This window comes from Arthrobacter sp. Leaf69 (assembly GCF_001422645.1).
Taxonomy (GTDB): domain Bacteria; phylum Actinomycetota; class Actinomycetes; order Actinomycetales; family Micrococcaceae; genus Arthrobacter.
Genome location: NZ_LMLR01000013.1, coordinates 1 through 115,343, shown reverse-complemented (window position 1 = coordinate 115,343; position 115,343 = coordinate 1). Strand labels below are relative to the sequence as shown.

Sequence of the window (115,343 nt, the reverse complement as noted above, 5' to 3'; positions counted from 1 at the left end):
GGGACCCTGACGGCAGCCATGAGCCGGCTGGACACTCCGCCGGCGGTTTTCCTCAGCCAGTCCGCATCCGGCTACTACGGCAGCGCAGGTCCCGCAGTGCTCCGCGAAAATGCCCCTCCCGGCAGCGGCGTACTCGCCCGGATCTGCGTCGACTGGGAGGCGGCAGCGCACGAGGCACCCGCCGGCGTCCGGGTGGTCACGCCCCGCACTGGCGTCGTGCTGAGCCGTTCAGGGGGCGCATTGGGACGGCTGATGCCGTTGCTGCGCCTGGGTGTGGGCGGACCGCTGGGCAACGGCCGGCAGTACTGGCCGTGGATCACGCTGCCGGACGTAAGCGGCGCCTTCGCGTTCCTGCTCAACAGCCGGCTGTCAGGGCCGGTGAACGTCTGCGCCCCGGAGAGCGCGGACGTGAACTCGCTGATCGCGCATCTGGCCGGGGCACTGCACCGCCCGGCGGTGCTCCGCGTCCCCGCGCCGGTGCTGCGCCTAGTGATGGGCCAACTGGCCGACGAACTGCTGCTCGCCAGTCAGCGGATGGAACCGGCCGTGCTGAGCGAGGCCCGCTTCGCTTGGCAGCATCCGTCCCTCGGCCAGGCCGCAGCCTGGGTCGCGGAACGCGGTCCGAAAACCTGAGCAGCCGGTCGGCGGCGGGCGTATTCCGTCAGCCAAGGGCGGCGGCTGGCCGGGAGCGTCGGCGCAGTGCGACGGCGGCGGCTGCTGGCCGGGAGCGTCGGCTGGCCGGGAGCGTCGGCTGTCAGCCGGTGGCGGCCGGAAGGATGTCCTGGATCCGCCAGCGGCCCCCGACCGAAGCCAGTACCAACCGCAGCCGTTGTTCCGGTGCGGCAGCAGCCTTGGCCACTATGGCCCCGGCCGCGTCGCGCTCCTGGTAGGCGGACGTGCTGACGGTTACGGCTACGACGGCCCGTGGACGGCTGCTGTCGTCCGTACGTGCCACGTGGGTCAGGCGAGAGGTGAATCCGGTCAGTACCCGCCCGGATTCCTCAAGGCTGGCGCGGATTTGTTCGTCCGCCTTGGCCGCCGACGATGCCGGGACATTGACCTGATCCAGCAGCCGGAAGTTCCCCGTGCTGAGCGCGCGGGATCGAAGCCAGGACAGTCCGCGGACCGCTTCCTCGGGGTCCTGCGAGGCGAGCTGCGCCTGCACGCCGGGAGGAAGGGCGGCATCATCCCCGGCCGTCGGTCCCGGCTCCGCGGCAGGGGGTGCCAAGGTCATCGCGGGCTCCTTCGCCGCATCGACGCCTGTGACGGCGAAGCCAGGGAATGCCGGAGGCAGCGGCGCACCGGCGAACCCCCACGCCGCAGCGAGGGCGCCCAGAAGAGCAAGGCCTGCGGCTGCGACTCGAATCCCGCGCCGGTTCGCGGATGTCCGGCGTGCGGCGCCCAGGGCACCGGAATGCAGGCCAGCGAAGTCCTCGCGGGTGTCGGTGCGGGCGGCGTGGCGCGCGCTGTCTCTGCGGGAGGGACGCCCGGTTCTGCCCTGCCCTCCCGGCGGAAATTGCCCCACCACACGGGTCCTGCGGAAACGGGGCGGCAAGGCCCGGAGCCGTTCGACCCGCCGCTCCCGGGCCGTGCAGGGCCGCGAGCGCCGGGTCAGCAGCTGCGGGATGACCGTCGGGTGGACCGAGACCGAAAGATCCACCGGTTCGGCCACCGCGCTGCGGTGGACGGCGGCCGCCAGCTCGGCGGCGGAGGGCCGCAGCCTGCGGTCCTCCTGAAGTCCGGATTCCAACGCTGCGGCGAGCGCCGCCGGAACACCTGTAACCAACAACGGCAGCGGCGGCCGCTGCACGCCCGGTTCAGGGGCGCGTCCGGTCAGGCAGTACCAGCCCAGCGCCGCAAGGGAATACACATCCCGCTCCGGCTGCAGTCCGGCCCGGACGGCGTCAACCGGCGCCGGGTCGCGGAAGCCCTCTGTCCCGGCGTCGGACACCGCAGCGGCGTCGGCCACCATGCGGGCGACGCCCAGATCGGACAGGAGTGGTTTGCCGTGGGCGGTGAACAGCACGTTGCCGGGTGAGACGTCACCATGCGTGAAGCCCTGACCGTGCAGATACGCGAGGGCTTGGGCGATCGGAGTCAGGACCGTCACCGTCTCCCCCGGTCCCAGCTTCCCCCTGCCCGCCACGAGCTGCCCCAGCGAGCCGCCCGCTGCGTAGTCCATGATCAGCCCGAGGCCCGCGTCCCACTGACTGAGGTCATCGCCGTCGTCCCTGCCATCGCCGTCGTCGTCGATCCGCAGACGTACCCGGCTGCCCCGGAGGCGTAGCACCGAGCGGGCACGCACCAGATGCTCATGATCGAGGACAGACAGAATCCTCACCTCGCGCCGGATCGCTTCCTCCGCGTCTCCTTGGCCGGGGCCGTCCCCGGCGGCGAAACACTTCAGCGCGTACTCGGTCCCGCTCAAGTGTTCGGTCACCAGCCACACGGTGGCGCTGCCGCCGCGTCCCAGGCACCGGCCGACGTCGTATCCGGGCACCTCGGGCGCCGCGCCGCTGGTCCACGCGTAATCCTCCATAGCTAAGGAATAGCGGATCCAACGGAATCCTGCAGGAGTTATCCACAGGCACCCGTCGCCATACCCGGCGCGTTCAACCCCTCGAACCGGTCCACTCCGGCTCCAGGCGTTGCACCAAAGGCTCCAGGCGTTGCACCAAAGCAGGTCAGGCGGTCGCGTACCGCTGGAGGAACAGGGCTAGGGAAAGGGCCATGGCCTGCATCTCGTTCGGATCAACACTCTCATTCGGTGCGTGGATGAGTGCAAGCGGTTCCTCGACCCCCAGCAGGATGATCTCCGCGTCTGGATAGGTTTCGGCAAACACATTGCAAAGCGGGATCGACCCTCCTTGACCCAAGGTGGTCATCGGCCGGCCGTAGGCCTCCAGCATCGCTGCACTCATGGCTTCGAACGCCGGCCCGCCGACGGCCGCCTCGAAGGGGGAACCGATGGCTTCCAGGTCCACTGCGACGTGGACGCCCCAGGGCGCGGCGGCCTTGAGCTGCTCAGCCAACGCTGTGTGGGCGTCGGCGGCGGACATGCCGGGCGGGACCCGCAGATTGAGGCGCGCGGAGGTCCGCGGCACAATGGACGCCGAGGAGCCGGTCACCGGCGGGCAGTCAATGCCGAGCACGGTAACGGCGGGCCGCGCCCAGAGCATGTCGGACACCGTGCCGTCCCCCAGCAGCGTGACACCCTCCAGCAGCCCGGCGTCGGTACGGAACTGCTCGGGCGGGTAGGGCGCGCCGGCCCAGGCCTGGGTGTTGTCCAGGCCCGTGATCGTCGTGTTGCCTCGCTGGTCGCGCAGTGAGGCCAGCATGGAGATGAGCGCGGCGAGCGCATCGGGGGCGGCGCCGCCGAACATGCCGGAGTGGAGCTCGGACGCCATCGCTTCCACGGTCACCACCACATTGACCATGCCGCGCAGGGTCACGGTCGCCGCGGGCTGCCCTACGGCGGCGTTCCCGGTGTCGCACACCAGGATCGTGTCGGCACGGAGCAGGTCCGGGTGGCCCGCTACATAGGCCTCGAGTCCGCCGGTGCCCTGTTCCTCCGACCCCTCGACCACCAGTTTCAAATTCACCGGCACGTCGTTGCCCAGTGCCCTGAGTGCGAGCAGATGGGCGAGGATGTTGCCTTTGCAATCGGCGGCGCCCCGTCCGTACCAGCGGCCGTCCACCTCGGTGAGTTCGAAGGCCGGCGTGCGCCACGCCGAATCATCGAGGGGTGGTTGAACATCGTAGTGCGCATAAAGGAGCACTGTCGGCGCATCCGGATCGGGTCCCGGCCTTGAGCCGACCACCGCGTCGGAGCCGTCCGGTGTCCGCTCAAGGCGGATATCCGAAAATCCGAGCCCGGCAAACTTGCTGAGTACCCACTGTGCCGCCTTGGCGCACTCCTCCGGGGGGAACTGCCGGGCATCCGCCACCGAGCGGATGGCCACGAACTCGGCGAGTTCCTCCCGCGCCGGACGCATCAGGTCGGTGACGCGGGAGCGCAGGTCCATGGCTCACGCACCGCCCGAACGGTAGGTTTGGAGGTCGTCGACGAAGTTCTGGAAGTCCTCCAGCTCCTCCGGGCAATAGATCTGGATGATACGGAGCTGGCCCTGGACGAACCGGATGTCCGCGATCACCGGTCGGGTTCCTGGCCCGGCGGCGCCGTTCGCCAGCTGGCTGAAGAGGATGGCCCGGCTCAGCGCGTCGTTCGGGTTCGCACAGACCGCACCGCCGTCGTCGCCGAGCACCCGGGCGATCTGCTCGCGCGAGGGCGCCGTCCCCCCGGCCTCGTTGATCGACGCGATCAGTTGGTCGGCTTTCTCCAGTGACTGCTGGGTCTCCCGCGCGGACCGGAACGTCATCAGGGCGATCACGGCGAGGACCACGAGCAAGATGATGGACACGACGTACACCACCGAGCGTCCCTTTTTGGTGGAGGACTCCATGTGTGTGCTCATGATCCGGCCACCTCCGTCTGTGCCTCCTGGTCAGGCAGCTTCCATGAGGGCTTGCGGAACTTGTAGAAGAGGAACGGCACCAGCAGGCCGAGCCCCAGGGCGCCGCCGGCGACGATCAGGAAATAGACAATCGGATCGCCGTTGCCGAACTGCGACGGCGGAACGAACCCGACGAGAAGGGCGGCCAGCGAGGCGGCGAACCCGACGCCGCACAGGCCGATCAGCATCGGCGCGCGGTAGCCACGCGGGTGGTCCGGATCGTTGCGGCGGAGCCGGACGGCTGCCACGAACATCAGCAGGTACATGATCAGGTAGACCTGCGTGGTGATGACCGAGAAAATCCAGTACGCGCTGGAGACATCCGGGATCAGCGCGTAGCCGAGCGCGATCACGGTGGTGACGAGCCCTTGGACCACCAGGAGGTTCTGCTGAATGCCGTTCTTGTTCAACTTTTGCAGGAACGGCGGAAGGTAGCCTTCCTCACGCGAGATCAGCAGCAGGCCCTTGGAAGGTCCGGCCAGCCAGGTCAGCATGCCGCCGAGGGAGGCGGCGACCAGCATGATTCCAAGGATCGGCGTGAGGCCTTGCAGGCTGAAGGACGCCAGCACGGCGTCGAAGGCCTGCATGACGCCCGCGGTGAGGGAGAGCTCCTCGGCCGGGACGATCCAGCTGATCGCCAGCGCCGGAAGGATGAAGATCAGGAGTACGAGTCCCATGGCCAGGAACATCGACTTCGGGTACTCCTTGGCCGGGTCCTTCAGCGAGGACACGTGCACCGCGTTCATTTCCATGCCGCTGTAAGACAGGAAGTTGTTCACGATCAGCACCAGGCTGGCCAGCCCGGCCCACTCGGGCAGGAAGTTGGCCGCGGTCATCGGGGCGGCCGACTCGTTGCCTTGGCCGAGGAACATAACGCCCAGGAAAACGAGCAGCGCGCCCGGGATCAGGGTCCCGATGATCAAACCACCGCTGGCCAGGCCGGCCACACCCTTTGTGCCCCGGGATGAGACATACACGCCGGCCCAGTAGAACACCACAATCACCAACGCGGTCCACACGCCGTTGCTGGCCAGCTCCGGGTTGAACACATAGGCCAGCGTGCTCGCGACGAAGCCGAGCAGTGTCGGATAGTAGAAAATGGTCATCGCGAACTGGCACCAAACCGCCAGGAATCCCATGGGTTTGGAAATGCCCGTCGCGACCCACTTGTAGATTCCGCCCTTCCAGCCGGACGCCAGCTCGGCGGACACGAGGGAGGTGGGCAGCAGGAAGACGATCGCGGGAACCACATACAGGAAGACTGAAGCGAGTCCGTAGACGGCCATGGTCGGGGCGGCCCGCAGGCTGGCCACCGAACTGGTGGTCATCAGCGCCAAGGCAACCCAGGAGATCCATACGGCGGTGGGCACCTTCGGACGGGCCATAGTCTGATCAGCGCTGCTCACTGCAGCCCCATCCCAACGGCAGGCTTTGCGCTGTGGGCCGGACGGTGCGACACCGTCCGGGGCGAGGAGTTGAAAATTTGTACATTCCACTGCCCTCGATCACATAGTGTGCGGGATGACTACAGCATGGACCTGGGAATTCACGTGGAATAGTCCCTATTTCCTCTTTACTTCATGCTTCTGCGGTGCTACTCCCAGCCGTCCGCGAGCGCTTCCAGAGCAGGTCGACAACCACAGCAAGTGCAAGGATGACCAACAGCGCGGTGGCAGTGGCGGGTTCGTTGACGAGCGTGGTGGTGCAAAACACAACAAACGTCCCCAGGGTCGCGAACAGGGTTGCGATGAGCACAATGAGCTTAGCGCCGGTCTGCCTGTACACCTTGAAGTGGGCCAGGGTGACAGCGGAGAAGACCAGCAGTGCTACGGCGCTTCCGAGCGATGCGATGCTGTTCAGGTTGAACGCCACCACCATGACCGCAGCCAGGCCGGCCATCACCAGCAGTCCGACGGGCACCCGCCGTCGCCCTACGGACCTGCCGAACACCGGCGGAAACTGCCCCACGGAGGCCAGGTGCCGGGTCATACCCACCGAAGGGTAGAGGCTGGCGTTCACGGCCCCGGAGGTGGAGAGCAAGGCGGTGATCACCATCAGCACATAGCCGGCCTGGCCAAGGGTGGGCTTGGCGGCCTCGGCAAGCGCTGTGGCGCCGTATTCGACCACCTGGCCGGCGGTCAGGGTACCGAACACGCCGAGGGATACCGCGACGTATACCGTGGTGGCGACCGCCAACGCCAGATACATGGCGCGCGGCAGTTGCCGGGACGGGTCCGGCAGGTCTTTCGCGGTGAACGTTATGACGCCGAACCCGAGGAAGGCGAAGAATGTCAGTGCCACACTCGCGATGATCTCCCGTACGCCGGGGTAGCCGGATGGGTCAAGGAGCGTGGGGTCCCAGTTGGCGATTGTCACGATCGCGAACACTGACAGGATGGCCAGCACAATCCTCACGATCACGGACTGGACCCTTGCCACTGCTTTGGAGCCGACCGCGTTCAGGACGGTCATGACCAGGATGAGGGCGACCGCGAACACCTTGGCCCAGCCTGGATCACGGTTCGTCAGTACCGCGCTTGCGTAACCACCGAAGGACGATGCCACCATTGCACCGACGATCGCGCCGGTCACGTAGAACAGCCATGACACGATGCCGGTGACGTGCCCCTCACCGAATCCGCGGGCCAGGTAGGCGAGCATGCCCCCGCCTGAGGGATACGCGGCGCCAAGCTTCGCGAACGAGTAGCCCTGCAGACCGGCGATGGCACCTGCCACCAGAAACGACACCCACACCGCGGAGCCCGCGACGGCGCCCGCCGCTCCCAGCAGGGCGAAGATCCCCGCGCCCACCATGGACCCCACCCCGATGAACGCCGCTTGAACCACGGTCATCTGCTTCTTCGGAACGGTGCTCGACATGTGTCCCTCCCTGTGGCCGGGCGCTGGCAGGCACCGGCCTCGCAGGGAGAGTACCACCACGTCCCGGCCGGGGATAGCCTTCGACGACGGGCATCCATGAGGGGTCGGCAGTGAGAGCTTAAGCACACAATCGGGACGGATGCGGGACGGGGTCTAAGCTGGATGGCATGACTCTTGAGTTCTCCCGGCTGGGTCTCGCCCCGGAATTCGTCGAATACACCCGTGGCTGGGACATCCAGCGCGAACTACACGAGAAGGTCGTCGCCGGCGTCGCCCCCAGCACGGTTCTGCTGCTCGAACACGCGGCCGTCTACACGGCCGGCAAACGCACCGAGGACCACGAACGTCCCTTCGACGGCACCCCCGTGGTGCCGGTGGACCGCGGCGGGAAGCTCACCTGGCATGGTCCCGGACAGCTGGTGGGCTACCCCATCATCAAGCTCAGGAACCCTGCCGGGATCCGCGACTACGTGGAGCGGCTCGAGGCCGTGATCATCGCGGTCCTGGCGGACTACGGCATCGCAGCCGTCCGAATCAAAGGACGCGCCGGCGTCTGGATCGACCAGGACGAGAAGGGGCCCGCGCGAAAGATCGCTGCGATCGGCATCCGCGTCCACGAGGGCGTCACGATGCACGGCTTTGCGATCAACTGCAACAACGATCTGGCCCCATACGCCCAGATCATCGCGTGCGGCATTACCGATGCCGGTGTCACCACCATCTCCCACGAGACGGGCCGGGACGTCACCCCCGCCGACCTCGTTTCGCGGATCGTCGAAGAACTGCGCAACAATGAAGAAGCGCTAGTTGCAACCCATGAAGGAGCTCTACTGTGACCCTGGCACCAGAAGGCCGGAAAATGCTGCGCATCGAGCAGCGCAATGCGGCCACCCCGGTGGAACGCAAGCCGGATTGGATCAAGGCCAAGGTCCAGATGGGTCCCGAGTTCGTGCAACTCAAGAACCTCGTCAAGAAGGAAGGCCTCCACACTGTGTGTGAAGAGGCCGGTTGCCCCAACATCTTCGAATGCTGGGAAGACAAGGAAGCCACCTTCCTGATCGGCGGTTCCGAATGCACCCGCCGCTGCGACTTCTGCCAGATCGACACCGGCAAACCCTCCCCCGTGGACGTTTTCGAACCCACCAAGGTGGCCCGGTCGGTCCAGGCGATGCAGCTGCGCTACGCCACTGTCACCGGTGTGGCCCGCGACGACCTCGCGGACGAGGGCGTCTGGCTCTACGCCGAAACGGTCCGCAAGATCCACGAACTCAACCCGGGCACCGGCGTCGAACTCCTGATCCCTGACTTAAGAGGCCGGTTGCCCCAATATCTTCGAGTGCTGGGAAGACAAGGAAGCCACCTTCCTGATTGGCGGCTCCGAATGCACCCGCCGCTGCGACTTCTGCCAGATCGACACCGGTAAGCCCTCCCCCGTGGACGTTTTCGAACCCACCAAGGTGGCCCGGTCGGTCCAGGCGATGCAGCTSCGCTACGCCACTGTCACGGTGTGGCCCGCGACGACCTCGCGGACGAGGGCGTCTGGCTCTACGCCGAAACGGTCCGCAAGATCCACGAACTCAACCCGGGCACCGGCGTCGAACTCCTGATCCCTGACTTCTCCGGCAAACCGGAGCACATCGAGGCGATCTGCGACTCCAAGCCCGAGGTGTTCGCCCACAACGTCGAGACCGTTCCCCGGATCTTCAAGCGCATCCGTCCGGCCTTCCGCTACGAGCGGTCGCTGGATGTCATCACGCAGGGCCGCAAGCTCGGCATGGTCACAAAGTCCAACCTCATCCTGGGCATGGGCGAGACCCGCGAGGAAATCTCCGAAGCTCTCCGGGACCTGCACGAGGCGGCTGCGACCTGATCGAAATCTCCGAAGCTCTCCGGGACCTGCACGAGGCGGCGCTACGAGCGGTCGCTGGATGTCATCACGCAGGGCCGCAAGCTCGGCATGGTCACAAAGTCCAACCTCATCCTGGGCATGGGCGAGACCCGCGAGGAAATCTCCGAGGCCCTTCGCGACCTGCACGAGGCAGGCTGCGACCTGATCACCATCACCCAGTACCTTCGCCCGTCCGAACGGCACCTGCCGGTTGACCGCTGGGTCAAACCGCAGGAGTTCGTGGACCTCCAGGAGGAAGCCGACGAGATCGGTTTCCTCGGCGTCATGAGCGGGCCGCTGGTGCGGTCCTCCTACCGGGCCGGACGGCTCTGGGCCACCGCGATGCGCAAGAAGGGCTGGGAAATCCCGGCCCAGCTCGCCCACATCGAAAGCTCCGGCAGCACCCGCCAGGAAGCCAGCTCACTGCTCGCGGCGCACTCCTGACCACAGCCGCAACGATTACCGCAAAAGGGCCGGCACCGGAGCAATCCGGCGTCCGGCCCTTCGCTGTCCATCACGTAGAATTAAGGCACTATGGCGACTTCCCCTGATTCCAGTAACTCCACTCCGGCTTCTGATGCTCCAAAGCGAGGCCTCTTTTCCCGCAAGCCCAAGGCGGCCAAGGTCAAGAAGCCGAGCCGCCTGAAGCAGATCGGCGAGGTCTTCCAGATGACCCGCCAGCACGATCCGATGGTGCCGTGGCTCATGCTGCTGGCGTTCCTCGGCGTCGTCGCGGTCAGCTTCGTCATCGGATTCCTGCTGGACAACTGGATCACCGGCCTGATCATCGGCATCCCGCTGGGCGTCCTCGCGGCGACCCTGATCCTGTCCCGCCGTGCGGAGCGCGCGGCTTTCGCCCGCATTGAAAACCAGCCGGGCGCCTCCGGCGCTGCGCTGGGCACACTCAAGCGCGGCTGGATCGTCGAAGAGCAGCCCGTCGCCGTGAACCCCCGCACGCAGGACGCCGTCTTCCGCGCCATCGGCCGCCCCGGCGTCGTCCTCGTCAGCGAAGGCCCCAGCTCCCGCGTCAAACCGCTCCTCGACGCCGAACGCAAGCGCCTCGCCCGTATCCTGCCGAACGTCACCATCCACGTGATTGAGAGCGGCCGCGGCGAGGGCCAGGTTCCGATCAGCCAGGTCGCCAAGAAGATGACCAAGATGAAGAACGAACTGACCAAGCTCGAAGTCAGCACCGTCTCCAAGCGCATCTCCTCGCTTGGAAGCCGGCTGCCGATCCCCAAGGGCATTGATCCTTACAAGGCCCGCCCGGACCGCAAAGCAGCCCGCGGACGCTAGGCCACACGCCAGAGAACAGGGACGCCCCGGTACCGCCTTACAGGCTGGCAGCCGGGGCGTTTCCATTGCCCACGACACTTCCACGTCCCGCCGGGACAGAGCCGGAGACTCCGCCATGAAACTGCCATCCACCGCTGCCGTCATCCGCATCTTCCGGATCCTGGCCATTGCCGAGGCTTTCAGCTGGGCCGCGCTGCTGGTGGGCATGTTTCTCAAATGGGTCACCCGGACGACGGAACTCGGAGTCGAGATCGCGGGTCCGATCCACGGGGCGCTCTTTATCGGCTACGGGATCGCGGCGCTGAGCCTGTGGGGCATGCAGCGCTGGCCGTTCCGTGTGGCGTTCTTCGCCGGGCTCTCCGCGGTGTTCCCGTTCGCCACCGTCTGGTTTGAGCGCTGGGCTGGCCGCCGCGGCTACCTGACGGTCAACGCCGGACAGGATGCGGCAACGCCGGCGCAGGAAACCGCCGGCGTCTAGCCGCCACGGTCCGGCGTGGGCCTTCCGGTTAGTAATGCCATGCCACGGGGCCGTCGCCACCGCGCAGCAGCCCCCTTGCCCGCGCCTTGGCACCCCCACGGCACCCATCTGACGCATATGGCCGCTATCCGGAGAGGTTAAGCGGCCCCTCCTGGCGAACGGCTGCCTCCGGTGCCCCCTTGAGGCCCGGGAGCCGTCGGGGCCGTCGACCTCTAAGCCCGCCCCGGCACCGGGAGGAGCTACATCCGGACCAGGACCGTGTTCATGGCCTTGTCGTGCAATCCGCGGTGGTCCGGGTCAAAGATGACGGCGGGGATCACGAGGCACAGCAGCAGGCTGCGGACCAGGGCCGGAACCGGTCCGGCGGGGCCGCCGCCGAGCCGGAGGACGTGGATCCCCACAATGCGGTGGCCGATGCTATAGCCCAGAGTTCCGACCAGCAGGGCCTGTTCCACCGCGAACACGGCCAGGGTTGCCCAGGGATTCCCGGCGAACGCGTAGTTGCTGATCAGCAGCGCGATTCCCCAGTCAATGCAGATGGCAACGATGCGCCGGCCGGCGCGGGCGATGGACCCCGGGCCGGACTCGGGCAGGCCCAGCCGCTCCCCCGGGTACTTCGAGATGCCGGACGTGTCCGGCCCGCTGAGCCATGAGCCTATGTCTTTACGATCAACCACCCTCCAAGACTATCGGCAACGAAGGCCGCTCCGCTCTGTTCAGAGTGTGGACATCCTGGGGCCACACTCTGGTCACGGATAGGCCACGTTGTGGACAGCGACTACCGTTTACATGTCAGGGCATTCTGTAACCTGCCGGAAACAAAGCGGACACCGTGGGGAAATCCCGTGTCCTTAGGGTGGTAACAGTTGCTGGCGGCATAGGAGCGGGGCAGACCTTTGTGTTTACCCCGCTGTCGGACTGCGCTGGACCACACGGCCTGACGGCCAGATCTTTCACATGCATAAGGAGCATAGATGTTCAAGACTGCGGACGAAGTCCTCAAGTTCATCAAAGACGAAGACGTAAAGTTCGTCGATATTCGCTTCACCGATCTCCCTGGCGTTCAGCAGCACTTCAACGTGCCCGCCAAGAGCGTTGACGCGGACTTCTTCGTCAACGGCCAGCTCTTCGACGGATCTTCGATCCGCGGCTTCCAGGGCATCGCCGAGTCGGACATGCAGCTCATCCCGGACGTTACGACGGCGTTCCTCGACACGTTCCGCATGGAGAAGACCCTCGCGCTGAACTTCTCGATCGTGAACCCGCGCACCGGTGACCCGTACCACCGCGATCCCCGCGGCGTGGCCGAGAAGGCCGAGGCCTACCTGGCTTCCACCGGTATTGCCGACACCGCATTCTTTGCACCCGAGGCCGAGTTCTTCGTCTTCGACAACGTCCAGTACCAGTCCTCCCCGCAGGGCAGCTTCTACAAGATCGATTCCGAGGAAGCACACTGGAACACCGGCCGCGAAGAAGAGGGCGGAAACCTCGGCTACAAGACCCCGGTCAAGGGCGGCTACTTCCCGGTCTCCCCCACTGACAAGCAGGCGGACCTCCGCGACGCCATGTGCGTCGCCCTGGACGAGGCCGGCCTTGAGGTTGAGCGCAGCCACCACGAGGTCGGTTCCGCCGGCCAGGCCGAAATCAACTACAAGTTCACCACGCTGACCCACGCGGCTGATGACCTGCAGAAGTTCAAGTACGTCATCAAGAACACGGCCGATGCCTGGGGCAAGTCGGTCACCTTCATGCCGAAGCCGGTCTTCGGTGACAACGGCTCGGGCATGCACTGCCACCAGTCGCTGTGGAACGGTGGCGAGCCGCTGTTCTACGACGAAAAGGGCTACGCCGGCCTGTCCGACATGGCCCGCTGGTACATCGGCGGCCTGCTGAAGCACTCCTCGGCCGTGCTGGCCTTCACCAACCCGACGGTGAACTCCTACCGCCGCCTGGTCAAGGGCTTCGAAGCTCCGGTCAACATGGTCTACTCGCAGGGCAACCGCTCCGCGGGTATCCGTATCCCGATCACGGGCTCGAACCCGAAGGCCAAGCGCATCGAGTTCCGCGCGCCGGACCCCTCCTCCAACCCGTACCTGGCCTTCGCAGCCCAGCTGATGGCCGGCATCGACGGCATCCGCAACCGCATCGAACCGCCGGCACCGATCGACAAGGACCTCTACGAGCTCCCCGCCGAGGAAGCCAAGGACATCCCCAAGGCTCCCGGCACGCTCGAAGAGGCCCTGGATGCCCTGGCCGAGGACAATGAGTTCCTCCAGGCCGGCGGCGTCTTCACCCAGGACCTGATCGACACCTGGATCGAGTACAAGTACGAGAAAGCACCTCCATCCCGGCGAAGAGCTGGTCCAGGTGGACGGCGATGACTTCTTCGAGGGCGATGAAGCTACCTTCACGGTGGGGGCCGCCGGTCGTTCAGCCGCCGCTCGGGACGTGACCGGCCCAGCGACTGACTCAGCGGTGGACCCGGGAGTTGCGAGCGAGGTCAGAACGGCCGGTACATTGTCCGCTGCGGTCCGGCGTCGCCGCCGAGGTACCGGCCGCGGTCCTCGAAGCCGGCCTTGCGGTAGGCGGACTGCCCGGCGGGATTCTCTTCGTTGACCGAGAGCACGACGCCGGTCTGGTCGCCACCGAGGGCGGCCGTGAGTTTCGCCGCGGCCCGCACCGCGGCGTCCACGGCCGGGGCGCCGAGGCCCTTGCCCTGCTGCCGGTGGTCGATCAGGAAGCCGCGCAGCAGCCAGACTGACTCATCATCCGCCCAGCCCGCCAGCGTCGCGGCTCCGGACTGCAGCGTCAGCACGCCCACCGCGGCGCCGTTGGCGTCAATCGCCATGGGGTGGCGGGACTCCTCCTCCAGCCCGATGAGCATCATCCGCAGCGGCTCGCCGACGAACCTGCGCTGCTCGTCGGTGACCCCGAGTTCGGCGATCTCCCCCAGTTTGATGGCGCGGGCGTCGTCGTCGAGATTCTTCAGCGGCATCAGCCACACGTTTTCAGGCATGACAGAAAGCGTACCCAAGCCGGGCGGGACCCGCCGCACGCTACATGGATCAAGCGCTGCATGGACCGCACGCTACATGGACCCAGTCAGAGCGCCGCGTCCTTCGGCGGCCCTGCGGGGTCCATCCAGAACACTTCCCAGAGGTGCCCGTCGGGGTCCTGGAAACTGTGGGTGTACATAAAACCGTAGTCCTGTGCTTCCTCGGACGGCGCCCCGCCGGCCGTGAGCGCCTTCCGGATGACCTCGTCGACGGCCTCGCGGCTGTCCAGGGAGAAGGACATGATGACTTCGGCGGCACCCTTTGCTTCCGCGACGGCCTTCGACGTGAACGTCTTGAAGTAGGCCTCAACGAGCAGCATGACAAATGCGTCGTCGTTGACGATCATGCACGTGGCGTTCTCATCAGTGAAGTCAGGATTGAACGAGAACCCCAACGCGGTGAAGAACTCCACCGTCTTGTCGAGGTCCTGGACGGGAAGGTTCACAAACAGTTGTCTGGGCATGCGGCTAAGGTAGCACCGCGCCCGCGGAGTGTCAGCCCCCGGACGCTCCCCCGGCCGGTTGCCCGGGCCCGCCACAAAACACCTACTGGCCGTAGAAGACCCGTTCGAACACGCTCCGGGCGCGCCGGCTCAACCGCAGGTAATCCTCCTCGAGCGCTGCGGCGTTGCCCTGCCCGTAGCCGCACCAGCGGGCCACCGCTTCCAGGTCCCGGCGGGAGGACGGCAGCACATCCGAGGCCCGGCCGGTCCAGATCACGTTGGCCGACCGGATCCGGCTCGCGAGGCGCCAGGCCCGGAGCAGGATCTCGACGTCGTCCGGTTCGAGGAGCCCGACGGCGGCAGCGCCCTCGAGCGCCTCCACGGTGGACGTGGTCCGCAGTTCCGGGTACTCACCGGCGTGCTGCAGCTGGAGCAGCTGGGCCAGCCATTCGACGTCGCTCAGGCCGCCGCGGCCCAGTTTCAGGTGCCGGGCGGGGTCCGCGCCGCGGGGCAGCCGTTCCGCCTCCACCCGGGCCTTGACGCGCCGGACCTCACGCGCGTCCTGCTCGGAGAGCGACTCCGGGTAGCGGAGCGGGTCGATGAGCGCGACGAAATCGGCCGCGAGCTCATCGTCTCCCGCCATCGGGCGGGCGCGCAGCAGCGCCTGGGCCTCCCAGACGAGCGACCACCGGCGGTAATACTCGGCATAGGATTCGAGTGACCGCACCATCGGCCCGCTCTTGCCCTCGGGCCTCAGGTCGGCGTCGACCATCAGGACGCGCTCGGCGAGGATGGCGGGCTTGAGCGGCTGCGTCAGCAGGCTGGAGAGCCGGCCCACAATCTGCAGGGCCTGCTGCTGGGCCTCGTCCTCCTGGACGCCGGGCAGGCCGCGGTGCACATAGATCACGTCGGCATCCGAACCGTAGCCGATCTCCCGGCCGCCCTGGCGTCCCATGGCTACCACCAGCACATGGGTCTTGAGCGGCTCCCCGGCTGTGACGACGGTTTCCGCCACGCGCAGGGCGCCCAGCACGGCGGCACGGTCGGTGTCGGCCAGCGCCGCGCCCACCTGGTCCTGGTCCAGCAGCCCGGCACTGTCCGCGATCGCAATCCGCAGGATCTCGCGGCGGCGGATCAACCGGATCAGCCGCATGGCGCTTTCCGGCTCCGCGTGGCGGGACATTTTGGAGACAATCTCGAGCCACTGCGCCTCAAAGGTCAGTGGAACCAGGTCCTTGTCCGAGCCCAGCCAGGCCACGGATTCGGGTGAGACCTCCAGCAGATCGGCGATCAGCCGGGAGTTGGACAGCACATGGCAGAGCCGTTCGGCCGCCGCCGTCGAGTCCCGCAGCATGCCGAGATACCAGTGGGTGGTGCCGAGCGCTTCGCTGACCCGGCGGAAGGCCAGCAGGCCGGCGTCGGGATCCACACCCTCCGCGAGCCAGCCGAGCAGGATCGGCAGGAGCTGGCGCTGGAGCGCGGCGCGGCGGCTGACGCCCGCGGTGAGCGCTTCGATGTGCCGCATCGCGCCGCTCGGATCGAGGTAGCCCAGCGCGGCCAGGCGTCCCTGCGCCGCTTCCGGCGTGAGCCTGGCTTCCTCGCTGCTGAGCGCCGCCGCGGTGTTCAGGAGCGGGCGGTAGAAGATGCGCTCGTGCAGCTCGCGGACGGAGCGTTTGGTGCTGCGCCAGGCCGCGGCCAGGGCGTCGGGTTTGGGCCGTTCGCTGGAGAAGGGCCCCAGCATGGCTTTGGCGAGGGCCCGGAGCGAGGCTTCCTTGACTGGCATGAGATGGGTGCGGCGCAGCTGGAAGAGCTGGATCCGGTGTTCGAGGAGCCGGAGGTAGCGGTAGTCCCGGTCGAACTCGGCGGCGTCGGAGCGGCCGATGTATCCGCCCGCGGACAACGCGGCGATCGCCGACGTGGTGTCGCGGCAGCGCAGGGTTTCGTCGGACTTGCCGTGTACCAGCTGCAGCAGCTGGACGGTGAATTCGACGTCGCGCAGTCCCCCGCGGCCCAGTTTGATCTGCCGTTGCTCCTCGTCCGCGGGGATGTGTTCGGTGACCCGGCGGCGCATGGAGCGGACGGACTCCACGAAACCTTCCCGGCCGGCGGAGGACCAGATCAGCGGCGCGACGGCGGCCTCGTAGCTGGCACCGAGCTCGGCGTCCCCGGCGATGGTGCGGGCCTTGAGCAGGGCCTGGAACTCCCAGCTCTCGGCCCAGCGGGCGTAGTAGCTCTGATGCGAGGCGAGGGTCCTGACCAGGGGCCCGGACTTGCCCTCCGGCCGCAGGTTGGCGTCCACCTCCCACAACCCGGGTTCGCGGCCCGGGGACATGATGGCCCGGGAAATGCCGGAGGCCAAGGCCGTGCCGATGGTGTTGGCGCGAGGGTCGTCCAGCTCGCCGGACTCGATCACGTAAATGACGTCGACGTCGGAAATGTAGTTGAGTTCCCGGGCACCGCATTTGCCCATGCCGATGACGGCCAGCCCGACGTCGGCCACCTCCGCGGCGCTGAAGTGCCCGGCGGCCTCGGCGCGGGAGACGGCCAGGGCCGCCTCGATCGCGGCACCGGCGAGGTCGGCCAGCTCGGCGCCGGCGGCGGGCATGAAGTCCAGCGGGTCAGCGGCGCAGAGGTCCTTGACGGCGAGATCCACGAGGCCGCGGCGGTACTCCGTGCGGAGCGCCTCGTAACCTTCCTGCCCCGTCAGTGCGGCGACCGGGCGGGCGGATTTCGGATCGGCGCGCACGGACTGCAGCAGCCGGGCCCGCAGCACGGCCGCGTCCGCGGCGCGCGGTTCCGGGCTGGCCGTCACGTCGAAGGCGTCGAGGTGTTTGGGGTGGCGGATCAGGAACTCGCCCAGCGCCTCCGAGGCCCCCAGCACCCGGTACAGCGGTTCGCTGCGTTCGGGCTCCGCGGCCGCGAGCTTCCGCAAGTCCGGGTGCTTCTCGATCAGCCGGACCAGGGACTGCAGCGCCGTGTCCGGGTTCGCGGCAAGCTGCAGCCCGGCGAAGAGGACGTCCTGGTCCAGGCCCTCCAGTTCGGGGGCCGCCAGCCACCGTTCGCCGTTTTCCAGGTCGCTGAAACCGGCGGCAATGAGGCGTCGTGCCAGGCTCACCGGGGCGCCTAAAGGATGCCGAGGTTGCGCTGCAGCTCGTAGGGCGTGACCTGCAGGCGGTAGTCCTGCCATTCGGCCCGCTTGTTCCGCAGGAAGTGCTCGAACACCTGCTCGCCCAGGATCTGCGGCATCAGCTCGGAGTCCTCCATGGTGCGGATGGCATCGTGCAGGCTGGCCGGGAGCGGATCGTGGCCCATCGCGCGGCGCTCGGCCGAGCTCAGCGACCAGATGTCGTCCTCGGCGGCGGCAGGGAGCTGGTAGCCCTCCTCGATGCCCTTGAGCCCGGCCCCGAGCAGCACGGCGTAGGCCAGGTACGGGTTGGCCGCTGAGTCGATGCCGCGGTATTCGATCCGCGCGGACTGGCCCTTGCCGGGCTTGTACAGCGGGACGCGGACCAGGGCGGAGCGGTTGTTGTGGCCCCAGCTGAGGTAGCTCGGGGCTTCGCCGCCGCCCCAGAGCCGCTTGTACGAGTTCACGAACTGGTTGGTGACCGCGGTGAACTCGGGGGCGTGCTTGAGGATGCCGGCAATGAACTGCCGCGCCGTTTCGGAGAGCTGGAACTCGGCCCCGGCCTCGTAGAAAGCGTTCGTGTCGCCCTCGAAGAGCGAGAAGTGCGTGTGCATGCCCGAGCCCGGATGCGCCGTGAACGGCTTCGGCATAAAAGTGGCGTAGGTGCCCTGCTGCAGCGCGACCTCTTTGATCACGGTGCGGAACGTCATGATGTTGTCGGCGGTCTGCAGCGCGTCCGCGTAGCGCAGATCGATTTCGTTCTGGCCGGGGCCCGCCTCGTGGTGGCTGAACTCGACCGAAATGCCGACCGATTCGAGCATGGTCACGGCGGTGCGGCGGAAGTCCTGGGCGACGCCGCCCGGGACGTGGTCGAAGTAGCCTCCTTCGTCCACCGGCACCGGAGCGCCGTCTGGTCCCGGGTGCTGGGACTTCAACAGGTAGAACTCGATCTCGGGGTGCGTGTAGCAGGTGAAGCCCATGTCAGCGGCCTTGGCCAGGTTGCGCTTGAGGACGTTGCGCGGATCCGCGGCGGAGGGTTCGCCGTCGGGCGTCAGGACGTCGCAGAACATACGGGACGTCGCCTCCGTCTCGCCGCGCCAGGGCAGGATCTGGAAGGTGGCGGGATCCGGCTGGGCCAGCATGTCCGATTCGAAGACACGGGCGAGGCCTTCGATCGAGGAGCCGTCAAAGCCCAGGCCTTCCTCGAAGGCCCCTTCGACCTCGGCCGGGGCGAGCGCCACGGATTTCAGTGAACCCACGACGTCGGTAAACCAGAGCCGCACGAACCGCACGTCGCGCTCTTCGATTGTCCGCAGGACAAACTCTTGCTGGCGGTCCATAGTGGCCTCTTTCCGGTTCAACGTCCGTGCCCGGGGCCCCACCTGACTCCCGCCAGGCATGGTCCCGCAGCTGCTCAGGATTCACTTTACTAATCATTGCCAGTGATTGCTGGAGCAGCCGACTCACGTAACACAGCGTTAACATACGGTTCCGGGGTCCAGTTGCCGGAAGCCGGTGCCCGAAGGCCCGACACGGAGTCGGTTCACCGGGCGGTGTGATGTGTTTCACCGGCCCGGTGGCCGGAACGCGGTAGCTAGGACGCGCGGTATCGCACTACGCTCGTGCCATGGCCACAAGCAAAAGCCCCGATTCCAGCATGCCCGCAGCAGAAGTAACGGCTCCTTACGGCAACGGCCCCTCGGCCGCCGGCGCCGCCCAGCCGGCCGCATCGGCAGCAGGGACTGAGCCGTCCCGGAAGCCGGCGGCGAAGATCCGCACCCACCACCTGCGCCAGGCGAAACTCAACGGTGAGCGCTTTGCCATGCTGACGGCCTATGACCAGTACACGGCGGAAATCTTCGACCAGGCCGGCATCGAGGTCCTCCTGGTGGGAGACTCCGCCTCGAACAACGTGTTCGGCAACGAAACCAGCCTGCCCGTCACCGTGGACGAACTGCTCCCGCTGTGCCGCGCCGTCACCCGCTCCGCCCGGCGCGCCCTCGTGGTGGCGGACCTGCCGTTCGGCAGTTACGAGGTCTCCGCGCAGCAGGCTGTGGCCACCGGCGTGCGGTTCCTCAAGGAAGGGCTCGCCCACGCGGTCAAGATCGAGGGCGGCAAGTTCTACGCGGAGACCGTGCGGGCCATGGTCCAGGCCGGGATTCCTGTGATGGCGCACATCGGCTTCACCCCGCAGAGCGAGCACGCGCTCGGCGGCTACCGGGTCCAGGGCCGCGGCGATGACGCCCAGCGCCTGATCGACGACGCTGTCGCCCTGGCCGACGCCGGCGCGTTCTGCGTGTTGATGGAAATGGTTCCGGCGGAGACGGCGGCGGCCGTGGACGCCGCCGTCGACGTCCCCACTGTCGGCATCGGCGCCGGCAACGCCACCACGGGCCAGGTCCTGGTGTGGCAGGACATGGCGGGCCTGCGCGGCGGCAGGATGGCCAAGTTCGTCAGGCAGTACGCGGACCTGCGCACCTCCCTCAGCGATGCCGCCAAGGCGTACGGCGAGGACGTGCGGTCCGGTCAGTTCCCCGGCCCCGAGCACTCCTTCTAGGCACCCGCTGCCGCTGTCCTAACGGGTCCCCCACTGCGGGTTCGCGGCGTCACCTCATCCTTCACGAACGATGCGGAGGACCGCCATTACGAGCAGGCTGGCGGTTGAGGGCCTGCATCGGGCCCCGGCAGAAGTTCCGCCATTCCGGCCGGATTCGCGAGCGACGCGATGGGCCAGACACCGGGGGACATTAGTGGAGGAGTAGCCATGGACTCAATTTCGACTGACTTCTGGGACGTCCTGCTGTGGAGTTTCTGGTTCTTCATCTGGATTGCGGCCCTGATGGTCTGGTTCCGCTGCCTGTTCGACTTGTTCGGCGACCACACGCTCAGCGGCTGGGGCAAGGCCGGCTGGTCGATACTGCTGATCTTTGTCCCCTGGCTCGGAGCACTCATCTACCTGATCGCCAGGGGCCGCAGCATGACGGAGCGGCAGATGAAGGCAATAGCGGAACAACAGGCCGCCCAGCAGGAGTACATCCAGCAGGTCGCCGGCAAGTCCGCCTCCCCGGCCAGCCAGATCGCCGACGCCAAGGCGCTGCTCGACTCCGGCGCCATCAGCCAGACCGAATTCGATTCCCTCAAGGCCAAGGCGATGGCCTGACCTGACCACGGGCTGCGCCGCGGTCCGCTGCAGTCGGTCCACCGTGCGGTCGGACCCCTGCAGTCGGGTCACGGTGCGGTCGGTCAGCGGTGCGGGCGGTCAGGGGTGCGGGCATGAGAATTACCTGGCTTGGCCACTCGTCGGTGGTTCTCGATCTGGACGGGATCCGGATCCTGACCGATCCGCTGCTTCGTCCCCATGCCGGGTTTTTGCGACGCCTGGCGCCCCGGCCGGACCCTGCGTCGTGGAACCGGCCCGACGTCGTGCTTCTCTCCCACCTGCACCACGATCACGCCGAACTGCGCTCCCTCCGGATGCTGCGCGGGGCAGTCCTGATGAGCGCGCCGGCCAACGCCGACTGGTTACGCCGCCGAACGCAGATGCCTGCGGTTCCCCTGGGGGACGGTTGGGTCCAGGTGGGCAGCGGAGTCGAGATACGCCAAGTGCCGGCCGACCATGGTCAGCGTCCCATGCCGCACCGGCCCAACGACGCCAATGGCCAGCTGGTCCGGGGCCCGTCGGGCGTCGTCTGGATCGCCGGTGACACCGGGTTGTATCCGGAGATGGCGGCGCTCCCGGCCATGGCGGGCGGACCCATCGACGTCGCCCTGGTGCCGGTGTGGGGGTGGGGACCAAAGCTCTCCGGCGGGCATCTGACGCCCGAGACCGCGGCCCGGGCGGTCTCAGCGAGCGGCGCGCGGTTCGCCTTGCCGGTGCACTGGGGAACGCTGCACCCGCCCTTCGTCAACCACTTCGCGCGGAGCTGGCTTGAACTGCCGGGGCGCCGCTTCGCTGACTCTGTGGCGGATCAGGCTCCCGGCTGCTCGGCAGTGGTTCTCGCCCCCGGCCAGTCCTGGACTGTGCCGGCGTGAGCCGAAGGCCCGCAACCGGCACAGTTTCGCTTCTTAACCGGTCTCTTTTGAACGGGTCTCTTTTGAACCGGTCGCATTTCAACCGGTCGCATTTCAACCGGTTCCCGGGTTCGCATCAGGGCTGGACGTCCCGCAGGGTGAGGCGCTGGCCACAGGATTCGAGCATTGCCACCAGCACCCGGTGGAGCTGATCGGCCCCCTCTATCCGCTCCGGCAGCCCCGCCATAAGATCGGCCGGGCCCAGCAGCACCGCGCGGTCCTGCCAACCGCCGAGACCCCCGTGGGATCCGACCAGGCCCTCGAACGCTGCGACGTCGCCGGTCACCGGATCGACCGTGCTGTTGACGTACAGATCCGGTGCCTCGCGAAGCAGCAGGGCGCGCAGGAGCACCCGCGCCGCGTGGGGACCGAAGCCGGCCAACGGGTTGGTCCCTTCCACGTCACCGCTGGTGAGGTTGAGGCGCCCGCCGCTCCCGATCGCCCACGCCCGGCCTTCGTCGTCGATGCCGGCGACGAACGCGACGCCGGGGTGCCCCGCCAGGCCGGGGACCAGCGCCGGCCATTCCCGGTCGAGCCCCTGGAGCGTCCAGCGCCGGTCACCCCGCACGTAGACCAGGCCCAGGTTGCCCGAGCCCAGCACAACCACCGGCTCCTCGGCGGCGTTGCCTGGAGCGGAGTCGCCGGCTGCCGGCGTCTGCTGGGCCTTTGCCAGCCCCTCGCCGGCCCGGACGGCGAGCTTTCCTGTCATCCCGCCTGCCGCGACGTCGCCGGCAATGGAGTCCGCACGCCCCAGCCCTTCGACGGACGCGTCCACATTCTGCACGTCTTCCTGCATGAGTTCCGCACACAAATCGCCGAGCGACTGGCCATACCGGTCAGCGAACGGGGTGCCCTGGGACTGGCCGTGGTCCGAGAGCACCACCAGCCGGTAGCGGCGGGGAGCGTCGGCAGCGAGCTGTGCCAGCGATCCCAGCGTGCGGTCCAGGCCATCCAGGGCGGCGAGCGACTCGGGCCGGAACATGCCCGCGTGATGGGCGATTTCGTCGTAGTCAACGTAGTCGACATAGATGCTCTTTGTTCCGCGCCGCAGTTCTTCGGCGACCAGGGCGGTGTTGAGGTCGCGCAGCAGCCCGTTGGTCACTGCCCGCAGTAGTGCGAAGGTCCAGTCGCGGTGCACACGCGGGTCGAGGTCACGCCTGACCTGACGCCGGGCCTGCCAGCGTTCCTTGACGATCTCCCCGACGGTCCGGGTGAGGCTGCGCATAAAACCGTTCGGGGAAGTGAAAAACCACGCAAACGCACGCCGGGTTTGCGTGGAGCCGCGCTGGACCTCCACCCTGCTCATCGTCATGAGCGCCCGGGGCGCGTCCCCGGTGAACAGGTTCGAAATGGAGACGCCGTCGTCGCTGAGCAGGCCGCGGCCGGTGCTGTGCCATTCTTCGATCACCCGGGCGTCCGCCGGACGGTTGGCCACCAGGACCCGGTTGAGGTCACGGTCGTACCACCGGAACGCCGGGATCCCGTCAACGGTGCCGTGCAGGATGCCCAGCTGGCTGGCCGGCGTGGTGCACGGCAGCTGCGGAGTCCACTCCCTGAGCACGTAATCCCCCGACGCCAGCCAGCGCCGCACATGCGGCACGGCCCCGGACTGGACCGCCCATTGCAGTACCGGGAAGGGGACACCGTCGAGCTGCACGAACAGGACGCCGTCGACCTCCGGGTCGGCCACCGTCTGCTGCCGGCCCGCCCTGCCGGCCAATGAGGTGATCAGGCCGTCATCAGTACCGGCCGTGGTGGTCCACGAGATGAGCGTGCCCACGGCCGCACTCACCCAGGTGGCGGCAAAGGCCGTCCACGCCGTCGACTCGATGCCGGGCACCAGCAGGATAGCCACGTACATGATGAGGGCCTGCCCGAGGAGGGCGGTAAGCAGCACCGCCAGCCAGCCCACCCGCGCCGAAACCTCCACCAGCACCGGGCGGAGGACCAGGCCGACGACGCCGGCTGCCGCGGCCACGGCGGCGTACGACCACCAGCTGCTGGCCGAGAATCCCGGCAACAGGGCACCGGTGACAATCAGGGCAACCGTCGAGGCAGCCCAAGCTGCGGCCAGCCTGGCCAGATCGGAGAATCGGGCGCCGCGGGTGCGGGTAACGCTCGTCGGCATTTTCCCAGTATGGCCGGGCCCAACCGGCAGGCCCTCATCCGCGCCGGGTGAGAAAATCAGCCCCGCAATCCAGCAGGAATGCCCACAAGGGCCGGCCGGGCGGCCCAGCGGCGACGCGCACGAGCACCGCCGGCCGGACTCTCGCCCGCGGGGGGCTAATCGTCCTCGTCGCCCTTTTCCCAGGATTCGTTGCGGGCCTTGACCTTCTCGAGGGCGTGTTCGGCCTCTTCGCGCGTCTTGTAGGGGCCAATCAGCTGGCTCCAGTCGGACATGGCGTCCTCTTCAACCGCGTGTGTGTTGACGTTGTACCAGTACTCCGGCATTGATGCTCCTTGCGCTGATGTTTCTTGGCGTTTGTTTATTTGCCTCCGGCATCGCCTTATATGATCAATCTATGCCTTCTCTAGCCTCGACTGCACCCATCGGCACCCTCGTCCCGGGAACAGTCAGCCCGCAACGTTCCGTTCCGGCGTCGATCCCGCGCCCCGAATACGTGGGCAAGCCCGGACCGGCCAAGTTCACCGGCTCGGAGATCAAGTCGGCGGAGACCATCGAGAAGATCCGGATCGCCTCACGGATCGCCGCGCAGGCCATCGTGGAGGTCGGCAAGCACATCCAGCCCGGCGTCACCACGGACCAGCTCGACCGTGTGGGCCACGAATTCCTGCTCGACCACAACGCGTATCCCTCCACCTTGGGTTACCGCGGCTTTCCCAAGTCGCTGTGCTCGTCATTGAACGAGGTCATCTGCCACGGCATCCCGGACACCACCGTGGTCCAGGACGGGGACATCCTCAACATCGACATCACCGCCTTCGTCGGCGGCGTGCACGGCGACACCAACTACACCTTCCTGGTCGGCGACGTCGACGAGGAATCGCGGCTGCTCGTCGAGCGCACGCAGGAATCCCTGAGCCGGGCCATCCGGGCCGTGGCCCCCGGCCGCGAAATCAACGTGATCGGCCGCACCATCGAGTCCTATGCAAAACGCTTCGGCTATGGCGTGGTCCGCGACTTCACCGGCCACGGCGTGGGCGAGGCCTTCCACACCGGCCTGATCATCCCGCACTACGACGCCGCGCCCGCCTACAACACTGTGATGGAGACGGGCATGGTGTTCACGATCGAACCCATGCTGACACTCGGCACCGTGGACTGGGACATGTGGGCCGACGACTGGACCGTCGTCACCCGTGACCGCAAACGCACCGCGCAGTTCGAGCACACCCTGCTCGTCACGGAGTCCGGCGCGGAAGTCCTGACCCTCCCCTGATTCCCACGAGAAGATCCCGGTCTTCTCCGGTCGGCCCTGCGCCGCCCCCTCCTAGCCCTGCCCCTGACCCTTCCACGAACGGAACCACATTGGCCAAGAAGGACGAGAAGTCGAAGAAGAACGCCCCGCTGATCGGCATCGACATCGGCGGCACCGGCATCAAGGGCGGGATCGTCGACCTGAAAAAGGGCAAGCTGATCGGTGACCGGCTCCGCATTCCCACTCCGCAGCCCTCCACGCCGGAATCCGTGGCCGAGGTGGTCGCCCAGGTGGTCGCCGAGCTGTCCGCCCGCCCCGAGGCGCCGGCCCCCGACTCGCCGGTGGGTGTCACCTTCCCCGGTATCATCCAACACGGTGTGGTCCACTCCGCCGCCAATGTGGACAAGTCCTGGCTGGAAATGGACATCGATGGCCTGCTGACTGCCCGGCTGGGCCGTCCAGTGGAGGTCATCAACGACGCCGACGCCGCCGGCCTCGCCGAGGCCCGCTTCGGCGCGGGCGAGTTCGTGAAGGGCACCGTCCTGGTCATCACCCTCGGCACCGGAATCGGTTCCGCGTTCATCTTCGACGGCAAGCTCGTCCCCAACGCCGAGCTCGGACACCTGGAGATTGACGGATTCGACGCCGAAAGCAAGGCCTCAGCCGTCGCCCGCGAACGGGACGGCCTGAGCTGGGAGGAGTACAGTGTACTGCTGCAGCGCTACTTCTCGCATGTGGAGTTCCTCTTTTCCCCCGAACTGTTCATCGTCGGCGGCGGCATCTCCAAGCGCGCGGACGAATACCTGCCGCGGCTGCAGCTGCGCACGCCGATTGTCCCGGCGGAACTGAAAAACGACGCCGGCATCGTGGGGGCCGCCGTCGAAATCGCGCTGAAGCACAAACTGGCGAAGTAGCCACACGAGGCGAGGTAGCCAGAAGAGCTATCACTCCGGGTCGTTCTGAACGCTGGGAACGACCCGGAGTTATAGCTCTTTGTTGTGTGTGGTGCCGGTGGTGGCTGCGGCTTCCCCTCCGCTGCCACCACCGGAGTCTATGGGCAGATTCCGCCGGTTGAGGACCGCTGGTACTAGAGCGGGCTCTTCTGCTGGCTGGTGCCTTCGCGCCCCTTGGTCTCGGCCTCATGGCGGAGCAGGGAAATGGCGGCTTCGAAGTCCTCGAGGGACTCGAAGGCCTGGTAGACGCTCGCGAAGCGCAGGTAGGCGACCTCGTCGAGCTTCTGCAGCGGGTTGAGGATGGCCAGGCCGACTTCATGCGCATCGATCTCGGCGGCGCCGGAGGCGCGGATCGCTTCCTCGACTTCCTGCGCGAGCATGGCCAGGTCGTCTTCCGTGACGGGACGGCCCTGGCAGGCTTTGCGGACGCCGTTGATGACCTTGCTGCGGCTGAAAGGCTCGCCGACGCCGGACCGCTTGATCACCGTGAGGCTGGTGGTTTCGACAGTCGTGAAGCGGCGCCCGCATTCGGGACACTGCCGGCGGCGGCGGATGGCCGAGCCGTCGTCGGCGATCCGGCTGTCCACCACGCGGGAATCAGGGTTGCGGCAAAACGGGCAATACACGTTGTTTCCTCCCCTGTCGCAAAGCAGACGGCCGAACTGGTCGATGTGAATACAGCAGTCGACGTGAATACAGCAGTCGACGTGAGCACGCCAGCAATTCTCGGAGCCGTTGGCTCCGACATCAGTTTACGACTAGATGTAGCTGAATAACAAGCCTGTAATTACTACATGTTGTGGTTAGTGGCCCCGGAGAACCGGGCCGTTACGGCCTCGCCGTGGGCGGGAAGATCCTCCGCTCCGGACAGGCTCACGATGTGCCCGCTGACCTCTTCCAGTGCGGCACGGGTGTAGTTGACCACCTGGATGGCTCGCAGGAACGTGGTGACGTTCAGTCCGGAGGAGAACGCTGCCGTGCCGCTGGTCGGCAGCACGTGGTTGGAACCTGCGCAGTAGTCACCCAGGCTCACGGGGCTGTAGTCCCCCACAAAGATCGCACCGGCGCTGCGGATCCGGCCCGCGACGCCGGCCGCGTCCGCCGTCATGATTTCCAGGTGTTCGGCCGCGTAGGCGTTGCACGCCGCGATGCCCTGTTCGAGGTCGTCCACCAATACGACGCCCGACTGCGGGCCGGAGAGCGCCTCCCGGACCCGGACGCTGTGCTTGGTCGCTGCCGCCTGGCGGTCCAGTTCGACGCGCACGGCGTCGGCGAGGGCCTCGGAGTCCGTCACCAGGACGGACGCGGCCTTGGGGTCGTGCTCGGCCTGGCTGATCAGGTCGGCGGCAACCAGTCCCGGCTGTGCGGTGGCGTCTGCGAGGATCGCAATCTCAGTGGTGCCCGCCTCCGAATCGATGCCGACGACGCCCTTGACAAGGCGCTTGGCCGTGGCGACGAAGACGTTGCCCGGGCCGGTGACGACGTCCACCGGGTCCAGTCCGGCGGTGTCCCCCGCGCCGGGGATGCCGTAGGCGAAGGCCGCGATGGCCTGGGCGCCGCCGATGGCGTAGACCTCGTCGATCCCGAGCAGGCACGCTGCGGCCAGGATGGTGGGGTGCGGCAGTCCGCCGAAGTCCTTCTGCGGAGGAGAGGCCAGGGCGATGGATTCGACGCCGGCGGCGAGGGCCGGGACGACGTTCATGATCACGGAGGACGGGTAGACGGCCAGGCCGCCGGGGACGTAGAGGCCCACCCGGGCAACGGGCACCCAGTTCTGGCTGACCACCGCGCCTTCGCCGAGTTCGACGTCGGTGTCCGCCGGGCGCTGCGCGTCGGCAAAACGGCGGGCGCGCTTGATGGACTCTTCCAGTGCGGCACGTACGGCGGGATCGAGCCCTGCCAGCGCCGCCGTCAGGGCGTCGGCGGGGACACGGGGGTGCGACTGCTCCACGCCGTCGAAGGTCCGGGCGAGCTCGCTGAGCGCGTCGAAGCCCCGGGTGCGGACGGCGTCGATGATGTCCAGGACTTTCTGCTCGGCATCAGCCCTGGTGCCTGCCTGCGCGCGGGGAACCGCGGCACGGAGCCCGGCGAGGGTGAGCCGCTGGCCGCGCAGGTCGACGGTGCGGAAGTTGAGTTCGGCGGGTACCGGGGGCGCATTAACGGCGGGCACGGTGCTGTCAGCTGAAGGGGTCACCCGTTCATTTTACGTGCCGCGCCGCAGAGTCCCGCGCCCGTGACGTCGTGCCGGTTACAACGGAGCCGGACCTGTCGTTTCGCCCGTTGTTTCGGGCTTCGTCGTGGTGAAGACGGTGTTCAGGAAGATGGCCAGGGCAGTGGCGGCGGGCCAGATTGCCAAAACGGCCAAGGACCGCAGGGAAAACGCGATACTCGCGCTGGCCGACGTGTCCTCCGGGGTTCCCCACCACAGGCCGCACACGACGCCCGTCCCCCAGGCGGCGAGGGCGCCTGCTGCTCCTGCACCCACGGCCAGGAGTACGTCCCGACCGGACGGTCCGTGGTGCTTGGTTCCGGAGGCTACGGCACCCGAAATGCAGCCGGCGAGCAGGAACAGCCCAGCCAGCACCAGGTCCCGGGGCAGCCACCCTTCCGTGTTGCCGCCGCTCCGCAGCTCCGGATTGCCCGAGAGCAGGTTCAACCCCGAGGGCGCCAGGAGCCACCAGACCAGCCCCACCGGGACACCGGCGGCGGCAATGACAGCGGCCTTCCGCCACGACATGGCGGACCTACCCGCCTCCGGCGCCGGGTGGCTGGGGGCAGCGTCCGCCGGAAAAGCGGCGGGCACAGTGTCGCCCGGCCGGACGTTCTGCGGGGCATCGTGCGGGTGCTGGCCGTGTACTGCTGGCTGTGTCATGCAACAAACCTTAACAAGCTTTCCGGCGCCGGGCACATGACACCGTACGACCCCGGATGACGTTCCCACGGGTCACCTCCGGTGGAACAAATACCGCGACCGGGCAAAGGAGCAATACGCTGGCAGGGTAGGAACATCACACACGCAGCAGGGAGTTGGATCGCAGTGGCCACAGAGGACCAAGCCTTCGAGGGAACTTTTCGGGAGATGTTCCGCCGGCACGCCGCCGGCGTGGCCATCATCACGGCCAACTTCAACGGTGTCCCCTTCGGATTCACGGCAACCTCCGTGGCATCGCTCTCGGCGAAGCCGCCCCGGTTCACCTTCAACATGGCCCGGACCTCGAGCTCCTGGCCGGCCGTGGCCAACACCACCTACATCGGCGTCCACATGCTGGGGCTGGAAAACCAGGAGCTGGCCGACCGCTTCGCCCGGACCAGCAACCGATTCGAGGGCGACCACTGGGCGCTCGGACCCCACGACGTGCCGATCCTCAATGATGTTGCCGGCTGGCTGATCGGCAAGGTCCAGATGCGTCTCTCCTTCGAGAACAACGCCGTGGTAGTGGTCGAGGTCGTGGAAGGTGAAGTGGGCGCCGACGGCGCTCCCCTGCTCTACCACTCCGGCTCCTACGGCCAGCCCGTGCCGCTGGACTACGAGATCTGAGCCGCGCCTTCACCCGCCGAGGTGACACTTAACGCCCATGTCCCTGCGCGGCATGGGCGTCAACTGTCACTTCGGCGGCCGGAGAGCCCCCTGCAGATGATTAGTTATCCAGGCAGGTGGGACCTAGGAGCACCTTGAGGTCTCCGAACAATGACGGGCTGGGGTTGACCCGCAGATGCACAGGCAGGCCCATGACCTCCACGCGGGAGTCGCCCTGCAGGTGCAGCCGCACCTCGGACTTGCCGCGGTGGGTCCGCAGCACGTCTCCCAGCTCGGTCACCACGGCTTCGGTCGCCTTGTGTGTCTGCACCGTGATCACGAGCGGCCCGTTGAGGCCCTCGCTGAGGTCCGGGACGGAGAGTTCCATGCAGTTCAGGGCGATGGCGCCGTCGTCACGGCGCTGCAGCCGCCCCTTGACCACCACGATCAGGTCTTCCGCCAGGACGGACGCGATGGGGCCGTAGACCTGGCCGAAGAACATGACCTCGACGGAGCCGCCCAGGTCCTCGATCTCCGCGCGGGCGTAGGCGTTGCCGCTGGCTTTCGCGATCCGCCGGCTCAGCGAGGTGATCATCCCGGCGATGGTGACGATGGCGCCGTCGTGCGGGCCGTCCTCGGCGATGATCGAGGTGATGGACTGGTCGGCGTGCTGGCTCAGCAGTCCTTCGAGGCCCTGCAGCGGGTGGTCCGAGACGTAGAGCCCGAGCATGTCGCGTTCGAAGGAGAGTTTGTCCTTTTTGTCCCATTCGGGAAGATCGGGGATTTCGATGCTCAGTGACGCCTCGGATTCCGCTTCGTCGAACCCGGCGAAGAGGTCGAACTGGCCGATCGCCTCGTTGCGCTTGAGCGTGATGACGGAGTCGATGGCTTCTTCGTGGATCATCGCCAGGGCGCGCCGGTGGTGGTTCAGGGAGTCGAACGCGCCGGCCTTGATCAGGGACTCGATGGTGCGCTTGTTGCACACCACGGCCGGGACCTTCATCAGGTAGTCCTTGAAGGACGTGTAGGCGCCCTCCTTTTCGCGCGCCGCCACCATGGCCTCGACGGCGTTCACGCCGACGTTGCGGATGGCGCCCATGCCGAAGCGGATGTCGTTGCCGACGGGGGTGAAGTTCAGGGCGGACTCGTTGACGTCCGGCGGCAGCACCGTGATGCCCATGCGTCGGCATTCGTTGAGGTAGATGGCCGACTTGTCCTTGTCGTCGCCGACGCTGGTGAGCAGGGCGGCCATGTACTCCGGCGCGTAGTGCGCTTTGAGGTACGCCGTCCAGTAGGAGATCACGCCGTAGGCGGCCGAGTGTGCCTTGTTGAACGCGTAGTCGGAGAACGGCAGGAGGATGTCCCACAGGGTCTTGACCGCGGCCATGGAGTAGCCGTTGTCCTGCATACCCTGGGAGAACCCGGCGAACTGCTTGTCCAGCTCGGATTTCTTCTTCTTGCCCATGGCCCGGCGCAGGATGTCCGCCTGGCCCAGCGTGTACCCGGCGAGCTTCTGCGCCACGGCCATAACCTGCTCCTGGTACACGATCAGGCCGTAGGTTCCGCCGAGGATCTCGGCGAGCGGTTCCTCGAGTTCCGGGTGGATCGGAATGACTTCCTGGATCTTGTTCTTGCGCAGCGCATAGTCGGTGTGGGCGTTGGCGCCCATGGGGCCCGGCCGGTAGAGCGCCAGCACGGCGGAGATGTCTTCGAAGTTGTCAGGCTTCATGAGCTTGAGCAGGGACCGCATCGGGCCGCCGTCGAGCTGGAACACGCCGAGGGTGTCGCCGCGGGCCAGGAGCTCGTAGGACGCCGCGTCGTCGAGCTCCAGGGACTCCAGGTCCAGGTCCACACCGCGGTTCATCTTGATGTTTTCGAGGGCGTCCGAAATGATCGTGAGGTTCCGGAGGCCGAGGAAGTCCATCTTGATCAGGCCGAGGCCCTCGGACGTCGGGTAGTCGAACTGTGTGATGACCTGGCCGTCCTGGAAGCGGCGCATGATCGGGATGACGTCGATGATCGGGTCCGAGGACATGATGACGCCGGCCGCGTGGACACCCCACTGCCGCTTCAGGCCCTCGATGCCGAGCGCCGTCTCGAACACCTTGGCGGCTTCCGGGTCGGTGGCGATGAGCTGCCGGAAGTCGCCGGCCTCGCTGTACCGCTTGGAGTCCTTGTTCTGGATATCGGCGAGCGGGATGTCCTTGGCCATCACGGCCGGCGGCAGTGCCTTGGTGAGCGTCTCGCCCATGCTGAACGGGTAGCCCAGCACGCGTGAGGAGTCCTTGAGCGCCTGCTTGGTCTTGATGGTGCCGTAGGTGACGATCATGGCGACACGCTCGTCGCCGTATTTGCGTGTGACGTAGTCGATCACTTCGGAGCGGCGCCGGTCATCGAAGTCGACGTCGAAGTCAGGCATGGAGACGCGGTCCGGGTTGAGGAAGCGCTCGAAGATCAGGCCGTGGTGCAGCGGATCGAGGTCGGTGATGCGCATGGCGTAGGCCACCATGGAACCTGCGCCCGAGCCACGTCCGGGGCCCACCCGGATGCCGTTGTTTTTGGCCCAGTTGATGAAGTCGGCCACGACCAGGAAGTAGCCCGGGAACCCCATGGAATTGATGACGCCCAGTTCGTAGTCGGCCTGGGTGCGCACCTTGTCGGGGATGCCCTGGGGATAGCGGTAGCGGAGTCCCTTGTCGACTTCCTTGACCAGCCAGGACGTCTCGTCCTCCCCTTCCGGGCAGGGGAACCGGGGCATGTAGTTGGCCCCGGTGTTGAACGACACTTCGCAGCGCTCGGCGATCAGCAGTGTGTTGTCGCACGCCTCCGGGTGGTCCCGGAACAACTCCCGCATCTCCTGCGGTGACTTCAGGTAGTAGCCGCTGCCCGAAAAGGCGAACCGGGATCCGCCGTTGTCGTACGTCGGTTCCAGGAGAGTGGAACCGGACTGGATGGCCAGCAGGGCCTCGTGCGCCTTGGCGTCGTGTTCGTGGGTGTAGTGAAGATCGTTGGTGGCCACCAGCGGCAGGTTTAGTTCCTTGGCCAGCCGCAGCAGGTCGCCGGTGACGCGCCGCTCGATGTCCAGGCCGTGGTCCATGAGTTCGCAGAAGTAGTTCTCGGCGCCGAAGATGTCGCGGAATTCGGCGGCCGCCTCGACGGCTTCCCGGTACTGGCCGAGCCGGAGCCTCGTCTGGACCTCGCCCGACGGGCAGCCGGTGGTGGCGATCAGGCCTTCCGAGTAGGTGTTCAGCAGCTCGCGGTCCAGCCGGGGCCATTTGCCGAAGACCGAGTCCAAGGAGGCGATCGACGACGCACGGAAGAGGTTCCGCATGCCCTTGTTGTTGTAGCTGAGCAGCGTCATGTGCGTGTAGGAACCGCCGCCGGAGATATCGTCCTTGCGCTGGTTTTCCTCGCCCCACCGGACGCGGGTCTTGTCCGTGCGTGCGGTTCCGGGGGTGACGTAGGCCTCGACGCCGATGATCGGCTTGATGCCCTGGTCCGTGGCCCGCTTCCAGAAGTCGAAGGCTCCGAAGAGGTAGCCGTGGTCCGTGGTGGCGAGGGCAGGCATGCCCAGCCGTTCGGTTTCGTCGAACAGCTCCCCCAGCCGGGCGGCACCGTCCAGCATGGAGTATTCGGTGTGGTTGTGGAGATGAACGAACGATTTGTTGCTGGAAGTCACCGAATCATTCTAGTGCCGCGCACGGACGATTCAGCGCGGCACTCCGGACGCCGCCCGATCGCACCGCGGGACCCGGGCAGCGGACCGCAGCCCGGGCAGCCAATCAGGCCTGTCCGGACTCCAGAACCTCCAGGGCGTACCGCAGGTCCTGCGGGTACTCGCTGGTGACGGTGACCTGTTCCCCGGTCCGGGGATGGGCGAAGGACAGCTGCCGCGCGTGCAGCCACTGCCGGGTGAGCCCCAGCGTGGCGGCGAGCCGCGGGTCCGCGCCGTAGGTCAGGTCGCCGGCGCAGGGGTGGCGCAAGGCGGAAAAGTGCACCCGGATCTGGTGCGTACGGCCGGTTTCGAGGTGGACTTCCACCAGCGACGCCTTGCCGAACGCCTCCAGGACCTCGTAGTGCGTGATGGAATCCCGGCCGTCTTCAATCACGGCGAAGCGCCAGTCGTGGCCCGGGTGGCGGCCGATCGGCGCGTCAATGGTGCCGGCCAGCGGGTCCGGCAGGCCCTGGACGACGGCGTGGTAGACCTTGTCCACGGTGCGTTCCTTGAAGGCGCGCTTAAGGGCTGTGTACGCCTCTTCCGTTTTGGCGACCACCATCACCCCGGACGTCCCGACGTCGAGCCGGTGGACGATGCCCGCGCGTTCCGGCGCGCCGGAGGTCGAGATCCGGTAGCCGAGGCCGGCGAGGCCGCCGACGACGGTGGGTCCCACCCAGCCGGGCGAGGGATGCGCGGCCACGCCGACCGGTTTGTCGATGACGACAAATTCGTCATCGTCCAGCAGGATGGTCAGGTCCTCCACGACTTCCTCCACAATTTCCAGGGGGTCCCGGCGCGCCGGGACGACGACGTCGAGTACGGTGCCGGGGGCAAGCTTGAGCGATTTTCCGACCGCTTTGTCCCCGCTGCTGACGTTGCCCTCGCCGATCAGCACGGCGGCCTGCGAACGGGAGATATCCATGAGCTTCGCCAGCCCGGCATCCACGCGGGTCCCGGCCAGTTCGTCCGGGACCACAAAGCGGAAGGATGCTGCCGGTGTCGCGGCGGACCCCGCCCCGGTGTCGTCGGCTGTGAATTCGTCGTCGACGTCCTCCGGCAGGATGTCCTCCGGCAGTGTGCCGGAAGTGGCCAGGTCTTCGGGCGTGAGGTCTTCGGGCGTCGTGTGCTCAGGCGCCGTGTCCCTAGGAGTCATGGTTCACTGTGTCCTTCGTGGGGTGCGAGCCGTCCAGGGAGATCCCGCGCAGCGTGAGCAGGCAGATGATCACTACCGAGGACACTACGGCTGAGTCGGCGATGTTGAAGATCGCGAAATTGGGCAACTGGATGAAGTCCACCACATGGCCCATGGCGAACGAGGGTTCGCGGAACAGGCGGTCCGTGAGGTTGCCCAGGGCGCCGCCGAGGAGCAGCCCGAGCGCCAGGGCCCACCAGAGCGAGCCGAGTTTCCGCAGCTGCAGCAGGATGGCGATCGCCACCGCGGTCATGATGATCGTGAACACCCAGGTGACGTTCTCGCCGATGGAGAAGGCGGCACCGGAGTTGCGGATGTAGTACCAATGCAGGAGCGGGGGCAGGACGGGAATCCGCTCCCCCTCGGTCATGTTGGCGGTGACCCACAGTTTGGTCAGCTGGTCGAAGGCATAGGCGAAGGCCGCCAGGCCAAAGAACAAGGAGAGCAGCAGGGCCCGCCGCGGCCGCGGCTTGATGGGACGTGCTTCGTCGGACTCAGCGGGCTGCGCGGCGTCAGGTGATGATGCGTCAGTCATAGGGCTTTCGTTCACGGGCCAGTGCGGGGACTGGGAGCTGGTTGCTTGGGCACTGCCGCCGGCGGAACCTGCGGTTAATGCCAAAAGCCGGCGGCCGAGGAATCCTCAGCCACCGGCTATCAGAATACTTTGCTTTTGGCCCTAGCTTGCTTCGACCTCAGGAGCGGCCACGGAGCCACGGGCGTCCAGGTCACGCAGCTGGCCTTCAATGTAGGCCTTCAGGCGTGAACGGTAGTCGCGTTCGAAGCCGCGGAGCTGCTCGACCTTGCGTTCCAGCACGGAGCGCTGCTGCTCGAGGGCGCCGAGGATCTTGCGGGACTTCTCCTGGGCATCGTTGACGAGGCTGCTGGCCTCGATCTGCGCTTCGGCGATGATCTTGTCGCGCTGCTGCTCGCCGTCGGCGACGTGCTTGTCGTGCATCTGCTGCGCCATGGCCAGCAGCCCTGCAGCGGACTCGGCAGCCGGAGTAGCGGCGCTGCGGGCCGGTGCGGCCGCCTGCTCGGCTTCCTTCTTCTTGGCAACCTCAGCGGCCTTGGCGGCTTCGGCGGCCTTGGCCTCAGCTTCTGCCTTGGCGCGGTCTTCCTTGTCCTTATCGGCCTTGACGGGTGCCGGGACCTTTTCCACGACGGGAGCCGCGGCGGCGGAGCTGGCAGGCGTGCCGGCGCCCAGTTCGGCGAGCTTCTTGCGGAGCTCGTCGTTCTCCTGGTTCAGGCGTCGCAGTTCGACGACGATCTCGTCCAGGAAGTCATCAACTTCGTCCTGGTCGTAGCCTTCGCGGAACTTGGTCGGCTGAAAGCGCTTGTTGACAACGTCTTCTGGCGTCAAAGCCATCTGGTCACCTCGTTGGTCTAGTTAGTCAGTAGGCCTTCCGGCCGTCAAAACTACGGTACCTAAATATGGTCTGGTTCCTCTAATTCAACACCGCAGTGTCAAACCGGAGTTTCTATCAGTTTGGGCCGCGGACCAGGTCCGCCGCCCGGCTACGCCGTGATGGGCTGGGACACGACCAGGAACTTGGCCACTCCCATGGCGATGGTGACTGCCACGAACAGGAGTAGGAAGCCAAGGTCCAGCGAGATTCCGCCCAGCCGCAGCGGCGGAATGAGCCGGCGGAGCAGTTTGAGGGGTTTGTCTGTGACCGAATACACGGCGTGGGCGGTGACGAGCGCCACGCCGCGCGGCCGCCAGCTCCGCGCAAACATCTGCACCCAGTCGAAGACCAGGCGGACGATGAGGGCAACAAAAAACAACAGCAGTGCGATATAGACAAGTCCGAAAACAATTCCCATGAGTTATCTCATATCTCCATGTTCATTCCGGATACCGCAGTGTCCTCTTGATAGTTACGCCTCTATTTCAACACGGATAATTCAGCAAGGATGCCAGGCAGGGTGTCCCCGCCTGGCATCCTTGGGCAGAATCCGGACTAGCTCTGGTTGAAGAAGCTCGCCTGTGTCTCACTGACCTTCTTGTCATCGCCGATGACTTCGACGTACGACGGCGAGAGCAGGAAGACCTTGTTCGTCACGCGCTCGATGCTGCCGCGCAGTCCGAAGACCAGCCCGGCGGAGAAGTCGACGAGCCGCTTGGCATCCGCCTCGCCCATGTCAGTGACGTTCATGATGACGGGGATGCCGTCACGGAAGCTTTCACCAATGAGTTTGGCATCGTTGTAGGACCGCGGGTGGATCGTGGTGATCTGGCGGAGCCCGGTGTGATCTTCGCGGCTCGATGCCGCTCGCTTAATGGGTGTCACAGGTGCGCGATATTCCTCTTCAGCGGCGTAGGGCTCTTCCCTGGGGACCTCGCGGACAGGCGCCGGTGCACGGCGCTCTTCCCGGTCATGCTCCATGGAATCGTCCTCATCCTTGTGCGATGTTTGGTGTTCGGACTCGTAGTGTTCGTCGCCGTCGGCGAGCCCAAGATAGATCATTGTCTTGCGCAGAGCGCCGGCCATGGTCGACTCCTAATCGTGTCCGTGAGCGGGCCGATCAATGACTAAGCAGCCTTGGAATCCCCGCCATTACCTTCCAATACGTTGAACCTACCGCAACGCCGGACGCGGACCGAGAATATCGGAGCCAACGCGAAGGTGTGTCGCCCCCAGGCGGACGGCCTGTTCCAGGTCCTGGCTCATGCCCGCGGAAATTCCCGTGGCGCCGGGGTGGACTGCCGTGAGGCGCGCCGAGAGCTCCGCGAGTTTCTCGAAGGCCGGGACCGGATCCGCGCCGAAGGGGGCGACGGCCATGACGCCCGCGAGGCGGATGCCGGCCGAGCCGGCCAACTGCTCGGCCAGTGCCGGGACGTCCGCCGGAAGTGCGCCTCCGCGGTGTCCGCCGGCGTCGTCGTCGAGGCTCACCTGGATGAAGCACTCCAGCGGCGCCCGCCCGGTACGTTCCTGTTCGGCGGCCATGGCCTTGGCCAGGGCACCGGCCAGCGGGAGCCGGTCCACGGAGTGCACGGCATGGGCATACTTCACGACAGATTTGGCTTTGTTGCTCTGAAGCTGGCCGATGAAGTGCCAGCGCAGCTCCAGCCCGGCCAGTGCGGCCGCTTTCTCCGAGGCCTCCTGGTCCCGGTTCTCGCCCACGTCCGTGACGCCCAGGGCGGCGAGCCGCCGGACGTCCTCGGCAGGATGGAATTTGGTGACCACGATCAGCTGCGGCGGCGATTCCGCCCGGCCGGCTGCGGCAGCGGCGCTGCTGATCCGTTCCCGGACGGCGGCGAGCCGCTCCCGGAGCTGGTCGAGCCGCGGATCAGTGTGACCGCCGTCGGGCTGCTGCGTATTGGGGTGTTCATTCATCGGCTCGGTCCGTCCACACGAGTCCGGCGAATCGCCCGGTGTCCGGGTCGCGGCGGTAGGAGAACAGCTGTTCGTCTTCCAGGGTGCAGTTGCCGGAGTATTCGACCGCCACGCCGGCGTCCTGCAGTTGGCTGCGGACGGCGGCCGGCAGGTCCAGGCCCGGTGTGCCCCGGGCCGTGGTGCACCATGCGGCGGGCACCCTGGCGGCGACATCGCGGCGCATATCCTCGGGGACCTCGTAGCATCGTCCGCAGACGGACGGGCCAATCCAGGCGCTGAGCCGGGCCGCGCCCAGTTCCCGCATCCGCGTGATGGCGGCCGGGACGACACCGGAGGCAACGCCGGGGCGGCCGGCATGCACCACGGCGAGTACCGGAGTTTCGCCGTCGGCCCGGTCCCCCACCAGGACAACCGGCACACAGTCCGCCACCATCACAGCCAGGGGCTCCCCCAGGGAGACCATGGCGTCAGCGGTAGGGGCAGCAACACGGGCGTCAGCGTCAGGGGCAGCAACACGGCGGCCGGCCGCCGTCGCGGCGCCGATGACGGCCACCTCGTTGCCGTGGACCTGGTTCATGTACCGGAAGGACCGGCCGGCGAGCCCCGCTGCGGCTGCGACGTCCCCGCGCCGGCGCCGGACGTCCAACGGGCTGTCACCGACATGGAGCGCCAGGTTGCCGGCTGCGGCGTCGGTGAAAGCCACCCAGACGCCCGGCCGTACTTCGGCCCGCCACGAGAACATTCAAAACCCCAGATCGTTGCCAAACGTGTTTACAGAAATACGATCCTACGAGAAAGCACCATGGCACTGCCATCCGGCAGTGCCATGGTGCTTCAGGACCTACTTGAGGAAGTCGGGGACATCCAGGTCGTCGGAGTGGCGGCCGGACAGGTCCGGCTCCACGACGGACGGAAGGTCGACGTCGAATCCGGAGTCTGCAGGGACCGCGGACGGACGCTGCTGGCCCCAGCCGCCGTAACCGGAGGCACCAACCGTGGCGTGCAGCGGCTGGACCTGGGCCGAGGACGGAGCCTGGACCGGAGCCGGGGCTGCGGCCGGGGCCGCCGGGCGCTGCGGTGCCGCCTGCGGAAGGGACTGGTCCATGGACGGCGAGGTCGCCTTGACGTCGTCGAAGCCGGCGGCAATGACGGTAACGCGCGCTTCGTCGCCGAGCGCATCGTCGATGACCGCACCGAAGATGATGTTGGCTTCGGGGTGGGCGACTTCCTGGACCAGCCGTGCAGCCTCGTTGATTTCGAAGAGGCCCAGGTCCGAGCCGCCCTGGATGGACAGCAGGACGCCGTGGGCGCCGTCAATGGATGCTTCCAGCAGCGGCGAGGCGATGGCCAGCTCCGCAGCCTTGACGGCGCGGTCCTCGCCCCGGGCCGAGCCGATGCCCATCAGGGCCGAACCTGCACCCTGCATCACGGACTTGACGTCGGCGAAGTCAAGGTTGATCAGGCCGGGGGTGGTGATCAGGTCGGTGATGCCCTGGACACCGGACAGCAGGACCTGGTCGGCGGAACGGAACGCGTCCAGGACGGAGACGTTGCGGTCACTGATGGACAGCAGGCGGTCGTTCGGGATGACGATGAGCGTGTCCACTTCATCGCGGAGGGCGTCAATGCCGGCCTCCGCGGAGCCGGCGCGGCGGCGGCCTTCGAAGGTGAACGGGCGGGTGACGACGCCGATGGTCAGCGCACCGAGGGAGCGTGCGATCCGGGCCACGACGGGCGCGCCGCCGGTGCCGGTGCCGCCACCCTCGCCGGCGGTGACGAACACCATGTCAGCGCCGCGGATGACCTCTTCGATTTCCTCGGCGTGGTCCTCGGCAGCCTGCCGGCCCACCTCAGGATTCGCACCGGCTCCCAGGCCGCGCGTCAGCTCACGCCCGATGTCGAGCTTGACGTCTGCATCGCTCATCAACAATGCCTGCGCATCGGTGTTGACCGCGATGAACTCGACGCCGCGAAGACCGACCTCGATCATGCGGTTGACTGCGTTCACGCCACCGCCGCCGATGCCGACGACCTTGATGACGGCCAAGTAATTCTGCGGAGCTGCCACGTTACGTGTCCCTTGTTCGTGTTCTATTGCGAAAACTGATGGAGTCGGGCTTGAAGCTTTGAACCTTAACCTTCGACTTGAAGGTTATAGTTATGTCAAGTAACTCATGCTGTGACGCTATTTCCTTGTGTGATGACATTCAATAACCGGCGCCGCGTGTCGCGGTAATACCGCTGAAATCGCCTCTTTTGGTGTCTTCCTGCCGCCCCCGCCGTTCCGCTGCCAAGTGATCGGCAGCTATCGGGTGACCGGGTGCCGCGGCACACTGACATCGTAGATCCGGACCGGGTTGGCCGGGTCCGCAGGCACCTTCAGCAGGGCCTCGAGGACCCTGGCCTTCAGCTCCTTGTCCCCCGCGTTGCCCCACACGATCGTCTGGCCGTCCACGAGCTTGAGTTCAACGGCGTCCACCGACTTCGCCGAGGCGTTGGAAAGCCGGGCCAGCACATCGGCGGGCAGCGCGCCCAAGACCCCGGTGATGGCATGGAACAGGTCCTTGGGCAGCGTGCCGCCTCCGCCGTCGATGACCGGCAGCTTAATCGCCGCCGGGTCGGCGGAGTCGCTGAGCTTCACACCGTCGGCGTCCACCAGCTGGTGGGCCTTGCCCTGTTTGACCAGGGCCACCGGCACGCGTTCGGTCACCTTGACCTGCAACGTGGACGGCGGGCGGGCCTGGCTGGTGACTTCTTTGACCTGGACCAGCGGTTTCAGGAGGGCCGCGACGTCGCCGTCGGTGATCTGCGGCAGGGGCTTGCCCTGCAGCGGGGCGAGGGCTTTCTGGATCTGGGCCGCCGTCAGCAGTTTCGTCCCCTCCACGCTCACTGTCTGCAGCGCGAGGACCGGAGAGTAGACAGCCCCGGCGACGATCCCCGCGACCAGCACCGCCAGGGTGGCGATGGTGCCCACGACGATGCGTTTGCGGCGCCTGGCCTTTGGTTCGGGGAAGGACAGCACGTTGTCCCGGGCCGGCAGGGCCGCCTGTTTCGCTGCGGCTCCGGCTGCGGGTCCCGACGCGGCGCGTGGGGTGCCGGATTCGGGGCCGTTTGCCCTGTCTGTGCTCCCAGGGCTGTCCCTGCTGTCTTTGGACGCCGAAATGACGTCCGGCGTCCCCGAGGCCCCGTTCCCTGACGGGGACCGGCGTGCGCCCGCCGTGTAGCCGGGGCGGCGGGTGCTAGGCACCGGGCACTCCGTCGTTCAGGTCAGCCCTGTCGTTCAGGTCAGCGCGGTCGTTCAGGGCTGCAACGATCAGCGGCCCGTAGGCCGTGACGTCGCCGGCGCCGACGGTGAGCACGATGTCCCCCGGCCCGGCGGCGGACACAAGGGACTGCACTGCCTCCGTGCCCGGTCCGACGAGCCTCCCGCCGGCGCCAAGGTGCGCGGCGATCAGTTGGCTGCTCACGCCCGGAATCGGATCTTCGCGGGCGGGATAGATGTCCAGGACCAGGGCCGTGTCCGCGGTGTTGAGGGCCGCGGCGAACTCTTCGGCGAATTCCCGGGTCCGGGAAAACAGGTGCGGCTGGAAGAGGACGTGCAGCTGGTGGCCGCCGGCCACCGACCGTGCCGCGGACAGGGCCGCCCGCACTTCGGTGGGGTGGTGCGCGTAGTCGTCGTAGACCCGGATGCCGCGGCCCTCACCCTTGAATTCGAAGCGCCGGGATGCCCCGGTGAAGTGCGACAGGGCGCTGGCGGCAACCGCGGGATCCACGCCAAGTTCAAGGGCGACGGCGAACGCCGCCGCCGCGTTGAGGGCGTTGTGCCGTCCGGGAACGTGCAGCTCGAGGGGGAAGCGGCCGGCGGGAGTGCTGATGGCAACGTCTCCCGGGCCTCCGTCGTGCAGCACAAGATGGGCGTCATCGCCGGTGCCGTAGAGCACCACGCGGGTGTTGCCGCGCTCGAGCGTCCGCAGGGCCAGGGCCCTGGCTCCGGCGTCGTCCGCGCAGGCAACCAGGACGCCGTCGGCCGGGAGCAGTGCGGTGAAGCGGTCGAAGGAGGCGTAGACGGCCTCGGCGGTGCCGTAGTGGTCGAGGTGGTCCGGTTCGACGTTGGTGACGACGGCGATCTGCGGGCGGTAGTTCAGGAAGGACCCGTCGGATTCGTCCGCTTCCGCGACGAAGATGGGGGTACTGCCGCTGGCGGCGTTGACGCCCAGTGCGGGCACGTTCGCGCCGATGGCGAACGACGGGTCCAGGCCCGCGCCCTGCAGGAGGACGGCAATCATTGACGTGGTGGTGGACTTGCCGTGTGTGCCGGCCACCGTCACTGCGGTGTCCTGCGCCATCGCGGCCGCGAGTGCCTCGGAGCGGTGGAGCACCGGCAGCCCGGCGGCCCGCGCCGCTGCCAGTTCGGGGTTGTCCGGGCGGATGGCTGAGCCCGCCACCACGCTCTGCGCGTCGCCCAGGTTGGCGGCGTCGTAGCCGACACAGATCCGGGCGCCGGCCGCGGCAAGGTCTGCCATGACCGGCAGGTCCTTGGCGTCGGAGCCGCTGACCGGCAGCCCGCGGGCCACCATGATGCGGGCCACGGCGGACATTCCCACGCCGCCGATGCCGATGAAATGCACCCGGCCGAGGGACTCCGCCGTGCGGGTGGACGTGGTGGTGTGCTGGTGTTCGGGCTGGGTCATTCCTCTACCGCTTCCTGCCGTGCTGCTTCGAGGGCTTTGCTGATGGTGGGTTTACCTGGGCCGCTTCCAGGACGAGGCCTACCATGCGCTGGTCGGCGTCACGGATCCCGAGCGTTTCAGCGATTGCGGCCATTCTGGCGAGCCGGTCCGGATCCTGCAGCAGCGGGATGATGTGCTCGCGGACCCAGGCGGGCGAAAACGTGCTGTCCTCCACGAGGAGGGCGCCTCCCGCTTCGACGAGGCCGGCGGCGTTGAGCGCCTGTTCGCCGTTGCCGATCGGCAGCGGAACGAAAACTGCCGGAACGCCGACGGCGGCGACCTCGCAGACCGTCGCGGCGCCGGAGCGGGCCAGCAGCAGGTCCGCCGCGGCGTACACCGTTTCCATGCCGTCGACGTATTCGCGCTGCTGGTAGCCGCGTGCAGCGAGTGGCTTGCCGTCGACGTCGTGGACGGCTTTGTCCCGCCCGGTGATGTGCAGGGTCTGGATGCCGGACTCCGCCAGGAGGCCGACCGAGGCCGCAATGGTGCGGTTGATGCTCTGGGCGCCCGAGGAGCCGCCGGTCACGATCAGGACCGGACGGTCCGGGTCCAGTCCCAGGGCTGCCCGCGCCGCGGCCCTGGCAGCGGTCCGGTCGAGGCTTGAGATCTCCCCACGCATCGGCATGCCGACGTGCCGGGAGGCGCCCAGCCTGGTCGCTGCGAACGCCACGGCAACGTGTCCGCCCAGCCGTGCTCCCACCCGGTTCGCCAGCCCGGGGCGTGTGTTCGCCTCGTGGATGACAATGGGGATCTTACGGCGCCACGCCGCGAAGTACATCGGTGTGCAGACATAGCCGCCGACGCCCACCAGGACGTCCGCTTGGGCGTCCTCAAGGATGACACCGGCCTGCTTGACGGCGCCCGCCAGCCGTCCGGGTAGCCGGAACAGGTCCAGCGAGGGCCGTCGGGGGAAAGGGACCCGGCTGATCGTGGCGAGGTCAACCCCTGCGGCCGGTACCAAGCGGGCTTCCATGCCGCCTGGTGTTCCTACGGCCAGCAGCCGCACGTCGGGGCGGGCCTCGCGGAGGGCGTGCGCGATGGCCAGGAGCGGGCTGATGTGTCCGGCTGTTCCGCCGCCGGCAAGGACGACGGACAAAGACGACTCGGTGTTCATAAAGGCCTATTGCGCTTTCGTGCGGGATTTCTGGGGGCGGGAGTTCGGGTGGACGGCGTCCTGGCGGCCGGCGTTGTGGCAGCCGGCGTTCTGGTGGTTGGCGCGGTACGGGCCGACGTGTTGGGAGGCGGTTTCCTGGCTTCGTTGCCGGCTGCGGTCCGGTGTGCGGTCTTGGCTGTTTTACCGGAAGTTGTGCCGGCTGTCTTGACTGCGTTGCCGGTTGTGGCCGTCGCTGCGCCGCGTGCCGCGATCCGCTTCCGCAGCGACGCCGCCAGCCCGGCCGGGCCGAACCGGAAGAGCCGTTTCGGCTGGAGGCCCGGCGCCATCTGTGCCCGGGCCAGGGACAACACTACGCCGATTGCGCACAGGGACATGAGCAGGGCCGAGCCGCCGTAGGAAATGAAAGGGAGCGGGATTCCCACCACGGGGGCCAGCCCGGTGACCACGGCCATGTTGACCGTCGCCTGGCCCAGCAGCCAGACCATGATGGTGCCGGCCAGGACGCGGTGGAACATGTCCTTCTGGGCCACAACCACCCGGTAGATGGCGGTGCCGAGAATGGCGAAGAGCACCAGCACCACGAGGGTTCCGACGAGTCCCAGTTCCTCGCCGATGATGGCGAAGATGAAGTCATTGTGTGCTTCCGGGATCCAGCTGTACTTCTGCCGGCTCTGCCCCAGCCCTACCCCGAACCACCCGCCGGAAGCCAGACCGTACAGGCCGTTGGTCGACTGGTAGTTCAGGTCGGAGCCGTCCGCGCAGGTTTGCCCCGTCCAGGACAGGATGCGGCAGACGCGGTTGGGGCTCGTGATGGCCATGACGGCGGTGCCCGCGGCGATGATGACGCCGGCGATCCCGAACAGGTACAGCCGCACCCCGGCGAAGAACAGGGCGGCCGCCGTGATCATCATGACGATCATGGCGGTGCCAAGGTCGTTGCCCATCAGGATGAGCCCGACAATTCCGGCGGCGCCCGGGAGCACCACGGGGACCAGGGCGTGCTTTGCCTGGGACAGCAGCTTGGCCTTGCGGTCCAGCACGGTGGCCATCCAGAGGGCAAGCGCCAGTTTGGCCGCCTCGGACGGCTGGAACGTGAAGGGCCCGACGTCGATCCAGTTCTTGTTGCCGAGGGCGCTGCGGCCGATGACCAGCACCAGCACCAGCAGGACGAACGCGACGATGATGGCGATCCAGGCGCCGCGCTTGAGCCAGACCACGTTGACCCGGGAAAGCAGGAACATGCCAAACAGGCCGATCCCGGCGAACAGCCCCTGCTTGAGCGCCGCCGTGTACGGCGACTCCCCCGCTGCGATGGCCTCGACGCTCGAGGCGGAGAGCACCATCATGATGCCGATCGCCGTCAGAGCGAGGGTGGAACCCAGGATCAGGTAGTACGTGGATCCGTTGCGGGACTTGCCCGTTCCTTCAAGGGCGGACCAGAACCCCCGGTACCAGTCCCGGACCTTGCGGCCGGCCGCCTGAGGGCCTGAGGGTGCCTGGGCTGGCGCCGTCCTGGCCGCCGTCGGCTTGGTTGCGGCCGGTGAGGCCGCGGGCGAACGTGTGGGCGTGCTGACCATAGTTACTCCTCGCTGGTCTGAGCCTGCCCTTCCACGAGCTCGCGGACAGCTTCGATGAAGGCGTCGCCACGGTGAGCGTAGGAAGAGAACTGGTCCATGGATGCAGCCGCCGGGGCCAGGAGCACAGTGTCCCCGGAGGCGGCAAGCTGCGCCGCCGCAGCAACGGCCCGGGCCATCACAGTCTCACCGAAAATCGGTGATGGTCCTGCTTGGGCGTCGGCCGTACCGGCAGTCTGCACGTCTTCAGTTTCGCCCTTCGCCTCGCCGATCACGGGGACATCCGGCGCGTGTCGCTGCAGCGCGGAGCGCAGATCGCTGGAGTCCGCCCCGATCAGGACCACAGCCTTGAGCCGGCGGGCGTGCTCCTGGACCAGCGCCTCGTAGTTCACGCCTTTGGACAGCCCGCCCGCTATCCACACGACGTTTTCGAACGCGGAGAGGGATGCCGCGGCTGCATGCGGGTTGGTGGCTTTGGAGTCATTGACCCAGAGGACGCCCTCGTGCCGGGCGACGAGCTGGATGCGGTGGTCCCCCGGCAGGTAGTTCAGCAGGCCCTTGCGGACGGCGGACGGCTCCACGCCGTAGGCCCGGACCAGGGCCGCCGCTGCCAGGGCATTGGCCACCATGTGGCGTGGCGCGACGGCGCCGAGGTCCGCTACGGACGCCAGCTCGGCGGCGCTGTCCTTGCGCTCGGCGATGAAGGCGCGGTCCACCAGGAGGCCCTCGACGACGCCGAGCATGCTGACGGCCGGCGTGACGGTGGTGAAGGCCACCGCCCGGCAGCCCTCGACGACGTCGGCGTCTTCCACCATGCGTTCGGTTTCGATCTGCTCGGCGTTGTAGATGCACGCCTTTTGGGTGTTTTCGTAGACCTTCGCCTTGTCCGCCAGGTACGACGCATAGGATCCGTGCCAGTCCACATGGTCCTCGGCGACGTTGAGGCAGACGCTTGCCACCGGGGAGACGGAATGGCTCCAGTGCAGCTGGAAGCTGGAGAGCTCGACGGCGAAGACGTCGTAGTCCACCGGGTCGCGCAGGGCGTCCAGGATGGGTGTGCCGACGTTGCCGACGGCGATGGCTTTGAGTCCTGCGGCCTGCAGCATCGATTCGGTCAGCCCCACGGTTGTGGTCTTTCCGTTGGTGCCGGTGATGGTGAGCCAGTCCGCGGTCTTGCGTCCCTTGCGTTCCCGGACCCGCCACGCGAGTTCGACGTCGCCCCAGACCGGGATGTGGGCCCGGGCTGCCGCCGCGAGCAGGGCCTGGTCCGGGCGCCAGCCCGGGGAGGTGACAATCAGGTCCGGCTTGTCACCGTCGATTTTGGGGATGGTGTTCACGGCGTCCTCGCCCAGCAGGACGTCGGCGGCCCCGACGATCCGCAGGGTGTCCGCCTGGGCCTGGGCTTTCGGTCCCGTGGCAGCGTCCACAACCACCACGCGGGCGCCAAGTTCGATCAGCGTGTCGGCGGCGGCGAAGCCGGAGATCCCGATGCCGGTGACAACCACCCGCAGCCCGGCCCAGTCGGAGTCCCAGGTGACCAGGTTCTCAAGCCGGGGTGATGTGGTGAGGGGCGCGGGAATCGGACTGGTCACAGGAGTACCACCCATTCGGCGTAGAAAATGCCCAGCCCGGCGGCGACAAAGAGTCCGCACAGGATCCAGAACCGGACCACCACTGTGACCTCCGCCCAGCCTTTGAGCTCAAAGTGGTGCTGGAGCGGGGCCATCTTGAAGAACCGTTTGCCCTTGGTGATTTTGAAGTAGCCCACCTGGATGATGACCGACAGCGTGATCAGGACGAAGAGTCCGCCGATGAAGGCGAGCAGCAGTTCGGTCCGGGAGAGGATCGCGAAGCCAGCGACGGCGCCGCCAATGGCCAGTGATCCGGTGTCGCCCATGAAGATTTTCGCCGGGGAGGTGTTCCACCACAGGAAGCCGACCAGCGCCGCGCTGAGGATGGCGGCGAGCAGGGCCAGGTCCAGCGGGTCCCGGACGATGTAGCAGCCCGAGCCGGCCTGCCGCGGCGAACCGCAGGACTGGTTGCTCTGCCAGATGCCCATCAGCGTGTAGGCGCCGAAGACCATGATGGAGGCACCGGCGGCCAGGCCGTCGAGTCCGTCCGTCAGGTTCACGCCGTTGGTGGCGGCGGTGATGATGAGGTTGGACCAGAGCACGAAGAGGATGGTGCCCAGGAGGGTGCCCGCGAAGGCCAGGTTCAGCCACGGGATGTCCCGGACCAGGGAGATCTGGTACGACGCGGGCGTCACACCGTTCTCGTCCGGGAAATAGAGCGCGAGGATCGCGAAGATGATGCCCACGGCGGCCTGCAGGATCAGTTTGGCCTTGGCGTTCAGGCCGAGGCTGCGCTGCTTGGAGATCTTGATGAAGTCATCCAGGAAGCCCACCAGCCCCATGCCGACCATCAGGAACAGCAGCAGCAGGGCCGAAGCGGACGGGCCCGGCGAGGCCGGGTTGATCATCCACATCACGAGGTGGGTGATGCCGTAGCTCGCTAGCACTGCCAGGACCACCACCGTCCCTCCCATGGTGGGGGTGCCGCGTTTGGTGTGGTGTGTGGTGGGTCCGTCATCCCGGATGAATTGCCCGTAGCTCTTCCGGACCAGGAAGCGGATAAACAGCGGCGTGCCCAGGAAGGCAAACAGCAAGGCCAGCCCGGCCCCCATCAGCAGTGCAATCACAGCAGCGCACTCCCTTCAGTGGCGGTTCCGGCGGTGTCTCCGGCAGCTTTTTCGGCAGCCTGCCCTTCAGCGGAACCCGCAGCGGTCCCGGGGGCCTGTGGGGGTAATGCTATCCGATCGCCCAGATGACGCAGCCCGATGCTGTTGGAAGACTTGAACAGCACCAGGTCGCCGGGCTCCAGCTCCGCCTGCAACAGGTTGTAGGCCACCTCCGGCGTCTCGGCGAAGACGCATTCGTCGCCCCAGGACCCCTCGTTGACGGCGGAGACGTAGAGCGAACGGGCCTCGCGTCCCACGACGACGAGCCGGGAGATATTGAGCCGGACCACCTGCGTTCCCACCGCCATGTGTTCGCGGATGGAGTCGGGGCCCAGCTCGAGCATGGCGCCCAGCACGGCCCAGGTCCGGCGGCCCCTTCCCAGGTCCGCAAGCGTGCGCAAGGCCGCGCGCATGGACTCCGGGTTGGCGTTGTACGCATCGTTGATGACGGTGACGCCGTCGGCCCGCTCGGTGCGTTCCATCCGCCAGCGGCTGGCGGCGGTCTGCGCGCTGAGCGAGGCGGCGATCCGTGCGGCCGGAACGCCGGCGGCATGGGCGGCTGCCGCTGCGGCCAGCAGGTTGGCGATGTGGTGCGCCCCGATCAGTTTGGCTGAGACGTGGTGCCCGGCGGTGTCGCCGGGCAGGAAAAGTTCGAATTCGGGGTTGCCGCCGGCATTCAGCCCGACTCCTTCCGCGCGGACCAGGTCAGCACCGGCTGATTCTGAACCGACTGCTCCCCCACCGGCTGCGTCTGATCCGCCTCCGCGGGCGGCCTGCGCGGTGTAGCCAAGGACCGTGGCCCGGGTTCGTTTGGCCATGGCGGCCACCCGCGCATCGTCCAGGTTGAGGATGGCGGTTCCGGTGGATGGCAGGGCTTCGACGAGTTCGCCCTTCGCGAGGGCAATGTTCTCGACGCCGCCGAATTCCCCGGCGTGGGCGGTACCGACGCCAAGAACCACGCCGATGTCGGGGCGGACCATGTCCGCAAGGTAGCTGATGTGGCCTACCCCCGTGGCGCCCATCTCGATCACGAGATAACGGGTGTCGACGCCGGCTTTGAAGACCGTGAGCGGAACGCCGACTTCGCCGTTATAGGAGCCCTGCGGGGCAATGGTGGTTCCTTCGGCGGCGAGAATTCCCGCCAGCAGGTCCTTGGTGGTGGTTTTGCCGGCGGATCCGGTGATCCCGATGACGGTCAGCGTCGCGCCGGCGGCGGCGCGGCTGGCGCGGATCCGCCGGACGGCCTCCGCCGCAAGGGCGCCCATCGCGAGGACCGAATCCTGGACCACGACGGCGGGGTAGTTGACCCCGGCGTCGTTGGCGACGTCGTGTTCCACCAGCGCCAGCACGGCGCCGCGTTCGAAGGCGGCGGCAACGAAGTCGTGGCCGTCGGCCGTCTCCCCCGGTTTGGCCACGTAGAGGGAGCCCGAGGCCGCTTCCCGGGAATCGGTCACCACGGAGCCGGGGGTGATCCCCGGCTCGGCGGCCAGGCGGCCGTTGGTTATGTCGGCGATTTCCGCCGCGGTAAATGCAATCATGTCGGTTTAGGACTCTATCCGCTGGTCTTCGAGAACGGTGAATCCCCGAGCTGTCAAGGCGGAGCGGAGCTCCACCCTGTCGTCAAGGGCGAGGTTGACGCCCTTGACCTCCTGCCACACTTCGTGGCCGCGTCCCGCGACAAGGATGGTGTCCGCCGGGCCCGCGAGTTCCACGGCTTTCCGGATGGCGGCATCGCGGGGGAAAACTTCGATGATGCTGCAGTCCAGGCCCTCACGTTCCTTCGCTTCGACCGCGCCCGCCATGACGTCGGCGCGGATCGCCGCGGCGTCCTCGTCGTGCGGGTCGTCGTCGCTGATGATCACGGTGTCCGCGCGGCGGGCGGCGATGGCACCCATGGCGGGACGCTTGCCCTGGTCGCGTTGGCCGGTGGCACCAAAGACGACGATCACGCGGGACCCAGGTTCCGGGGACCGGACAGCGTCAAGTGCCCGGGCCAGGGCATCCGGGTTGTGGGCGAAATCCACCACCGCGGCGGGGGCGGTGGAGACGAGTTGCATGCGGCCCGGGACGGCGACCGTGAAGGGGTCGGCGGCGTCGAGGGCCGCCTGGACGGCGGCCGCGTCGTGGCCGCCCGCGAGCACCATCACCGTTGCCAGCGCGGCGTTGGCCACGTTGAAGCTCCCGGGCAGCCCGGTGTGGACCCGCAGTTCCGTGCCGTCGCGGTGGCGGAGGGTGAAGTCGGTGCCGAGTCCGTGCGGGGCCTGCCGGCTGACGGTCCAGTCCGCTGCTGCCGGCTCCCCCGTCGCCACCAACGCTCCCGCGGCCGCGTGTGTGGACAGCGTGGTGACCGGGATGGCTGCGGCACCGGCCAGCTGGGCGCCCCAGTCGTCGTCCACGGTCACCACTGCCTTGCTGGCCCGCCCTGGTGTGAAGAGCTGCGCTTTGGTCTGGAAGTACTCATCCATGCTGCCGTGCAGGTCGAGGTGGTCCTGCGTCAGGTTGGTGAAGCCGGCGACGTCGAACACGACACCGTCCACGCGCCGGAAGGAGATCGCGTGCGAGGAGACCTCCATCGAGGCCGCGTCAAGGCCGCGTTCGCGCATGAGGGCCAGCAGGGCATGGACATCGGTGGACTCGGGCGTGGTGAGGAGGCTCGGAATCGGCGCACCGCCGGCCAGGATCTCGATGGTGCCGATCAGTCCCGTCTTCTGCCCGAGGGCCTGCAGGAGGGCGTTGATGAAGTACGTGGTGGTGGTTTTCCCGTTGGTGCCTGTCACACCGTAGAGGGCCGGTGCCGGGGCGTCCTCCGGCCGGCTCCGGTAGATCAGGGCCGACAGGCCGCCCACGAGGCTGCGGGGCTCCTCGGCCAGCAGCACCGGGACGGCGATGTCGTGTGAGAACGCCAGCAGGCGTGCGCCGGCGTCGTCCGTCAGCACGGCGGCCGCACCGGCCTCCACCGCCTGGGAGACGAAATCGGCCCCGTGCCGGCTCGCGCCGGGCAGGGCGACGTAGAGGTCGCCGGGCTGCACGGCGCGGGAGTTCAGGGAAATCCCGGTAACCGGGACGGAGCCGGAAGCCCCTGGGACCACGACGCCGATCGCCTCGCCGATGGATGCCAGCTGCACTGCGGCAACCGCAGTTGGCCGGAACCCCGGGGTGGACCCGGGGCCGGACGGCGCGGCGGAAGCGCCGGGGGCATTCTGATCTGACACGTGCATCTCCGTTGGTGGTGCTGGTGGATCTGGCGCTGCGCATGGAGGAGTACTCCGGCCCGCAGGCTCATTTTCCCGGAACAGGTTCGTGGACGGGCTGGTGCTGGTTCTCGCGCGGGTGCTACTTGGCGTACTGCGGCAGCCTGACGGGCTGGCCTTTGGACGGCGGGACGTTGTACGTCCGCAGCGCCTGGCTCATCACGGACCGGAAGACCGGCCCGTTCGAGATTCCGTAGATATCGCCTTTGGGCCGTTGCAGGACCACTTCAACAATAAACCGCGGATCGTCCATCGGCGCCATCCCCACCATCGACGCCGTGAAGCCGCAGAACCCGGCCGTCCCGTCGTCGCAGGGCGATTGCGAGGTGCCGGTCTTCGCCCCGACCCGGTAGCCGTCCAGCCCTGCTTCCTTGATCTGGCCCTCCGTGACGGCGCTCTCGAGGATGTCCCGCACCTGCTTGGCAGTGGCCGCGGACACGATTTGCCGGGGCGCCTGCGCGGGCACCTTCTCCTCGACGCCGTCGGGGGTGATGTAGCTGTCGATCAGCCGCGGCTGGAGCATTACGCCGTCGTTGGCGACGCTTTGAAAAGCCCGGACCGTCTGGAGCGTGGACTGCGAGACGCCCTGGCCGAACAGTACGGTGTACTCCTGGCGGCCGTCCCATTGATCGTGCGGCGTCAGGATGCCCTTGGCCTCGGCGGGCAGGCCGATGTCCGGCGCCTCCCCGATGCCGAACTTCTTCAGCCAGTTATAGCGTTGCTCCTTGCTGAGCCGCTGGCCGGCCATCACCGTACCGGTGTTCATCGACCAGCCCAGGATGCCGGCCAGGGTCCGGTCCTCGGTGCCGTGGGAGAAGGCGTCGTTGAATGTCTGCCCGTCCACGGTGTACGACGGCGGGATGGTGAACGTGTCCAGCGGGCTCGACTTGCCCTCCTCGATCAGGGCTGCGGCCGTGATCATTTTCTCCACCGAGCCGGGCTCATAGGCGGCGGTCACGGCACGGACGCCGCGGTCCTGCGCGTCGACTTTGCCCGGATCGTTGGGGTCCGGGGAGTTGGTGTCCGCCATGGCGATGATGTCGCCGGTCTTGATGTCCTGGACAATCACGACCCCCCACTCGGCGCTGAGTTTGTCCCGCTGGCTCTGGATGGCCTGCTGGGCGAAGTACTGCAGGTCCGAGTTCAGGGTGAGCTTGATGTCCTTGCCGTTCACGGCTGGCGTGAGCTGGTCCACGCCGACCGGGATACGGAGTCCGTCGGCGCCGATTTCGAAGAGCCGTTTTCCGGGGGTGCCCTTGAGGATTTCGTCCTGGGTCTGCTCGAGGCCGGCCTGGCCGGTGGTCCCGTCCTGCAGGAAGCCGACGATCCCGCCGGCCACCGAGCCGTTGGGGTACACCCGCTTGCTGGTGCCCACCGTGACGATGCCCGGGATCTGCAGTTTGGAGATGCGGTCCTCGATGTCAGGCTTCACGTCTTTGGCCACGATGTAGTAGGGCTTCGCGCCGGTCAGGGCGTCCTTGAGCGCGGACGCGTCCATACCCAGCAGCGCGGCCAGGTCGGAGATGCCCTGGTCACGGGAAACCTGGACGAGTTCCTCTGTTCTTTCGTCAAACCGGCGGAACGTTTCGGTTTTGGTGTTGACCCGCTGGTCCACGACGACGTTGTAGCGAATGACGCTGCTGGCCAGGACCGTGCCGTTGGCGTCCAGGATGCTGCCGCGCTCAGCCGGAAGTTCAACCGGTGTGAGCCTGTTCTGGAGGGCGGCCTCGGCCATGCCCCCGACGTCGAGGCCCTGGACGAGAAAGAGCTTCCCGCCGACGACGAGCAGGAGCGTCAGCATAACGCCGAGGCCCAACCGCAGCCGCCGGGTCGCGCTCGGCGCTTTCGCCTTGCGTGCCTTGCCGGTGTTCTGCGCCACGATGTTTCCTTGCTGCTTGCCTTGGCTGGTGGTCCGTCCTGCTTACTGTCCCGGCACCTTCTGTGCGGGGGCGGGAACGGTGCCACCGTGGAGTTCGACGGCCGGGGCGGCAGGTTTGGGCGCGGCCGGCTTGGGCTTAGCGGCGGCGGGCGCGGCGGCGGCGGGTGCAGAGTTTGAATCTGCCTCGGCGGGTTTGCGGTTCGCGAGCGGCTCGTTGACGGTGGCCGGCGGAACGACACTGAGCTGCCCGGCGACGGCCGGCGCGGCGATGACGGCTCCGGCGGCGTCTCCCTTGACCGCGGGCTTGGCCTTGCCCGTAACGGTCAGCGTGGAGAGGTCAATCTGGCCTTTGGCGGTGGAGGTGACCATACCCAGTTCGGCGGCTTTGGCCGCCAGGTTCTGCGGGGCGCCAAAGTTCTGCACCTGCTGGGTGAGGTCCTGGTTCTGCTTCGTCAGGGTGGACTGCTCGCCCCGGAGCTGTACCAGCTGGTACTGGGCGGTGGAGACGGAGATGTTCAGGACCAGCACGGCCATCAGGGCCACCGCGAGGAGGCCGAAGCAGAGCACAACGAACGGGGCCCGGCGTTTCCGCGGAGCGGAACGGACCAGCGAAAGCGGAGTCCGCGCCTTCCGGGACGGGCCGGTGCCAGGGGTGGGCCCGGGAAGGGCGCGGGCCGTCGCGCCTGTGGCAACGGGGAATCTGCTGACAGCTGCGGTGCTCATGCGGCCCTCCTGGCTTTGATGCGTTCCACGGCGCGGAGCCTGGCGGACGCGGCGCGCGGGTTCTCGGCGATTTCGGCGGCGGTGGGCACCTCGGTGCCCTTCGTCAGGGTTTTCAGTTCTGCTTTGTGCTCTTCGAGCTCTACGGGGAACCCGAGGGGCGCGGAGGATTTTGAGCCCGCCTGGAAGAAGCCCTTGACGATCTTGTCTTCCAGCGAGTGGTAGGACATGACCACGACGCGGCCGCCGACGGCGATCGCGTCGATGGCTGCCGGAACGGCGCGTTCCAGGACGTCGAGTTCCTCGTTGACCTCAATGCGGAGCGCCTGGAAGGTGCGTTTGGCGGGGTGCCCGCCGGATTTTGCGGCGCCGGCGGGGACAACGCCGCGGATCTGTTCGACCAGCTCCCCCGTGGTGGCGAATGGCTTCTCGGCCCGGGCGGCGACGATCCGGTTGGCGATGCGGCCGGCGAACTTCTCTTCGCCCCATTTCCGGATGATCCGGACCAGGTCCTCTTCGGAGTAGTTGTTGACGACGTCGGCGGCCGTTTGGCCGCGGCTCGTGTCCATGCGCATGTCCAGCGGGGCGTCGAAGGAATACGCGAAGCCGCGTTCCCGCTCGTCCAGCTGGAGTGAGGAGACGCCGAGGTCCATCAGGACCCCGTGGACCTCCGCGAAACCGAGATCAGCCAGGACCTCGGGGATCTCGTCGTACACGGCGTGCACGAGGTCAATCCGGCTGGCGAAGGGTTTCAGCCTCTCCCCCGCCAGCGCCAGGGCTTCCTCGTCGCGGTCGATGCCAATCAGGTGCAGGTCCGGGAAGCGCTGGAGCATGGCCTCGGAGTGGCCGCCCATGCCCAAGGTGGCGTCGATGACCACGGGAGTCTCCCCACGGCTGCGGGCCGCCTCGAACCCGGGTGCCAACAAATTGATGCACCGGTCCTTGAGGACCGGCACATGCCGTTCGGACGTAGGCTTCGCCTGGTCAGGGTCCGTCATGCCTGCGTCCTTTCGTGGTTCGGCTGCGTCTGGGAGTGCGGTCGGTGTCCGCCGCTTCTTGATCCAGATCCCCATCCGCGCCTATCCTGCGTCCGCCTGGCTCCGGGGAAGTGAGCCAGGAAGATCCGCGGGATGGGCGGCTGGAGATCTCGGTCAAGAATCGTGCGGTGCTGCGTGGTTCCTGTGGGGCTTCAGAGAATCCCCGGTATGGCATCGTCGGTCTCCGAGAAGGCCGTTTCCTTTTCGGCGAGGTATTCGTTCCAGGCTTGGGCGTCCCAGATCTCAGCCCGGGTTCCTGCACCGATAACGGCGAGTTCCCGGCCGAGTCCTGCGTACTCCCGGAGCGCCGGCGGAATCGTCACGCGCCCCTGCTTGTCAGGTACCTCGTCGGAGGCTCCAGAGAGGAAAACCCGGATGTAGTCGCGAGCCTGCTTGTTGGAGATTGGAGCCTCCCGCATTTGCTCGTGAACCCGGCCGAATTCCGCCTCACTGAAGACGTAGATGCAACGTTCCTGGCCCCTTGTGAGAACCAGCCCGCCGGCAAGCTCCTCACGGAACTTCGCGGGAAGGATGATTCGACCTTTTTCGTCCAGACGCGGCGAATGTGTGCCGAGAAACACGGCCCACCGCCTGTCTGTTCGTAGGAAGCCCAACGTCCCCTGTGCTGCCACTACCCTCTTACGTCCTCCACATTACTCCACATCCCTCCACAGTCAACGACACGCCGAACGATTCTGCGTCAATTTGTGGGAGAAACCGCTCAGCGGTTCCCTGCAATGGCAAGGATCCAGGCCTGGTGGTGCGCAGTGGAGGGATTGTGGAGGGCCGGGGCGCCCGGCCGCGCGCGGGAGTGTCACGGAAGGCCGCGAAGGCCCCCGGGGCACTCCCGCGTCCCCGGTCCGGGCCGGAATGGCCCGATTAACGGCAAAAGACCCGCCGCAGCGGGTCTTTTGTGCCACCTGTGATGTTCCGGTGGTGCGGAATGGAGGGCGCGGAATGGAGGTGGAAAGCGGAGGCCGGCGACTGGACGGGCGGCAGCCCCGGAAACGGTCAGGATTCCCCGCGGTGCCTCTCGTCCCAGCGGTCCTCAAGACTGCTCATGAACGAACTCCGGGGTTTTCCGGACTTCCGGGCCGTACCTGCGGCCTTCGCCTTGCCGGCGGCCGAGCCGCGCATGGTGGCGTAATACACACCCGCGCCCATCACGACGAAGCCCAGGACTCCGACGAAAATGTTCTGGATCGTCACGCCGAAGAGCAGGAGTACGACGCCGGCCAAGGTGGCAAGGACGCCGATCACCAAATGGCGGGTTGACCATGAACGTCCCGCGTCCGAGCCCATCGAGCTGGCGAACTTGGGATCGTCCTCATGCAGCTGCTTCTCAAGTTGCTCCAGCAACTTCTGTTCGTGCTCCGAGAGCGGCATCACGACCTCCTTAAGTCGGCCAACGTCCAGACTGACGCGGCCAGTGTCCCTAAACCCACAACGTGTGGGATTCCCGCGTGGTTCCCTTTCGCCGCCGTTGGTCGAACGGGATTTTCCACGGCCCCTGACGGGGAGTTCAACTGGTCCTGCATTAGTCCGAACGCTCGATCCAGTCGTTCCAAACCTACGTATAAATAAGGATAGTTTGTTGCGCCCTGTTCTGAAAGATGCCGAACGTCCTGTTGACATCATGAAGCGGGCGTCTGGCGGCCAATATCAGCCCGGATTGTTCCCGGGGTCCAGGAGCCGGGCCGGGAGCACCGATTTTGTGCCGAATTTGCGGGTCACCTGGTCCAGGACCTGCTCGGCGGCGCGCCAGTTGTCGTCCCTGCGGTCCAGACTCAGCTGCAAGGGTGCGTGGGCGGCTTCCTCGAGCTGTTCGGCGCGTATCCCCACGAGCCGCACCGTCATGGGCCGGTCACCGACTGATTCCAGCAACTGGATGGCGACGACGTAGAGCAATTGGGCGCTGTCGATCGGCGTGCTGACTGTGCGGCTGCGGGTGATGGTGGAGAAGTCCGCGTAGCGCAATTTGAGGGCAACGGTGCGGGCGTGCATGCCGGCACTGCGGAGCCGCTCCGCCGTCCGGTGCGAGAGCCGCAGCAGTTCCCGGTGCAGTTGTGCCTCGTCGGCGGTGTCCACCGCGAAGGTCTCTTCGGCCCCGATGCTCTTCTCGAGCCGGACGGGGGTTACCGGACGGGAGTCGATCCCCCACGACAGGCGGTGGACGTGCTCCCCTGAAGCACCCAGCACTTTCCGCAGGGACGGCAGCGGGGACGCCGCGACGTCCGCGACGGTCCGGATGCCCATCCTGGAGAGCACCTCGACGGTTTTGGCTCCCACACCCCAGAGTGCGCTGACCGGAAGGCTGTGGAGGTACGGGACCGTCTCCTCCGGGCCAATGAGCAGCAGTCCGTTCGGCTTGCAGCGGGTGGACGCGATCTTTGCCACGAACTTGCTGGCGGCTATTCCCACGGACGCGGTGATGCCGAGTTCGCTGCGGACCCGGGTGCGGATGAGTTCGCCGATCTCCCGGGGCGGACCCAGCCGCCGGATCGCTCCCCCAACGTCGAGGAAAGCCTCGTCCACGCTCAGCGGTTCCACGAGCTCGGTAATCGACCCGAAAATATCCATGATCTGGCCGGAGACCTCGTAGTACAGCTTGTGCCGGGGCTCGATGACCACAGCCGCCGGACACATCCGCATGGCGACCGCCATTGGCATGGCCGACTTGACACCGAACCTGCGGGCCTCATACGAGGCGGACAGCACCACCGAACGGTCAGCGGGGTAGCCGACAATAACGGGCCTTCCAACGAGCGCCGGCCGGCTGCGCAGTTCCACGGAGACAAAGAACGCATCCATGTCCACGTGCATGATGCTGCTGCGCCGGAACTCGCGCAGTTGCGCTTCGCTGAGCCGTCTGGCTGCACCCTGGGGAGACTGCTCCCGCTGCTGTTTATCCTTCTCCGGCACCACAACTTCAATCCTATGCCCCGGGACTGACTAAACTGGAGGCTGAATCCGGCGTCAACACCAGGAGGAAAGCCCCTGTGAAGGTATTTGGACAGCGCAAACGTGCCGCGGCAGCCATATTGGCGGCGGGTACGCTGATGGCCCTGGCCGCATGCACGCCCGCCACCCAGGGGACCCCTTCCGCGGGTCCCACGTCGGCCTCGGCCGAGCCGTCCGCGGCCCAGCCCTCCTCCACAGCGCCGGCCAGCCCCTTCGCCGAGCCCGGCACGTCAGCCACCGTCGGTGCCATGGTCCCCGGGTTCCCGAAGAAGCTCCTTCCGGTGATGCCGGAAGCGAAGATCGTCTCCAGCAGCTTTGACAAGACCACGGTGCCTGCAACCGTGGCACTCGTCGGCAGCATCTCAGCGCCGCCGGCTGAAGTGATGGCGTTCTATACGAAGGAACTCCAGGCCCAGGGCTTCAAGGCCGTTCCCGGGGAGACTGTCGGGGCCGTACCGTCCAAGGACTTCCTCCGCGGTGACAATGACACGGTCAACATCGCCGTGGTGGCCTCAGCCGGGGTTTCCACCTTCACCATCGGCGCAAATGTCGCCGCCGAGTCCGTCAAGTGACCCTCGCGGAGCAATTGCGGCTTGAGCAGGCCGCGTATGTCGCCGCCGTCGCCGGAAAGCTCACCGATTTCCTGACCGCGCGCCAGGCTGTGATGTCGTCGATCTCTACCGACATTGATCCGCTGATGGGTTCCATTTCGAACCTGGTCACCGGCGGAAAACGCCTGCGGGCACTCATGTGCTACTGGGGCTGGCGCGGCGCAGGCGGTGTGGCCGGAGCCGGCGAAGTGGTGACGGCAGGTTCGGCGCTGGAACTCTTCCAGGCAGCGGCCCTCATCCATGACGACATCATCGACCGCTCCGACACGCGCCGGGGCGGCCCCAGCGTGCACCGGCGCTTCAGCGAACTGCACGAGACCCAGGGCTGGGCGCTGGACAGCGAACGGTTCGGCCACGCGGCCGCCATCCTGACCGGCGACCTGTGCCTGTCCTTCAGCGAGGAGTCGTTTACCGAAATCGGGCAGAGTGCGGCGTCCGGAAGCCGGGCACGGCTGATCTTCAACCTGATGCGGGCCGAAGTCATGGCAGGCCAGTACCTCGACATCCTCGAGGAAGTCGCCGGGCCAAAACGGGACCGTGCCGGTGCCGTCAGCCGGGCCCAGTCCATCATCCGCTTCAAATCGGCCAAGTACTCCACCGAGCATCCGCTGGCTCTGGGCGGCGCGCTGGCCGGAGCCAGCGACGAGCTGCTGCGGGGCTATTCGGCCTTCGCCCTCCCGCTCGGCGAGGCCTTCCAGCTCCGCGACGACGTCCTGGGCGTCTTCGGCGATCCTGTCACCACCGGGAAGCCGGCCGGAGACGACCTCCGCGAGGGCAAGCGGACGGTACTGATCGCCTTTGCCTTGGACCTTGCCAGCCAGGCCGAGTCCGCGTACATCGACGCGAAGCTTGGCAGCCCCGAACTCCAGGACACCGACGTGGACGAAATCCGCCGCATCATCATGGACTGCGGTGCACTGCAGGCCACGGAGGTACTGATCGAGGAATTCGGACGGGCGGCGTTCTCCGAACTGGAACTCCTGGAGCTGGATGAACTTCCCAAAACGGCGCTCCGAAAGCTGGCCGAGGCCACGGTCAGCCGCACGGCCTGACCCGGCCCTAGGGACCCCGCTGGACTTGGCTTAACCGCCTCCACAACAAGGCAGGCCCTGCCCCTCATGTCCGAGGTGCAGGGCCTGCCTTGAGTTTCAGTTCAGGGATATTCAGTGGCCTACCAAGCCAGGGACTGAGCCCGGCGCCGGATTTCCGTCTTGCGCCCCTCACGCAGGGCATCGATCGGCCGGCCCCGCAGCGACTCATCCGGAGTAAACAACCAGAGAATGAGTTCCTCGTCGGAATAGCCTGCATCCGCGAGGACCACAATTGTTCCCTTGAGGCTCTCGACGGCATGCCCGTCCTGAATGAATTCCGCGGGAACGGAACGGATCCGGCGTTCACCAACCCTCAATGCAGCCAGCGCACGCTCGTCAAGTAGCGCGTGGACTTTCGTAATGGAAACGTTCAGGAGCTGTGCCACGTCGGGCAGGGGCAGCCATTCGCCCACAAGGCTTTCTACATTACTCACGGATCAAGATTGCCATGCCGGCGGGCTCCGCGCCTAGTCGGCGTCCGGGTATTCAAGGACAGCACTCCGAGCGGTTCTTCCGCGCCTGGCTCGAAGCCCCCGGCCGGAACTCCCCGTGGCTGCCTTTTCGGAATGCCAAGCATTTCTTGTGCTATTTGCCAATTCGTGAGAGATTCACATGGATCACATTTGTAACAGTGACAACTTAAGTCACACTAGTAACATCAGTAACAGCGATTTCACGAGTAAGCCAGGCCAGACCCGCAGCGTCCGCCGCTGAGAAGAGGATCTTCCCCATGACGTCACGTTCGCCAAAGCCCAACCCGGGGCCCAGCCTGCCGATGATTGCGGCCACGACGGCGGCACTTCCCGCCGTCGTCCTTTCTTCTTTGGCGATCGCACAGCCGGCCGCAGCCGAATCGCGCGCCCGCGCCATCCCGGCCACACTGGCCGCGGCCATCCAGGCCCAGGCCCAGGGACAGACCGCCAAGTCGCTGGCGTCCGCTTTCATCCCGGCGAATTCCGTCCCGGCCACCGTTCCGTCCGCCTTCCGGCCCGCCAAGGTTGCCGTGCCGGGGACGTACACGGTCGCCCGCGGCGACACGGTCAGCGCCATTGCCGGCAAGTTCGGCCTGGACACCGCCGTGGTCCTGCGGTCGAACGGGCTAAAGGCCAACTCGATCATCTACCCCGGGCAGAAGATCAAACTCAGCGGGCCGGCGGCAACTCCCGCCAAGGCGGCGCCTGCCGCGCCAAAACCGGCGGCTGCCGCCGGGGGAACCGTCTACACCGTAAAATCCGGTGACACCCTCGGCGCGATCGCCGCCCGCCACGGTGTCAAGCTCTCCCAGGTCTTCAGCTGGAACGGGCTCAACATGGGCTCGATCATCCACCCCGGCCAGAAGATCAAGATCGGCGGCGCCGCGGCCCCGTCTCCGTCTCCGTCCACGCCTGCCCCTACCAAGCCTGCCCCGTCGGCCCCGGCTGCTCCTGCGGCCCCCACCGCCGCTGCCCCGGCGGGTTCCTACACCATCAAGTCCGGCGACACACTGTCCGGTATCGCCGCCCGGCACGGCGTCAAGCTCTCCGCCATTCTCTCGGCCAACCGCCTGACGATGAGCAGCATCATCTACCCCGGCCAGAAGCTCGCGCTTGCCGGCGCGTCCATTGCCCCGGCCTCCACCCCGCCGGCCGCCACGGTGACGCCGCTCGTCCCCAGCACCTTCCTCGGTTTCAGCTACCCGGCCGCCGTCGTCAACTCGGCCAACCAGAACAAGGCCCTGCTGAACGCCTCACCGGTGCCCAGCCGCGAACAGATGAAGACGATCGTGGCGGACACCGCCCGGCGCATGGGGGTTGACCCTTCGCTGGCACTGGCCTTCGCCTTCCAGGAGTCCAGCTTCGACCACCGCTCGGTCTCCCCCGCCAACGCGATCGGCACCATGCAGGTCATCCCGTCCTCGGGCCAGTGGGCCTCGGACCTCGTGGGCCGCAAGCTGAACCTGCTGGACCCCTATGACAACGCCACGGCCGGCGTCGCCATCATCCGCCAACTGGTCCGCACCAGCAAGGACCTTGACACCGCAATTGCGGGTTACTACCAGGGCCAGTATTCGGTCAGCAAGTACGGCATGTACGACGACACGAAGAGCTACGTGGCGTCCATCAAGGCACACCGGAAAAACTTCAGCTAGGAGTCCGCGGCGGCCCCGGCCGGCCGCGCGACCAGCCGCCCAGGCCACTCCCGGCGGATAACGATACGGGCCCGGATCGCATGTTAATTCGGGCCCGTTTCCGTGCAGCGATTAGGATCGTATAGTGCAGGAATACTCGTCGGACCCTCTAGTTGGCACCCTCGTGGATGGCCGGTACCTGATTCAGTCCAGGCTCGCCAGCGGCGGGATGTCCACCGTCTACGTGGCCACCGACCGCCGGCTGGAGCGTGATGTGGCGCTGAAGGTGCTGCACCCCCACATGGCCGGTGACCCGCAGTTCCTTGACCGGCTGGGCCGCGAAGCCAAGACCGCCGCCCGGCTCTCACACCCGCACGTCGTGGGAGTTCTTGACCAGGGCGAGGACGACCGGGTGGCCTACCTGGTGATGGAATACATCAAGGGCCACACCCTGCGTGACGTCCTCAAAGACAGGGGCGCACTGCCTCCGCGCCTGGCCCTGGCCCTGATCGACCCCGTCGTTGAAGGGCTGGGGGCGGCCCACGAGGCCGGCCTCATCCACCGGGACATCAAACCCGAAAACGTGCTGATTGCCGACGACGGGAGGATCAAACTCGGCGACTTCGGGCTGGCCCGCGCCATTTCGACGTCGACCAGCACCGGAGCCCTCATCGGCACCGTGGCGTACCTCTCCCCGGAGCTCGTGCTGGGCAGGCAGGCCGACGCCCGCAGCGATATCTATTCGGTCGGGATCATGCTCTACGAGATGATCACCGGCCGGCAGCCGTTCGACGGCGAGGTCCCCATCCAGGTCGCGTACCAGCACGTCAACTCGTCCGTGGGGGCCCCTTCGGAGCTGGTTCCGGGACTCGCCGGCGAACTCGACGAGCTGGTGCAGTGGTGCACCGCCAACGACCCGGACAAGCGCCCCGTCAACGGAAACGCCCTGCTCTCCGAACTCCGGCACATCCGGCGGAACCTGAGCGACGCCGAGCTCGACCTGCAGCCCCCGGCAGCGCACCCGTCCCTGCCGCCCGTACCGCCGGCGCCCAGCCCGCCCGTCCGGCGCCCCGGCGGCGGCGCCCCGGACCCGCTTGCCGGCGACGGCGCCACCGAAGTGATCGGCGGCCGGCAGCAGCCCACGGAGTTCATCGCCCGCGGCAACAACCCGACCACCGTGATGTCCGCCGCCCCCCGGGGGCACGGCTACGGCCCGCTGTCCGCACCGGACGAAGTTGAGTACCCCGGCAACTCCGACGACGGACCGGACTCCGCGGTCCCGGCCAGCAAACGGGCGCAGCGCAAGCACGACCGTGATGAAGAAAAGGCACGCCAGCGCGCCGCCGCCACTCCGGTGCGGAGCCTGCGCGAGGGAAACCCCCGGCGCCGCGGCCTGCTCTGGATTCTGGTGCTGGTGGTCGCGGCGCTGTTGGCCGGCGGTGCCGGCTGGTTCTTCGGGATGGGACCGGGCTCCCCCGGCACCGTCCCGCAACTCTCAAACAAAACCGTGGCCGAGGCCCAGCAGCTGCTCCGCGCCGCCGGGTTCCAGTCCACCACGAAGGACGTCTACGACGACGACGTCAAGCCGGGACTGGTGGTGGGCACGGAACCCGCGGCCGGCGAGGTGATCCGGAAGTTCCTGCCGGTATCCCTCTCCGTGTCCAAGGGGCCCCAGCTGTTCCCCCTGCCGCAGCTGACCGGAAAGTCCCTGGACGAGGCCAAGACCGCCCTCAACGGCGCGGGCATGGCCCTGGGGAAGATCTCCGAAACTTTTGATGAATCCGAACCCGCCGGTACGGTCCTGGCGCAGGCGCCGCGCAGCGGCAATCCCGTCCGGCACGGCACCCCCGTCGACCTGACCGTGTCCAAGGGACCGCAGCCGATTCCGGTGCCGGACGTTCGCGGCCAGGACCAGGCAGACGCGGTCAAGGCCATCGAAGCCGCCGGGCTGAAAGCTGTCGTCGCACCCGTTGCCGTCAACGACCGGAAGGTGCCCGAGGGCGCCGTCGTGGCGCAGGATCCGGCGTCCGGAAACCTGACCAAGGGCGGATCCGTGACGCTCACCATCTCCAAGGGCCCCCGGCTCGTTAAAGTCCCCAGCTTCATCGGCAAGCAGGCCGACGAGGCGGAGGCAGCCCTCAGGGAGCTGGGCTTCGACGTGCAGGTGAATGACATTCTCGGCGGGTTCTTTGGCACCGTTCGGGATCAGGATCCGGTGGATGAAGAGGTTCCGGAGGGCTCCGTGGTCACCCTGACCGTGGTCTGACAGCCATCCCGGTTTAAACGAGCTCCGCCCCGGCTGAATCCAGCCGGGGCGGAGCTTTCTGATGCTACGGGGTTTTAGCGCTTGGACAGGGCTCCGGCCACCAGGAAGGCCATCTCCAGGGACTGCATGTGGTTCAGGCGGGGATCGCAGACCGATTCGTAGCGGTCCAGGAAGGACTCCTGGTCCACCGGGTCCGCGCCGCCAAGGCACTCGGCCACGTCGTCGCCGGTCATTTCGACGTGCAGGCCGCCGGGAACGGTGCCGAGCGCGTGGTGGACCTCGAAGAAGCCGCGCACCTCGTCAATAACGTCGTCGAAGTTCCGGGTCTTGTAGCCGTTCGGCGAGGTGACGGTGTTGCCGTGCATGGGGTCGGTGACCCACAGGACCTGGGCGCCGGATGCCGTGACCCGCTCCACAATCGGGGGCAGCTTCTCACGGATGTTACCGGCGCCCATCCGGGTGATGAAGGTCAGGCGGCCGGGTTCGCGGTCCGGATCAAGTTTGTCGATCAGGCGCAGCGCGTCGTCGCCGGAGGTTCCCGGCCCCAGCTTCACACCGATCGGGTTGCGCACACGGGAGAGGAAGTCGACATGCGCGTGGTCCAGTTCGCGCGTGCGCTCACCGATCCAGAGGAAATGCGCGGATGTGTCGTACGGGAAGCCGGTGCGGGAGTCGATGCGGGTCAGGGCGCGCTCGTAGTCAAGCAGCAGCGCTTCGTGGCTGGCGTAGAACTCCACGCGCTTGAGGGCCTCGAAGTCCGCGCCGCAGGAAGCCATGAATTTGATGGCGCGGTCGATGTCCCGGGCCAGGGACTCGTAGCGCGCGTGGGCGGGGTTTTCGGTGAAGCCCTTGTTCCACTGGTGCACGAGCCGCAGGTCCGCGAAGCCGCCCTGCGTGAACGCGCGGATCAGGTTCAGAGTGGAGGCCGAGGTGTGGTACGCCTTGAGCATCCGGCCGGCGTCGTGGGCGCGGGATTCCGGCGTGAAGTCGTAGCCGTTGACGATGTCGCCGCGGTAGGCCGGCAACGTGACGCCCTCGCGGGTCTCATCGTTGGAGGAACGCGGCTTGGCGAATTGTCCGGCCATACGGCCCATCTTGATGACGGGCATCGCGGCGCCGTAGGTGAGGACCACCGCCATCTGCAGGATGGTGCGGACGCGGGCGCTGATCTTGTCCGCAGTGGCGGCCTCGAAGGTTTCCGCGCAGTCGCCGCCCTGGAGCAGGAAGGCCTTCCCCTGGGCAGCCGCGGCGAGCCGTTCGCGCAGGATGTCCACTTCGCCCGCGAAGACAAGTGGCGGGAGGACGGAAAGTTCCTTGACGGAGGCTTCAAAAATGGCCGCGTCGGACCAGCTGGGCTGCTGCGAGGCCGGCAGTTCCCGCCAGTGATCCAGGCCGGGGTAGTTTGCCGCTCCGCTCTGGGCGGTGCTGGTCAGCGCGGAGCCGGTCAGGGCGGAGCCGCTCAGGGAACTGTTCAGGGGGGAGGCCGAAGGCGCAGATAGCTCAGTCACCTTCTAAGGATAGTAGCCTCCGTGGCGTTCGTCGGCCCCGGACCGTCATTGATAGCGCCGGTCCCGTCACACGCTGGGGTCATACGCTTCCGGGTGCGGCCGGGCCGGCGCCGGCCGGCCCCTCCTCCGGGACCTCCGTGGCCTTCCCGGCGAGCCGGAGCTTGACGACTGCGGCGTACTCGTCGACGTATTCCTGGCCGGAGAGCCGCATCAGCTCGTACATGATCTCGTCGGTCACGGAGCGCTGGATCAGCCGGTCATCCTCCATGCCGTAGTACCGGCTGAAGTCCAGCGGCTCGCCGAAGATCATCCCGATCCGCCGGATGTTGGGCATCCGCTTGCCGATCGGCTGGACCTTGTCCGTGCCGATCATGGCGACGGGTATGACGGGGACGCGGGCCTGCAGCGCCAGCCGTGCCACTCCCACTTTGCCCCGGTACAGCCGGGAGTCCGGGCTGCGGGTTCCCTCGGGGTAGATGCCCAGGAGCGAGCCGTTCTTCAGTACGTCCATGCCGGCATTGAGCGAGAGGGCGGACGCGGCCCCGCCGGAACGGTCCATCGGCAGCTGGTTGGTGAGCCGGAAGAACGTGGCCGTCAGCCTGCCCTTGATCCCCTTGCCGGTGAAGTACTCCGATTTCGCGAGGAACACAACGGGCCGGGGCACCATCAGGGGCATAAAAATGGAGTCCGAGAAGGAGAGGTGGTTGGAGGCCAGGATGGCGGCACCCTCGGCGGGAACGTTGTCCAGGCCCTTGACCCACGGCCTGAAAAGCGTCTTCAGCACCGGCCCGAGAACGAACGTCTTCATGAACCAATAAAACACGTGGTGTACCCCTCCGGAAGGCGTCTGGCAGGCCCTGCGTCGGACCCGGCCCGGACTTCAATGACACCCTACTCTAGTGAGTTTTGTCCGGAACAGTGACACGATGGGCACATGACCGGAAGCAGCACTCCCCTGGCGCCCGCAGCGTTCAGTTATCCCGGCCACGGCGGCAACGCGGGCATCGGCGTGGCCATCTGCCACGGCTTCACCGGCAGCCCCCTCAGCGTCCTCCCCTGGGCCGAACATCTGGCAAGGCAGGGCTTTGCCGTATCTGTCCCGCTGCTGCCCGGACACGGCACGGACTGGCGCGACCTCGCCCGGCACACGTGGCAGGACTGGTGCCGGGCCTTCGAGCACTCTTACTTGGACCTCGCCGCCGGAACCCGGCACTGCTATGTGGCAGGCCTTTCGATGGGCGGGACCATTGCCCTGCGCGTGGCCGCCCGCCACAACGTCACCGGGGTCGCCGTGGTCAACCCGGGGCTGAGCTTCTACGACCGCCGGGTGCGTTACATCGGCCTCCTCAAGCACGTCCAGCGCACCACGGTTCCCGTCCAGGAACCGAACCCGACGCCCGTCACCACCGAGGACGGTGACTACTCGCTCACGCCGCTGGAGGCTGTCCACCAGCTGAGCAGACTGTTCAAGGCGACGCTGCGCGACCTGCCCGCCGTCGCCGCTCCGGCCCTCGTCTTCAAGTCTGCGACGGACGCGGTGGTTCCGCCGTCGTCGACGGAACTGCTGCGGAAGCGGCTGGGATCGCGGGAGTTTGAGATCGTGGGCCTGCCTGACAGCGGCCACGTGGCAACGCTCGACGTCGACGCCCCCACGATCTTCCAGCAGTCCGTTGAGTTCTTCCTCCACCACGCAACCGCCGCGCCGCAGTCCCCGGCGTCAGCTGTCCAGTCCGCCGCCCGAGCCCCGGAGACCCCATGACCATCCCCTTGGACCACACCCCGTTCAGCAGCCCGTTCACCGGAACCGGCACCCGCACCGGCGTGGTGGTTTCCCATGGCTTTACCGGCAGCCCGCACGGCGTCAGGGACTGGTCCAGGTCGCTGGCGGACGCCGGCTACGCAGTGCGGACGCCGTTGCTTCCCGGGCATGGCACCAGCTGGCACGAGCTGGCCCGGACGCACTGGCAGGATTGGCATGGCGCACTGGATGCCGCGTACGTGGAGCTGGCCCAGGAGTGTGACCAGGTAGTTGTGGCCGGCCTGTCCATGGGCGGGGCGCTGGCGCTGCGGATCGCTGCGACGCGTCCGGTCGCCGGGGCGGTACTGGTCAACCCCGGCCTTGTCATTGACGATCCCCGGGCACCGCTGGCGGGCATCCTGAGATTCGTACTGAAGAGCACCCCCGCGATCGCCAACGACATCTTGAAAGAGGGCATCGACGAGGGTGCCTACTCCCGGACGCCGGTCGCCGCGGCGTACCAGCTGAACAGGATGTTCAAAGACACGGTGCGGCTGCTCCCCCGGATCACCGCTCCCGTGCGGGTGTACCGTTCCACGGTGGACCATGTGGTCTCCGAATCGAGCATGCTGGCCCTGCGCCGCGGCCTGACCCACGCCCCGCTGGAGGTGATCCGGCTGGAAAACAGCTACCACGTGGCTACGATGGACAACGATGCGCCCGAAATCTTCCGTGGCTCGGCCGAATTTATCCGGTCGCTGGTCGCGGGAGGCGCCCCGGACGCTGCCCACGCTAGCCAGAAGGACACGGCAGATGAGTAGACCGGACTCCAACTCTCCTGACCCCGATTCATCGGATTCCCGCGCCGGCCAGGACGACGCCGTCTGGCTCGACCTGGTCGCGAGGCTGGAAGGGAGGGACCAAGCAGCGGACCCCGGCGCCCCGGACGTACCGGGAGCCAAGGACAGCGGGGACGAGGTGGAGCGTCCGGGAGCTCCTGTGACGGACGGCGTGGACCGGGACGTCACGTCCCTCGACGGCCCGGCCAGTGAGGGCCCGGGCACTGAGGGCTTCGCCCGCCGGCCCTTCAGCGACTTCGACCCGCTGGGCCTGTCCGCCGGCGCCCCGATCGAACTCTCCGCCGAGGAGCGGCTCGCGCAAAGCCAGTCCGCCGGAGGCACACCAGGAGGTTCAACAGCAGGTTCACCAGCAGGCGCAGCAGCCGCGGATGCTTCCGGGGCTCCTCCCGGGCCGCGGGACTATGCAGCCGATGATGGCGACCCCTTCACGGGCGAGTTCGTGCCGGAGGAGCCGCCCAGCCTCGCCGGCGCCGACCCCATGACCGTGCTGGCCTGGCTGGGCGCGGTGGGCGGTCCCGTGGCGCTCGTGATGTCGGCGATGTTCTGGCGCTCGGCCCCGTTGGTGGCCATCCTCGGCATGGTGGCCGCCTTTGCGGCGTCGGTGGTCTTCCTGATCATGAAGCTGCCGGGCGAGAAGGACGAGCACGACGACGGCGCCCGCCTCTAGCCCTGCTAGCTGTGCATTCGGCTGCTGACCCGGGACAGGTCCGCAGCACCAATCAGGCCGGCGTTCGGGCCGAGGGCCGCCAGATCGATGTCCGCCGCCGGCCGGAAGCCGCGGCCGGTCAGGTTCCGGGCGAAAGCCTTCCGGGCCGGACCGACCAGCAGTTCTCCGGCGTCGCAGAGTCCGCCGCCGATCACGAACTTGCCCGGATCAAGTGCGGCGGCCAGGTTGGCGAGCCCCAGACCGAGCCACTCCCCGACGTCTTCGAGCAACTCCCGGGACGTGGCGTCCCCCGCCTTAGCCAGTTCGGTGACAATCACACCGGTGATGCGCTCCGCGTGGCCGTCCACCGCTTTGAGCAGTTCCTGCGCCACCGGGGAGTTGGCGGCGGCAAGCTCCCGGGCTTCCCGGCCAAGCGCATTGCCGGACGCGTACTGCTCCCAGCAGCCGCGGTTACCGCACTCGCAGCGGTGGCCGCCGGGCATGATGATCTGGTGGCCGAACTCCCCGGCGACGCCGAAGCGCCCGCGTTCCAGCCGGCCGTCCATCACCATGGCTCCACCGATTCCGGTACCGAGGGTGATACAGACCAGGCGGTTCTGTCCCTGCCCGGCGCCGAAGCGCCACTCGGCCCAGCCGGCCGCATCGGCGTCGTTGGTCAGCAGTACAGGCCGGCGGAGCAGCCGCTGCAGGTTGTCCCGGAGGGGTTCGTTGCGCCACGCCAGATGGGGGCTGAACAGCACGGTGCCGCCGTCGAGGTCCATCCAGCCGGCCGCGCCGATCCCGACCGACCAGATCCGGTGGCCCTGGCCCAATTCCTCAACCAGCTCAACAATGACCTGCTCCACCGCCCGGGGATCATTGCCAGGGGTGGACCGCTTGGCCTGGGCGAGGATCCTGCCCTCCGCGTCCACGACGCCGGCCGCCACCTTGGTGCCGCCGATGTCCACGCCGATGGCGAGGCCCTTCCGGCCCAGCCGCAGATGCTCCCGGAATCCCTGGCCGGCCTGTCCCGCAGCCGCTCCGGCAAGCGTCCGGCGCCGCCAGGCTGAGGTCCTGCGATACGGACCGGGCTGCTGTCCAGGTGTTGGTGTGTGCATGGTTCCCCATCCTATTCGCCCGAGCGCCAGTGCGGGGGGCCGCTTTGCCCGGGCACCCGGGCGGAGGCCGCACCATCGGGCGGCCTGGCGGCGCTCCACCGGGCGGCCGCCGCTCCCCCGGTCATGATCCGGGCCCCCCGCCCGGCAGCCGCGGCTTTACCAAACCGTAAGGTTACTCGCCAGTAACTGTGGTGGAACGCACATGCTTTGGCCCACATACTAGTGTTAGTCGTACCCCTTGCGGGTCCATGGATATCAAAGGAGCTAACGTGCGAGAAATCAGTGTCCCGGCCCTGGTCACCGTCCCCCCGGAGTCGAACGTCACGGACCTGGTCCTGCGTCAGGCGGCCAAGGCCTCCAACCCGGCCCTGTTCTCCCGCCTGGACGAGGCCGGAGAGTGGCAGGACGTCCGGGCCACCGATTTTCTGGCCGATGTTTCACTGCTCGCCAAGGGCCTGATGGCCAGCGGCGTTGGGGCCGGCGACAGGGTTGGCATCATGTCCCGCACGCGGTACGAATGGGCGCTTATCGACTTCGCGATCTGGTTCGCCGGCGCCGTCTCGGTGCCGATCTACGAGACGTCCTCCCCCTCGCAGGTTGCCTGGAACCTGGGCGATTCCGGCGCCGTCGCCGCCTTCGGCGAGTCAGCCCACCACGAAAACATCATCCGGCAGGCCGCCACCTCGGAAGGGCTCACCGCACTGGCCCACGTCTGGCAGCTCGAAGGCAAGGGCCTCGACGAGGTCCGCGCCGCCGGTGCGGCCGTCAGCGACGAGGAACTGGAGGCCCGGCGCAGCCTGGCTTCGCTCACGGACCTCGCGACGATCATCTACACCTCGGGCACCACCGGCCGGCCGAAGGGCTGCGAGCTGACCCACGGCAACTTTGTTGAACTCTCGGAAAACGCGCTGGCGACCTCGCTGAACAAGATCGTGCACGAGCAGGCCCGGACCATCATGTTCCTGCCGCTCGCCCACGTGTTCGCAAGGTTCATTTCGGTGCTCGCCGTGGCCGCCGGTGTCACGGTGGCACACACGCCCGACATCAAGAACCTCCTGCCGGACCTGCAGAGCTACAAGCCGACCTTTATCCTCGCGGTGCCGCGGGTCTTCGAGAAGGTCTACAACTCGGCGCTGACCAAGGCCGAGGACGGCGGCAAGGGCGCCATCTTCCACCGCGCCGCGGACACCGCGATCGAGTTCTCCCGCGCCCGGCAGGCCGGGAAGGTCGGTTTGGGCCTCAAGCTCAAGCACACCCTCTTCGACAAACTCGTCTACGGCAAGCTCCGCGCCGCCATGGGCGGCGAGGTAGCCCACGCCGTCTCCGGCGGCGGCCCGCTGGGCGAGCGGCTGGGACACTTCTTCCAGGGCATCGGCATGCAGATCCTGGAGGGCTACGGACTGACCGAGACCACGGCCCCCGTCACCGTGAACACCCCTGAGCTCATCAAGATCGGCACCGTCGGCGCCCCGATTCCCGGCAACGCCGTGAAGATCGCCGACGACGGCGAGATCCTCGCCAAGGGCGTCTGCGTCATGCGCGGCTACTTCAACCGCGAGGACCTCTCCGCCGAATCCTTCGACGACGGCTGGTTCCGCACCGGCGACATCGGCCAGCTCGATGAGCAGGGCTTCCTGACCATCACGGGCCGCAAGAAGGAAATCATCGTCACGGCCGGCGGCAAGAACGTGGTGCCGGCCCTCCTGGAGGACCAGATCCGTGCCGACGCGCTGGTTTCCCAGGTGCTCGTGGTGGGTGACAACCGACCCTTCATCGGCGCCCTGGTCACCCTCGACGAGGAGGCCCTGCCCGGCTGGCTGCACCGCCATGGGCTGCCCGCCTCGACCACCATTGCCGAAGCCACCGACAACCCCGTGGTCAAGGCCGCGGTGCAGGAGCTCATCAACGGCGCCAACCAGTCGGTGTCCCAGGCGGAGGCGATCAAGTCGTTCCGGATTGTGCCGGCCGACTTCACGGAGGCCTCCGGCCACCTGACGCCGTCGATGAAGGTCAAGCGCGCCCAGGTGATGAAGGACTTCGAGAACGTCATCGAGGAGATGTACGGCGCCCCGCGTCCCACCCAGCTCTAAGCACTACAGCAAAGGGACCCTCCGCAGTGGCGGAGGGTCCCTTTTTGTGTCCGGTTCGAGGTTGTTCGCTGCCGCTATTCGACGACCAGCAGCAGGTCCCCGCCCTGGACCTGCTCGATCGCACCGACGGCGAGGCGCGAGACCGTGCCGGCGACCGGCGTCGTAATGGACGCCTCCATCTTCATGGCCTCGATCGTGGCCACGGTGTCGCCTGCCTTGACGGTTTCCCCGGCCTTGACGGTCAGGGTGACGGCCCCTGCGAACGGTGCGGCCACCTGGCCCGGCTGGGAGGTGTCGGCGCGTTCAGCGGCCTTGACGTTGCTGACCACGGAGCGGTCGCGGACCACCACCGGACGGGACTGCCCGTTCAGCGTGCACATGACCGTGCGCATGCCCTTCTCGTCCGGCTCGGACACCGCCTCGAGCGAGGCGATCAGGTTGACGCCCTTCTCCAGCTCGATCTCGTGCTCGGCGCCGCGCTGCAGCCCGAAGAGGTAGTCGCGGGTATCCAGGACCGAGAGGTTGCCGTAGGTCTCCACGCTCTTCTGGTAGTCCTTCGTGGGTCCCGCGAAGAGCAGCCGGTTGAGGGTCTGCTGCACGGTCTTGGAATCGGACTTGAGCGCGGCGCTGTCCTCGGCGCTGAGCTCCACGTCGCGGACCTTCACCGTGCGACCCTGCAGGGCCTTGGTGCGGAACGGCTCCGGCCAGCCACCCGGAGGATCGCCCAGTTCTCCGGACAGGAACCCGATCACGGAATCCGGAATGTCATATTTCTGCGGGTTCTCGTTGAAGTCCGCGGGATCGGCGTTGAGGCCCACGAGGTGCAGGGCGAGGTCGCCGACGACCTTGGAGGACGGGGTGACCTTTACCAGCCGGCCCAGGATGCGGTCCGCCGCGGTGTACATGTCCTCGATCGCCTCGAACCGTTCGCCGAGCCCCAGCGCCATGGCCTGCTGGCGCAGGTTGGAGAGCTGGCCGCCGGGGATTTCGTGCTGGTAGACGCGTCCGGTGGGTCCCGGGAGGCCGGACTCGAAGGGTGCGTAGACCCGGCGTACGGCTTCCCAGTACGGTTCCAGGGCACACACGCTCGCCAGGCTCAGGCCGGTGTCGCGGGGCGTGTGGGCCAGTGCGGCGACCAGGGCGGAGGCGGAGGGCTGGCTGGTGGTGCCGGCCAGCGAGGCGGAAGCCACGTCCACGGCGTCCACGCCGGCGTCGACGGCTGCCAGAAGTGTTGCCAGCTGCCCGCCCGCGGTGTCGTGCGTGTGCAGGTGCACCGGGAGGCTGAAGCGTTCGCGCAGTGCAGATACCAGACGGGCAGCGGCGGCGGGACGCAGCAGGCCGGCCATGTCCTTGATCGCCAGGATGTGCGCGCCGGCGTCGACGATCTTCTGGGCCAGCTCCAGGTAGTAGTCCAGAGTGTAGAGCGTCTCGTTCGGGTCCAGCATGTCCGCGGTGTAGCACAGTGCCACTTCGGCGACGGCCGTGCCGGTCTCGCGGACGGCGCGGATGGCCGGGGCCATCTGGTTGACGTCGTTGAGCGCATCGAAGATGCGGAAGATGTCGATGCCGGTGGCGGCGGCCTCGTTGACGAAGGCAACCGTGACTTCTTCCGGGTACGGGGTGTAGCCGACCGTGTTGCGGCCGCGCAGGAGCATCTGCAGACAGACGTTCGGCAGGGCCTTGCGCAGTGCGGCGAGCCGGTCCCAGGGATCCTCGCCGAGGAAGCGGAGGGCGACGTCGTACGTGGCACCGCCCCAGGCCTCGACGGAGAGCAGCTCCGGGAGGAGCTTGGAGACGGCCGGACCTGCGGCCACGAGGTCGCGGGTGCGGACGCGGGTGGCCAGCAGGGACTGGTGCGCGTCGCGGAACGTCGTGTCGGTGACGGCGACGGCTTCCTGGGCGCGCAGTGCGGCCGCGAAGCCTTCCGGTCCCAGCTCCAGCAGCCGCTGGCGGGAGCCCGGCAGGGCCGCGGACTCGTCCAGGGCCGGGAGCTTGGCGGCGGGATCGCTGTGGACCGTGAGGTCGCCGTTGGGTTTGTTCACAGTGACCTCGGCGAGCCACGTCAGCAGCTTGGTGCCGCGGTCCGCCGAAACCCGTGCCTTGAGCAGCTCGGGGCGTTCGTCGATGAATGAGGTGGCCACGTTGCCGGCGATGAAGTCGGCGTCGTCCAGGACGGCCTGCAGGAAGGAGATGTTGGTGGAGACGCCCCGGATGCGGAACTCGGCGAGGGCACGCCGGGCCCGGGCCACGGCGGCCGGGTATTCGCGGCCGCGGCAGGTCAGCTTAACCAGCATCGAGTCGAAATGCGGGCTGATCTCGGCGCCGGAGTAGACGGTGCCGCCGTCGAGCCGGACGCCGGCGCCGCCGGCCGAACGGTAGCCGGTGATCTTGCCGACGTCGGGCCGGAAGCCGTTGGCCGGGTCCTCCGTCGTGATGCGGCACTGCAAGGCGGCGCCCTTGAGCTGGACTGTCTCCTGGGAGAGGCCCAGGTCCGCGAGGGTTTCCCCGGAGGCGATTCTCAGCTGGGCCTGGACAAGGTCGACGTCGGTGACTTCCTCTGTGACAGTGTGCTCGACCTGGATGCGCGGATTCATCTCGATGAAGACGTGCTGGCCCGCCCGCTCGCCCACGGTGTCGACGAGGAATTCCACGGTGCCGGCGTTGACGTAGTTCAGTGCCTTGGCGAACTTCACGGCGTCGCGGTACAGCGCCTGCCGGATGCCTTCGTCGAGGTTCGGCGCCGGGGCGATCTCGATGACCTTCTGGTGGCGGCGCTGGATGGAGCAGTCGCGTTCGAAGAGGTGCATCACGTTGCCCTCCGCGTCGGCCAGGATTTGGACCTCGATGTGGCGGGGCCGCAGGACAGCCTGCTCCAGGAACATGGTGGGGTCGCCGAAGGCCGCGTCGGCTTCGCGCATGGCGGCCTGCAGGGCTTCGGGCAGCGCCTCGCGGGTGTCGACGCGGCGCATGCCGCGCCCGCCGCCGCCGGCGACGGCCTTGGCGAAAATGGGGAAACCGATCTCGTCGGCGGCGGCGATTAGCTCATCGAGGTCCTTCGAGGGCTGGCTGGATCTCAGGACGGGCACGCCGGCCTTGCGGGCCGCCTCAAGGGCTGCGACCTTGTTGCCGGCGAGTTCCAGGACCTCGGCGGGCGGGCCCACGAAGGTGATGCCGGCCGCGGCGGCGGACCGGGCCAGGCGCGGGTTCTCGGAGAGGAAACCGTAGCCGGGGTAAATGGCGTCGGCCCCGGCTTCCTTGGCCACCCGCACCACTTCGTCGACGTCGAGGTAGGCCCGGACAGGATGGCCCTCGTCACCGATCAGATATGCCTCGTCGGCTTTCTGACGATGGATGGAGTTGCGGTCCTCATGCGGGAAGACTGCCACGGTCTTGGCGCCAAGTTCGTAGCCGGCGCGGAAGGCACGGATCGCGATTTCGCCGCGGTTGGCCACCAGAATCTTCGAAAACATACTTCTCCTGCATCATCGCGGGTGTATCTGTAATTGGTCACAGTGTCTAAGACGTGAACGGGCAAACACAAACTATTGTGGCGACCGTCACAGGGGCGTGCGTCACGTAGGGATACCGGATTAGCCAAGGGCGGCTACCGCCCTGATGGAAGCTTATCCATGATCTGCCGCCCCGGCACCCGATGAGACAGGTTTCCTCGGGGCGGCAACATATGATGAGTGGGTGGGTGGCGCATGCTCGCCCCGGCTCCGGAGAACGCAGGAGCCGGCAGGACCCCGTCCCGGCAACCGGCGTTAGGTATTGGTTTTTCAAGTGCAAGTAGTCAGCATCAGCAGCCTCAAAGGCGGTGTCGGCAAGACATCGGTGACCACCGGATTGGCGTCCGCGGCATTGGCCGCCGGCATCCCCACCCTCGTCGTCGACCTTGATCCGCACGCGGATGCCAGCACGGCCCTCGGCGTCCGGCCGGGTGACCAGCAGGATATCGGCCGGATGCTCAAGGCTCCCCGGCGGGCACGCCTGGCCGAGAACGTGGTCCCCAGCGGCTGGGTGGATCGGGCCCACGCCAACGGCGTCGTCCCCGCCGGCTCCGCCGCGCCCGTCCTGGATGTGGCCGTCGGCTCCGCCTACACGGGCATCTATGACCGCCCCGACCTGGGCCGCCGCGACCTGCGCCGGCTCTCCACTGTGCTGGCCGGCGCGCAGAACTATGAGCTGGTCCTCGTGGATTGCCCGCCCTCCCTGAACGGGCTCACCAGGATGGCCTGGTCCGCCAGCGACAAAGTCACGCTGGTGGCCGAGCCAGGGCTGTTCTCGGTCGCGGGCACGGAGCGCACCATGCGCGCCATCCAGCTGTTCCGCCAGGAATTCGCCCCGAACCTCTCCCCTGCGGGGATTGTCGCCAACCGGGTGCGCAGCGGCTCCGCGGAGCACACCTTCCGGCTTTCAGAGATGGAGGCCATGTTCGGCGGGCTGCTGCTTTCCCCGCACATCCCGGAGCAGGCCAACTGGCAGCAGATCCAGGGCGCCGCACACTCCATCCACCACTGGCCGGGGGAATCGGCCAAGAACGCCGCCGCCCTGTTCGACGCCCTGCTGGCGAACGTGCTGGACATGGACCGCCGGCAAACCGGCGCCCCGGTCCGGGAGCGTGTCCACCACTAGGCGGACGCACCCACCCCGGCGGCGACAAAAGGTGCCTAACGGGGCCCGCAACGTTTAAACGGCGAAGGCCGCTTTCCCTGGGGAAGGCGGCCTTCGCCGTTGGTGGAACTAGGGCAGCTGCAGCCTAGCCGATCTTGCGGGCGGCCCGGCGCTTGCTGAGTTCGTCGTCGGGAAACGACTGGTCGCTGGCGTGCTCGCTGGGAAGGGCCGCGAGGCTGCCTTCCACTTCGCGCCAGACACGGCCGACGGCGATGCCGAAGACACCCTGTCCGCCCTGGACAAGGTCGATGACTTCGTCCGCCGAGGTGCACTCGTACACGCTGGCGCCGTCGCTCATGAGGGTGATCTGGGCAAGGTCCTCCACGCCGCGCTCCCTGAGGTGCTCGACGGCGGTGCGGATCTGCTGCAGGGAGACGCCGGTATCGAGGAGGCGCTTGACCACCTTGAGAACGAGGATGTCGCGGAAACCGTAGAGTCTCTGAGAGCCTGAGCCGGCAGCGCCGCGGACGGCGGGCTCCACCAGACCGGTACGCGCCCAGTAGTCCAGCTGGCGGTACGTGATGCCAGCCGCTTTGCAGGCGGTGGGACCGCGGTAGCCCGCGTCCTCGTCCAGGACAGGGAGATCCTCGGTGAACAGCAGGCCCTGGGCACCGCTTGCGGGCACGGCTACACCAGCCGTCGAGGGCTGCTTCAGCTCGCCTGCTTCGCCTTTCGGACTCACGTGGATCCTCCTTGTCATGGCTCCCCTGCGGACAATGCACCAACAACCGGTTATGCCTAGCTAAAACGAACCACAGGTGGATAAAATTCATCCGTGTAATTCTGCCGAGGCTGCACCTTCCAGTGTGACCTGAGCGGCTGTTGCATGCAATGGGAACTTGTACTTCTGACGTTAGGCCTGCCGGGGCCCAAGGTCAAAGACGTTCGGGGTATTGCCGGGGCGTGTCGAAACTTTCATCCTCGACTTTAACCTTGATGTGGCACCGGCCCGCTCAACCGGCGAAGTCTTCAGGCTCGACGTCGTCGAGGAACTCGCGGAACCTGCGCAGCTCCCCCTCTTCGTCGACGGCGGGTCCCGGGTGGGTGTCTTCACCCTCGTCGTGTTCGGTGATCCGGACTCCGGCCTCTTCCATCACGGCATCGGCGCACCAGATCCGGCACTTGGCGCGGAGGGCGAGAGCCAGGGCGTCCGAGGCGCGGGAGCTGACGGTGGTCCCGTTCTCGAACTGGAGCTGCCCGTAGAAGATGTTGTCTTCCACGGCCACGATATTCACGCTGACGATGTTGTGGCCAAGCGATTCGACGACGTCGATCAGCAGGTCGTGGGTCATTGGGCGCGGCGGCACCACCCCTTGCTGGGCCAAGGCGATCGCGCTGGCCTCGGGCGTGCCGATCCAGATCGGCACGTGCCGCTCCCCGTGGATCTCCTTGAGCAGGACGAGCGGCTGGTTCGACGGCAGTTCGATCCGCACGCCTACAATTTCCACCTCAATCATCAGATGTCCATCCTCGAGATGCGGTCCTGAACCAGCGCGCGGTGCAGCGTCAGGCACAATTCGCTGATCTCCCGGGCGGCCTCGGCGGCCCGGGCATGGGAGGCGGCGTCCTTGCGGGAGGTCAGGGTGGCCACCGCGCGCTCCACGAGTCCGAATTCCCGCTCGGCGGCCGCCTGGAACGGCCGCAGGTGCCGCGGTTCCAGGCCGTGATTCTCCAGCTGCACGCAGGCGCGGGCCACCTGGAGGGCGTTCTCATCGAATTTGCCGTTGACATGCCCGATCAGGCCGAAGCTCAGGAGCGATTCAACCAGCGGAACGCTCGCCCCGGACTCCGCCCGGAGCTGTTCCTCGCTGAGCCGGCGGACCCGGTTCTGCAGTTCGGAAGCCAGTTCCTCGGAGACAATCCGCGGCGAGACCGTGACACCGGGGGGCAGGTTCTCGGGGCGTTCCCCGCGGTCGATCGCATCGAGATAGTCCTTGATAACCTTCAGCGGCAGGTACTGGTCCCGCTGGAGCGACAGGACGAAGCGCAGCCGCTCGACGTCGTTCTCGGCGTACTGCCGGTACCCGGCAGTGGTCCGCTGGGGATTGATCAGCCCCTTTTCCTCGAGGAACCGGATTTTTGACGCCGTCATGCTGGGGAAATCGTCGCTCAGTTGAGCCAGGACTTCCCCGATGTTCAGAACCTGGGGTCCGCGCCGTTCAGCTTGTGCCATGGCCACAGGCAGCTACCCCGGAATCAGACGTTGCCTGCTGCGCGGGCAGGGCTCAGGTAGAAGGTGAGACGGAACTTCCCGATCTGCACTTCGTTGCCGGACTTCAGCTCCACGCTGTCGACGCGGTCGTGGTTCACGTAGGTGCCGTTCAGGCTTCCGGTGTCCACCACTTCGAAGCTGCGCGCCGTGCGGCGGAACTCGACGTGCCGGCGGGAAACCGTGACGTCGTCGAGGAAGATGTCGGCATCCGGGTGCCGGCCCGCCGTCGTGACGTCCGAGTCCAGCAGGAAACGCGCGCCCGTGTTGGGTCCGCTGTGCGCCACGAGCAGGGCGGAGCCATATGGCAGCGCCTCAACGGCGGACCGCTCCTCAGCCGAGAGTTTCGGGGCGATGGTGGGTTCATCGCGGACCGGGGTGAGGTTGATCGACGTGGTCTCCGAAGCCTTCACTCCACCCGTGCCATAGCCGTCACCGGTGTTGTTGTGTTCGTGCCCAAACATTGATTCCTCCATTCGCTGCAGGTGTCCCCCCTGCAAACAACGCATGCCGTCCGGAAATGCCTCGCAAATCCGGGATACAGCCCTCCGGCGGGGCGTCGTTCGACTGGTTTCCCAACGGTTGTCCCAACGCCCCGGCCCGAATGGCCTTTAGCTTTAGCCTACCTGTTGTTCGTACTCCGATGCACTGAGGAGCGACTCGATCGCGTCGGCCTCCGCCAGCTTGATTTCCATCAGCCAGCCCTCACCGTAGGGATCCGAGTTGATCAGGGCGGAATCGGTGTCCAGGGCCTCGTTCCGGGCCACCACTTCACCGGAGACCGGAGCGTAGATGTCGCTGACGCTCTTGGTGGACTCGACCTCGCCGATGACGTCGTTTGCCTTGATGGCGGTGCCGGCCTCCGGCATCTGTGCATAAACGACGTCTCCCAGCGCGTCCTGGGCAAAATCAGTGATACCCACGCGCACCACACCGTCGGCGTTCGGAGCGGAAACCCACTCGTGTTCTGCGGTATAGGACAGCTCTTCGGGAATGATGCTCATGACGGGCCTTTCATCGGGTCAATCACCATTGTCTTCGGCGGTCAGCTGAACTGTCCGCCGGTGAAAGTATAGGCATATCCGGGCGGGCCCGGGGAGGACTCTGGCATCATGAAGCGATGACCGAAAACACCGAAATCGGCTAGGCAATGCCAGAGCTTCCGGAAGTGGCGGCCCTCGCGGACTTTCTGGACGGGCACCTGCGGGGCGCCCTCGTCACAAAGGTCCAGATCGTATCTTTCGCCGTGCTGAAAACCGCTGATCCGCCTTTCTCCGCACTGGAGGGGCGGACGGTAACCGGCGTGCGCCGCTTCGGTAAGTTCGTCAGTCTGGATGCCGAGGGGCTGTTCTTTGTCTTCCACCTGGCGCGGGCCGGCTGGGTCCGCTTCACCGACGCGCCCACCGACACCCCGCTGAAGCCCGGCAAGGGCTACATCGCGGCGCGGCTGTCATTTGCCGGCGGCTCCGGCCCGCTCGGCGTCGATCTGACCGAGGCCGGAACGAAGAAGAGCCTGGCGGTGTATGTGGTCCGGGATCCCTCCGACGTTCCCGGAATCGCCGCCCTCGGGCCCGATCCGTTCAGTGAAGGGTTCGACGCCGACACCTTAGCGGGCATCCTCGCGGCCAGTCCGCACCAGATCAAGGGTGTGCTGCGGAGCCAAAGTGTAATGGCGGGCATCGGCAACGCCTACAGCGACGAGATCCTGCATGCGGCCGGGATGTCGCCCTTCGCCCTGGCGAAGTCCCTGGACGGCGAAGCGGTCAAGCGGCTCTACGACGCCATCCACAGCGTTCTCGGTACGGCCCTCCGGGAAGCCGCCGGAAAGCCGCCCGCTGAACTCAAGGACACGAAGCGGAGCCACATGCGGGTCCACGGCCGGGCCGGTGAAGCGTGCCCGGTGTGCGGCGACACCGTCCGCGAGGTGTCGTTCGCCGATACGGCCCTGCAGTACTGTCCCGGCTGCCAGACGCAGGGCAAAATCCTGGCCGACCGCCGGACGTCGCGTTTCCTGAAATAGGCGTCGCCGCCCTTTGTGTCGGCCCGGGCCCTTGCTGGGAACCGGGCCGGGGAAGCAGAAAACCCCGCCACTCCCTGATCGGGAATGACGGGGTACTTTCTGTTGGTCGGGCTGACAGGATTTGAACCTGCGACCCCTTGACCCCCAGTCAAGTGCGCTACCAAGCTGCGCTACAGCCCGCTGGTTCCGCCGTTCTCCGCTCCCGATTCCATCCTCTGAATATCCAGAAGATTTCATCTGAGCAGTCCGGCCGAACCACCTTGAAAAGCTTACACGATCCCGGAGGGTGCCCGTGACACTTTTGGCCTGTCACGGGAACTTTTTCCCTCGGCGGGCGGTCCGGAATTAGCGCTTCTTGCCGCGCTTTTCCCGCACACGCATGTTGACCTCGATGGGCGTGCCCTCGAATCCGAAGGTTTCGCGGAGCCGGCGGGTGATGAAGCGGCGGTAGCCCGGGTCCAGGAATCCGGTGGTGAAGAGCACGAACTTCGGCGGACGGCTGGAGGCCTGGGTGCCGAAGAGGATGCGGGGCTGCTTGCCGCCGCGGACCGGGTGCGGGTGCGCCGCGACGAGTTCGCCCAGGAAGGCGTTGAGCCGGCCGGTGGGGATGCGCTTGTCCCAGCTCTCCAGGGCGGTGTCCAGGGCAGGGACCAGCCTGTCCTTGTGCCAGCCGGTCAGCGCCGAAATGTTGACGCGCGGCGCCCACGCCACGTGGGCCAGGTCCTGCTCGATTTCACGTTCCAGGTAGGTGCGGCGCTCGTCGTCCAGCAGGTCCCACTTGTTGAACGCCAGAACCAGGGCACGGCCGGATTCGATGGCCAGCTGCAGGATGCGGACGTCCTGCTCGCTGAGCACCTCGTCCACCGCGAGGAGGACGACGGCGACCTCGGCCTTTTCGAGGGCGCTCTGCGTCCGCAGCGAGGCGTAGAAGTCCGCGCCCTGCGCCATGTGCTGGCGGCGGCGGATACCGGCGGTATCCACGAAACGCCAGGTGCGGCCGCCGAGTTCGATGAACTCATCCACCGGGTCGCGGGTGGTGCCGGCGGTGTTGTCCACAACAACGCGCTCGGAACCGGCCAGCTTGTTCAGCAGCGAGGACTTGCCGACGTTCGGACGCCCGATCAGGGCGATCCGGCGCGGACCGCCGGAACGCTCCAGGCCTTCGATGGTGGAGAACTCGGGCAGCGTGTCCATCACGTGGTCCAGGAGGTCGGCGACGCCGCGGCCGTGTAAAGCCGATACCGGGTACGGCTCGCCGAAACCGAGGCCCCAGAGGGTTGCCGAGTCGGCTTCCTGCGCGAAGTCGTCCACCTTGTTGGCCACCATGATGACCGGCTTCTTGGACCGGCGGAGCATCTTGACGACGGCTTCGTCCGTGGCCGTGGCGCCGACGGCGGAGTCGACGACGAACAGCACGGCGTCGGCGAGTTCCACGGCCATCTCGGCCTGTTCGGCAACACGGGCGTGGATGCCGCGGGCATCGTGCTCCCAGCCGCCGGTGTCGACCACGGTGAAGTTCCGGCCGTTCCACGTCGCCGAGTACATCACGCGGTCACGCGTGACGCCGGGGGTGTCTTCCACCACGGCTTCGCGGCGGCCGAGGATACGGTTCACCAGGGTGGACTTGCCCACGTTGGGCCGGCCGATGATGGCCAGGACCGGGTCAAGCTTGACCGGGCCGTCGAAATCCTCGTCGTCGTATTCGCCGCTCAGGAGCGCGGCGTCGTCTTCATCCAGTTCGTAGTCGTCCAGGCCGGCCCGGAGGGAGGCCGCGCGGACCTCGGCTTCCTCATCGTCCAGGGCGGCAAGGTGTTCGGCCACCTGGTCCGTGCCGGTGGGCGTGTATTCGTCTTCGCCGGCGCCAAAGGGGCCGGAGGTTTGAGTCGTATCGCTCATTGCACTTTCCTTATGGGGTGATCTGCCGGCGTCCCGGCTGCTGCTTCATGACGTTCTTGCGGGGAATCCGCGTCGGGCAGGGGCTGCCCGGTTCTTTGGATCGAGTCCTGGACATGGCGGGCCAGCGCGGCGCGGATCTCGGTTCCGGCCCTGTCCATTGAAACACGCCCGGTCTCACCGGGCCTGCGGCTGACGTTGAGGGCTCCGCCGAAGCTGACGTGCAAACGCCGGCGCAGCCGCGGAACGGCGTCGAGGTGTTCGCCGCCGGTCCGGGTACCAAGGATGGCCACGGGGACCACGGTCGCACCGGAGTTCAGCGCGAGCCAGGCGACCCCGTTGTTGATGGCGGAGGCTTCGCCGCTCCCCCGCGTCCCTTCGGGAAGGATGCCGATGCACCGGCCGGCATCCAGCACGCTCTTGGCCGTCAGGAGGGCCGCCCGGTCGCCCGTGCGGTCCACGGCCAGCTGACCGGAGGCCTGGAGCACCCGGCCGAGGAAACCGGTGAACATCTCCTTCTTGACCAGGATGTGCATGGCCCGCGGGGACGCCCCGAACATCACCGGTCCGTCCAGGAAGCTGATGTGGTTTCCGGCGAAGATCACCGGACCCGTCGCCGGAACGTTCGAGCGGCCGGTGACCGAGGTCCGGTACAGGACGTGGTTCAGGGCCCAGCCCACGGGCCGGCTCCAGAGGGTGGTCCAGCGGGCCGGCACCGCGGCGTCGGAAGCCCCGGCAGGAGACATGCCCGGCCGCTGCCCGGCGTCAGTCACGGTTGAGGGCCTGGTGGTTGACGATGCCGTCGACGATGCTGAGCGCGGCGTCGACGGTCTCGGCGAAATCGAGCTCCGAGGAGTCCAGCGTGACCACGCCGTCGGCGGCCCGGGTGAAGTTCACCACGGTCGAGTCCTTCGCGTCGCGCTGGGTTACCTGCGCGGCGAGCTGTTCGGCGCTCTGGCTGCCGCCGAGCTGGATGCCCCGGCGGCGCAGCCGCGCCTCCTCGCTCGCGGTGAGCAGCATCCGTACTTCGGCATGGGGCGCGACGACGGTGGTGATGTCCCGTCCTTCGACCACCATGCGGCGGTGGTGCTTTTCGATCAGCTCGCGCTGCCGGCGGATCAGTTCGGTGCGGGCGCCGAGGGTGGTGGCGACGGCGCTGACGGCGGCGGATATCGACGGCTCCCGGATCGCGAGGGTGACGTCGGTGCCGCCCACCCGGACGTATTCCTCCAGCGGGCTCGTGCTGATTTCCAGCGGGAGGTTCTCGGCGGCCGCCTCCACCGCGGCGCCGTCGTCCAGGTCCGTGCCGCTGTCCAGGCAGAACCAGGTCAGGGCGCGGTACATGGCACCGGTGTCGAGGTAGGCCAGCTTGAGCCGCCGTGCCACCTCTTTGCTGACGCTGGACTTGCCCGATCCGGACGGCCCGTCGATTGCGACGACAAGGCTTTTTCCGGGACGGAGAATGTCCACGCTTTCAATAAGTTCCTGGGTCATTACTGGAGTACCCGCCATCCGCGGTCATTGAGGGCTTCGATTAACATTTCGTGCTTGTTGGGCAGCACGGAGATTTCCACCATGCCCACGTTCTGTCCCGAGGAGTGGTCCAGCCTGAGGTCCTCGAGGTTGACGCCGATCTCGCCGATCTCCGTCAGGAGCCTGGCGATCTGTCCGGGCGTGTCGTCCACCAGGACAGTCAGCCAGGAGTACGCCTGCGGCGGTCCGCCGTGCTTGCCCGGGATGCGGGACTGCCCGGCGTTGCCTTCGCTGATCAGTTGCGCGAGGTCGAGCCGGGCGCCGGGCGCCGTCGGGTTCTCGAGCGTGCCGATGAGCCGGTTGAGGTCTTCGCGGACCCCGTGCAGGATATCCACCACCTTGTCCGCGTTCGCGCCGAGGATCTGCACCCACAGGGTGGGGTCGCTCGCCGCGATCCGGGTGACGTCCCGCAGTCCGTTGCCGGCGAGGGACAGCGCGTGCAGGGGTGTGCCCTGCAGCCGGCTGGCCACGAGGGAGGACACCACCTGGGGCACGTGCGAGACGAGCGCCACCGCCTCGTCGTGTTCCTCGGCCGCGAACTCGGAGACGACGGCGCCGAGGTCCCCGGCCAGCGCGTGCGCTGCCTTGAGGGCCTGCGGAAGGGTCTCTTCCGAGGGGCACAGTACCCACGGCATCGAGGTGAACAGTTCACCGCGGGCGGCGACGGGACCCGACTTTTCACGGCCCGCCATCGGGTGGGTGCCCACGTACCGGCTGAGGTCGGCGCCGCGGGTGCGGAGCTCGGCCTGGATGCCGGCCTTGACGCTGGCGATGTCCACGACAGTGGCCTCGGGGTAGTCCTTGAGGGCGCGTTCCACAACATCGGCGGTGACATCCGGCGGTGCGGCGACCACCACGAGTTCCGGCTGCTCACCGTCAAGGCGCGCCAAAGGCAGGCCGGCGCCGATGTCGACGGCGACCGCCTGGTTGGTGGGCGAAGGGTCGGAGAGGAAGACTGCCACTCCGCGGCCCCGCAGGCCCAGTCCGATGCTGGTGCCAAGGAGCCCGGTCCCCACGACCACGACCGGGCCGTTGAGGTGGCCGCGGCCGTGGGTGCGAAAGGCGGACATGCCTACAGCCCTACGGATGCCAGCAGGTGGCCGACTTCCTGCTTGCCGAGGTTGCGGATGCTGCCCTGGCGCTGGTCGCCCAGGCCGATGGGCCCGACCTTCACGCGGACCAGGCGAAGCACCGGGAAACCGACGGCGTCGAACAGGCGGCGGACGATCCGGTTCTTGCCCGAGTGCAGCACCACCTCGATCAGCACGTGGCCCGGGGTGGAGTCAACGAGCTTGAAGGAGTCCACCGAAGCGATGCCGTCCTCGAGTTCGACGCCGGCCTTCAGCTCGGCACCGATACCCTGCGGGAAGGGCCCGCGGACCTGCACGAGGTAGGTCTTGGGCACTTCGTAGGACGGGTGCGTCAGGCGGTTGGCGAGTTCGCCGTCGTTGGTCAGCAGCAGCAGTCCCTCGGTGGCGACGTCAAGGCGTCCGACGTGGAACAGGCGTTCGCCATGGCTGTTGCGGACGAAGTCGCTGATGCACGGGCGGCCGTCCGGGTCTTCCATGGTGGAGACAACGCCCTTGGGCTTGTTGAACACCATGTAGACCATGTTCTCGTCCAGCTGGATGCGGAGGCCGTCGACGTGGATCACGGCCGACTTCGGGTCGACGCGGACACCGAGCTCGGTGACCACCTGGCCGTCGACCTCAACCCGGCCCTCGGCGATCATTTCTTCGCAGACACGCCGTGAGGCGACGCCGGCCGATGCCATGACCTTCTGGAGGCGGATGCCGTCTTGGTCATGCAGTTCAGACTGCGGCACCTCGGCGCGGGGTCCGCGCTTGCGGGCCGGCTTGCGCACGGGCCCGAGGCTCTGCCCGAAGCGTTCGCTGCCGAAGGCGCGGGAACCGGTGGCCTTGGCCGCTCCGGCGCCGATGCGCGGCTTGGGCTTGAGGGCCCCGGGCGTGCCGGGGGCCTTGCCGAAGCCGGGCTTGCGGGCGGCAGCCTTGCGGGCCGCGTCCTTGCCGGAGGGCGCCTTGGACTTCCAGTCCCCGGAGGCGGGGCGGCTTGTCGACGGCCTTGCCGACGGCGCACCGTCGGGTCCCTGCAGGTCCGGATCGATGAAGGCCTCTTCGCGGGGCTTGGGGTGCTTGAAGGGGCGGTCGCTGCCGCCCTTGTAGCCTGCTCCCCCGCTGCGGCTTCCGCCCTGTGGGCGGCCGGAGCCGCCCTTGTAGTCGGCTGCGCCGCTGCGGCCTGCGCCGCCCTGTGCGCCGCGGCCGGAGCCCTGACCTCTGCTTTGTCCGGCGCTGCTTTGTCCGGCACTGTTGCGTCCCGAACTGTTACGTGGTGAACCCTGGCGTCCCGCCTGTGTCATGACCCGTCCTTCGTTTGTTGTCCACGGCCGCTGTCTCCCGACAGCACCCGCCGGCTGGGGCAAACAGCGCCCCGGTGGATACTCGTGCGCAGGCAGTTGTGCCTGCACCAATACTGTCTACATTCTTCCTGCGTCGTAGAACTCTTCGATGCCTTCCAGCCCCGGAAGATGGGGGGAAAGGTGCGGTAGTTCCGCCACCGAGCCGATTCCCATTCTTTCCAGGAAATACGACGTCGTGCGGTACAGGATGGCCCCGGATTCAGGATCATTTCCTGAATCCTCGATCAGCCCCCGCTGCGTCAGCGTCCGCACGACAGAGTCAACGTTGACTCCTCGAATTGCAGACACCCGCGCCCTTGATACAGGCTGGCGGTAAGCGATGACGGCGAGCGTTTCGAGCGCCGCCTGCGTCAGCCTGGCTGTCTGTCCCTCCAGCACGAACCCGCCGACGATGTCGGCGAACTCCGCGCGTGAATAGATCCGCCAGCCTCCGGCGATATTCCGCAATTCAAAACCCCGGGGGGCGGCACGGAAACCAGCAGTATTGATAGCGAAACTGGCATCGTCCACATCCGGGGCATTAACAGTATAGCCGTTATACTCCCGCTGCAGTTCCGCGAGCAGGTCCTCGACGACGTCGACGGTCAGGTTCAGGCCGGAGGCGAGCTCGGCCGCCGTCGCCGGCTGGTCGATCACCATCAGGACGGCCTCGAGGGCTGCCCGGGCGCCGCCGGGCAAGCTGCCGACGTCGGGCAGGCCGGTGTCGGGACCGGTGTCGGGTGCTTCGTTCACGGCTGCTCCTCATATTCTTCACTCAGGTTCGCGCTGCTCCAGGCTTCGCCGTCGGCGGTCCAGCGGACCGTCAGGTCCCCCAGCGGGAGCAACTGTTCAAAGGCCACTGCCTTGTCCCGGAACAGCTCCAGCAGCGCCAGGAAGCGTGCCACGACAACGAGCGTGGATTCGGCGTCGGCGATCAGCGCCCGGAAGGTCAGCGGGCCGGCATGCTGCAGCCGGCACCCCAGCAGTTCGGCCTGTTCCTTGACGCTGACGGGGGTGCCGTGCAGGTGGGCGAGGCCGACCTCGGTGGGTGCGGCTTCCTTGGGTTTGAGGGCGGCCTCGGCGAGGGCTGCGAACTGCTGCGGGGTGTGCCGCCACAGCAGTTCCGGCAGAAGTGCCGCGAAGTGTCCTTCCAGCGCGACCTGCCGGGGATACCGGGCGGCCTCAAGCTCGAGGGTGGACCCCATCATGCCCGCCACGTGCTTGAACGCCTTGTACTGCAGGAGCCGGGCGAACAGCAGGTCACGGGCCTCCAGCAGGGCGATGTCTTCCTCGTCCTCAACCTCGCCGGCGGGCAACAGCCGTGCTGCCTTGAGGTCCAGCAAGGTGGCGGCAATGACCAGGAATTCGCTGGCCTCATCAAGGGCCCACTCCTCGCCCAGTTTCTGCAGACCCTTGATGTACTTGATGAATTCGTCGGTGACGGTGGACAGTGCCACCTCGGTGATGTCCAGCTGGTGCTTGGAAATCAGTCCGAGCAGGAGGTCGAAGGGACCGGTGAAGTTGGCAAGCCGGACCTCGAACCCAGGTTTCTTCCCGGCGGACGCCTCCAGCTGCCCTGTGTCTGCCGCCGGGTTGCTCACCGCGCCGCTCTTCGCGTCCGGCGGCGAGACGTCCGCCGTCGGAGCTTCCGCCCCTGCCACAGCCCTGACTAGGGCGCGCCGCCGCGCGAAATGAGCTCTTTGGCCAGGTTGCGGTAGGCGTCGGCGCCGATATGGTTGCCGGCGTAGCTGGTGATGGGCTCGGCCGCGACGGTGGCATCGGCGAACTTGATGGACCGCTTGATCACGGTCTCGAAGACCTTGTCGCCGAAGGCCTCCACCAGGCGCGAGATCACCTCGCGGCTGTGCAGGGTGCGGGCGTCATACATGGTGGCCAGGACGCCGTCGACCTGGAGCCGGGGGTTCAGCCGGTCCTGGACCTTGTCGATGGTCTCCACCAGCAGCGCGACGGCGCGCAGGGCGAAGAACTCGCAGATGAGCGGGATGATGACGCCGTGGGCGGCGGTCAGCGCGTTGACGGTGAGCAGGCCGAGGGAGGGCTGGCAGTCGATCAGGACGACGTCGTAATCGTCCTCGACCTTCTTGAGGGCACGGTCCAGCACCTGCTCGCGGGCAACCTCGTTGACGAGCTGGACTTCCGCGGCCGACAGGTCGATGTTGGCCGGAAGCAGGTCCACGTTCTCGACGCCGGTCTTGTGAATGGCGTCGCGGATGTCCACCTTGCGGTCCATCAGGACGTTGTAGACCGTGAGGTCCAGTTCGTGGGGGTTGATGCCGAGGCCGGCGGAGAGGGCGCCCTGCGGGTCGAAGTCGACAAGGAGCACGCGGCGGCCGTATTCGGCCAGCGCGGCAGCCAGGTTGATGGTGGAGGTGGTTTTACCCACTCCGCCCTTCTGGTTGACCATGGCGATGACCCGCGCGGGGCCGTGGGATGACAGCGGCGCGGGCTCCGGAAAGTCGCGTTGAGGGCGCCCGGTGGGGCCCATGACGGCGTCTTCCAGATCGAGTTCGGTGCCTTCCAGAGTTGCTGAACCCTGTTCGCTGCTCACGTATCTATCCACACTTTCGATGACGGTGATGGTCGTGCCTGGTGTTGCTGCCTGCGTGATGTCTCTGCCTGCTTGGTGTTGCTGCCTGCGTGATCATCATGCTTTTTGATCTGTGCTGGACGTCCAGCGCCGATCTTATTCCTCCCAAGGTTACAGCGCCCGACACGGTATTCCGCGGACCTTGACAGCGGCCAATATTTGAGCCTCAACCTTCTGGTAGAAGTCGAAGGTTCCCGTCCGGGCACGAAAAACCGCCCGGACCCTTGGGGGCGTCCGGGCGGTTTTGTGGGGTCGTGCTGCGTATCAGGCGTTAGCCAGAACCGGCCGGGCCGGCTCGGTGGTAGCTTCCGGGGCCGCATCGTGCACACCGTGTCCGGCGATCATCGTCTGCTCGTCGAAGGGTTCGCCGCCGGCGAGGACCCGCTCTACGCGTCCGCCGTCGATTTCCTTGACCCACGTGCCGATCAGCACGGTGGCGACGGCGTTGCCGGTGAAGTTGGTCAGGGCGCGGGCCTCGGACATAAAGCGGTCGATTCCGACGATCATGCCGACGCCGCCGAGCAGTTCCGGCTTATGGGCCTGGAGTCCGGCAGCCAGGGTGGCCAGCCCGGCGCCGGTGACACCGGCAGCCCCCTTGGAGGCAATGATCATGAAGATCAGGAGGGAGACCTGGGCGCCGAGGTCCAGCGGGGTGCCCATGGCGTTGGCCACGAACAGGGATGCCATGGTCAGGTAGATGGCGGTGCCGTCGAGGTTGAAGGAGTAGCCGGTGGGGACCGTGACGCCGACAACCGGTTTGGACACGCCCAGGTGTTCCATCTTCGCAATCAGGCGCGGCAGGGCGGCTTCGGAGGATGAGGTGGAGAAGATCAGCAGGTACTCGCGGCCGAGGTACTTCATCAGCCGGAAGATGTTGACGCCGGCGACGACCTTGAGCAGGCCGCCGAGGATCACCACGATGAACAGGGCGCAGGTGATGTAGAACGCGCCCATCAGGGTGGCCATGCTGAGAATGGCCTGCATGCCGGTGGCGCCGACGACGGCGGCGATCGCGCCGAAGGCTCCGACCGGGGCCAGCCACATGATCATGACCAGGATGCGGAAGACGAGGGCCTGGCCGTAGCCGACGGCCTTGAGGATCGGGGCGCCCTGCGACCCCATCTGCTGGAGGGCGAAGCCCACCAGCAGCGCGGCGAGAAGGGTCGGCAGAACCGGGATGTCGCCGGGGATGATGCCCAGCAGGAAGTCGACGGTGCTGTCAGTGGCGGCCTTCTTGTTCGGATCGTAGGGGGCCAGCTTGAGGCCCTCGCCCGGGTGGATCAGGTTGCCGACCACGAGGCCGATGGCCAGCGCGAAGGTGGACATGACCATGAAGTAGCCCAGCGCCAGACCGCCGACCTTGCCGACGGTGGCCGCCTTGGCGATCGAACCGATGCCCAGCACGATGGTGCAGAAGATGACCGGGCCGATCATCATCTTGATGAGTTTGATGAACCCGTCACCGAGGGGCTTCAGGGATTTGGCGAACTCGGGGAAGAGCAGCCCCACCAGGGCCCCGAGGATGACGGCGGCGATGACCGCGATGTACAGATAATGGGACTTGTCGAGCCCCTTGCGCTTCTTGACCGGCGTCGCGGCCAGTGCCGCTGACTCTCCTCGTTGAGAGGCCATGGTGTTCTCCTTGGATAGGCTGGAAGTCGGTGCGGCCCAGGCTGTGGGCCCGTCGCGTCCGTTCTGCGTGTTCCACCATCATTGGTGATGGAGTGACGCGCATCACCCTTGCGTTCATATTGGTCATGGAAGGTGTTGATGATCCACCGCTGGAGCATCGCCCGACGGCTGTTTGTTGCCCATCTGCTGTTTATGCTGGCACTGACGGCCGTCGTCGGCACGGCCACGTTCGTTGATGCCCGCGACCAGGCCTATGACGAGGCCGGCCGGCGGATGGCCGCCGTCGCGACCACCATGGCGGACAACCCCCTCGTGCTGGACGCGGCAGGCGCCGCGGATCCCACGCCCCTCCTGCAGCCCTACGCCCTCAAGGTCATGGCGGACGCGGACGCTGACTTCATCACGATCATGGCGCCGGACCGCACCCGGTGGACCCACCCGAAGAACGAGGAACTCGGCAAGCCCTATATCGGCTCCATCGACGCCGCCCTGAACGGCCAGGTCTTCACCGAAATCACGGCCGGCACCCTCGGCCCCTCCGTCCGCACCATTGCCCCGGTCAAGGACGCGGACGGCACGGTGCGGGCCCTCGTCGCAGCCGGGGTAACCGTCCGCACCGTGGACATCGCCGTCTCCGGCAGGCTGCCGGCGCTGCTCGCGATCGGGCTGGCCCTGCTCGCGGGCGGATCGGCGGCGTCCTGGCTGCTGGGACGGTACCTCCGGCAGGTCACCCGGGGCTGGGGCCCGGAGCAGCTCGCCCAGCTCTTCGCGTACTACGAATCTGTCCTTCACTCGGTCCGCGAAGGCGTCATTCTGATAGATCCCAAGGGCAAGGTGGTGATGTACAACGACCAGGCCGCCGAACTGCTGGGCCTCGCTCCCCGCACGTCAAACCCCGGAGATGCGGCTGCCGGCGGCGACGGTACAGCGGCCGACGGCGGCCGGCAGGAGGCGCCGTCGCTCGCTGACCTCCCGCTGGCCCCCAGCCTCAGGGAACTATTCGAATCGGGCCGGACCGCGCTCGACGAGATCCACCTGACCGGCTCGCGGATCCTCGTGGTGAACCAGGGACCCGCCGTCGGGCCCGGCTCCGCCGCCGGACGCACCGGCGCGGCCGTCTACGGAACCGTCGCCACGATCCGCGACCGCACGGAGATCGAGTCCCTCGGCAGCGAGCTGGAGACCATGCGCACGCTCTCCGATGCCCTGCGCGCCCAGACCCACGAACACGCCAACCGGCTGCATACGATCGTCTCCCTGATGGAGCTGGGACGGGGCACGGAAGCCTTGGACTTCGCCACCCAGGACCTTGAGCTCAGCCAGCGGCTGACCGATGACCTGGTGAGTTCCATCGAGGAGCCTGTGCTGGGAGCCCTCATCATGGGCAAGGCCGCCGAGGCCCACGAGCGGGGCGTCGAGTTGACCCTCAACACCGGCGGGAACGGGCATGGGCCCACTCCAGTGACCGGGCTGGCGGTGCAGGACCTTGTGGCCATCCTGGGCAACCTCCTGGACAACGCCATCGACGCCGCGGCCGAGGCACCCGCGCCAAGACTCGTGGAGCTCACGGTGGAGGCCTCCCCCGGCGCCTTGGAGATCACGGTGGAGGACAGCGGCCCCGGGATCGATCCGCAGGCTGTGGACGACATCTTCCGGCACGGCTTCAGCACCAAGTCTCCGGGGCCGTTCGGGCGGGGCCTGGGGCTGGCGCTGGTCCGCCAGGCGGTGCAGCGGCTCGGCGGTACCATGACAATCACAAGCCCGGCCGGGGCGCTGTTCCGGGTCACGCTGCCAACGTCGCCGGCGGCATCAACGGCGACATCACTGACCACCGAGGGACAGCAATGAGCGACATCCGTGTACTCGTCGTCGAAGACGAGCCCATCGCCGCGGCAGCCCACGCCGCCTACATCGGCCGGCTGGAGGGATTCACGCTGGCCGGTTCGGCCCCGGACGGACAGTCCGCGCTCCGGCTGATGACGGACTTCGCAGCGGCGGGCACCCCCGTGGAGCTGGTGCTGCTGGACATGAACCTGCCGGACCTGCATGGGCTGGACATCGCGCGGCGGATGCGCGCCGCCGGATTGTTCGCCGACATCATCGCCATCACAGCCGTCCGGGAACTGAATATAGTCCGCAGCGCGGTGGCCACCGGGGTGGTCCAGTACCTGATCAAGCCGTTCACCTTCGCCACGTTCGCGGACAAGCTCGCCAGCTACCGTCACTTCCGCGAGCAGCTGACCTCCCCCGCCGCCGGACACGCCGGTCCCGGCGCGTCGCAGAGCGACGTGGACCAGGCCTTTGCGAGCCTGCGGGCGCCTTCCGAGCTGCCGCTGCCCAAGGGCCTGGCCGCGTCAACGCTGGACTCGGTGCAGGACTTCATGAAGCAGCAGTCCGGGGCCGTGTCAGCGAGCGAGGTCATGGACGCACTCGGCATGTCCCGGGTCACCGCCCGGCGCTACCTGGAATACCTCGCCGACGCCGGCACGGTCTCCCGGACGGCACGTTACGGCACACCGGGCCGGCCGGAGAACGAATACCGCTGGACTCGGCCGGCGTCGTAAGCCTTCCGCTCCCTCGTCCGCCGAGTGCGCATTTCGCGGCAGTGATTCCGTGGAACATTGCCGCGAAATGCCTACTCGGCGCCGGGCTGGGGCTCGGGTCGATCAATCCAAGACCGCTGTGCCGCCCTGCTCGTAGATGAGAGGCAGCCGTGAGCCGTTGAGGACTTTCACGGCATCGTCAATTCGGCCCTTTTCTGTCGCCGACAGTGGCCATTTGTCCTGGGCCACGGTGATGCGGAGTCCGCCGGAGTACATGTCTGGGCCGGCACCTGTAACGAGGCCCTGCATGCCCGGGCTCTGGAGCAGCTTCCTGCCTGCGGCCGACAACTGGGAAATGGACGCTGTGGTTGCACGGGTGATCACGTGCAGATCGGGGAATTTTGACGCGACTTCTGCGATGGATTGCTGCACATCATGGCCGGGCGAGACAACAAAGATCGTTGCTCCCTCGTAGTGCGAGCACAGCGCAACTCCCGTGGTCTGGTCGTTGTGCTCCTCAACGATGGCCTGGAGCGCATTTCCGACGGCGGTCACGCTGGGGTCCGCCTCGCCGAACCATACTTGCTGGCCCGACTCGTCACGAATTATGCAATCGGTTCCTTGTGAAGCGCCAAGGCCGGCCTGCGCCGGAGTCGCCTGCCCTGGAGTCGCTGCGGGCGGCTCCGTCCCGCCAACCGGGCCACAGCCGACCAGCGCAGCCACCAGTATGAACAGCCATGAGATTGCTCCGGCATTGCCCATGGTGGACCCGGGTGACTCCGGCGAGCGGTAACGGCGTCCCATGGTCGGTTGGTCCCCTCGCTTTGGCCACGCAGGGCGGGTGCCGAGAATGTATACGGAGCGTACCACCGGCCGACACGCCCATCGAGTGTGCATTTTCGCGGCAATGTGCCACGGAAACACTCCCGCGAAATGCACACTCGGCGTCGGGCTGGGGCGCGCTTGGCTGGCGGCCTACTGGCCGGGCCGCAAGGTTCCGATGAGCTGGTCGATCACGCCTGCGTCTTCGATCGTCGAGGGCACCACGTAGTCGTCGCCGTCGGCGATCTGGCGCATAGTCTTGCGCAGGATCTTCCCGGAGCGGGTCTTGGGCAGGGCCTCCACCACGGTGACGTGCTTGAAATCCGCAACGGCGCCGATGTCGCGCCGGACCAGCGCGATGAGGTCCTTGACCAGGATTTCCTCGGGCACATCCACCCCTGACTTGAGCACCACGTAGCCGCTGGGGCGCTGGCCCTTCAACGGGTCCGCGAGGCCGATCACGGCGCATTCGGCCACGGCCGGGTGTTGGCCGATCACCTGCTCCATGGCGCCGGTGGACAGCCGGTGACCGGCGACGTTGATGATGTCGTCGGTGCGGCCCATCACGAAGAGGTACCCGTCCTCGTCCCGGTAACCGGAATCTCCCGTGGCGTAGTAGCCCTCGAATGCCTGCAGGTAGGAGGAGATGTAGCGCTCGTCGTTGCCCCAGAGCGTTGTCAGCGTGCCGGGCGGCAGCGGGAGCGCCAGGACGATGTTGCCCTCGGTCCCCGCCCCAACCTCCATGCCGGCTCCGTCGACGATGTTCAGCTTGAAGCCGGGCATCGGCACACTGGGCGAGCCGGCCTTGATGGGCAGGCCGTCCAGCCCGCGGGGGTTGGCGCAGATGGCCCAGCCGGTCTCGGTCTGCCACCAGTGGTCCACCACCGGGACGCCCAGGATCCGCGAGGCCCAGTGGAAGGTATCGGTGTCCAGGCGTTCGCCGGCGGCAAACAGGGTGCGCAGGCTGGAAATGTCGTACTTTTCGAGCAGCTTCGCCTCGGGATCGGTCTTACGGATGGCCCGCAGGGCGGTGGGCGCCGTGAAGAGCACGTTGACCTTGTGGTCCTCGATCACCCGCCAGAACGCACCGGCGTCGGGCGTTCCCACGGGTTTGCCTTCGTAGATGACGGTCGTGGCGCCGGCCAGCAGGGGCCCGTACACGATGTAGGAGTGCCCCACCACCCAGCCGACGTCGGAGGCGGTCCACATCACGTCGCCGGGCCCGACGTCGTAGATGTTCGCCAGGGTCCAGCTGAGCGCCACGGCGTGGCCGCCGTTGTCCCGCACCACACCCTTGGGGGCACCCGTGGTCCCCGAGGTGTACAGGATGTAGAGCGGATCCGTGGCTTTGACGTCCACCGGAGCGGCGGGCGCGGCGGTGGCCATCTCGGTGTCCCAGTCCAGCCAGCCGGAGTGGTCGGACACCGTGGAATTGAAGCCGTCCCGGGCCTTGACCACCACCGGAGTGTCCGGCGCTCCGGCCAGGCCGAGGGCCTCCTCGACGGCGGGGAGGTACTCGATCCGGCGCGAGGGTTCGATGCCGCCGGACGCCGTGACCACGGCGGCGGGCGCGGCGTCGCGGATGCGGGCGGCAAGTTCCTTGGGGGCGAAGCCGCCGAAGACGACGGAGTGCACGGCACCAAGCCGGGCGGTGGCCAGCATGGCGATGGCGGCCTCGGGGATCATCGGCATGTAGATGACGACTCGGTCGCCCTTGCCCACGCCACGGTTGCGCAGGACGCCGGCAAACCGGGCGACGAGGTCCGTGAGCTCGGCGTAGCTGTAGCGCCGCTGTGTGCCGAGCATGGCGGAGTCATAGATCAGGGCGTCCTGCCCGCCCCGGCCTTCCTCCACATGGCGGTCCAGCGCGTTGTAGGACGTGTTGAGCACGCCGTCGGGGAACCAGTCGAACAGTGGCGCCCTGCCTGAGTCCAAGGCGCGCTGCGGCGGGGTGGACCACGAGATCTCCGCGGCGGCTTCGAGCCAGAAGGCTTCGGGCTTCTCCAGGCTGCGTGTGTAGCTGTCCCGGTAGTTCTTGGTAACCATGAAATGAGTCCCGTCCACGACGATGTGATGGACGTTATGGTAGCCCGCCCCGGCTCAGCCCACAAGGCCCGTGTATACACTGAAGCGAACCGCGAGTCGTTTGGGGGCCAAATACTAGGCAATTGTGGCATCCGTGTATACACTGGATTCCGTCAGCCAACGAAGGAGGCAGGATGCGCGCCAGCGACAAGGCCTACGCGGCCCTGCGCGACGACATCATCGAGTGGCGCCTCCTGCCCGGGACGGTGCTCGCTGAAGTGGAGCAGTCCGGGCGGCTCGGCATCTCCCGCACCCCGTTGCGGGAGGCCCTCAGCCGGCTCACCGCAGAAGGCCTGACGACGACGGCGGGCGGCCGCGGCGTCGTCGTCACCGACATCTCGCTGGAAGACATCGACGAACTTTTCGAACTGCGCGAAACCCTTGAGGGCAAGGCCGCCGCGCTGGCTGCCGAACGCGGCGACGCCGCCACATTCGAGGAGCTCCGCGACGAACTGTGCCAGGCGCCGTCGCTGATCAGCGCCGGGGATCCGGCCCGGCACGACTACTACCGGCTGGTCGGCAGGCTGGACGCAGCCATCGACGCCGCGATCCAGAATTCCTACCTCGCCCAGGCCATGCGCAGCCTGCGCGTCCACCTGGTCCGCGTCCGGCGGCTGGCGGCCGACGACGCCGAGCGGCTCACCGCGGCGGCCGCCGAGCATGCCGCCATCGCCGAAGCGATCGCCGCCGGCAACCCCCGGCTGGCTGAGGCGGCCACCACCCTGCATCTGCACCGCAGTCTTTCCCACGTCAAAGCCACACACATACCACACTAAGAAGGAGCACCATGGTTAAGGAACACCACGTCCGCGTTTACAAGAGCGAGGAAAACCTGCCCCGCCAGGACCAGCTCGCCTTCAAGATTGCGCAGGTGGCCGCGGATCCCGTCGCCGTCTCCGACGAGGTCACCGACATGGTGATCAACCGGGTGATCGACAACGCTTCGGTAGCCATCGCCTCACTGAACCGCGCCCCGATCGTCGCGGCCCGCGCCCAGGCCCTGACGCACGGCCCCACCACCGGCGGCAAGGGCTCGAAGGTCTTCGGCATCGAGGAGCGCGTGGCCCCGGAATGGGCCGCCTGGGCCAACGGCGTCGCCGTCCGCGAACTGGACTACCACGACACGTTCCTCGCCGCGGACTACTCCCACCCGGGCGACAACATCCCCCCGATCCTCGCCGTCGCCCAGCACGTGGGCTCCAGCGGCCAGGACCTGGTCCGCGGCATCGCCACCGGCTATGAGATCCAGGTCAACCTGGTCAAGGCCATCTGCCTGCACAAGCACAAGATCGACCACGTCGCGCACCTCGGCCCGTCCGCCGCCGCCGGCATCGGCACCCTGCTGGGACTCGACGTCGAGACGATTTTCCAGTCTGTGGGCCAGGCCCTGCACACCACCACGGCCACGCGCCAGTCCCGCAAGGGCGAGATCTCCACCTGGAAGGCGCACGCACCTGCGTTCGCCGGCAAGATGGCCGTCGAGTCCGCGGACCGCGCCATGCGCGGCCAGACCTCCCCGGTGCCGATCTACGAAGGCGAAGACGGCGTCATCGCCTGGATGCTGGACGGCCCCGACGCCTCCTACACCGTGCCGCTGCCGACCCCCGGCGAAACCAAGCGCGCCATCATGGACACCTACACCAAGGAGCACTCGGCCGAATACCAGGCCCAGGCGTGGATCGACCTGGCGCGCAAGCTCCACGGCGAGCACCCGGAGGTCACCGACCCGGCCAACGTGGAGTCCGTGCTGATCAAGACCAGCCACCACACGCACTACGTGATCGGCTCCGGCGCCAACGATCCGCAGAAGTACAGCCCCACGGCCAGCCGCGAAACCCTGGACCACTCCATCCCGTACATCTTCACGGTCGCCCTGCAGGACGGCGCCTGGCACCACGTTGATTCCTACACCCCGGAGCGCGCCGCGCGCCCGGACACCGTGGACCTCTGGCACAAAGTCACCACGGTCGAGGACCCGGAATGGACCCGCCGCTACCACTCCCTCGACATCGCGGAGAAGGCCTTCGGCGGCTCTGTTGTCATCACGCTCAAGGACGGCACGGTCATCACCGACCAGATCGCCGTCGCTGACGCCCACCCGCTGGGCGCCCGGCCGTTCGCACGGGAGCAGTACGTGAACAAGTTCCGGACCCTGGCCGCCGGGCTGGTCGCCGAAGAGGAAATCGAACGGTTCCTGGCCGCCGCCGCCCGCCTGCCCGAACTGGCCGCCGGCGAACTGGACCAGCTCAACATCAAGGCTGCCGACGGCGTGATCGACCTGTCCGCCGCACCGAAGGGACTCTTCTAAATGCTGTATTCGAAGGTCACGCCGGAGCAGAAGCGGATCCGGTTCCGTGAGCTCCTCGCTTCCGGGACGATCCAGCAGTTCCCGGGCGCGTTCAACCCGCTCTCCGCCCGGCTGATCGAGGAAAAGGGCTTCGCCGGGGTCTATATCTCCGGCGCCGTCCTGGCCAACGACCTTGGCCTGCCGGACATCGGGCTGACCACGCTCACCGAGGTGGCCACCCGCGCCGGGCAGATCGCCCGGATGACGGACCTGCCCAGCATCGTCGACGCCGACACCGGCTTCGGCGAGCCGATGAACGTGGCCCGCTCGGTGCAGGAACTCGAGAACGCCGGCCTCGCCGGCCTGCACATCGAGGACCAGTTCAACCCGAAGCGCTGCGGCCACCTCGACGGCAAGAACGTCGTGGACCTGGACACTGCCACCAAACGCATTCGGGCGGCGGCCGATGCCCGGCGCGACCCGAACTTCCTCATCATGGCGCGGACCGACATCCGAGCCACCGATGGTTTGAAAGCCACGCAGGACCGTGCGAAAGCCCTCGTGGAGGCCGGCGCTGACGCGATCTTCCCGGAGGCCATGAAAGACCTCAGCGAGTTCCAGGCCATCCGTGACGCCGTCGACGTGCCGATCCTGGCCAACATGACCGAGTTCGGCCAGAGCGCCCTCTTCACGGTGGAGCAGCTGGCCGGCGTCGGGGTCAACATGATCATCTATCCGGTGACGCTGCTCCGTAGTGCCATGGGCGCTGCGGAGCGTACGCTGGAATCGATTAGGGCTGACGGTACCCAGGAAGCCCAGGTCGGGAACATGCTGACCCGGGCGCGTTTGTATGACCTCGTGGACTACGAGGCCTACAACAGCTTCGATACCGGGGTTTTCAATTTCCAGATCCCGGGACAGTAAACCCCGCATCGGGCTTCCGGCTCCGGCCGGTCCAACACAGGCGACAGGAACAAAGGAGTTTCAGCATGGCTGAACAAGAGATCAAAAAGGGCCTCGCCGGCGTCGTGGTGGATTACACCGCGGTCTCCAAGGTGAACCCGGACACCAATTCGCTGCTCTACCGCGGATACCCCGTGCAGGAGCTGGCCGCCAACTGCAGCTTCGAGGAAGTCGCCTACCTGCTCTGGAACGGCGAGCTGCCCACCCCGGAGCAGCTGGCGGAGTTCACGGCGCGGGAACGCGCCGGGCGTCCGATCGATCCGGTGGTGAAGCAGGTGGTGGACGCATTGCCCACCACCTCGCACCCGATGGATGTTTGCCGCACGGCGGCCTCCGTCATGGGCGCACGGCACCCGCTCGCCGAGGACTCCTCGCGGGAGGCCAACATGGCCAAGGCGATTGACCTCTTCGCGGCGATGCCGGCGATCGTGGCCTACGACCAGCGCCGCCGGCACGGGCAGGACGTCGTGGCCCCCCGCGATGACCTGGGCTACTCCGCCAACTTCCTCTGGATGGCCTTCGGCGAGGAGCCTGTCCAGGAAGTCGTTGAGGCCTTCAACGTCTCGATGATCCTGTACGCCGAGCACTCCTTCAACGCCTCCACCTTCACGGCCCGCGTGATCACCTCGACGCTCTCGGATCTGCATTCGGCCGTGACCGGGGCGATCGGCGCACTCAAGGGACCGTTGCACGGCGGGGCGAACGAGGCCGTTATGCACACGTTCGACGAAATCGGCATCCGGCCGGAGGAGTCACTGGAGGACGCCCACGTCCGGGCCAAGGCCTGGATGGAAGACGCCCTGGCCCACAAGAAGAAGGTCATGGGCTTCGGCCACCGTGTCTACAAGCACGGCGACTCCCGGGTGCCCACCATGAAGGCCGCCCTCGACAAGATGATCGCGCACTACGGCCGGCCGGAATTGCTGGGCCTCTACAACGGTCTGGAAACGGCGATGGACGAGGCGAAGGCCATCAAGCCCAACCTCGACTACCCGGCCGGACCCACGTACCACCTGATGGGCTTCGACACTCCCACCTTCACTCCCCTGTTCGTCGCCAGCCGCATCACCGGCTGGACCGCGCACATCATGGAGCAGCTGGACTCGAACTCCCTGATCCGCCCGCTGAGCGAATACAACGGCGTCGAGGAACGGCACATGCCGTAAGCCCTTCGCGGCGGTAAAACGCGCGGGCCGGCCACCTCTCAAAGGTGGCCGGCCCGCGCTTTTTGTTGCTTTTGTTGTTAGGGCTGCATCCGCAGGCTGACGATCATGGCCTTGAGCTTCCGGTAGTCCGGGCTCCGCATGTAGTCCTTGGCTTCGGCCAGCGAGTTGAAGATGGGGTCATCGTTTTTCTGGCTTTGGTAGGAACGGTCCGCGAAGATCAGCGTGCCCTTGGGAGCACCGGCCACGAAAGAGTACATCAAGCAGCTGTCTTTGATTTCTCCGCTGTTCTTGTCGACTAGTCCAATCTGGTAGTGGAAGGCGCCACCGCTGGCCCGCATATCCAGCACGCGGTAGGAAAACCGCACGCCCATCGCCTTGGCCCACGGCGTATCCAGTGCCTGCGCAGTATCTAGTTCGGTCATTTTGTAATTGCCTGAAGGGCAGGCGCCCCCAACTGCCCCGGTGGCGCCGTGGTAAAGCGCGGCCACCTGCATCCTGGCCTCGTTGAAAATGGTGATTCCGCTCCCCGGATACCCGGGATTCTGGTTCGTGGATTCCTCGACCGTCCAGCGGTCGGGCAAAGTGAACGACACTCCGGCCGCAGCACTGACGTATCGCCCGTTTGCAACTTCGCTGACCGCCCCGTCTGTTGCGGGTGCCGTTGATGCCGACGGCGTCACGGATACCGGCGTCGCAGTGGTGGGCGACGGCGTCACCGTCGGGGAAGCGGAGGCCGTAGGTGCCACCATGGTGGCCGTCGGGGCCGCGGCGGGGGCCGGGTCTGCGGACCGGAAGTTGCCTGCCACGGCAACGCCCCCGGCGACGGCCGCCAGGGCGACGATAACGACGGCAGCTGCCAGCGGCCAGCGCCGGCGCGCCCTGTTGCCCGTGGACAGTTCCTCGTCGTAGGAATCCGTGTCCGGAAGGTCGAGATTGTGCGAGTCCATGCCCTGCCCCCAATTGGTCCGTGCGCCGCTTGCTGCCGGGCGAAGGTAGTGCGTGGCCGGCCGCGGCGCGATGTTCGAGCCTCAGGCTACTGCACAAGCCGTGGCATTCCCGGCATCACGATTCGAGTCGCGGAAATGCCCGGCGCGGACGCCGGCTCACCCCGGCGCGGATGGATACCGGATCGAAGCGACCGTTTCGTTGTCTCCATTGAGAACCACGACGACGTCGATCGTCTCGCCGGCCAGCGCCGGCGGCAGCCAGTGCTCCGCGTCCTGCCACATGCGGTGCAGCGGAAGCGCGTCGACGTCGAACCACTCGGGCGTGATCTCCGGACTTTCAGCCGGTTCGCCTTGCCACCGCCGGGTGGTGAAGACCCTGCAGGACATGTTCCATTCGGGCCTGGCGGGAAAGTTGAACTCGACGACGCCGGCGTGCGCCAGGTCCTCCTGCAGCACCACGATGCCGGCTTCTTCCCAGACCTCGCGGATCACGGCCTCGGCGTCGCTCTCCCCCGGCTCCACGTGGCCGCCGATGCCGACGATCTTGCCGGTGCCGAAGCCGGTCCTTTTCAGTCCCAGCAACACTTGTGCACCGTTCGCGGCGTCACGGAGCAGGAAGCAGAGGGTGACCGGGGTGAACGTCATGTGTTTCACCTTATCGCCGCCGCAGGCTACCCGGCCGCCGGGCCTTCGCCTACCAGCTGCGGCCGAAGTTCAACCGGGATCCCCTTGTCCGCGAATTCCTTGTCCATGGCCTGCTGCGGAGTGAGCCCCTGATTGTTCAAGGCCTGGAATTTCCAGTTGAAGACGCTGGCCCAGACCTGCCGGAAGTCGGAGAGGAAACGCCCGTTCTGCAGCTTGGCGAGCTGGAACCAGGCATTGCCGCCGTCGAGCTGGAGAGCCCGGACCCCGTCGTCGGAGATGGAGTAGGCGAGCCATCCGTCGGCACAGCCCAGCACTGTGTAGTAGGGCTGCTCGGCGGCGGGAATCGCTTTGATCTCCCGGGCCTGGTCGTTGCGCTGCTGGCCGACGTTGGCCATGGTGCAGGCGACGCCGCCGGTACTCAGGGTTGCCGCCGCAGTCCCCGCCTGCGAGGCAGTGGCGGCGGACGGGCTTGGGGATGCCGGCGAAGGCGTGGCGGAGACCGTCGGCACCTCGGTGCCTGTCCCCGCCGGCCCGGGCGCGGGTGGTGGCATGAGGTTGCCGCCGACAAACACTGCGCCCCCGACGGCGGCTACGGCCAGTACCGTCGCGGCTGCAGTCCGTACGGCCTTGTGCCGTGCCGGAGCGCGTCGTGCGGGATTGTGTTGTGCCGGATTGCGCAGTGCCGGATTGCGCAGTGCCAGGCGGACGACGTTCGGGTCCATAGAGACGACGTTCGAGCGGGCGGAGTCACTTCCGGGGGCTGCGTCTTGTGCTTCGACTTGTGCTCCGACCTGCGGTTTGGCATTCCTCATGAGCTGTTCGATGCGGTCCATGGCTAGTCCTTCCGTTCGGTCATGAGATGGGCCGGTGCGGCTTTCGAGAACGCCCGACGGGCCCGGTGCAGTCGGACCGCGGCGGCGGACGAGGAACACCCCAGGGTCTGGGCCAGTTCAGCGGTGGTCAGGTCATCCCAGTAACTGAGCATGAGGACCTCGCGGTCCTGCTCCCTGAGCTTCACCAATACATCAGCCACGGCGGTCCGTTCGTCAGTGTCCGGGCCGGGGACTTGGCTGCGGGCCTCCTCTTTCAGCCGGTCGACAAGTTCCTGGCGGCGTCGGCGGCCCCTGTATTCATTGCCGAGCAGATTCCGAGCGGTCGCCAACAGCCAGCCGATGCCAGGCGGTTCCGCGGGCTGTTTCTCCCAGACAATCCTGAAGACGTCCGCAGCGAGTTCCTCGGCGCGGTGCCGGTCATTGATCCTGCAGGCGATGTAGCGGTAGACCCGCGCGGAATGCTGATTGTGCAGGTCGATGAACGCTTGCTCTTTCGCAGCCAACATGGTGCTCCCCCGGACATCGGATGACTTCTTCCTGATGACTAAGTGTCCCGTGAAGGGCTTTTTCTTACACGGGTGCGCAAGAAGATTCACGGGGCGAAGACGCTGGCCGGATGCGGGAAAACCAGTTGGACCGGCGAGTCCGCCCTCAGATCGGCGTCGGTCGAACTGGATCCCCGGAGCATGATGGACCTTCTCTGTCAGCCTGCCCGGCGCCGACCCGTCGCGCGGTCAAGCGTTTCTTCCCGCCGAATCTTGGACCGGTCCCGTTGTGAAGCCGGGAGGTTCCTAACTGCTGGTGGGCAGGATTCCTGGAGTGGAGCTTCTCCCACCCAGTCGCTCAGGCACGGTGAAACAGGAGGTCCTCCGGGAACAAGTCGCCGAGGGTCGCGGGCCAGCCCCGAGCGCCCGTATCTGCAGCGGGCAGTGGATCGGCGGGAAGGCGCCGGCGGAACCCGGCTCGGGCCGGCGAAACCGGCGGAACGCCGCTTAGCCCAGCGCCCTCGGGTGCGCGGCGGCGTAAATCTCGCGCAGGGTGTCGGCGGTGACCAGGGTATAGACCTGCGTGGTGGTCACGGAAGCGTGGCCCAGCAGCTCCTGCACAACCCGGACGTCTGCCCCGCCCTCCAGCAGGTGGGTGGCGAAGGAGTGCCGCAGGGTGTGCGGCGAGACGTCCTTGGTGATGTTGGCTTTCTCGGCGGCCGTCTTGAGGATGGTCCAGGCGCTTTGCCTGCTGATCCGTCCGCCGCGGGCGTTCAGAAACAGGGCGGGCGTGCCTTTGCCCTTGGCGGCCAGCAGCGGCCGGCCACGGACGAGGTAGGCATCCAAGGCGCGGGCACCGAACGAACCGAGCGGGACCAGCCGTTCCTTGGACCCTTTGCCGAAGAGCCGGACAATGGCCGGACCCGGTTCGCTCTCCTCGCCGGGCGTGGGCAGGGAGATATCGTCGACGTCGAGTCCCACGGCCTCGCTGATGCGGGCGCCGGTGGAATACAGGAACTCCAGCAGTGCCCGGTCGCGCAGTCCGGTGGCCGTGTCCGTTCCTGCGGCCTCCAGGATCCTGGTGACCTCGTCGACGCTGATGGCCTTGGGCAGGCGTTTGCCGGGCATCGGCGGGTGGACGTCGCTGGCCGGGTCGGTGGGAGTGACGCCTTCGAGTGCCCAGAATTTGTGGAGTCCGCGCACGGCCACCACCGTCCGGGCCGCCGAGCGGACACCCAGGGCCGAGCCGCCGTCGGATCCGTCGGACAGCGCCTGGACGAAGCCGGTGACGTCGTGCCGGGTGATCTCAGCGGGGCGTTGGCGGCCGGCGTGGGCGAGGTACTTGGCGTAGCGGGCCAGGTCCCGCCGGTACGCGGAGAGGGTGTTGGCCGCGAGCCCCCGCTCCACGCCCATATGCTGCAGGTAATCCGTCATGGCGCGGTCTACCGCTGTCTGGGGCCGGGCGGGCGGCTGCCCCGGATCGGCCGCCTCCGCCGGGGCAGCAGGGAGCTGCCCGGGTTCGGCAGTCAGCGGTTTCATCATCAGCGCTGGCTCGGATGCGCGGGCCACGGCGCGCGGCCCGGGCGGAGGCCCTTGAAGTCGTTGTCCCGGGCAGCGGCGGCGGCGAGGATTCCGACGACGGCGGACGGGTTGTGCAGGCGTCCCTCCAGCACGGCCAGGACGGCCTCATCCAGCGGAATCCAGTGCAGCTCGATCTCGGCTTCCTCGTCGGTGCGGACGTGGAGTTCGTGGCCGGGCACATCGCTCAGGCCGCGGGCGAGGTAGATGCGGATGGCTTCGCTGGAGGACCCGGGGGAATTGAAGAAGTCGGCCAGCACGTTCCACTGGCCGGCGACGAGATCGGCTTCCTCGGCCAGTTCGCGGGCCGCGCCGGCCACGAAGTCCTCGCCTTCGACGTCGAGGAGCCCGGCCGGGATCTCCCACAGGTCCATGCCGACCGGGTGCCGGTACTGCTTGATCAGCAGCACCTCGCCGGCGTCGTTCATCGGCAGGACCGCGACGGCGCCGGGGTGGTCGATGTAGTCGCGGACCAGCGGATCGCCGTCGTCGTTGAGCTGGAAACTGTCACTGACAACGTCCCAGATCCGGCCTTCGTAGACCGTCCGGGAAGACAAAAGACGGCGCGGGCTCGGTTCATCCGAAACCTGCCGTGCAGCATGGGGGGTCTCAGGGTAACCGGGCATCGCGCCGTCCTTTGATTCAGTTGGGATTTTTACTTCGACACTGCCGGGGAAGGCTTGGCAGCGGCCGCCTTGGCAACGGGCGCAGCAGGCTGGTCCGCGCCATGCTGGTGCTCCAGAGCAGCCTTCACCAGTCCGGAGAACAGCGCGTGCGGCCGGGTGGGGCGTGAGCTGAGCTCCGGGTGCGCCTGCGTGGCCACGTAGTACGGGTGGACTTCGCGGGGAAGTTCGACGTACTCCACGAGCTTGCCGTCGGGCGACGTTCCGGAGAAGACCAGGCCCTTGGCGGCAATCTGGTCGCGGTACTTGTTGTTGACCTCGTAGCGGTGGCGGTGCCGTTCGCTGACCTTGGTGGTGCCGTAGGTCTCGGCGACCACGGAACCCTCGTCCAGCTTGGCCTCATACAGTCCCAGGCGCATGGTGCCGCCCAGGTCGCCCTTGCCGTCGACGAAGTCCAGCTGCTCTTCCATCGTGGCGATCACCGGGTACTTCGAATCCGGCTCGAATTCGGACGAGGAAGCGCCCTCAAGGCCCACCACGTTGCGGGCGTACTCGATCACCATGCACTGCAGGCCCAGGCAGAGACCCAGGACCGGAAGCTTGCTTTCGCGGGCATACTTCAGCGCGCCGAGCTTGCCTTCGAGTCCGCGGATGCCGAAGCCGCCCGGAACACAGATCGCGTCGACTCCGTCCAGGGACTTGACCGCGCCCTCGTGGGTGTCGCATTCATCCGAGGGGACCCAGCGGATCTTGACCTTGGTGTCATTGGCGAAACCGCCGGCGCGCAGCGCCTCGGTTACGGACAGGTAGGCGTCCGGCAGGTCGATGTATTTGCCGACCAGGGCGATTTCAACCTCGTGCTTGGGGTTGTGGACCGCGTCCAGGAGCTTGTCCCAGCTGGTCCAGTCAACATCCTTGAACGGAAGGTCCAGGGCGCGGACGATGTAGGAATCCAGGCCCTGGGAGTGCAGGGTCTTCGGGATGTCGTAGATGCTGGGGGCATCCGGGCAGCCGATGACGGCGTCGATGTCGACGTCGCACATGCGGCCGATCTTGTCGCGCATGGCCTGCGGGACTTCGCGGTCCGAACGGATCACGATCGCCTCGGGCTGGATGCCGATGGAACGCAGCGCGGCAACGGAGTGCTGCGTCGGCTTGGTCTTCAGTTCCTGGGACGGGCCGATGTACGGCACAAGGGAGACGTGGAGGAAGAACACGTTTCCGCGGCCGATGTCCTGGCGGACCTGGCGGGCGGATTCAAGGAACGGCTGCGACTCGATGTCGCCTACGGTGCCGCCGATTTCGGTGATGATCACGTCGGGAGCGTGCTTGCCCTCGGCGGGAAGCCGCATGCGCCGCTTGATTTCATCGGTGATGTGCGGGATGACCTGGACGGTGTCGCCGAGGTATTCGCCGCGGCGTTCCTTCGCGATCACGGTGGAGTAGACCTGGCCGGTCGTGACGTTCGCCGAGCCTTCGAGGTTCTCATCGAGGAAGCGCTCGTAGTGGCCGATGTCGAGGTCCGTTTCGGCGCCGTCGTCAGTCACGAATACTTCGCCGTGCTGGAAGGGATTCATCGTGCCCGGATCCACATTCAGGTAGGGATCGAGCTTTTGCATTGTTACAGACAAGCCGCGTGCCCGCAGGAGGTGACCGAGGCTCGAAGCCGTCAGTCCCTTACCGAGCGAGGACGCCACACCACCGGTGACGAAGATGTGTTTGGTCGTCTTGGACGAGCCCGGGAACCGGGAATTTACACGGGAATTTGATCGCTGCACCACGGGGTTCGAGCCTATCATCATTTCAGCCTTCCAAGGGTCTGTTTGCGGCAAAGCGGCTGTGATTGTCGTCCAGCTCCAGCCCGCCGTGCAGGGGTGCTCAGGCCTGCTGCGGCAGGAGTTTGGCGTCGTCCAGCAACTCCTGGGCGTGGGCCTGGGCGGATTCGGAATCCTCCTGGCCGGCGAGCATGCGGGCCAGCTCCCGGACGCGCTCCCCTTCGTCGAGGAGCTGGACGTCGCTGGAGGTGAAACCAGTGGCGGTGGCCCCGTCAGCGCCGCGCACCGAGGTCTTTGTGACCCGGATGTGCTGGTCGGCGAAGGCTGCCACCTGCGGCAGGTGGGTGACCACCAGCACCTGGACGTGCCGGGCGAGCATCGCCAGGCGGCGGCCGATCTCGACGGCGGCGCGGCCGCCCACGCCGGCGTCCACCTCGTCGAAGACGAACGTGGGGACCGGATCGACGGCGGCCAGCACCACTTCGATGGCGAGCATCACGCGGGACAGTTCACCGCCGGAGGCACCCTTGCCCAGCGGCCGGGCCGGGGCGCCGGAGTGCGGCTGGAGCAGGAAGGCAATCTCGTCCGCTCCGTACGGCCCCGGCTGCCCGCCGGATTCGACGTTGATCACCAGGGTGGCATCCGCCATCGCCAGGGCCTTCAGCTCGGCGCTGACGCGGGCGGAGAGGTCCTTGGCTGCTTTCTTCCGGAGCTTGCTGATGGCGGCGGCCTGCTTGGTCAGCTCCGCTTCGGCGCGCGTCACTTCGGCGTCCAGCGCCTCGATCCGGGTGGAGTCGTCCTGCAGCTCCAGGAACCGTTTCCGGGCCTGCTCGGCCCACTCCAGCACCTCGTCGATGCTCGGAGCGTACTTGCGGACCAGCTTCGCAAGGGCGGCGCGGCGGTCCTCGATCTCGGCGAGCCGTTCCGGGCCCTCGGTGTCGAGGGCGGCCTGGTAGCTGGCAAGTTCGGTGGCGATGTCGTTGAGCAGGAAGCCCACCTCGGCCAGCCGGGCGGCCGCGGAGCCGAGCTCCTCGTCATGTTCGGCGACGTGCTCCAGCGTGCGTTTGGCGGCGTCGACGAGGGCCGTGGCGTCGTTGCCGTCGCCGAAGTCCTCGGCGATGAGCGCCTGGTGTGCCGTCGTGGCCGCGATCCGGAGTTCCTCGACGTTCGCGAGCTTGACGGCCTCCGCTTTGAGCGACTCGTCCTCGCCGGGCTGCGGGTCGACGGCGTCGATTTCGGCCAGGGCAACCTCGAGCGATTCGGCTTCGCGGAGCCGCTCCCGGGCGGCGCTGCGAAGCTCATCGAGCTCGGCCTGGCTGGACTTCCAGTGGGCGTGGAGCTCCTGGTAGCTGCCCAGTGTGGCGGCGAGGCTCTCCCCCGCGAATTTGTCGAGGGCCCCGCGCTGCGCGACCGGGCTCTTGAGCCGGATCTGTTCGGACTGGCCGTGGACCACCACGAGGGTTTCGCCGATCTCCCCGAGCACGCCCACGGGCGCGGCGCGACCGCCGAGGTAGGCCCGGCTTCGCCCGTCCGCACCCACGCTGCGGGCCAGCAACAGTTCGGCGCCGCCGTCGAACTCCTCGACCTCTGCCCCGGCCTCACGGGCGCGCGCCACGGCAGGGTGCCCGGCGTCGAGCCTCACGGTAGCCTCCGCGGCGGCGCTTTTCGCGCCGCTGCGGACGGCGCCGGCGTCGGACCGTGCGCCGAGCAGCAGCCCGACGGCGGTCACCACCATGGTCTTGCCGGCACCTGTTTCACCGGTCACGACGCTCAGGCCCGGGCCGAGGGGCAGCGTGGCGTCGGTGATGACGCCCAGGTCGCGGATTCTCAGTTCTTCAAGCATGGATCACTTCGCAGTCGATGGATCGGTGGTCTCGGCGGGCCCCGGGTCGCCTGGCCCAGCCTGCGGCGGAGTGGGAAGCGGGGGCATCGGGCGGGGTGTGCGGATGACCGGCACCGGCCCCGTGTGGATGGTGGCGGCCTGAGGCATGGGTCCCCGCCAGCCTTGGATGGGCAGTTCGAACTTGCGGACCAGGCGGCCGGAGAAGGGTGTCTGGTGCGTGCGGGCCAGCCGCACGGGCGTGGCGGAGCGGGTCACTTCCACGCGGGCTCCGGGCGGCAGGTCCACTGAACGCCGGCCGTCGCACCACAGCACGCCCTGCGCATTGGTGCGGTTCAGGATTTCGACCGCCAGCCGGGACCGGGGCGAGACCACCAGCGGCTTGGCGAAGAGCGCGTGGGCGCTGATGGGCACGATCAGCAGCGCTTCAACCTCGGGCCACACCACCGGGCCCCCGGCCGAAAAGGCGTAGGCGGTGGAGCCGGTGGGGGTAGCCAGGACAACGCCGTCGCAGCCGAAGGAGGTGAGAGGCCGTTCGTCGACCTCGGTGACCACCTCGAGCATCCGTTCCCGGTTGCCTTTTTCGATCGCGGCCTCGTTGAGGGCCCAGGTGTGCCAGATTTTCTGTCCGCGGACCCAGACTTGGACGTCGATGGTCATCCGCTCTTCCACGGTGTATTCGCGGCTCGCGATCCATTCGACGGTCTGGGCCAGGTCCGCCCGCTCGCTCTCGGCCAGGAAGCCCACGTGGCCGAGGTTGACGCCGAGCAGGGGCACGTCGACTTCGCGCACCAGCTCCGCCGCGCGGAGGATGGTGCCGTCGCCGCCGAGCACCATAACGAGTTCGACGTCGGGCAGCATCACGTGGTCGTGGAGAATCTCGACGGGCTGGTCGAGGCGTCCGAAAAAGCGGACCATGTCGCCGAGCTCGGATTTCAGCATCACGGGAACGATGCCGGCGTCGTGGAGCCGGGCGCATGCCTCCCAGGCAGCCTTGAGGGACTCCTCACGGCCGGTGTGGGCAAGGATGAGGACGCGCCTGCTCATCGGGTTCCGCCTTCTGGTGCTATTAGTACTTGGGCCAGATTGATCCGAGTAACGCAGCAACGGCTGCGTCCCGCTCTTCGATCTTAGGCAGGTCTGTTGCGATCCCGCGGCTTATCCACAGGAAGTACTCGACGTTTCCGTCCTGGCCGGGCAGCGGGCTGCTGGCGAGGCCTTTCAGTTCCAGCCCGGTGTCCATGGCTTTCGCCGCGACTTTGCCCACGGCGAGGCGGCGCTCCCACTCCGAGGTGACGACGCCGGTGCGGCCCAGCCGGTCCTTGCCGATCTCGAACTGCGGCTTGACCATCAGGACCAAGTCCCCGCCCGGATCGGTGCAGGCCGCGAGGGGTGCCAGCACGAGGGTCAGCGAGATGAAGGACAGGTCCGCGACGGTCAACGCCGCCGGTCCGCCGATCTCATCCGCTGTCATGTACCGGACGTTGAGGCCTTCGTGGACGGACACCCGAGGGTCGTTCCGGATCGCGGGGACCAGCTGGTCATGCCCGACGTCGACGGCCACCACGTGGTCCGCGCCGCGTCGCAGCAGCACGTCGGTGAACCCGCCGGTGGAGGCACCGGCGTCGAGGCACCGCTTGCCGGCCACCGTGACGGCGGGGAAGGCGTCCAGCGCGCCGGCGAGCTTGTGCCCGGCACGGCTGACGTAGTTGTCCTCTACCGAGGCGGCCACGTCGAGGTTGGTGTCGTCCCCGACCTGTAGGGAGGCCTTGGCCAGCACTTCCCCGTCGGTGCTGACTTTGCCTTCGGCGATGAGGCGTGCGGCATGGGTGCGGGACCTCGCCAGCCCGCGGCTGACGAGGGCCTGGTCAAGCCTGCTCATGCGTGGCATCCCCCGTTGCGGTGGTGTTGACGGACTCGTTCAGGGCGGCCAGCAGGTCGTCGTGCAGGCCGGCGTAGACCTCCCCGTGCCGGGCCACCGGCAGTTCCGGCAGTTGGCCGAGTCGGTCCAGCAGGGCGTCGACGTCCGGGTCCCGGGACCCCGTATTTCCCGCGGCGTCGCCTGCTTCCGCCGGATTCACGGGAACAGCCGGCCAGGTCACGTGGGCGTCTCCCCTGTCGGGATCCGTCTCAGTGGTGTGGTTCAGCTCGGTCATGCTCACCAGTCTAGTGATCCCGCCAGTCCGTTGATCCAGGCAGCCTAGTGATCCCGCCATTCCAGGACCGGCGCCGAGGCCGCAGCGGCCTCGGGGTTGGCCGTCCACCAGGCCGAACACGCGGCCCGCCAGGCGTCGAGGTCGCCCGGATCGCCGCTGACCCGGACCGTCTGCCCGTCGACGAGGGCGGAGGCCGCGCCGCAAAGGTGCTGCCCGGCGTCGTCGAGCTCGATTGCAGGGTAGGGGCGGTAGAGGTCGGTGAGGTCGTTGATGAGGTAGTCGGGCCGCTCCAGCGTGCGGGCGGCAAGGATCGACTCCCTCGTGTCGACGCCGGTCAGGACGGCGACCGTGGCGAAACCGGCGTTGTTCCCGCCCAGGATGTCGGTGTCCAGGCGGTCGCCGACGACGAGCGGCCGATCGGCGGCCAGCCGTTTCGCGGCGGCATGGAACAAAGGCGCTTCCGGCTTCCCGGCGACGAGGGGCCGCTGCCCGGTGGCGGCGGCTACGGCGGCAACCAGCGTGCCGTTGCCGGGCGCCATGCCCCGGGCCTGGGGAATGGACATGTCCGTGTTCGTGGCCACCCACAGGGCGCCGCCGGCAATGACATACGCGGCTTCCGCCAGGTCTTTCCACCCGAGCTCCGGATGGAACCCCTGCACGACGGCGACAGGCTCCTCCGATCCACTGCGGACCGGCACCAGCCCTGCCAGCTCGATCTCCTGGGCCAGTGAAGCCCCGCCGGTGATCAACACGCGGGCACCCGCCGGCAGCAGTGATGCCAGCAGCTCACCCGCAGCCTGCGAGGAGCTGACCACCTGGTGGTCCTCCGCCGGTGCCCCCAACTCCCGCAGGTGCTGGGCCACCTGGGCGGGCGTCCGGGAGGCGTTGTTCGTGACGTAGCCAAGGCCGACGCCGATCCCGGCCAGGCGGCGCAGGGATTCCACGGCGCCCGGAATGGCGTGCGGTCCCGCGTAGACCACACCGTCCAGGTCAGCGAGAAGGGCGTCGAACGTCGAGATCAGTTCCGGTGCGGCCATTCCCGATCAGCCCTCAAAGCGTTCCGGCGCGCGGGAATCGGCGTCGCGCGAGTCGTCGTCGGAATCACCGTGTCCCGTCTCGGTGTCGTCGTGTCCGCTGTCGGAGTCGTCACCAGTCAGAACCTCGGAGCGGTCCAGGGCGTCCTTTTCGACGGAGTCATCATCGGACTCTGCGTCGTCAGACTCCCAGAAGTCGGATTCCGCGTCGTCAGAGCCTTCGTCATGGTTCACAGCCCCTTCAGTCGATTCCGGAAGACCGGCAACAGCCTCGGCGCTGGCAGCACGCGGCGCCTGCTCGCCGGCCGCAGCGGACCGCTGGGCACTCTGCTCGGCGAGGAGTCGGCGCTGCTGCTCTTCTTCGCGGGCTTCCTCTTCCTCGTCCCAGCCGAGGTCGATGATGTCCGGGTCCTCCGTGACGTCGAGGCCGAGGGCGTTCTCGGCAACCACGGCCTGGCGCTGCCACTTCTCGGATTCGGCCGTGCGGCCTACTGCGGCCAGGGCCTCGGCGTAGGCGCGGAACAGGCGCGGGCTGTAGGAGAACGCCCGGTTGATATCCAGCTGGACGATTTCCAGTTCGGAGACGGCAGCGTCCAGCTGACCCAGATCAGTACGGGCGCCGGCGGCCACGATGGCCAGTTCCGCCTTGCCCGGGGCGTCGAGGTCCTTGGCTTCCTCGGAGCGTGCCATCTCCAGGGCGCGATCGGGCCGGCCGAGTCCGCGTTCGCAGTCGGCCATCACGGGCAGGTGCATGTTGGAGCCGCTGATCCGCCGGTAGGTGCGGAACTCGCGGAGGGCTTCGCCATAGTGGCCGGCGGCGTAGGCGGTGAGCCCCACGGCTTCGCGGACGGCGGCGAGGCGGCCTCCGCGGCGGCTGGCCGCGAGGGCGTGCTGGAAGGCGAGTTCCGGTTCGTCGTCGATCAGGCGCCCGGCCATCACGAGGTGCCGGGCCACCCACTCGGCGCTGTTGTCCTCGAGGGTCTTGATCTGGTGCTGTGTTGCACGGTCCAGTTCCTTGCCCGTAACGTCGTCGTCGATCTGCGGCGAACGCTCGCGGTCGGGGCGGTTGGCGCTGCGCAGGTCCCGGGCATTCGGAACGCGGACCGGGCGGTCTTCTGCCTTGTCGCGGCCGAACTGGCGCGGGCCGGAGTCGCCGCGGTCGAAGCTGCGGGCCGGACGGTCATCACGGCTGCCGAACGGCTTCCGGTTGTCTCCGCCGCTGTACGGCTTGCGGTCACGGTCGCCGCCGAAGTTACGGTGCTCCCCGCCACCTTCACGCGGACCACGATCACCGTAGGGCTTACGATCCCCACCACCGCTGTACGGCTTACGATCGCTCGTACCACCGGCACCAAAGCTCCGACGCTCCCCGCCACCTTCACGCGGACCACGATCACCGTAGGGCTTACGATCCCCACCACCGCTGTACGGCTTACGATCGCTGGTACCACCGGCACCAAAGCCCCACCACCGCTGTACGGCTTACGATCGCTGGTACCACCGGCGTACCACCGGCACCAAAGCTCCGACGCTCCCCGCCACCTTCACGCGGACCACGATCACCGTAGGGCTTACGATCCCCACCACCGCTGTACGGCTTACGGTCACTGGTACCACCGGCACCAAAGCTCCGACGCTCCCCGCCACCTTCACGCGGACCACGATCACCGTAGGGCTTACGATCCCCACCACCGCTGTACGGCTTACGGCGTACCACCGGCACCAAAGCTCCGACGCTCCCCGCCACCTTCACGCGGACCACGATCACCGTAGGGCTTACGATCCCCACCACCGCTGTACGGCTTACGATCGCTGGTACCACCGGCACCAAAGCTCCGACGCTCCCCGCCACCTTCACGCGGACCACGATCACCATACGGCTTACGATCCCCACCACCGCTGTACGGCTTGCGGTCACCTTCACGCGCCGGGCGGTCACCATACGGCTTGCGATCCCGATCATTGGAGGAGGGACGGGATCCCTCGGATCCGCGGTCATCCCGGGCACGGAACCCACGGGGGTCGCCACCGGAATTGTTGGTGCCACGGAATCCGCCGCCACCCGAATTGCGGCCACCGCCATAGTTGCCGCGGTCGTTTCCGCCGCGATGTCCGTCGTTGTGCTCAGCCATGCTGGATTCCTCCTGTTGTGAGCTGACCACTGGCGCAATCGCAGCCGCTCTATTCCGTGTTTCGTTCCTACGCAACCCGAAATCAAGCGCTTCGAAGTCCGTACATCTCATCCAATTCTAGGCGAGTCCCCTGCGCACGACGAACGCCAGGGGGTCTTTCGACCAAGGCGGTGGCAAGTCTCACAGAGCACCGTTAGCTGCAAGCGCCGCCGGGCATGCACCGGAATCGCGGCCGCTCCCGCAGCTCCGGCAGCAGTGTAGGTGACGCTCCCGCAGCTCCGGCAGCAGGGTAGGTGATGCTCCCTCAGCTGTGGCGCAGCGCCCGCGCAGGAGCTGCGGGAGGGTTGTGGTGTGACCGGCCGGATGTGAGGGAGGGTTGGTGGGGCGGCTGCCGGTGGTGCGGGAGGGTCCTGGTGGTGGTTGGGGGGTTAAATGCGGGAGGACCCCCAACGTGGTTGGGGGTCCTCGACCTTAATGATGTTCCGGCGGTGACCTACTCTCCCACACCCGGGTCCTCGACCTTAATGATGTTCCGGCGGTGACCTACTCTCCCACACCC

98 protein-coding genes, 1 tRNA gene and 4 pseudogenes (1 of these 103 running past the window's edge) are annotated in these 115,343 nt (G+C 67.3%); 30 read left to right on the top strand and 73 right to left on the bottom strand.

Annotated features, from left to right (window positions below):
- Positions 1–633: the 3' portion of a TIGR01777 family oxidoreductase gene (locus ASE96_RS13525; RefSeq protein ID WP_056431315.1), read on the top strand. The gene continues 270 nt to the left of window position 1, outside the view; 633 of the gene's 903 nt are visible here — the last part of the coding sequence; the start codon falls outside the window, past its left edge; its stop codon occupies positions 631–633.
- Positions 634–754: 121 nt separating this feature from the next.
- Here ASE96_RS13525 and ASE96_RS13520 read toward each other — a convergent pair whose 3' ends face one another.
- The 5 genes from ASE96_RS13520 to ASE96_RS13500 all read right to left on the bottom strand — a co-directional run bounded on the left by ASE96_RS13520 (position 755) and on the right by ASE96_RS13500 (position 7,394).
- Positions 755–2,539 (bottom strand): serine/threonine protein kinase, encoded by a 1,785-nt coding sequence (locus ASE96_RS13520; protein WP_056431312.1) that lies wholly within the window; start codon positions 2,537–2,539, stop codon positions 755–757.
- Positions 2,540–2,684: 145 nt separating this feature from the next.
- Positions 2,685–4,025 (bottom strand): dipeptidase, encoded by a 1,341-nt coding sequence (locus tag ASE96_RS13515; protein WP_056431309.1) that lies wholly within the window; start codon positions 4,023–4,025, stop codon positions 2,685–2,687.
- A 3-nt stretch (positions 4,026–4,028) separates the two neighbouring features.
- The gene (locus ASE96_RS13510; protein WP_056431306.1) at positions 4,029–4,475 is read right to left on the bottom strand and encodes a hypothetical protein; all 447 of its coding nucleotides are present in this window, start codon (positions 4,473–4,475) and stop codon (positions 4,029–4,031) included.
- Positions 4,472–5,920 (bottom strand): APC family permease, encoded by a 1,449-nt coding sequence (locus ASE96_RS13505; protein ID WP_235500256.1) that lies wholly within the window; start codon positions 5,918–5,920, stop codon positions 4,472–4,474. Before ASE96_RS13505 ends, ASE96_RS13510 begins: the two co-directional genes overlap by 4 nt.
- Positions 5,921–6,092: 172 nt before the next feature.
- Positions 6,093–7,394, bottom strand: coding sequence for an APC family permease (locus ASE96_RS13500; RefSeq protein ID WP_056431300.1), 1,302 nt, complete (start codon positions 7,392–7,394; stop codon positions 6,093–6,095).
- 167 nt (positions 7,395–7,561) lie between these two features.
- On the opposite strand from ASE96_RS13500, the gene lipB reads away from it, so the two are divergent.
- From lipB to ASE96_RS13480, 6 genes and pseudogenes are all read left to right on the top strand, one after another.
- The gene (gene lipB, locus ASE96_RS13495; protein ID WP_056431298.1) at positions 7,562–8,230 is read left to right on the top strand and encodes a lipoyl(octanoyl) transferase LipB; all 669 of its coding nucleotides are present in this window, start codon (positions 7,562–7,564) and stop codon (positions 8,228–8,230) included.
- A gap of 23 nt (positions 8,231–8,253) precedes the next feature.
- Positions 8,254–8,817, top strand: coding sequence for a lipoyl synthase (locus ASE96_RS18885; protein WP_082492735.1), 564 nt, complete (start codon positions 8,254–8,256; stop codon positions 8,815–8,817).
- A pseudogene (locus ASE96_RS18880) lies at positions 8,705–9,287 on the top strand (lipoyl synthase); the annotation flags it as partial. The gene ASE96_RS18885 and the pseudogene ASE96_RS18880, both read left to right, overlap by 113 nt.
- 16 nt (positions 9,288–9,303) lie before the next feature.
- Positions 9,304–9,726 (top strand): annotated as a pseudogene (locus ASE96_RS18875) (lipoyl synthase); the annotation flags it as partial.
- Positions 9,727–9,816: 90 nt separating this feature from the next.
- Entirely contained in the window at positions 9,817–10,578 is a 762-nt protein-coding gene (locus tag ASE96_RS13485) for a DUF4191 domain-containing protein (protein WP_056431295.1), read from the top strand.
- Positions 10,579–10,693: 115 nt separating this feature from the next.
- Positions 10,694–11,056 (top strand): DUF3817 domain-containing protein, encoded by a 363-nt coding sequence (locus ASE96_RS13480; RefSeq protein ID WP_056431292.1) that lies wholly within the window; start codon positions 10,694–10,696, stop codon positions 11,054–11,056.
- 239 nt (positions 11,057–11,295) lie between these two features.
- On the opposite strand, the gene ASE96_RS13475 is transcribed toward ASE96_RS13480, so the two are convergent.
- The gene (locus ASE96_RS13475) at positions 11,296–11,733 is read right to left on the bottom strand and encodes an RDD family protein (RefSeq protein WP_056431289.1); all 438 of its coding nucleotides are present in this window, start codon (positions 11,731–11,733) and stop codon (positions 11,296–11,298) included.
- Positions 11,734–12,030: 297 nt separating this feature from the next.
- On the opposite strand from ASE96_RS13475, the gene glnA (ASE96_RS13470) reads away from it, so the two are divergent.
- Positions 12,031–13,437, top strand: a complete 1,407-nt coding sequence (gene glnA, locus ASE96_RS13470; RefSeq protein ID WP_056431287.1) for a type I glutamate--ammonia ligase — start codon at positions 12,031–12,033, stop codon at positions 13,435–13,437.
- 119 nt (positions 13,438–13,556) lie between these two features.
- On the opposite strand, the gene ASE96_RS13465 is transcribed toward glnA (ASE96_RS13470), so the two are convergent.
- From ASE96_RS13465 to glnA (ASE96_RS13450), 4 genes are all read right to left on the bottom strand, one after another.
- Positions 13,557–14,072, bottom strand: coding sequence for a GNAT family N-acetyltransferase (locus ASE96_RS13465; RefSeq protein WP_056431283.1), 516 nt, complete (start codon positions 14,070–14,072; stop codon positions 13,557–13,559).
- A gap of 86 nt (positions 14,073–14,158) precedes the next feature.
- Positions 14,159–14,575 carry a VOC family protein gene (locus ASE96_RS13460; protein WP_056431280.1) on the bottom strand — a complete coding sequence of 139 codons (417 nt, stop codon included), beginning with the start codon at positions 14,573–14,575 and terminating at the stop codon, positions 14,159–14,161.
- An 82-nt stretch (positions 14,576–14,657) separates the two neighbouring features.
- Positions 14,658–17,669 carry a bifunctional [glutamine synthetase] adenylyltransferase/[glutamine synthetase]-adenylyl-L-tyrosine phosphorylase gene (locus ASE96_RS13455; RefSeq protein WP_056431277.1) on the bottom strand — a complete coding sequence of 1,004 codons (3,012 nt, stop codon included), beginning with the start codon at positions 17,667–17,669 and terminating at the stop codon, positions 14,658–14,660.
- An 8-nt stretch (positions 17,670–17,677) separates the two neighbouring features.
- Positions 17,678–19,018, bottom strand: coding sequence for a type I glutamate--ammonia ligase (glnA, locus tag ASE96_RS13450; RefSeq protein WP_056431274.1), 1,341 nt, complete (start codon positions 19,016–19,018; stop codon positions 17,678–17,680).
- A gap of 287 nt (positions 19,019–19,305) precedes the next feature.
- Here glnA (ASE96_RS13450) and panB point away from each other — a divergent pair, with 287 nt between their 5' ends.
- From panB to ASE96_RS13435, 3 genes are all read left to right on the top strand, one after another.
- On the top strand, positions 19,306–20,235 hold the full coding sequence (gene panB / locus ASE96_RS13445; protein ID WP_056431271.1) for a 3-methyl-2-oxobutanoate hydroxymethyltransferase: 930 nt from the start codon (positions 19,306–19,308) through the stop codon (positions 20,233–20,235).
- A gap of 207 nt (positions 20,236–20,442) precedes the next feature.
- Positions 20,443–20,838 (top strand): SHOCT domain-containing protein, encoded by a 396-nt coding sequence (locus ASE96_RS13440; RefSeq protein WP_056431268.1) that lies wholly within the window; start codon positions 20,443–20,445, stop codon positions 20,836–20,838.
- A 113-nt stretch (positions 20,839–20,951) separates the two neighbouring features.
- Positions 20,952–21,710, top strand: coding sequence for an MBL fold metallo-hydrolase (locus ASE96_RS13435; protein WP_056432187.1), 759 nt, complete (start codon positions 20,952–20,954; stop codon positions 21,708–21,710).
- 115 nt (positions 21,711–21,825) lie between these two features.
- Here ASE96_RS13435 and ASE96_RS13430 read toward each other — a convergent pair whose 3' ends face one another.
- Positions 21,826–23,877 (bottom strand): phage holin family protein, encoded by a 2,052-nt coding sequence (locus ASE96_RS13430; RefSeq protein ID WP_056431265.1) that lies wholly within the window; start codon positions 23,875–23,877, stop codon positions 21,826–21,828.
- Positions 23,878–24,032: 155 nt separating this feature from the next.
- On the bottom strand, positions 24,033–24,200 hold the full coding sequence (locus ASE96_RS19190) for an SPOR domain-containing protein (RefSeq protein WP_156367602.1): 168 nt from the start codon (positions 24,198–24,200) through the stop codon (positions 24,033–24,035).
- Positions 24,201–24,271: 71 nt separating this feature from the next.
- Here ASE96_RS19190 and map point away from each other — a divergent pair, with 71 nt between their 5' ends.
- Both map and ppgK read left to right on the top strand, forming a co-directional pair.
- Positions 24,272–25,150 carry a type I methionyl aminopeptidase gene (gene map, locus ASE96_RS13425; RefSeq protein ID WP_056431261.1) on the top strand — a complete coding sequence of 293 codons (879 nt, stop codon included), beginning with the start codon at positions 24,272–24,274 and terminating at the stop codon, positions 25,148–25,150.
- Between the two features lie 89 nt (positions 25,151–25,239).
- Positions 25,240–26,043, top strand: a complete 804-nt coding sequence (gene ppgK / locus ASE96_RS13420; protein ID WP_056431258.1) for a polyphosphate--glucose phosphotransferase — start codon at positions 25,240–25,242, stop codon at positions 26,041–26,043.
- A 173-nt stretch (positions 26,044–26,216) separates the two neighbouring features.
- Here ppgK and nrdR read toward each other — a convergent pair whose 3' ends face one another.
- The 3 genes from nrdR to ASE96_RS13405 all read right to left on the bottom strand — a co-directional run bounded on the left by nrdR (position 26,217) and on the right by ASE96_RS13405 (position 28,954).
- On the bottom strand, positions 26,217–26,708 hold the full coding sequence (nrdR, locus tag ASE96_RS13415; RefSeq protein ID WP_082492733.1) for a transcriptional regulator NrdR: 492 nt from the start codon (positions 26,706–26,708) through the stop codon (positions 26,217–26,219).
- 164 nt (positions 26,709–26,872) lie between these two features.
- On the bottom strand, positions 26,873–28,276 hold the full coding sequence (gene hisD, locus ASE96_RS13410) for a histidinol dehydrogenase (RefSeq protein WP_056431256.1): 1,404 nt from the start codon (positions 28,274–28,276) through the stop codon (positions 26,873–26,875).
- Between the two features lie 54 nt (positions 28,277–28,330).
- Entirely contained in the window at positions 28,331–28,954 is a 624-nt protein-coding gene (locus tag ASE96_RS13405) for a hypothetical protein (protein WP_200913057.1), read from the bottom strand.
- Between the two features lie 207 nt (positions 28,955–29,161).
- On the opposite strand from ASE96_RS13405, the gene ASE96_RS13400 reads away from it, so the two are divergent.
- Positions 29,162–29,620, top strand: a complete 459-nt coding sequence (locus ASE96_RS13400) for a flavin reductase family protein (protein ID WP_200913066.1) — start codon at positions 29,162–29,164, stop codon at positions 29,618–29,620.
- Between the two features lie 100 nt (positions 29,621–29,720).
- On the opposite strand, the gene dnaE is transcribed toward ASE96_RS13400, so the two are convergent.
- The 23 genes and pseudogenes from dnaE to dinB all read right to left on the bottom strand — a co-directional run bounded on the left by dnaE (position 29,721) and on the right by dinB (position 57,712).
- The gene (dnaE, locus tag ASE96_RS13395) at positions 29,721–33,278 is read right to left on the bottom strand and encodes a DNA polymerase III subunit alpha (protein WP_056431251.1); all 3,558 of its coding nucleotides are present in this window, start codon (positions 33,276–33,278) and stop codon (positions 29,721–29,723) included.
- A gap of 103 nt (positions 33,279–33,381) precedes the next feature.
- Positions 33,382–34,470: an RluA family pseudouridine synthase gene (locus ASE96_RS13390; protein ID WP_268753760.1), complete on the bottom strand. Its 1,089-nt coding sequence runs from the start codon at positions 34,468–34,470 to the stop codon at positions 33,382–33,384.
- Positions 34,460–35,044, bottom strand: coding sequence for a signal peptidase II (gene lspA, locus ASE96_RS13385; RefSeq protein ID WP_056431248.1), 585 nt, complete (start codon positions 35,042–35,044; stop codon positions 34,460–34,462). The genes ASE96_RS13390 and lspA overlap by 11 nt, the downstream gene beginning before the upstream one ends.
- Before the next feature lie 141 nt (positions 35,045–35,185).
- On the bottom strand, positions 35,186–35,875 hold the full coding sequence (locus ASE96_RS13380; protein ID WP_056431247.1) for a DivIVA domain-containing protein: 690 nt from the start codon (positions 35,873–35,875) through the stop codon (positions 35,186–35,188).
- Between the two features lie 149 nt (positions 35,876–36,024).
- Entirely contained in the window at positions 36,025–36,333 is a 309-nt protein-coding gene (locus ASE96_RS13375) for a YggT family protein (RefSeq protein ID WP_056431244.1), read from the bottom strand.
- 137 nt (positions 36,334–36,470) lie between these two features.
- Positions 36,471–37,001 (bottom strand): cell division protein SepF, encoded by a 531-nt coding sequence (locus tag ASE96_RS13370; protein WP_056431241.1) that lies wholly within the window; start codon positions 36,999–37,001, stop codon positions 36,471–36,473.
- A gap of 87 nt (positions 37,002–37,088) precedes the next feature.
- Positions 37,089–37,847: a YggS family pyridoxal phosphate-dependent enzyme gene (locus ASE96_RS13365; protein ID WP_056431238.1), complete on the bottom strand. Its 759-nt coding sequence runs from the start codon at positions 37,845–37,847 to the stop codon at positions 37,089–37,091.
- Positions 37,840–38,589, bottom strand: a complete 750-nt coding sequence (locus ASE96_RS13360) for a polyphenol oxidase family protein (protein WP_056431230.1) — start codon at positions 38,587–38,589, stop codon at positions 37,840–37,842. The genes ASE96_RS13365 and ASE96_RS13360 overlap by 8 nt, the downstream gene beginning before the upstream one ends.
- Positions 38,590–38,688: 99 nt before the next feature.
- The gene (gene ftsZ / locus ASE96_RS13355) at positions 38,689–39,915 is read right to left on the bottom strand and encodes a cell division protein FtsZ (protein WP_056431226.1); all 1,227 of its coding nucleotides are present in this window, start codon (positions 39,913–39,915) and stop codon (positions 38,689–38,691) included.
- 237 nt (positions 39,916–40,152) lie between these two features.
- Positions 40,153–41,094, bottom strand: coding sequence for a cell division protein FtsQ/DivIB (locus tag ASE96_RS13350; protein ID WP_056431223.1), 942 nt, complete (start codon positions 41,092–41,094; stop codon positions 40,153–40,155).
- Positions 41,087–42,538, bottom strand: a complete 1,452-nt coding sequence (gene murC, locus ASE96_RS13345) for a UDP-N-acetylmuramate--L-alanine ligase (RefSeq protein ID WP_056431220.1) — start codon at positions 42,536–42,538, stop codon at positions 41,087–41,089. The genes ASE96_RS13350 and murC overlap by 8 nt, the downstream gene beginning before the upstream one ends.
- Positions 42,539–42,542: 4 nt before the next feature.
- Positions 42,543–43,691 (bottom strand): undecaprenyldiphospho-muramoylpentapeptide beta-N-acetylglucosaminyltransferase, encoded by a 1,149-nt coding sequence (gene murG, locus ASE96_RS13340; RefSeq protein WP_056431216.1) that lies wholly within the window; start codon positions 43,689–43,691, stop codon positions 42,543–42,545.
- A 281-nt stretch (positions 43,692–43,972) separates the two neighbouring features.
- Positions 43,973–45,268, bottom strand: a pseudogene (gene ftsW / locus ASE96_RS13335) (putative lipid II flippase FtsW); the annotation flags it as partial.
- 2 nt (positions 45,269–45,270) lie between these two features.
- On the bottom strand, positions 45,271–46,872 hold the full coding sequence (gene murD, locus ASE96_RS13330) for a UDP-N-acetylmuramoyl-L-alanine--D-glutamate ligase (RefSeq protein ID WP_056431211.1): 1,602 nt from the start codon (positions 46,870–46,872) through the stop codon (positions 45,271–45,273).
- Positions 46,854–47,963, bottom strand: a complete 1,110-nt coding sequence (gene mraY / locus ASE96_RS13325; protein ID WP_056431208.1) for a phospho-N-acetylmuramoyl-pentapeptide-transferase — start codon at positions 47,961–47,963, stop codon at positions 46,854–46,856. The genes murD and mraY overlap by 19 nt, the downstream gene beginning before the upstream one ends.
- The gene (locus ASE96_RS13320; protein WP_056431205.1) at positions 47,960–49,540 is read right to left on the bottom strand and encodes a UDP-N-acetylmuramoyl-tripeptide--D-alanyl-D-alanine ligase; all 1,581 of its coding nucleotides are present in this window, start codon (positions 49,538–49,540) and stop codon (positions 47,960–47,962) included. The genes mraY and ASE96_RS13320 overlap by 4 nt, the downstream gene beginning before the upstream one ends.
- Before the next feature lie 6 nt (positions 49,541–49,546).
- Positions 49,547–51,220 (bottom strand): UDP-N-acetylmuramoyl-L-alanyl-D-glutamate--2,6-diaminopimelate ligase, encoded by a 1,674-nt coding sequence (locus ASE96_RS13315; RefSeq protein ID WP_056431203.1) that lies wholly within the window; start codon positions 51,218–51,220, stop codon positions 49,547–49,549.
- Positions 51,221–51,335: 115 nt separating this feature from the next.
- Positions 51,336–53,132, bottom strand: coding sequence for a peptidoglycan D,D-transpeptidase FtsI family protein (locus ASE96_RS13310; RefSeq protein ID WP_056431200.1), 1,797 nt, complete (start codon positions 53,130–53,132; stop codon positions 51,336–51,338).
- A 42-nt stretch (positions 53,133–53,174) separates the two neighbouring features.
- Entirely contained in the window at positions 53,175–53,855 is a 681-nt protein-coding gene (locus ASE96_RS13305; protein ID WP_056431198.1) for a hypothetical protein, read from the bottom strand.
- Entirely contained in the window at positions 53,852–54,850 is a 999-nt protein-coding gene (gene rsmH, locus ASE96_RS13300; protein WP_056432170.1) for a 16S rRNA (cytosine(1402)-N(4))-methyltransferase RsmH, read from the bottom strand. Before rsmH ends, ASE96_RS13305 begins: the two co-directional genes overlap by 4 nt.
- Positions 54,851–55,041: 191 nt before the next feature.
- The gene (mraZ, locus tag ASE96_RS13295; protein WP_056431195.1) at positions 55,042–55,470 is read right to left on the bottom strand and encodes a division/cell wall cluster transcriptional repressor MraZ; all 429 of its coding nucleotides are present in this window, start codon (positions 55,468–55,470) and stop codon (positions 55,042–55,044) included.
- 430 nt (positions 55,471–55,900) lie between these two features.
- Positions 55,901–56,275 carry a DUF3040 domain-containing protein gene (locus tag ASE96_RS13290; RefSeq protein WP_056431190.1) on the bottom strand — a complete coding sequence of 125 codons (375 nt, stop codon included), beginning with the start codon at positions 56,273–56,275 and terminating at the stop codon, positions 55,901–55,903.
- A 276-nt stretch (positions 56,276–56,551) separates the two neighbouring features.
- Complete coding sequence (gene dinB, locus ASE96_RS13285; RefSeq protein ID WP_056432168.1) at positions 56,552–57,712, bottom strand: DNA polymerase IV; 1,161 nt, start codon at positions 57,710–57,712, stop codon at positions 56,552–56,554.
- A 176-nt stretch (positions 57,713–57,888) separates the two neighbouring features.
- On the opposite strand from dinB, the gene ASE96_RS13280 reads away from it, so the two are divergent.
- Positions 57,889–58,422, top strand: coding sequence for a hypothetical protein (locus tag ASE96_RS13280; protein ID WP_056431187.1), 534 nt, complete (start codon positions 57,889–57,891; stop codon positions 58,420–58,422).
- A complete protein-coding gene (locus ASE96_RS13275) occupies positions 58,419–59,513 on the top strand; it encodes a polyprenyl synthetase family protein (RefSeq protein ID WP_056431186.1) in 1,095 nt (364 codons plus the stop codon). Before ASE96_RS13280 ends, ASE96_RS13275 begins: the two co-directional genes overlap by 4 nt.
- Positions 59,514–59,632: 119 nt before the next feature.
- Here the strand turns inward: ASE96_RS13275 and ASE96_RS13270 are convergent, their stop codons facing one another.
- Positions 59,633–59,986, bottom strand: coding sequence for an Rv2175c family DNA-binding protein (locus ASE96_RS13270; RefSeq protein ID WP_056431183.1), 354 nt, complete (start codon positions 59,984–59,986; stop codon positions 59,633–59,635).
- Between the two features lie 296 nt (positions 59,987–60,282).
- Between ASE96_RS13270 and ASE96_RS13265 the strand changes: the two genes are divergently transcribed.
- Positions 60,283–61,680, top strand: a complete 1,398-nt coding sequence (locus ASE96_RS13265; protein ID WP_056431180.1) for a lytic transglycosylase domain-containing protein — start codon at positions 60,283–60,285, stop codon at positions 61,678–61,680.
- 121 nt (positions 61,681–61,801) lie between these two features.
- Positions 61,802–63,925 (top strand): Stk1 family PASTA domain-containing Ser/Thr kinase, encoded by a 2,124-nt coding sequence (locus ASE96_RS13260; protein ID WP_056431179.1) that lies wholly within the window; start codon positions 61,802–61,804, stop codon positions 63,923–63,925.
- 74 nt (positions 63,926–63,999) lie between these two features.
- On the opposite strand, the gene ASE96_RS13255 is transcribed toward ASE96_RS13260, so the two are convergent.
- Together ASE96_RS13255 and ASE96_RS13250 are read right to left on the bottom strand one after the other, a co-directional pair.
- On the bottom strand, positions 64,000–65,433 hold the full coding sequence (locus ASE96_RS13255) for a class II 3-deoxy-7-phosphoheptulonate synthase (RefSeq protein ID WP_442853898.1): 1,434 nt from the start codon (positions 65,431–65,433) through the stop codon (positions 64,000–64,002).
- Positions 65,434–65,512: 79 nt separating this feature from the next.
- Complete coding sequence (locus tag ASE96_RS13250) at positions 65,513–66,256, bottom strand: lysophospholipid acyltransferase family protein (RefSeq protein ID WP_056431178.1); 744 nt, start codon at positions 66,254–66,256, stop codon at positions 65,513–65,515.
- A gap of 111 nt (positions 66,257–66,367) precedes the next feature.
- On the opposite strand from ASE96_RS13250, the gene ASE96_RS13245 reads away from it, so the two are divergent.
- From ASE96_RS13245 to ASE96_RS13235, 3 genes are read left to right on the top strand one after another with little or no spacing between them, the layout of a single operon-like run.
- On the top strand, positions 66,368–67,192 hold the full coding sequence (locus tag ASE96_RS13245) for an alpha/beta hydrolase (protein WP_056431173.1): 825 nt from the start codon (positions 66,368–66,370) through the stop codon (positions 67,190–67,192).
- Positions 67,189–67,992 (top strand): alpha/beta hydrolase, encoded by an 804-nt coding sequence (locus tag ASE96_RS13240; RefSeq protein ID WP_056431172.1) that lies wholly within the window; start codon positions 67,189–67,191, stop codon positions 67,990–67,992. Before ASE96_RS13245 ends, ASE96_RS13240 begins: the two co-directional genes overlap by 4 nt.
- Positions 67,985–68,698, top strand: coding sequence for a hypothetical protein (locus tag ASE96_RS13235; RefSeq protein ID WP_056431171.1), 714 nt, complete (start codon positions 67,985–67,987; stop codon positions 68,696–68,698). The genes ASE96_RS13240 and ASE96_RS13235 overlap by 8 nt, the downstream gene beginning before the upstream one ends.
- Positions 68,699–68,703: 5 nt before the next feature.
- Here the strand turns inward: ASE96_RS13235 and ASE96_RS13230 are convergent, their stop codons facing one another.
- On the bottom strand, positions 68,704–69,795 hold the full coding sequence (locus ASE96_RS13230) for an ROK family glucokinase (RefSeq protein WP_056431166.1): 1,092 nt from the start codon (positions 69,793–69,795) through the stop codon (positions 68,704–68,706).
- A 269-nt stretch (positions 69,796–70,064) separates the two neighbouring features.
- On the opposite strand from ASE96_RS13230, the gene ASE96_RS13225 reads away from it, so the two are divergent.
- Positions 70,065–71,885, top strand: coding sequence for an AMP-dependent synthetase/ligase (locus tag ASE96_RS13225; protein ID WP_056431161.1), 1,821 nt, complete (start codon positions 70,065–70,067; stop codon positions 71,883–71,885).
- A gap of 74 nt (positions 71,886–71,959) precedes the next feature.
- Here the strand turns inward: ASE96_RS13225 and ASE96_RS13220 are convergent, their stop codons facing one another.
- A complete protein-coding gene (locus ASE96_RS13220; protein ID WP_056431156.1) occupies positions 71,960–75,355 on the bottom strand; it encodes a pyruvate carboxylase in 3,396 nt (1,131 codons plus the stop codon).
- 313 nt (positions 75,356–75,668) lie between these two features.
- Between ASE96_RS13220 and ASE96_RS13215 the strand changes: the two genes are divergently transcribed.
- A complete protein-coding gene (locus ASE96_RS13215) occupies positions 75,669–76,520 on the top strand; it encodes a ParA family protein (protein WP_056431155.1) in 852 nt (283 codons plus the stop codon).
- 124 nt (positions 76,521–76,644) lie between these two features.
- Here the strand turns inward: ASE96_RS13215 and ASE96_RS13210 are convergent, their stop codons facing one another.
- From ASE96_RS13210 to gcvH, 5 genes are all read right to left on the bottom strand, one after another.
- Positions 76,645–77,241, bottom strand: coding sequence for a MerR family transcriptional regulator (locus ASE96_RS13210; protein WP_056431152.1), 597 nt, complete (start codon positions 77,239–77,241; stop codon positions 76,645–76,647).
- 271 nt (positions 77,242–77,512) lie between these two features.
- Positions 77,513–78,016, bottom strand: coding sequence for a bifunctional nuclease family protein (locus tag ASE96_RS13205; protein WP_056431150.1), 504 nt, complete (start codon positions 78,014–78,016; stop codon positions 77,513–77,515).
- Positions 78,016–78,732 carry a transcriptional regulator FtsR gene (gene ftsR, locus ASE96_RS13200; RefSeq protein ID WP_056431147.1) on the bottom strand — a complete coding sequence of 239 codons (717 nt, stop codon included), beginning with the start codon at positions 78,730–78,732 and terminating at the stop codon, positions 78,016–78,018. Before ftsR ends, ASE96_RS13205 begins: the two co-directional genes overlap by 1 nt.
- A gap of 23 nt (positions 78,733–78,755) precedes the next feature.
- Entirely contained in the window at positions 78,756–79,232 is a 477-nt protein-coding gene (locus tag ASE96_RS13195; protein ID WP_056431144.1) for an FHA domain-containing protein, read from the bottom strand.
- Positions 79,233–79,385: 153 nt separating this feature from the next.
- Positions 79,386–79,772 carry a glycine cleavage system protein GcvH gene (gene gcvH, locus ASE96_RS13190; RefSeq protein WP_056431139.1) on the bottom strand — a complete coding sequence of 129 codons (387 nt, stop codon included), beginning with the start codon at positions 79,770–79,772 and terminating at the stop codon, positions 79,386–79,388.
- Between the two features lie 146 nt (positions 79,773–79,918).
- Here gcvH and ASE96_RS13185 point away from each other — a divergent pair, with 146 nt between their 5' ends.
- Positions 79,919–80,788 (top strand): Fpg/Nei family DNA glycosylase, encoded by an 870-nt coding sequence (locus ASE96_RS13185; protein WP_056431137.1) that lies wholly within the window; start codon positions 79,919–79,921, stop codon positions 80,786–80,788.
- A 103-nt stretch (positions 80,789–80,891) separates the two neighbouring features.
- On the opposite strand, the gene ASE96_RS13180 is transcribed toward ASE96_RS13185, so the two are convergent.
- From ASE96_RS13180 to ASE96_RS13135, 10 genes are all read right to left on the bottom strand, one after another.
- A tRNA-Pro gene (locus ASE96_RS13180) sits at positions 80,892–80,968 on the bottom strand.
- Between the two features lie 165 nt (positions 80,969–81,133).
- On the bottom strand, positions 81,134–82,684 hold the full coding sequence (gene der, locus ASE96_RS13175) for a ribosome biogenesis GTPase Der (protein ID WP_056431135.1): 1,551 nt from the start codon (positions 82,682–82,684) through the stop codon (positions 81,134–81,136).
- On the bottom strand, positions 82,681–83,361 hold the full coding sequence (locus tag ASE96_RS13170) for a lysophospholipid acyltransferase family protein (protein WP_056432162.1): 681 nt from the start codon (positions 83,359–83,361) through the stop codon (positions 82,681–82,683). Before ASE96_RS13170 ends, der begins: the two co-directional genes overlap by 4 nt.
- 85 nt (positions 83,362–83,446) lie before the next feature.
- A complete protein-coding gene (gene cmk, locus ASE96_RS13165) occupies positions 83,447–84,175 on the bottom strand; it encodes a (d)CMP kinase (protein WP_056431132.1) in 729 nt (242 codons plus the stop codon).
- Positions 84,175–85,284, bottom strand: coding sequence for a prephenate dehydrogenase (locus tag ASE96_RS13160; protein ID WP_056431129.1), 1,110 nt, complete (start codon positions 85,282–85,284; stop codon positions 84,175–84,177). The genes cmk and ASE96_RS13160 overlap by 1 nt, the downstream gene beginning before the upstream one ends.
- Before the next feature lie 2 nt (positions 85,285–85,286).
- Positions 85,287–86,591: a pseudouridine synthase gene (locus ASE96_RS13155; RefSeq protein WP_056431126.1), complete on the bottom strand. Its 1,305-nt coding sequence runs from the start codon at positions 86,589–86,591 to the stop codon at positions 85,287–85,289.
- Between the two features lie 117 nt (positions 86,592–86,708).
- Positions 86,709–87,290 carry an SMC-Scp complex subunit ScpB gene (gene scpB, locus ASE96_RS13150; RefSeq protein ID WP_235500278.1) on the bottom strand — a complete coding sequence of 194 codons (582 nt, stop codon included), beginning with the start codon at positions 87,288–87,290 and terminating at the stop codon, positions 86,709–86,711.
- 89 nt (positions 87,291–87,379) lie between these two features.
- A complete protein-coding gene (locus ASE96_RS13145) occupies positions 87,380–88,291 on the bottom strand; it encodes a segregation and condensation protein A (RefSeq protein WP_056431119.1) in 912 nt (303 codons plus the stop codon).
- Between the two features lie 8 nt (positions 88,292–88,299).
- The gene (locus ASE96_RS13140) at positions 88,300–89,199 is read right to left on the bottom strand and encodes a ParA family protein (RefSeq protein WP_056431118.1); all 900 of its coding nucleotides are present in this window, start codon (positions 89,197–89,199) and stop codon (positions 88,300–88,302) included.
- 303 nt (positions 89,200–89,502) lie between these two features.
- Positions 89,503–90,870, bottom strand: a complete 1,368-nt coding sequence (locus ASE96_RS13135; protein ID WP_056431115.1) for a cation:dicarboxylate symporter family transporter — start codon at positions 90,868–90,870, stop codon at positions 89,503–89,505.
- A gap of 138 nt (positions 90,871–91,008) precedes the next feature.
- Between ASE96_RS13135 and ASE96_RS13130 the strand changes: the two genes are divergently transcribed.
- Both ASE96_RS13130 and ASE96_RS13125 read left to right on the top strand, forming a co-directional pair.
- A complete protein-coding gene (locus ASE96_RS13130; RefSeq protein ID WP_056431112.1) occupies positions 91,009–92,718 on the top strand; it encodes a sensor histidine kinase in 1,710 nt (569 codons plus the stop codon).
- Positions 92,715–93,434: a response regulator gene (locus ASE96_RS13125; RefSeq protein ID WP_056431110.1), complete on the top strand. Its 720-nt coding sequence runs from the start codon at positions 92,715–92,717 to the stop codon at positions 93,432–93,434. Before ASE96_RS13130 ends, ASE96_RS13125 begins: the two co-directional genes overlap by 4 nt.
- A gap of 102 nt (positions 93,435–93,536) precedes the next feature.
- Here the strand turns inward: ASE96_RS13125 and ASE96_RS13120 are convergent, their stop codons facing one another.
- Together ASE96_RS13120 and ASE96_RS13115 are read right to left on the bottom strand one after the other, a co-directional pair.
- On the bottom strand, positions 93,537–93,968 hold the full coding sequence (locus ASE96_RS13120; protein ID WP_056431107.1) for a hypothetical protein: 432 nt from the start codon (positions 93,966–93,968) through the stop codon (positions 93,537–93,539).
- A 420-nt stretch (positions 93,969–94,388) separates the two neighbouring features.
- Positions 94,389–96,281, bottom strand: coding sequence for a propionyl-CoA synthetase (locus ASE96_RS13115; RefSeq protein WP_056431105.1), 1,893 nt, complete (start codon positions 96,279–96,281; stop codon positions 94,389–94,391).
- A 173-nt stretch (positions 96,282–96,454) separates the two neighbouring features.
- Here ASE96_RS13115 and ASE96_RS13110 point away from each other — a divergent pair.
- From ASE96_RS13110 to ASE96_RS13095, 4 genes and pseudogenes are all read left to right on the top strand, one after another.
- Positions 96,455–97,115, top strand: a pseudogene (locus tag ASE96_RS13110) (GntR family transcriptional regulator).
- Entirely contained in the window at positions 97,108–98,628 is a 1,521-nt protein-coding gene (locus ASE96_RS13105) for an MmgE/PrpD family protein (RefSeq protein ID WP_056431097.1), read from the top strand. The pseudogene ASE96_RS13110 and the gene ASE96_RS13105 overlap by 8 nt, the downstream one beginning before the upstream one ends.
- On the top strand, positions 98,629–99,531 hold the full coding sequence (gene prpB / locus ASE96_RS13100; RefSeq protein ID WP_056431096.1) for a methylisocitrate lyase: 903 nt from the start codon (positions 98,629–98,631) through the stop codon (positions 99,529–99,531).
- 65 nt (positions 99,532–99,596) lie between these two features.
- The gene (locus ASE96_RS13095; protein WP_056431093.1) at positions 99,597–100,736 is read left to right on the top strand and encodes a bifunctional 2-methylcitrate synthase/citrate synthase; all 1,140 of its coding nucleotides are present in this window, start codon (positions 99,597–99,599) and stop codon (positions 100,734–100,736) included.
- 77 nt (positions 100,737–100,813) lie between these two features.
- Here the strand turns inward: ASE96_RS13095 and ASE96_RS13090 are convergent, their stop codons facing one another.
- The 13 genes from ASE96_RS13090 to ASE96_RS13030 form a co-directional block, all read right to left on the bottom strand.
- Positions 100,814–101,683 (bottom strand): hypothetical protein, encoded by an 870-nt coding sequence (locus ASE96_RS13090; RefSeq protein ID WP_056431090.1) that lies wholly within the window; start codon positions 101,681–101,683, stop codon positions 100,814–100,816.
- A 156-nt stretch (positions 101,684–101,839) separates the two neighbouring features.
- Entirely contained in the window at positions 101,840–102,328 is a 489-nt protein-coding gene (locus ASE96_RS13085) for an 8-oxo-dGTP diphosphatase (protein ID WP_056431087.1), read from the bottom strand.
- A gap of 26 nt (positions 102,329–102,354) precedes the next feature.
- Complete coding sequence (locus ASE96_RS13080; protein ID WP_056431085.1) at positions 102,355–103,161, bottom strand: hypothetical protein; 807 nt, start codon at positions 103,159–103,161, stop codon at positions 102,355–102,357.
- 2 nt (positions 103,162–103,163) lie between these two features.
- The gene (locus ASE96_RS13075; protein ID WP_056431082.1) at positions 103,164–103,667 is read right to left on the bottom strand and encodes an RNA polymerase sigma factor; all 504 of its coding nucleotides are present in this window, start codon (positions 103,665–103,667) and stop codon (positions 103,164–103,166) included.
- Between the two features lie 486 nt (positions 103,668–104,153).
- Positions 104,154–105,185 carry a site-specific tyrosine recombinase XerD gene (gene xerD, locus ASE96_RS13070; protein WP_442853901.1) on the bottom strand — a complete coding sequence of 344 codons (1,032 nt, stop codon included), beginning with the start codon at positions 105,183–105,185 and terminating at the stop codon, positions 104,154–104,156.
- A 2-nt stretch (positions 105,186–105,187) separates the two neighbouring features.
- A complete protein-coding gene (locus tag ASE96_RS13065; RefSeq protein ID WP_056431080.1) occupies positions 105,188–105,850 on the bottom strand; it encodes an NUDIX domain-containing protein in 663 nt (220 codons plus the stop codon).
- Positions 105,851–105,879: 29 nt separating this feature from the next.
- Positions 105,880–107,646 (bottom strand): CTP synthase, encoded by a 1,767-nt coding sequence (locus tag ASE96_RS13060; RefSeq protein WP_056432153.1) that lies wholly within the window; start codon positions 107,644–107,646, stop codon positions 105,880–105,882.
- A 79-nt stretch (positions 107,647–107,725) separates the two neighbouring features.
- Complete coding sequence (gene recN / locus ASE96_RS13055) at positions 107,726–109,465, bottom strand: DNA repair protein RecN (protein ID WP_056431077.1); 1,740 nt, start codon at positions 109,463–109,465, stop codon at positions 107,726–107,728.
- A gap of 3 nt (positions 109,466–109,468) precedes the next feature.
- Complete coding sequence (locus ASE96_RS13050) at positions 109,469–110,509, bottom strand: NAD kinase (protein ID WP_056431074.1); 1,041 nt, start codon at positions 110,507–110,509, stop codon at positions 109,469–109,471.
- 22 nt (positions 110,510–110,531) lie between these two features.
- Positions 110,532–111,344: a TlyA family RNA methyltransferase gene (locus ASE96_RS13045; protein ID WP_200913056.1), complete on the bottom strand. Its 813-nt coding sequence runs from the start codon at positions 111,342–111,344 to the stop codon at positions 110,532–110,534.
- Positions 111,331–111,618 (bottom strand): hypothetical protein, encoded by a 288-nt coding sequence (locus ASE96_RS13040; RefSeq protein WP_056431068.1) that lies wholly within the window; start codon positions 111,616–111,618, stop codon positions 111,331–111,333. The genes ASE96_RS13045 and ASE96_RS13040 overlap by 14 nt, the downstream gene beginning before the upstream one ends.
- Before the next feature lie 44 nt (positions 111,619–111,662).
- Positions 111,663–112,655 (bottom strand): HAD-IIA family hydrolase, encoded by a 993-nt coding sequence (locus ASE96_RS13035; protein WP_056431065.1) that lies wholly within the window; start codon positions 112,653–112,655, stop codon positions 111,663–111,665.
- 6 nt (positions 112,656–112,661) lie between these two features.
- Positions 112,662–113,606 carry a hypothetical protein gene (locus ASE96_RS13030; RefSeq protein ID WP_235500254.1) on the bottom strand — a complete coding sequence of 315 codons (945 nt, stop codon included), beginning with the start codon at positions 113,604–113,606 and terminating at the stop codon, positions 112,662–112,664.
- Positions 113,607–115,343 lie beyond the last annotated feature (1,737 nt).

What these genes read in the sequence shown, in the direction of transcription:
- ASE96_RS13040 (WP_056431068.1), bottom strand. Translation starts at nt 111,618, where the DNA reads ATGACCGAGCTGAACCACACCACTGAGACGGATCCCGACAGGGGAGAC.
- lspA (WP_056431248.1), bottom strand. Translation starts at nt 35,044, where the DNA reads ATGACTGACGCATCATCACCTGACGCCGCGCAGCCCGCTGAGTCCGAC.
- ASE96_RS13290 (WP_056431190.1), bottom strand. Translation starts at nt 56,275, where the DNA reads ATGCCGCTCTCGGAGCACGAACAGAAGTTGCTGGAGCAACTTGAGAAG.
- ASE96_RS13080 (WP_056431085.1), bottom strand. Translation starts at nt 103,161, where the DNA reads ATGGACCGCATCGAACAGCTCATGAGGAATGCCAAACCGCAGGTCGGA.
- ASE96_RS13305 (WP_056431198.1), bottom strand. Translation starts at nt 53,855, where the DNA reads ATGAGCACCGCAGCTGTCAGCAGATTCCCCGTTGCCACAGGCGCGACG.
- ASE96_RS13500 (WP_056431300.1), bottom strand. Translation starts at nt 7,394, where the DNA reads ATGTCGAGCACCGTTCCGAAGAAGCAGATGACCGTGGTTCAAGCGGCG.
- ASE96_RS13380 (WP_056431247.1), bottom strand. Translation starts at nt 35,875, where the DNA reads ATGGCTTTGACGCCAGAAGACGTTGTCAACAAGCGCTTTCAGCCGACC.
- scpB (WP_235500278.1), bottom strand. Translation starts at nt 87,290, where the DNA reads ATGGTGATCGACCAGCCGGCGACGGCGGCCGAGCTCGCCTCCGGCCTG.
- ASE96_RS13515 (WP_056431309.1), bottom strand. Translation starts at nt 4,025, where the DNA reads ATGGACCTGCGCTCCCGCGTCACCGACCTGATGCGTCCGGCGCGGGAG.
- prpB (WP_056431096.1), top strand. Translation starts at nt 98,629, where the DNA reads ATGCTGTATTCGAAGGTCACGCCGGAGCAGAAGCGGATCCGGTTCCGT.
- ASE96_RS13510 (WP_056431306.1), bottom strand. Translation starts at nt 4,475, where the DNA reads ATGAGCACACACATGGAGTCCTCCACCAAAAAGGGACGCTCGGTGGTG.
- ASE96_RS13430 (WP_056431265.1), bottom strand. Translation starts at nt 23,877, where the DNA reads ATGCCGACGAGCGTTACCCGCACCCGCGGCGCCCGATTCTCCGATCTG.
- murG (WP_056431216.1), bottom strand. Translation starts at nt 43,691, where the DNA reads ATGAACACCGAGTCGTCTTTGTCCGTCGTCCTTGCCGGCGGCGGAACA.
- ASE96_RS13050 (WP_056431074.1), bottom strand. Translation starts at nt 110,509, where the DNA reads ATGAGCAGGCGCGTCCTCATCCTTGCCCACACCGGCCGTGAGGAGTCC.
- ASE96_RS13185 (WP_056431137.1), top strand. Translation starts at nt 79,919, where the DNA reads ATGCCAGAGCTTCCGGAAGTGGCGGCCCTCGCGGACTTTCTGGACGGG.
- ASE96_RS13230 (WP_056431166.1), bottom strand. Translation starts at nt 69,795, where the DNA reads ATGCACACACCAACACCTGGACAGCAGCCCGGTCCGTATCGCAGGACC.
- ASE96_RS18885 (WP_082492735.1), top strand. Translation starts at nt 8,254, where the DNA reads ATGCTGCGCATCGAGCAGCGCAATGCGGCCACCCCGGTGGAACGCAAG.
- ASE96_RS13060 (WP_056432153.1), bottom strand. Translation starts at nt 107,646, where the DNA reads ATGATAGGCTCGAACCCCGTGGTGCAGCGATCAAATTCCCGTGTAAAT.
- glnA (WP_056431287.1), top strand. Translation starts at nt 12,031, where the DNA reads ATGTTCAAGACTGCGGACGAAGTCCTCAAGTTCATCAAAGACGAAGAC.
- ASE96_RS13360 (WP_056431230.1), bottom strand. Translation starts at nt 38,589, where the DNA reads ATGTTCTCGTGGCGGGCCGAAGTACGGCCGGGCGTCTGGGTGGCTTTC.
- ASE96_RS13245 (WP_056431173.1), top strand. Translation starts at nt 66,368, where the DNA reads ATGACCGGAAGCAGCACTCCCCTGGCGCCCGCAGCGTTCAGTTATCCC.
- ASE96_RS13235 (WP_056431171.1), top strand. Translation starts at nt 67,985, where the DNA reads ATGAGTAGACCGGACTCCAACTCTCCTGACCCCGATTCATCGGATTCC.
- ASE96_RS13480 (WP_056431292.1), top strand. Translation starts at nt 10,694, where the DNA reads ATGAAACTGCCATCCACCGCTGCCGTCATCCGCATCTTCCGGATCCTG.
- lipB (WP_056431298.1), top strand. Translation starts at nt 7,562, where the DNA reads ATGACTCTTGAGTTCTCCCGGCTGGGTCTCGCCCCGGAATTCGTCGAA.
- murC (WP_056431220.1), bottom strand. Translation starts at nt 42,538, where the DNA reads ATGACCCAGCCCGAACACCAGCACACCACCACGTCCACCCGCACGGCG.
- murD (WP_056431211.1), bottom strand. Translation starts at nt 46,872, where the DNA reads ATGGGTGGTACTCCTGTGACCAGTCCGATTCCCGCGCCCCTCACCACA.
- ASE96_RS13485 (WP_056431295.1), top strand. Translation starts at nt 9,817, where the DNA reads ATGGCGACTTCCCCTGATTCCAGTAACTCCACTCCGGCTTCTGATGCT.
- ASE96_RS13195 (WP_056431144.1), bottom strand. Translation starts at nt 79,232, where the DNA reads ATGTTTGGGCACGAACACAACAACACCGGTGACGGCTATGGCACGGGT.
- panB (WP_056431271.1), top strand. Translation starts at nt 19,306, where the DNA reads ATGGCCACAAGCAAAAGCCCCGATTCCAGCATGCCCGCAGCAGAAGTA.
- ftsR (WP_056431147.1), bottom strand. Translation starts at nt 78,732, where the DNA reads ATGGCACAAGCTGAACGGCGCGGACCCCAGGTTCTGAACATCGGGGAA.
- ASE96_RS13440 (WP_056431268.1), top strand. Translation starts at nt 20,443, where the DNA reads ATGGACTCAATTTCGACTGACTTCTGGGACGTCCTGCTGTGGAGTTTC.
- ASE96_RS13075 (WP_056431082.1), bottom strand. Translation starts at nt 103,667, where the DNA reads ATGTTGGCTGCGAAAGAGCAAGCGTTCATCGACCTGCACAATCAGCAT.
- ASE96_RS13465 (WP_056431283.1), bottom strand. Translation starts at nt 14,072, where the DNA reads ATGCCTGAAAACGTGTGGCTGATGCCGCTGAAGAATCTCGACGACGAC.
- ASE96_RS13065 (WP_056431080.1), bottom strand. Translation starts at nt 105,850, where the DNA reads ATGCCCGGTTACCCTGAGACCCCCCATGCTGCACGGCAGGTTTCGGAT.
- ASE96_RS13375 (WP_056431244.1), bottom strand. Translation starts at nt 36,333, where the DNA reads ATGGGAATTGTTTTCGGACTTGTCTATATCGCACTGCTGTTGTTTTTT.
- gcvH (WP_056431139.1), bottom strand. Translation starts at nt 79,772, where the DNA reads ATGAGCATCATTCCCGAAGAGCTGTCCTATACCGCAGAACACGAGTGG.
- ASE96_RS13125 (WP_056431110.1), top strand. Translation starts at nt 92,715, where the DNA reads ATGAGCGACATCCGTGTACTCGTCGTCGAAGACGAGCCCATCGCCGCG.
- ASE96_RS13045 (WP_200913056.1), bottom strand. Translation starts at nt 111,344, where the DNA reads ATGAGCAGGCTTGACCAGGCCCTCGTCAGCCGCGGGCTGGCGAGGTCC.
- ASE96_RS19190 (WP_156367602.1), bottom strand. Translation starts at nt 24,200, where the DNA reads ATGCCGGAGTACTGGTACAACGTCAACACACACGCGGTTGAAGAGGAC.
- ASE96_RS13520 (WP_056431312.1), bottom strand. Translation starts at nt 2,539, where the DNA reads ATGGAGGATTACGCGTGGACCAGCGGCGCGGCGCCCGAGGTGCCCGGA.
- ASE96_RS13115 (WP_056431105.1), bottom strand. Translation starts at nt 96,281, where the DNA reads ATGGTTACCAAGAACTACCGGGACAGCTACACACGCAGCCTGGAGAAG.
- ASE96_RS13135 (WP_056431115.1), bottom strand. Translation starts at nt 90,870, where the DNA reads ATGGCCTCTCAACGAGGAGAGTCAGCGGCACTGGCCGCGACGCCGGTC.
- ASE96_RS13370 (WP_056431241.1), bottom strand. Translation starts at nt 37,001, where the DNA reads ATGGCCGGCGCTCTGCGCAAGACAATGATCTATCTTGGGCTCGCCGAC.
- ASE96_RS13320 (WP_056431205.1), bottom strand. Translation starts at nt 49,540, where the DNA reads ATGATTGCATTTACCGCGGCGGAAATCGCCGACATAACCAACGGCCGC.
- rsmH (WP_056432170.1), bottom strand. Translation starts at nt 54,850, where the DNA reads ATGACGGACCCTGACCAGGCGAAGCCTACGTCCGAACGGCATGTGCCG.
- recN (WP_056431077.1), bottom strand. Translation starts at nt 109,465, where the DNA reads ATGCTTGAAGAACTGAGAATCCGCGACCTGGGCGTCATCACCGACGCC.
- map (WP_056431261.1), top strand. Translation starts at nt 24,272, where the DNA reads ATGCCTTCTCTAGCCTCGACTGCACCCATCGGCACCCTCGTCCCGGGA.
- ASE96_RS13265 (WP_056431180.1), top strand. Translation starts at nt 60,283, where the DNA reads ATGACGTCACGTTCGCCAAAGCCCAACCCGGGGCCCAGCCTGCCGATG.
- ASE96_RS13035 (WP_056431065.1), bottom strand. Translation starts at nt 112,655, where the DNA reads ATGGCCGCACCGGAACTGATCTCGACGTTCGACGCCCTTCTCGCTGAC.
- ASE96_RS13105 (WP_056431097.1), top strand. Translation starts at nt 97,108, where the DNA reads ATGGTTAAGGAACACCACGTCCGCGTTTACAAGAGCGAGGAAAACCTG.
- ASE96_RS13085 (WP_056431087.1), bottom strand. Translation starts at nt 102,328, where the DNA reads ATGACGTTCACCCCGGTCACCCTCTGCTTCCTGCTCCGTGACGCCGCG.
- ASE96_RS13460 (WP_056431280.1), bottom strand. Translation starts at nt 14,575, where the DNA reads ATGCCCAGACAACTGTTTGTGAACCTTCCCGTCCAGGACCTCGACAAG.
- ASE96_RS13155 (WP_056431126.1), bottom strand. Translation starts at nt 86,591, where the DNA reads ATGACACAGGCGGGACGCCAGGGTTCACCACGTAACAGTTCGGGACGC.
- cmk (WP_056431132.1), bottom strand. Translation starts at nt 84,175, where the DNA reads ATGACCCAGGAACTTATTGAAAGCGTGGACATTCTCCGTCCCGGAAAA.
- ASE96_RS13390 (WP_268753760.1), bottom strand. Translation starts at nt 34,470, where the DNA reads ATGACTCCTAGGGACACGGCGCCTGAGCACACGACGCCCGAAGACCTC.
- xerD (WP_442853901.1), bottom strand. Translation starts at nt 105,185, where the DNA reads ATGAAACCGCTGACTGCCGAACCCGGGCAGCTCCCTGCTGCCCCGGCG.
- ASE96_RS13435 (WP_056432187.1), top strand. Translation starts at nt 20,952, where the DNA reads ATGAGAATTACCTGGCTTGGCCACTCGTCGGTGGTTCTCGATCTGGAC.
- ASE96_RS13405 (WP_200913057.1), bottom strand. Translation starts at nt 28,954, where the DNA reads ATGACACAGCCAGCAGTACACGGCCAGCACCCGCACGATGCCCCGCAG.
- ASE96_RS13095 (WP_056431093.1), top strand. Translation starts at nt 99,597, where the DNA reads ATGGCTGAACAAGAGATCAAAAAGGGCCTCGCCGGCGTCGTGGTGGAT.
- ASE96_RS13400 (WP_200913066.1), top strand. Translation starts at nt 29,162, where the DNA reads ATGTTCCGCCGGCACGCCGCCGGCGTGGCCATCATCACGGCCAACTTC.
- ASE96_RS13205 (WP_056431150.1), bottom strand. Translation starts at nt 78,016, where the DNA reads ATGATTGAGGTGGAAATTGTAGGCGTGCGGATCGAACTGCCGTCGAAC.
- ASE96_RS13160 (WP_056431129.1), bottom strand. Translation starts at nt 85,284, where the DNA reads ATGTCCGCCTTTCGCACCCACGGCCGCGGCCACCTCAACGGCCCGGTC.
- ASE96_RS13090 (WP_056431090.1), bottom strand. Translation starts at nt 101,683, where the DNA reads ATGGACTCGCACAATCTCGACCTTCCGGACACGGATTCCTACGACGAG.
- der (WP_056431135.1), bottom strand. Translation starts at nt 82,684, where the DNA reads ATGAGCGATACGACTCAAACCTCCGGCCCCTTTGGCGCCGGCGAAGAC.
- glnA (WP_056431274.1), bottom strand. Translation starts at nt 19,018, where the DNA reads ATGGACCGCCAGCAAGAGTTTGTCCTGCGGACAATCGAAGAGCGCGAC.
- ASE96_RS13240 (WP_056431172.1), top strand. Translation starts at nt 67,189, where the DNA reads ATGACCATCCCCTTGGACCACACCCCGTTCAGCAGCCCGTTCACCGGA.
- dinB (WP_056432168.1), bottom strand. Translation starts at nt 57,712, where the DNA reads ATGCACGTGGACATGGATGCGTTCTTTGTCTCCGTGGAACTGCGCAGC.
- ASE96_RS13130 (WP_056431112.1), top strand. Translation starts at nt 91,009, where the DNA reads ATGATCCACCGCTGGAGCATCGCCCGACGGCTGTTTGTTGCCCATCTG.
- ASE96_RS13220 (WP_056431156.1), bottom strand. Translation starts at nt 75,355, where the DNA reads ATGTTTTCGAAGATTCTGGTGGCCAACCGCGGCGAAATCGCGATCCGT.
- ASE96_RS13315 (WP_056431203.1), bottom strand. Translation starts at nt 51,220, where the DNA reads ATGCACGTGTCAGATCAGAATGCCCCCGGCGCTTCCGCCGCGCCGTCC.
- ASE96_RS13365 (WP_056431238.1), bottom strand. Translation starts at nt 37,847, where the DNA reads ATGAATGAACACCCCAATACGCAGCAGCCCGACGGCGGTCACACTGAT.